The 115,343-nt window shown below is 71.1% G+C and carries 96 protein-coding genes and 1 tRNA gene (2 of these 97 running past the window's edge); 50 read left to right on the plus strand and 47 right to left on the minus strand.

The genetic code is table 11. The features are described from left to right. Window positions 1-46 carry the start of a DUF1876 domain-containing protein gene (locus RUR_RS25125; RefSeq protein WP_283137641.1) on the minus strand. Its footprint begins 224 nt before the window's first position, so 46 of the gene's 270 nt are visible here — the first part of the coding sequence; the start codon lies at window positions 44-46; its stop codon lies off the left edge, out of view. Window positions 47-190: 144 nt separating this feature from the next. Between RUR_RS25125 and RUR_RS25130 the strand changes: the two genes are divergently transcribed. Continuing rightward, the gene (locus RUR_RS25130) at window positions 191-859 is read left to right on the plus strand and encodes an SDR family oxidoreductase (RefSeq protein ID WP_283137642.1); all 669 of its coding nucleotides are present in this window, start codon (window positions 191-193) and stop codon (window positions 857-859) included. A 13-nt stretch (window positions 860-872) separates the two neighbouring features. On the opposite strand, the gene RUR_RS25135 is transcribed toward RUR_RS25130, so the two are convergent. Continuing rightward, the gene (locus tag RUR_RS25135; protein ID WP_283137643.1) at window positions 873-1,511 is read right to left on the minus strand and encodes a TetR/AcrR family transcriptional regulator; all 639 of its coding nucleotides are present in this window, start codon (window positions 1,509-1,511) and stop codon (window positions 873-875) included. Between the two features lie 67 nt (window positions 1,512-1,578). On the opposite strand from RUR_RS25135, the gene RUR_RS25140 reads away from it, so the two are divergent. The 4 genes from RUR_RS25140 to RUR_RS25155 all read left to right on the plus strand — a co-directional run bounded on the left by RUR_RS25140 (window position 1,579) and on the right by RUR_RS25155 (window position 7,271). Further along, window positions 1,579-3,222 carry an MFS transporter gene (locus RUR_RS25140; protein ID WP_283137644.1) on the plus strand — a complete coding sequence of 548 codons (1,644 nt, stop codon included), beginning with the start codon at window positions 1,579-1,581 and terminating at the stop codon, window positions 3,220-3,222. A 164-nt stretch (window positions 3,223-3,386) separates the two neighbouring features. Continuing rightward, the gene (locus RUR_RS25145) at window positions 3,387-4,517 is read left to right on the plus strand and encodes a sensor histidine kinase (protein ID WP_283137645.1); all 1,131 of its coding nucleotides are present in this window, start codon (window positions 3,387-3,389) and stop codon (window positions 4,515-4,517) included. Continuing rightward, window positions 4,514-5,164 (plus strand): response regulator, encoded by a 651-nt coding sequence (locus tag RUR_RS25150; RefSeq protein WP_283137646.1) that lies wholly within the window; start codon window positions 4,514-4,516, stop codon window positions 5,162-5,164. Before RUR_RS25145 ends, RUR_RS25150 begins: the two co-directional genes overlap by 4 nt. A 67-nt stretch (window positions 5,165-5,231) precedes the next feature. Beyond that, window positions 5,232-7,271: an MMPL family transporter gene (locus RUR_RS25155; RefSeq protein ID WP_283137647.1), complete on the plus strand. Its 2,040-nt coding sequence runs from the start codon at window positions 5,232-5,234 to the stop codon at window positions 7,269-7,271. 43 nt (window positions 7,272-7,314) lie between these two features. On the opposite strand, the gene RUR_RS25160 is transcribed toward RUR_RS25155, so the two are convergent. Further along, a complete protein-coding gene (locus RUR_RS25160; protein WP_283137648.1) occupies window positions 7,315-7,911 on the minus strand; it encodes an ASCH domain-containing protein in 597 nt (198 codons plus the stop codon). 90 nt (window positions 7,912-8,001) lie between these two features. Here RUR_RS25160 and RUR_RS25165 point away from each other — a divergent pair, with 90 nt between their 5' ends. From RUR_RS25165 to RUR_RS25195, 7 genes are all read left to right on the plus strand, one after another. After that, window positions 8,002-8,427 carry a phosphatase domain-containing protein gene (locus tag RUR_RS25165; RefSeq protein WP_283137649.1) on the plus strand — a complete coding sequence of 142 codons (426 nt, stop codon included), beginning with the start codon at window positions 8,002-8,004 and terminating at the stop codon, window positions 8,425-8,427. Next, window positions 8,427-9,227 (plus strand): nucleotidyltransferase domain-containing protein, encoded by an 801-nt coding sequence (locus RUR_RS25170; RefSeq protein WP_283137650.1) that lies wholly within the window; start codon window positions 8,427-8,429, stop codon window positions 9,225-9,227. Before RUR_RS25165 ends, RUR_RS25170 begins: the two co-directional genes overlap by 1 nt. Before the next feature lie 49 nt (window positions 9,228-9,276). Beyond that, window positions 9,277-9,678, plus strand: a complete 402-nt coding sequence (locus tag RUR_RS25175; protein WP_283137651.1) for a thiol-disulfide oxidoreductase DCC family protein — start codon at window positions 9,277-9,279, stop codon at window positions 9,676-9,678. 99 nt (window positions 9,679-9,777) lie between these two features. Next, window positions 9,778-11,202 carry a WGR domain-containing protein gene (locus tag RUR_RS25180; protein WP_346349064.1) on the plus strand — a complete coding sequence of 475 codons (1,425 nt, stop codon included), beginning with the start codon at window positions 9,778-9,780 and terminating at the stop codon, window positions 11,200-11,202. Between the two features lie 262 nt (window positions 11,203-11,464). Beyond that, window positions 11,465-12,688: an MFS transporter gene (locus RUR_RS25185; RefSeq protein WP_283137653.1), complete on the plus strand. Its 1,224-nt coding sequence runs from the start codon at window positions 11,465-11,467 to the stop codon at window positions 12,686-12,688. Between the two features lie 39 nt (window positions 12,689-12,727). Continuing rightward, on the plus strand, window positions 12,728-13,081 hold the full coding sequence (locus tag RUR_RS25190; RefSeq protein ID WP_283137654.1) for a PadR family transcriptional regulator: 354 nt from the start codon (window positions 12,728-12,730) through the stop codon (window positions 13,079-13,081). Beyond that, the gene (locus tag RUR_RS25195) at window positions 13,078-14,130 is read left to right on the plus strand and encodes a hypothetical protein (RefSeq protein WP_283137655.1); all 1,053 of its coding nucleotides are present in this window, start codon (window positions 13,078-13,080) and stop codon (window positions 14,128-14,130) included. The genes RUR_RS25190 and RUR_RS25195 overlap by 4 nt, the downstream gene beginning before the upstream one ends. A 103-nt stretch (window positions 14,131-14,233) precedes the next feature. On the opposite strand, the gene RUR_RS25200 is transcribed toward RUR_RS25195, so the two are convergent. Further along, window positions 14,234-15,421, minus strand: a complete 1,188-nt coding sequence (locus RUR_RS25200; RefSeq protein WP_283137656.1) for a PucR family transcriptional regulator — start codon at window positions 15,419-15,421, stop codon at window positions 14,234-14,236. Window positions 15,422-15,535: 114 nt separating this feature from the next. Between RUR_RS25200 and RUR_RS25205 the strand changes: the two genes are divergently transcribed. From RUR_RS25205 to RUR_RS25230, 6 genes are all read left to right on the plus strand, one after another. Next, on the plus strand, window positions 15,536-16,876 hold the full coding sequence (locus RUR_RS25205) for a purine-cytosine permease family protein (RefSeq protein WP_283137657.1): 1,341 nt from the start codon (window positions 15,536-15,538) through the stop codon (window positions 16,874-16,876). Beyond that, window positions 16,873-17,874 (plus strand): TIGR03619 family F420-dependent LLM class oxidoreductase, encoded by a 1,002-nt coding sequence (locus RUR_RS25210; protein WP_283137658.1) that lies wholly within the window; start codon window positions 16,873-16,875, stop codon window positions 17,872-17,874. Before RUR_RS25205 ends, RUR_RS25210 begins: the two co-directional genes overlap by 4 nt. Continuing rightward, window positions 17,871-19,031, plus strand: coding sequence for a M24 family metallopeptidase (locus RUR_RS25215; protein WP_283137659.1), 1,161 nt, complete (start codon window positions 17,871-17,873; stop codon window positions 19,029-19,031). Before RUR_RS25210 ends, RUR_RS25215 begins: the two co-directional genes overlap by 4 nt. Beyond that, window positions 19,028-20,281: a threonine synthase gene (locus RUR_RS25220; RefSeq protein WP_283137660.1), complete on the plus strand. Its 1,254-nt coding sequence runs from the start codon at window positions 19,028-19,030 to the stop codon at window positions 20,279-20,281. The genes RUR_RS25215 and RUR_RS25220 overlap by 4 nt, the downstream gene beginning before the upstream one ends. Next, window positions 20,278-21,243 carry an LLM class flavin-dependent oxidoreductase gene (locus tag RUR_RS25225; RefSeq protein WP_283137661.1) on the plus strand — a complete coding sequence of 322 codons (966 nt, stop codon included), beginning with the start codon at window positions 20,278-20,280 and terminating at the stop codon, window positions 21,241-21,243. The genes RUR_RS25220 and RUR_RS25225 overlap by 4 nt, the downstream gene beginning before the upstream one ends. 362 nt (window positions 21,244-21,605) lie before the next feature. Beyond that, complete coding sequence (locus RUR_RS25230; RefSeq protein WP_283137662.1) at window positions 21,606-22,442, plus strand: DUF4253 domain-containing protein; 837 nt, start codon at window positions 21,606-21,608, stop codon at window positions 22,440-22,442. Window positions 22,443-22,491: 49 nt separating this feature from the next. On the opposite strand, the gene RUR_RS25235 is transcribed toward RUR_RS25230, so the two are convergent. Further along, complete coding sequence (locus tag RUR_RS25235) at window positions 22,492-23,067, minus strand: hypothetical protein (protein ID WP_283137663.1); 576 nt, start codon at window positions 23,065-23,067, stop codon at window positions 22,492-22,494. Window positions 23,068-23,957: 890 nt separating this feature from the next. On the opposite strand from RUR_RS25235, the gene RUR_RS25240 reads away from it, so the two are divergent. The 5 genes from RUR_RS25240 (at window position 23,958) to RUR_RS25260 (ending at window position 30,148) form a co-directional block, all read left to right on the plus strand. After that, window positions 23,958-25,349 (plus strand): proprotein convertase P-domain-containing protein, encoded by a 1,392-nt coding sequence (locus RUR_RS25240; RefSeq protein WP_283137664.1) that lies wholly within the window; start codon window positions 23,958-23,960, stop codon window positions 25,347-25,349. Window positions 25,350-25,352: 3 nt separating this feature from the next. Further along, window positions 25,353-26,993: a M14 family zinc carboxypeptidase gene (locus RUR_RS25245; RefSeq protein ID WP_283137665.1), complete on the plus strand. Its 1,641-nt coding sequence runs from the start codon at window positions 25,353-25,355 to the stop codon at window positions 26,991-26,993. Between the two features lie 8 nt (window positions 26,994-27,001). After that, entirely contained in the window at window positions 27,002-28,378 is a 1,377-nt protein-coding gene (locus RUR_RS25250) for a M28 family metallopeptidase (RefSeq protein WP_283137666.1), read from the plus strand. Window positions 28,379-28,609: 231 nt separating this feature from the next. Beyond that, window positions 28,610-29,449, plus strand: a complete 840-nt coding sequence (locus RUR_RS25255) for a hypothetical protein (protein ID WP_283137667.1) — start codon at window positions 28,610-28,612, stop codon at window positions 29,447-29,449. 282 nt (window positions 29,450-29,731) lie between these two features. Further along, window positions 29,732-30,148, plus strand: coding sequence for a hypothetical protein (locus tag RUR_RS25260; RefSeq protein ID WP_283137668.1), 417 nt, complete (start codon window positions 29,732-29,734; stop codon window positions 30,146-30,148). Window positions 30,149-30,178: 30 nt separating this feature from the next. Here the strand turns inward: RUR_RS25260 and RUR_RS25265 are convergent, their stop codons facing one another. Both RUR_RS25265 and mmuM read right to left on the minus strand, forming a co-directional pair. Continuing rightward, window positions 30,179-32,596, minus strand: coding sequence for an outer membrane protein assembly factor BamB family protein (locus tag RUR_RS25265; protein ID WP_283137669.1), 2,418 nt, complete (start codon window positions 32,594-32,596; stop codon window positions 30,179-30,181). A gap of 159 nt (window positions 32,597-32,755) precedes the next feature. Beyond that, window positions 32,756-33,643, minus strand: a complete 888-nt coding sequence (gene mmuM / locus RUR_RS25270; protein WP_283137670.1) for a homocysteine S-methyltransferase — start codon at window positions 33,641-33,643, stop codon at window positions 32,756-32,758. Window positions 33,644-33,736: 93 nt separating this feature from the next. On the opposite strand from mmuM, the gene RUR_RS25275 reads away from it, so the two are divergent. The 4 genes from RUR_RS25275 to RUR_RS25290 all read left to right on the plus strand — a co-directional run bounded on the left by RUR_RS25275 (window position 33,737) and on the right by RUR_RS25290 (window position 37,951). Next, complete coding sequence (locus tag RUR_RS25275; RefSeq protein WP_283137671.1) at window positions 33,737-34,951, plus strand: M20 metallopeptidase family protein; 1,215 nt, start codon at window positions 33,737-33,739, stop codon at window positions 34,949-34,951. Between the two features lie 685 nt (window positions 34,952-35,636). Further along, entirely contained in the window at window positions 35,637-35,849 is a 213-nt protein-coding gene (locus tag RUR_RS25280) for a hypothetical protein (protein WP_283137672.1), read from the plus strand. A 74-nt stretch (window positions 35,850-35,923) separates the two neighbouring features. Further along, window positions 35,924-37,315 (plus strand): selenium-binding family protein, encoded by a 1,392-nt coding sequence (locus RUR_RS25285; RefSeq protein WP_283137673.1) that lies wholly within the window; start codon window positions 35,924-35,926, stop codon window positions 37,313-37,315. 9 nt (window positions 37,316-37,324) lie between these two features. Then, a complete protein-coding gene (locus RUR_RS25290; RefSeq protein WP_283137674.1) occupies window positions 37,325-37,951 on the plus strand; it encodes a hypothetical protein in 627 nt (208 codons plus the stop codon). Between the two features lie 294 nt (window positions 37,952-38,245). Here the strand turns inward: RUR_RS25290 and RUR_RS25295 are convergent, their stop codons facing one another. Continuing rightward, complete coding sequence (locus tag RUR_RS25295) at window positions 38,246-39,160, minus strand: proline dehydrogenase family protein (protein ID WP_283137675.1); 915 nt, start codon at window positions 39,158-39,160, stop codon at window positions 38,246-38,248. Window positions 39,161-39,238: 78 nt separating this feature from the next. Between RUR_RS25295 and RUR_RS25300 the strand changes: the two genes are divergently transcribed. Further along, complete coding sequence (locus RUR_RS25300; protein WP_283137676.1) at window positions 39,239-40,273, plus strand: PucR family transcriptional regulator; 1,035 nt, start codon at window positions 39,239-39,241, stop codon at window positions 40,271-40,273. Between the two features lie 6 nt (window positions 40,274-40,279). Here RUR_RS25300 and RUR_RS25305 read toward each other — a convergent pair whose 3' ends face one another. Beyond that, complete coding sequence (locus tag RUR_RS25305) at window positions 40,280-41,116, minus strand: spermidine synthase (RefSeq protein WP_283137677.1); 837 nt, start codon at window positions 41,114-41,116, stop codon at window positions 40,280-40,282. A gap of 27 nt (window positions 41,117-41,143) precedes the next feature. On the opposite strand from RUR_RS25305, the gene RUR_RS25310 reads away from it, so the two are divergent. Both RUR_RS25310 and RUR_RS25315 read left to right on the plus strand, forming a co-directional pair. After that, window positions 41,144-42,850, plus strand: a complete 1,707-nt coding sequence (locus tag RUR_RS25310; RefSeq protein WP_283137678.1) for a penicillin-binding transpeptidase domain-containing protein — start codon at window positions 41,144-41,146, stop codon at window positions 42,848-42,850. Window positions 42,851-42,933: 83 nt separating this feature from the next. Further along, window positions 42,934-43,188: a Smr/MutS family protein gene (locus RUR_RS25315; RefSeq protein ID WP_283137679.1), complete on the plus strand. Its 255-nt coding sequence runs from the start codon at window positions 42,934-42,936 to the stop codon at window positions 43,186-43,188. Between the two features lie 6 nt (window positions 43,189-43,194). Here the strand turns inward: RUR_RS25315 and RUR_RS25320 are convergent, their stop codons facing one another. The 8 genes from RUR_RS25320 to RUR_RS25355 all read right to left on the minus strand — a co-directional run bounded on the left by RUR_RS25320 (window position 43,195) and on the right by RUR_RS25355 (window position 51,897). Continuing rightward, window positions 43,195-43,449, minus strand: a complete 255-nt coding sequence (locus RUR_RS25320) for a helix-turn-helix domain-containing protein (protein ID WP_428847023.1) — start codon at window positions 43,447-43,449, stop codon at window positions 43,195-43,197. A gap of 195 nt (window positions 43,450-43,644) precedes the next feature. After that, a tRNA-His gene (locus RUR_RS25325) sits at window positions 43,645-43,720 on the minus strand. A 75-nt stretch (window positions 43,721-43,795) separates the two neighbouring features. After that, window positions 43,796-44,419: an oligoribonuclease gene (gene orn, locus RUR_RS25330; protein WP_283137680.1), complete on the minus strand. Its 624-nt coding sequence runs from the start codon at window positions 44,417-44,419 to the stop codon at window positions 43,796-43,798. Window positions 44,420-44,439: 20 nt separating this feature from the next. After that, on the minus strand, window positions 44,440-45,609 hold the full coding sequence (locus RUR_RS25335; RefSeq protein WP_283137681.1) for a DUF2510 domain-containing protein: 1,170 nt from the start codon (window positions 45,607-45,609) through the stop codon (window positions 44,440-44,442). Between the two features lie 61 nt (window positions 45,610-45,670). Next, window positions 45,671-47,113, minus strand: a complete 1,443-nt coding sequence (locus tag RUR_RS25340) for a protein kinase family protein (protein ID WP_283137682.1) — start codon at window positions 47,111-47,113, stop codon at window positions 45,671-45,673. A 69-nt stretch (window positions 47,114-47,182) separates the two neighbouring features. Then, window positions 47,183-48,634, minus strand: a complete 1,452-nt coding sequence (locus RUR_RS25345) for a serine/threonine-protein kinase (RefSeq protein WP_283137683.1) — start codon at window positions 48,632-48,634, stop codon at window positions 47,183-47,185. Between the two features lie 172 nt (window positions 48,635-48,806). Next, on the minus strand, window positions 48,807-51,146 hold the full coding sequence (locus RUR_RS25350; protein WP_283137684.1) for a serine/threonine-protein kinase: 2,340 nt from the start codon (window positions 51,144-51,146) through the stop codon (window positions 48,807-48,809). 115 nt (window positions 51,147-51,261) lie between these two features. Continuing rightward, window positions 51,262-51,897: a pyridoxamine 5'-phosphate oxidase family protein gene (locus RUR_RS25355; RefSeq protein WP_283137685.1), complete on the minus strand. Its 636-nt coding sequence runs from the start codon at window positions 51,895-51,897 to the stop codon at window positions 51,262-51,264. 69 nt (window positions 51,898-51,966) lie between these two features. Between RUR_RS25355 and pdxR the strand changes: the two genes are divergently transcribed. Beyond that, entirely contained in the window at window positions 51,967-53,433 is a 1,467-nt protein-coding gene (gene pdxR / locus RUR_RS25360) for a MocR-like pyridoxine biosynthesis transcription factor PdxR (RefSeq protein WP_283137914.1), read from the plus strand. A 725-nt stretch (window positions 53,434-54,158) separates the two neighbouring features. Here pdxR and RUR_RS25365 read toward each other — a convergent pair. From RUR_RS25365 to RUR_RS25375, 3 genes are all read right to left on the minus strand, one after another. Then, on the minus strand, window positions 54,159-54,548 hold the full coding sequence (locus tag RUR_RS25365) for a hypothetical protein (RefSeq protein ID WP_283137686.1): 390 nt from the start codon (window positions 54,546-54,548) through the stop codon (window positions 54,159-54,161). Next, entirely contained in the window at window positions 54,545-58,765 is a 4,221-nt protein-coding gene (locus RUR_RS25370) for a glycosyltransferase (protein WP_283137687.1), read from the minus strand. The genes RUR_RS25365 and RUR_RS25370 overlap by 4 nt, the downstream gene beginning before the upstream one ends. 191 nt (window positions 58,766-58,956) lie before the next feature. Then, the gene (locus RUR_RS25375) at window positions 58,957-60,063 is read right to left on the minus strand and encodes a glycoside hydrolase family 26 protein (RefSeq protein WP_283137688.1); all 1,107 of its coding nucleotides are present in this window, start codon (window positions 60,061-60,063) and stop codon (window positions 58,957-58,959) included. 483 nt (window positions 60,064-60,546) lie between these two features. Here RUR_RS25375 and RUR_RS25380 point away from each other — a divergent pair, with 483 nt between their 5' ends. After that, entirely contained in the window at window positions 60,547-62,130 is a 1,584-nt protein-coding gene (locus tag RUR_RS25380; RefSeq protein ID WP_283137689.1) for a M4 family metallopeptidase, read from the plus strand. A 162-nt stretch (window positions 62,131-62,292) separates the two neighbouring features. Continuing rightward, window positions 62,293-62,589 (plus strand): helix-turn-helix domain-containing protein, encoded by a 297-nt coding sequence (locus tag RUR_RS25385; protein ID WP_283137690.1) that lies wholly within the window; start codon window positions 62,293-62,295, stop codon window positions 62,587-62,589. A gap of 13 nt (window positions 62,590-62,602) precedes the next feature. Here the strand turns inward: RUR_RS25385 and RUR_RS25390 are convergent, their stop codons facing one another. The 12 genes from RUR_RS25390 to RUR_RS25445 all read right to left on the minus strand — a co-directional run bounded on the left by RUR_RS25390 (window position 62,603) and on the right by RUR_RS25445 (window position 79,766). Then, window positions 62,603-63,823 carry a DegT/DnrJ/EryC1/StrS family aminotransferase gene (locus tag RUR_RS25390; RefSeq protein WP_283137691.1) on the minus strand — a complete coding sequence of 407 codons (1,221 nt, stop codon included), beginning with the start codon at window positions 63,821-63,823 and terminating at the stop codon, window positions 62,603-62,605. Continuing rightward, window positions 63,820-64,905: a GNAT family N-acetyltransferase gene (locus RUR_RS25395; protein WP_283137692.1), complete on the minus strand. Its 1,086-nt coding sequence runs from the start codon at window positions 64,903-64,905 to the stop codon at window positions 63,820-63,822. Before RUR_RS25395 ends, RUR_RS25390 begins: the two co-directional genes overlap by 4 nt. After that, a complete protein-coding gene (locus RUR_RS25400) occupies window positions 64,902-65,822 on the minus strand; it encodes a glycosyltransferase family 2 protein (RefSeq protein ID WP_283137693.1) in 921 nt (306 codons plus the stop codon). The genes RUR_RS25395 and RUR_RS25400 overlap by 4 nt, the downstream gene beginning before the upstream one ends. A gap of 13 nt (window positions 65,823-65,835) precedes the next feature. Beyond that, window positions 65,836-67,071 carry a cytochrome P450 gene (locus tag RUR_RS25405; RefSeq protein WP_283137694.1) on the minus strand — a complete coding sequence of 412 codons (1,236 nt, stop codon included), beginning with the start codon at window positions 67,069-67,071 and terminating at the stop codon, window positions 65,836-65,838. Beyond that, window positions 67,068-70,529 (minus strand): polysaccharide biosynthesis protein, encoded by a 3,462-nt coding sequence (locus RUR_RS25410; RefSeq protein WP_283137695.1) that lies wholly within the window; start codon window positions 70,527-70,529, stop codon window positions 67,068-67,070. The genes RUR_RS25405 and RUR_RS25410 overlap by 4 nt, the downstream gene beginning before the upstream one ends. Then, window positions 70,522-71,316, minus strand: coding sequence for a polysaccharide deacetylase family protein (locus RUR_RS25415; protein ID WP_283137696.1), 795 nt, complete (start codon window positions 71,314-71,316; stop codon window positions 70,522-70,524). Before RUR_RS25415 ends, RUR_RS25410 begins: the two co-directional genes overlap by 8 nt. A 37-nt stretch (window positions 71,317-71,353) precedes the next feature. Continuing rightward, complete coding sequence (locus RUR_RS25420; RefSeq protein ID WP_283137697.1) at window positions 71,354-72,379, minus strand: glycosyltransferase family 2 protein; 1,026 nt, start codon at window positions 72,377-72,379, stop codon at window positions 71,354-71,356. Continuing rightward, on the minus strand, window positions 72,376-73,077 hold the full coding sequence (locus RUR_RS25425) for a glycosyltransferase family 2 protein (protein ID WP_283137698.1): 702 nt from the start codon (window positions 73,075-73,077) through the stop codon (window positions 72,376-72,378). The genes RUR_RS25420 and RUR_RS25425 overlap by 4 nt, the downstream gene beginning before the upstream one ends. Before the next feature lie 365 nt (window positions 73,078-73,442). After that, window positions 73,443-74,528 (minus strand): GNAT family N-acetyltransferase, encoded by a 1,086-nt coding sequence (locus tag RUR_RS25430; protein ID WP_283137699.1) that lies wholly within the window; start codon window positions 74,526-74,528, stop codon window positions 73,443-73,445. Between the two features lie 87 nt (window positions 74,529-74,615). Further along, window positions 74,616-74,999: a hypothetical protein gene (locus RUR_RS25435; protein WP_283137700.1), complete on the minus strand. Its 384-nt coding sequence runs from the start codon at window positions 74,997-74,999 to the stop codon at window positions 74,616-74,618. Between the two features lie 151 nt (window positions 75,000-75,150). Continuing rightward, window positions 75,151-76,668: an RNA polymerase sigma factor gene (locus tag RUR_RS25440; protein WP_283137701.1), complete on the minus strand. Its 1,518-nt coding sequence runs from the start codon at window positions 76,666-76,668 to the stop codon at window positions 75,151-75,153. 446 nt (window positions 76,669-77,114) lie between these two features. After that, window positions 77,115-79,766 (minus strand): substrate-binding domain-containing protein, encoded by a 2,652-nt coding sequence (locus RUR_RS25445; RefSeq protein WP_283137702.1) that lies wholly within the window; start codon window positions 79,764-79,766, stop codon window positions 77,115-77,117. Between the two features lie 245 nt (window positions 79,767-80,011). Between RUR_RS25445 and RUR_RS25450 the strand changes: the two genes are divergently transcribed. Further along, window positions 80,012-80,950 carry an ATP-binding cassette domain-containing protein gene (locus RUR_RS25450; RefSeq protein WP_283137703.1) on the plus strand — a complete coding sequence of 313 codons (939 nt, stop codon included), beginning with the start codon at window positions 80,012-80,014 and terminating at the stop codon, window positions 80,948-80,950. A gap of 50 nt (window positions 80,951-81,000) precedes the next feature. On the opposite strand, the gene RUR_RS25455 is transcribed toward RUR_RS25450, so the two are convergent. The 3 genes from RUR_RS25455 to RUR_RS25465 form a co-directional block, all read right to left on the minus strand. Then, window positions 81,001-81,978: a D-alanyl-D-alanine carboxypeptidase family protein gene (locus RUR_RS25455; protein ID WP_283137704.1), complete on the minus strand. Its 978-nt coding sequence runs from the start codon at window positions 81,976-81,978 to the stop codon at window positions 81,001-81,003. Window positions 81,979-82,514: 536 nt separating this feature from the next. Then, window positions 82,515-83,081 (minus strand): DedA family protein, encoded by a 567-nt coding sequence (locus RUR_RS25460; protein ID WP_283137705.1) that lies wholly within the window; start codon window positions 83,079-83,081, stop codon window positions 82,515-82,517. Window positions 83,082-83,245: 164 nt separating this feature from the next. Next, window positions 83,246-83,719 (minus strand): TIGR00725 family protein, encoded by a 474-nt coding sequence (locus RUR_RS25465; protein ID WP_283137706.1) that lies wholly within the window; start codon window positions 83,717-83,719, stop codon window positions 83,246-83,248. 441 nt (window positions 83,720-84,160) lie between these two features. Between RUR_RS25465 and RUR_RS25470 the strand changes: the two genes are divergently transcribed. Beyond that, entirely contained in the window at window positions 84,161-84,673 is a 513-nt protein-coding gene (locus RUR_RS25470) for an NUDIX hydrolase (protein WP_283137707.1), read from the plus strand. A gap of 170 nt (window positions 84,674-84,843) precedes the next feature. Here the strand turns inward: RUR_RS25470 and RUR_RS25475 are convergent, their stop codons facing one another. Together RUR_RS25475 and RUR_RS25480 are read right to left on the minus strand one after the other, a co-directional pair. Beyond that, the gene (locus tag RUR_RS25475) at window positions 84,844-85,035 is read right to left on the minus strand and encodes a hypothetical protein (protein WP_283137708.1); all 192 of its coding nucleotides are present in this window, start codon (window positions 85,033-85,035) and stop codon (window positions 84,844-84,846) included. Window positions 85,036-85,210: 175 nt separating this feature from the next. Continuing rightward, window positions 85,211-85,966 carry a creatininase family protein gene (locus RUR_RS25480; protein ID WP_283137709.1) on the minus strand — a complete coding sequence of 252 codons (756 nt, stop codon included), beginning with the start codon at window positions 85,964-85,966 and terminating at the stop codon, window positions 85,211-85,213. A 162-nt stretch (window positions 85,967-86,128) separates the two neighbouring features. On the opposite strand from RUR_RS25480, the gene RUR_RS25485 reads away from it, so the two are divergent. The 11 genes from RUR_RS25485 (at window position 86,129) to RUR_RS25535 (ending at window position 98,855) form a co-directional block, all read left to right on the plus strand. Then, window positions 86,129-87,487, plus strand: coding sequence for a hypothetical protein (locus tag RUR_RS25485; RefSeq protein WP_283137710.1), 1,359 nt, complete (start codon window positions 86,129-86,131; stop codon window positions 87,485-87,487). Window positions 87,488-87,621: 134 nt separating this feature from the next. Beyond that, window positions 87,622-88,929, plus strand: a complete 1,308-nt coding sequence (locus RUR_RS25490; RefSeq protein WP_283137711.1) for an ABC transporter substrate-binding protein — start codon at window positions 87,622-87,624, stop codon at window positions 88,927-88,929. After that, on the plus strand, window positions 88,926-89,834 hold the full coding sequence (locus RUR_RS25495; RefSeq protein WP_283137712.1) for a carbohydrate ABC transporter permease: 909 nt from the start codon (window positions 88,926-88,928) through the stop codon (window positions 89,832-89,834). The genes RUR_RS25490 and RUR_RS25495 overlap by 4 nt, the downstream gene beginning before the upstream one ends. Further along, entirely contained in the window at window positions 89,831-90,679 is an 849-nt protein-coding gene (locus RUR_RS25500) for a carbohydrate ABC transporter permease (protein WP_283137713.1), read from the plus strand. Before RUR_RS25495 ends, RUR_RS25500 begins: the two co-directional genes overlap by 4 nt. 5 nt (window positions 90,680-90,684) lie before the next feature. Then, complete coding sequence (locus RUR_RS25505) at window positions 90,685-91,812, plus strand: mandelate racemase/muconate lactonizing enzyme family protein (RefSeq protein ID WP_283137714.1); 1,128 nt, start codon at window positions 90,685-90,687, stop codon at window positions 91,810-91,812. 16 nt (window positions 91,813-91,828) lie between these two features. Then, a complete protein-coding gene (locus RUR_RS25510) occupies window positions 91,829-92,644 on the plus strand; it encodes an amidohydrolase family protein (protein ID WP_283137715.1) in 816 nt (271 codons plus the stop codon). Then, window positions 92,634-93,443, plus strand: coding sequence for an amidohydrolase family protein (locus tag RUR_RS25515; protein ID WP_283137716.1), 810 nt, complete (start codon window positions 92,634-92,636; stop codon window positions 93,441-93,443). The genes RUR_RS25510 and RUR_RS25515 overlap by 11 nt, the downstream gene beginning before the upstream one ends. Further along, window positions 93,440-94,171 carry an SDR family NAD(P)-dependent oxidoreductase gene (locus tag RUR_RS25520; protein WP_283137717.1) on the plus strand — a complete coding sequence of 244 codons (732 nt, stop codon included), beginning with the start codon at window positions 93,440-93,442 and terminating at the stop codon, window positions 94,169-94,171. The genes RUR_RS25515 and RUR_RS25520 overlap by 4 nt, the downstream gene beginning before the upstream one ends. Then, window positions 94,172-95,428 carry a hypothetical protein gene (locus RUR_RS25525; RefSeq protein WP_283137718.1) on the plus strand — a complete coding sequence of 419 codons (1,257 nt, stop codon included), beginning with the start codon at window positions 94,172-94,174 and terminating at the stop codon, window positions 95,426-95,428. Further along, window positions 95,392-97,875: a hypothetical protein gene (locus RUR_RS25530; protein WP_283137719.1), complete on the plus strand. Its 2,484-nt coding sequence runs from the start codon at window positions 95,392-95,394 to the stop codon at window positions 97,873-97,875. Before RUR_RS25525 ends, RUR_RS25530 begins: the two co-directional genes overlap by 37 nt. A 128-nt stretch (window positions 97,876-98,003) precedes the next feature. Next, complete coding sequence (locus RUR_RS25535) at window positions 98,004-98,855, plus strand: fumarylacetoacetate hydrolase family protein (RefSeq protein ID WP_283137720.1); 852 nt, start codon at window positions 98,004-98,006, stop codon at window positions 98,853-98,855. 28 nt (window positions 98,856-98,883) lie between these two features. Here the strand turns inward: RUR_RS25535 and RUR_RS25540 are convergent, their stop codons facing one another. Then, window positions 98,884-99,720: a TrmH family RNA methyltransferase gene (locus RUR_RS25540; protein WP_283137721.1), complete on the minus strand. Its 837-nt coding sequence runs from the start codon at window positions 99,718-99,720 to the stop codon at window positions 98,884-98,886. 103 nt (window positions 99,721-99,823) lie between these two features. On the opposite strand from RUR_RS25540, the gene RUR_RS25545 reads away from it, so the two are divergent. Together RUR_RS25545 and RUR_RS25550 are read left to right on the plus strand one after the other, a co-directional pair. Further along, on the plus strand, window positions 99,824-100,453 hold the full coding sequence (locus RUR_RS25545) for a cation diffusion facilitator family transporter (RefSeq protein WP_283137722.1): 630 nt from the start codon (window positions 99,824-99,826) through the stop codon (window positions 100,451-100,453). A 753-nt stretch (window positions 100,454-101,206) separates the two neighbouring features. Further along, window positions 101,207-102,262, plus strand: coding sequence for a D-alanyl-D-alanine carboxypeptidase family protein (locus tag RUR_RS25550; RefSeq protein WP_283137723.1), 1,056 nt, complete (start codon window positions 101,207-101,209; stop codon window positions 102,260-102,262). Between the two features lie 102 nt (window positions 102,263-102,364). Here RUR_RS25550 and RUR_RS25555 read toward each other — a convergent pair whose 3' ends face one another. From RUR_RS25555 to RUR_RS25580, 6 genes are all read right to left on the minus strand, one after another. Next, window positions 102,365-102,889 (minus strand): DUF6817 domain-containing protein, encoded by a 525-nt coding sequence (locus RUR_RS25555; RefSeq protein WP_283137724.1) that lies wholly within the window; start codon window positions 102,887-102,889, stop codon window positions 102,365-102,367. Then, window positions 102,886-104,919, minus strand: coding sequence for a RiPP maturation radical SAM C-methyltransferase (locus RUR_RS25560; protein WP_283137725.1), 2,034 nt, complete (start codon window positions 104,917-104,919; stop codon window positions 102,886-102,888). Before RUR_RS25560 ends, RUR_RS25555 begins: the two co-directional genes overlap by 4 nt. After that, window positions 104,916-105,980: a hypothetical protein gene (locus RUR_RS25565; RefSeq protein ID WP_283137726.1), complete on the minus strand. Its 1,065-nt coding sequence runs from the start codon at window positions 105,978-105,980 to the stop codon at window positions 104,916-104,918. The genes RUR_RS25560 and RUR_RS25565 overlap by 4 nt, the downstream gene beginning before the upstream one ends. 183 nt (window positions 105,981-106,163) lie before the next feature. Next, complete coding sequence (locus RUR_RS25570; RefSeq protein ID WP_283137727.1) at window positions 106,164-106,361, minus strand: hypothetical protein; 198 nt, start codon at window positions 106,359-106,361, stop codon at window positions 106,164-106,166. Window positions 106,362-106,621: 260 nt separating this feature from the next. Next, entirely contained in the window at window positions 106,622-107,449 is an 828-nt protein-coding gene (locus RUR_RS25575) for a sulfotransferase family protein (protein WP_283137728.1), read from the minus strand. Between the two features lie 78 nt (window positions 107,450-107,527). Continuing rightward, the gene (locus RUR_RS25580) at window positions 107,528-108,280 is read right to left on the minus strand and encodes an excalibur calcium-binding domain-containing protein (RefSeq protein WP_283137729.1); all 753 of its coding nucleotides are present in this window, start codon (window positions 108,278-108,280) and stop codon (window positions 107,528-107,530) included. A 221-nt stretch (window positions 108,281-108,501) separates the two neighbouring features. On the opposite strand from RUR_RS25580, the gene RUR_RS25585 reads away from it, so the two are divergent. Beyond that, window positions 108,502-109,077 carry a hypothetical protein gene (locus RUR_RS25585; RefSeq protein ID WP_283137730.1) on the plus strand — a complete coding sequence of 192 codons (576 nt, stop codon included), beginning with the start codon at window positions 108,502-108,504 and terminating at the stop codon, window positions 109,075-109,077. Between the two features lie 30 nt (window positions 109,078-109,107). On the opposite strand, the gene RUR_RS25590 is transcribed toward RUR_RS25585, so the two are convergent. From RUR_RS25590 to RUR_RS25600, 3 genes are all read right to left on the minus strand, one after another. Beyond that, window positions 109,108-112,470 (minus strand): ATP-binding protein, encoded by a 3,363-nt coding sequence (locus tag RUR_RS25590; RefSeq protein WP_283137731.1) that lies wholly within the window; start codon window positions 112,468-112,470, stop codon window positions 109,108-109,110. Between the two features lie 197 nt (window positions 112,471-112,667). After that, window positions 112,668-113,756, minus strand: coding sequence for a lysylphosphatidylglycerol synthase transmembrane domain-containing protein (locus RUR_RS25595; protein WP_283137732.1), 1,089 nt, complete (start codon window positions 113,754-113,756; stop codon window positions 112,668-112,670). A 65-nt stretch (window positions 113,757-113,821) separates the two neighbouring features. Next, on the minus strand, window positions 113,822-114,637 hold the full coding sequence (locus RUR_RS25600) for a PIG-L family deacetylase (protein ID WP_283137733.1): 816 nt from the start codon (window positions 114,635-114,637) through the stop codon (window positions 113,822-113,824). A 42-nt stretch (window positions 114,638-114,679) separates the two neighbouring features. Between RUR_RS25600 and RUR_RS25605 the strand changes: the two genes are divergently transcribed. Beyond that, window positions 114,680-115,343 carry the 5' portion of a glycosyltransferase family 4 protein gene (locus RUR_RS25605; RefSeq protein ID WP_283137734.1) on the plus strand. Its footprint extends 470 nt past the window's final position, so 664 of the gene's 1,134 nt are visible here — the first part of the coding sequence; the start codon lies at window positions 114,680-114,682; its stop codon lies beyond the right edge, outside the window.

Consider the following 115,343-nt stretch of genomic DNA (forward strand, 5'->3'; position numbering starts at 1 on the left):
CGTCTTCGGTGATATAGATCTGCACGTCCCACTGCTTGGCTTCCATCGCGAACACCTCCCATCCCATCCTCAATGAAGCCACAGCACTTTTGACCGGTTTCGTCCTGAAATTTGCGTATTTAGTAAGAATATGTGTCTCAATTGGGGGATATCTAAAGTCAAGGGCGCATGAGGACACGGGGAGATCGGGATGCGCGTCGTGGTCGCCGGAGGACACGGAAAGATCGGGCTTCGGGTGGAGCGGCTGCTCACGGGACGCGGGGATGAGGCGTCCGGTCTGATCCGCAACCCCGATCAGGTACCGGCGGTCCAGCGCACCGGGGCGCACGCCGTTCTTTGCGACCTGGAGCGGATCGACGTCGACGGGCTCCTTCCCCACCTGGACGGTGCGGACGGGGTCGTGTTCGCGGCGGGCGCGGGTCCGGGGAGCGGGCCGGCCAGAAAGAACACCGTCGACCGGGGCGCGGCCGTGCTGCTGGCCCAGGCCTGCGAGCGGGCGGGTGTGCGCAGGTTCCTCCAGATCTCGTCGAAAGGGGCGGGTGTTCCCCCGCGGCCCGCGGCCGATGAGAGCTGGGCCGTCTACATCACCGCCAAGACCGAGGCGGAAGACGACCTCCGCGGGCGCAACCTGGACTGGACCATCCTGCGTCCGGGGATTCTCACCGACGAGCCCGGCACGGGGCTCGTCGACCTGGCGGAGCCACCCATGCCCCACGGCAAGGTCTCCCGCGACGACGTGGCGAAGGTGGTCGTCGCGCTGCTGGACGCCCCCGACACCCGGCATCTGACCCTGGAGGTCATCGGCGGCGCCACTCCCATCCGGTACGCGGTGCACGCGGTGGTCACCATTCTGGGCTGATCCGTTGCGGCGATCAGCCGTGGACGTGGTGGATGTCGCCCGTCATCCTGCGGCTGTGCTCAAGCAGCTTGGGGTAGTCGGAGGCTATGCCCTGCAGCAACGCCTCGACGGCCCGCTCGACCTCGGAGCCGGTGGTGGGGGCGTGACCGAAGAAGGCGCGGTAGTGCACGAGCGACCCGAGCATGTCCAGCACCAGGTCGTGGTCGACGTCGTCCCTCAGGTCGCCGCGGGCCTGGGCCTGCCTCAGCATCCGGCCGACTGCCGCGCGCGGCGGGTCGAACAGCACACGCATGAAGGTCTGCCGGAGCTCGGGGTCGGCGGTGCAGTCGGCGAAGAGCGGGCCGAGGACGTCGGGCCGGATGCGCCGGAACGCCGCCGTGAACACGTCGATCCCCTCGTTGAGGTCGCAGACGGTGCAGCCGGTGTCGGGCGTGGTGACCTCGCCGAGGCGCGCGGCCAGCGCGGCGAGGACGAGATGGCGGCTTGACGGCCAGCGGCGATAGATCGCGGGCTTGGTGGCCTCGGCCCGCCGCGCGACCTCCTCCAGGGTGAGCCGCCGGTACCCGACCTCGTCCAAGACGGCGAGTGTCGCCTTCAGTACGGCCTGGTCGATGTGCGGGTCGCGGGGACGTCCGGCCCGGGCGGGTTCCATGACGCCATTCTAGCGATATGTTACGGTACGGCTCGTAATGAAAATCCCAGGAAACGGGAGTGAATCCATGTCCGGGCACCCCATACCGGCGAAGGCGGGCCGACGCGAATGGATCGGCCTCGCCGGACTCGCCCTGCCCACCCTGCTGGTGGCGATGGATCTGTCGGTGCTGATCCTGGCCACCCCGGCGCTCGCGGCCGACCTCCGGCCGAGCGCCACCCAGTTGCTGTGGATCACCGACGTGTACGGGTTCCTCATCGCCGGATCGTTGATCACCATGGGCACGCTGGGCGATCGCATCGGACGGCGGCGCCTGCTGCTCATCGGCTCGGCGGCCTTCGGGCTCACCAGCCTTCTCGCCGCCTTCTCCACCAGCGCCGAGATGCTCATCGTGGCCCGTGCCCTGCTCGGTGTGGCCGGGGCCACGCTCATGCCCTCCACCCTCGCCCTGCTCCGCACCATGTTCGCCGACTCCGGGCAGCGCACCGTGGCCGTCGGCGTCTGGGTCGCCGTGTTCACCGGGGGGACCGTCGCCGGGCCGCTGCTGGCCGGTGCGCTCCTGGAGCACTTCTGGTGGGGGTCGGTGTTTCTGCCGAACCTGCCGGTGATGGCCCTGCTGCTCATCGCCGCGCCGCGGTTGCTCCCGGAGACCCGCGATCCCGATCCCGGACGGTTCGACCTGCTCAGCGCGGCCCTGTCCGTGGTGGCCGTACTATTGGTGATCTACGGTGTAAAGCGGGTCGCCGAGGACGGGCCGCACATCGAGGCCGCGGCGGCGATCGTCTGCGGAGTCCTCGTCGGGGGGATCTTCGTGATCCGGCAGCGCCGGCTCACCCATCCGCTGATGGACCTCGGCCTGTTCCGGGTGACCGCGTTCGGCGTCTCCGTGGGGATCAACGTCCTTATCGGGGTGGTGATGGCCGGGATCTTCCTGTTCGTCGCGCAGCACCTGCAGCTGGTGCTGGGGATCAGCCCGTTCGAGGCGGGTCTGTGGCTTCTGCCGCAGACCGCGGGGATCATCACGGCGTCCCTGCTCACCACGGTGATCGTCCGGTGGGTACGGCCCGTCCACCTGGTGAGCGCGGGCCTGGCCCTGGCGACCGCCGGACTGCTGGTCCTGGCCCAGGTGGACGGGGACACGGGCCTCGCCGTGGTCATCGGCGGCTCGGTCCTGCTGGGCGTGGGCGTCGCGCCCGCGTCCACCCTGAGCACCGACCTCATCGTCGGCTCGGCGCCGCCGGAACGGGCGGGAGCCGCATCGGCGATCTCCGAGACCGCCGGTGAACTGGGCAACGCACTCGGCATCGCGGTGCTCGGCAGCCTGGGCGTGGCCGTGTACCGCACCACCATGGCCGGGGCCGTTCCGCCCGCCGTCGCCCCCGAAGCCGCCGACGCGGCACGGGACAGCCTGAACGGCGCGATAGGCGCCGCGGCCGGGCTGCCCCCGGGCGCCGCCGCCGAGCTCCTCGACGACGCCCGTACGGCGTTCACGGCGGGGTTTCAGCTCAGTGCGGTCGCGGGCGCCGTGGCCACGCTGACGGCGGCGATCATCGCGGCGCTCCTGCTTCGGCGCGTCCGGCGGGACGCCGAGGAACCCGTGCCTGCGGCGGCACCCGCGGCGGGGAAGACGAGCGGTGACGCCGGCACGCCGGCCTGTTTGTCGGCAATATCAAACGAGGTCGGTGACTCCGATAGGTCGGCGCATGAATAGATAATTTGTCCGAGTAAATGGGCGAGTGCAAAGAAATATGAAATGTTGATCGGCGTAGCCACTCCACGGAGCCGAATCCGGCATATGGGTCGACAGCCGATGGAGCCGAAAACTACGTTCAAAAGCTGACGACGATGGCCGAAGCCTCTCCTAGGGTGGGCCGGATGAGGGTCACCCGGGCTCGTCTCACGGATACGGCGTTGGCGCTGGCCGGGATTCCCGTCCTGCTGGCCGGGACCATGGTGTCCGCGCGGACGCGTGTTCCACCGTTTCAGGCGCTGGATCCCCTGGCGTACATTCTCCTGGTCCTCGCCGCGTCGGCGTTGCTCTTCCTGTCGCGACACCCGATTCCGGTGCTCGCCGTGACGCTGGCCTGCAGTGCGGGGATGCTGATCGAGCACTATCCGTACGGACCGGTGTTCCTGCCGCTCTGCCTCGCCCTCGCCGCGGTCGTGATCCGGCACGGGGTGCCGGTGGGGCTGGCGGCGTACGCGGTGACCGCCCTGACGCTGCCGATCGGCGACGCGATCGGATCCGGCCCGGGTCGGTCCTGGACGGAGGGCATCCCGTGGAGCACGGTGATGCTCGTTCCCTTCGCCGCCGGGGTGGCGGTCCGGACGGTCCGGGAGCGGTGGGCGGACCAGGCGAAGATCGCGGAGGAACTGCGTGTGCTCCGGGCGCAGGAGGAGAGGCTGGCGATCGTCCGGGAGATCCACGATGTGGTCGGGCACAGCCTCGGCGTGATCAGCATGCGGGCGGGAGTGGCGCTGCATGTCGCCGAGCGGTCCCCGGGCGAGGCGCTGGAGGCGTTGCGGGCGATCCGGACGGCCAGCGGAGAGGCGCTCGGCGAGTTGCGCTCCACCCTCGACGTCGTCAGGGAGCTGCGGCCGCCGCCCGGGCCGGCCGAGGTGGGTGGGCTGGTGGAGTCGGTGCGGGCGGCCGGACAGCGGGTCGACCTGCGCCTGCGGGGGGATCCGGGAGGGCTGCCGCTGGTCGCCGGGCACGCGGTGTACCGGATCGTTCAGGAGTCGCTCACCAATGTGACCAGGCACGCGGGTCCGGCACGGGCGACCGTGGAAATCGACTACGGCTCCGAAGAGGTTCACGTCTCGGTCGTCGACGACGGGAAGGGATGCGGAGCCATCGGGGCGGGCAACGGGATCACCGGGATGCGGGAGCGGGCGGCGGCCCTCGACGGCACACTGGTCTGCGGTCCGGGGCGGGAGGGCGGATTCGAGGTGCGCGCGCGGCTGCCGGTGAGCCGCCGGACCAGGGGAGGGGAGGGGGACGGGTGATCGGAGTGCTGATCGTCGACGACCAGTCCCTCATCCGTATCGGTCTGCGTGTTCTCATCGACGGGGAGGACGACCTGTGTGTCGCCGGGGAGGCCGAGGACGGCCGGCGGGCCGTCGAGCTCGCCCGCCGCCTGCGGCCCGATGTGGTGCTCATGGACATTCGGATGCCGGGCTGGGACGGGCTGGCCGCCCTTCGGGAGATCAAGTCCGATCCGGCGCTCTCGGACGTCCATGTGGTGATGCTGACGATGCTCGAGGTCGACGAGTACGTCTTCGAGGCGCTGCGGAGCGGGGCGAGCGGCTTCCTGGTCAAGGACGCCGAGCCGCAGGAGGTGCTCCGGGCGATCAGGGTGGTGGGTGGCGGCGGCTCCCTCCTCTCTCCCTCGGTGACCCGGCGGGTGATCGACGAGCTGGCGGCCCGTCCGGCACCGCCTGTACCGCATCGCAGGTTGCACGCCCTGACGGCCAGGGAGAGGGAGATCGTCGGGCTGGTGGGGGAGGGGCTGACCAACGACGAGATCGCCGCCCGCCTGGTGGTGAGTCCGGCGACGGTCCGCACCCATGTGGGACGCGCCATGGTGAAGCTCGAAGCCCGGGACCGGGCACGCCTGGTGGTGATCGCCTTCCAGTCCGGCCTCGTACGTTGAACAAGGTACGGCGAAAGCCGCTGCAGCGCTGACGACGCGTGCGCCGTACCCCATCATGCTCTGCGGCATGAAATGGATAACCGGCCGCCGTTCCAAGTGGCTTGTGATCGTGGTCTGGCTGCTCCTGGCGCTCCCCATCGCCAGATTGGGAGCCGATATCCGCGACATTCAGCAGAACAACTTCGCGCAGTTCACCCCGTCGAGCGTGGACTCCACCCAGGTCCGGGAGATCCTGGCCGCCCGGTCGGGAAGTCAGGAGATGGCGGGCATCGTCGTGTACGCCAGGGAGTCCGGGCTGACCGACGGGGACCGGGCGGTCGTCAAACGTGACCACCCCGGGGTGGAGACCTATCCCTCGGACGACGGTAAGGCCGTGGTGGCGGTGGTCCCCATCGACGGCACCGACGAGAGCCAGGCCTACGACAGACTCCACTCCCTCCGGGAGCAGGTCCATCGGGACGTTCCGGACGGGTTGCGGGTGGAGGTGACCGGCCCGGCCGGCTTCTTCGTCGACAGCGCCGACGCCTTCCTCGACGCGGACCTCACCCTGCTCCTGGTGACCTTGGGCGCGGTGGCGTTCTTCCTGCTGGTCATCTACCGCAGCCCGATACTGTGGCTGCTCCCGTTGCTGGTGGTCGGCCTCTCCAGTGTGCTCTCCCAGGGGTTGGTCTACCTGCTGGCCAAGCACGCCGGGATCGTGGTCACGGGGATGAGCTCCGGCATTCTGACCGCGCTCGTCTTCGGCGCCGGCACCGACTACGCCCTGCTGCTGATCTCCCGGTACCGCGAGGAGCTGCGGGGACAGGCCGACCGGCATGCGGCGATGGCCACCGCCCTCCGCGCCGCGTTTCCGGCGCTGGCCGCGTCGGCGGCGACGGTCGCGCTCGGCGTGCTCTGCCTGCTCGTGGCGGACGTGCGCTCCAGCGCGAGCCTCGGGCCGGTCGCCGCGGTGGGTGTGCTCTGCGCGTTCCTGGCGATGACGACGTTCCTCCCGGCGCTGCTGCTCGTCTTCGGCCGGTGGGTCTTCTGGCCGCTCGTTCCCCGGCCGGGACAGCGGGAGCGGACCGGCGTGTGGGGCCGGGTCGGCACGCTGGTCGGGAGAAAGCCCCGGGCGGTCTGGGTGGGCACCGTGCTCGGGCTCGTCGTTCTCACCCTTGGTCTCACCACCGCGAAGATCGGGATTCCGGGCTCGGAGGCCTACCATCAGCCGCCGGAGTCGATCAGGGGACAGCATTTGATCTCCGCGCACTTCCCCGGGGGCTCGACGGCTCCGGCGGACGTCGTCACCGACGCGGCGAACGCCGACCGGGTGTCCAAGATCGCCGCAGCCACCCCGGGAGTGGCCCGGTTGCTCCCCGCCGAGACCCTCGACGGCGGTGTGGCCCATCTTCGGGTGATCTTGAACGACGCGCCGGAGAGCGACCGCGCCGGGGAGACGATCTCGCGACTCCGCACCGCCTTCGAGGGGATCCCCGGTACGCGGGTGGGCGGGATCACGGCGACCCAGGTCGACACCGCGGCGGCCCATCGCCGCGATCTCACGCTGGTGATTCCGCTCGCCTTGCTGGTGATCTTCCTCGTGCTCGTGGTTCTGCTGCGCTCCCTGGTCGCCCCGCTCCTGCTGATCGTCACGGTGGTGCTCACCTTCGGCGCGGTCCTCGGCGCCGGATGGCTCCTCTTCGACCGGGTCCTGGGTTTCCCCGCCCTTGGCTACGACGCGATCCTGCTCGGTTTCGTCTTCCTGGTCGCACTCGGCGTCGACTACAACATTTTCATGGTCGGGCGGATCCGCGAGGAGACCCGGCGGCTGGGGGATCCCCGTACGGGAGTGCTCCGGGGCCTGGCGTTGACCGGTTCGGTCATCACCGGTGCCGGTCTGGTGCTGGCCGCGACCTTCTCGGCGCTCACCGTCCTCCCGCTGGTGTGGGCGGTGGAGTTCGGCGTCCTGGTGGCCTTCGGGGTGATCCTCGACACCTTTCTCGTCCGCTCCGTGCTGCTGCCCGCGCTCATGCTGGACGTCGGCGAGCGTTTCTGGTGGCCGTCGAGGAAATCGCGGTACGGGCTGGAAGCCGGCGTCGAGCCGGTGCGCGCCGCCGAGCCCGCATAGGTGATCAACCGGGGCGGTCGCCTATGCGGGCTTTCGGCAGGCTTCAGGCCGTACCTGTTCCGTCGGCCAGGTGGGCCACGACCGAGTGGCCGCGTGGGGAGAGCCGGTAACCGGTTCCGAGGCTTTCGGTGAGGCCCAGCTCCTTGAGTTTGCGGACGTCGCGTTTGAGCGCGAGCTTGTCGCGGCCCAGCCGCTCGGCGAGCACCGCGGCCGGGGTGGCGGGCAGCTCCCCGACGAGGCGGAGCAGGTCCGCGGTCCAGGGCCCGCTCCGGGAAGCCGTGTCGAGCCGGGTCAGCCTCCGGCGGATCTCGGCCAGGTCGTCGGCTTCGACGTCGGCCTGCTCGCGCAGGGCGATCCGGGGGTCCGGCCCGGCCAGGTGCAGTCCTATCCGGTAGAGGTCCCCGTCGGGGAACCCGGCCAGCTCCCGCCGGAGTTCGTCGAGGGAGGGGTATCCCGCGCGCCGGGCTTCCCCGGCGGTCACCGAGTCCTCGCCGATCCGCTCGACCGTGTCGATCTCGACGACGCCGACGGAGGTGCGCACCCGGCTGCCCGGGCGCACGGTGCTCCGCTTCCAGCGGCGGAAGGCCAGCGTGACGGTCCCGTCCGCGATGCCTTCCAGGGTGCGCTGCTTGAACAACATGGCTCTCCTCCGTCCCGCTGACCGCACTGTAAGGCAGCCCCCGGGAAAATTCGGCGGGGTAGAGGGATCTGCCCGATACGATCCGCAGTTATGGCTGAACGTCCCCTCTGGCTGATCGACATCGACGGCACCGTCGCCCTGCGCGACGGGCGTGGCCCGTACGACTGGGATCGCGTCGGGGAGGACGTGCCGAACCGTCCGGTGGTCGCGGTCGTCCGATCACTGATCGCGGCCGGCTATCCGATCGCCTACGTGTCGGGCCGCCCGGAGCGGTGCCGCCGGCAGACCGAGATGTGGCTGAGGGCCAATGTGGGACGGCCGGACGCGGTCGAGGGACTGTGGATGCGCCGGAACGGAGACCGGAGGAAGGACACCGTGGTCAAGCGGGAGATCTTCACGCAGCACTTCGGGAACCGCGAGGTCATGGGAGTGATCGACGACCGGGAGAGCGTCGTCCGCATGTGGCGGGACGAACTGGGGCTCACCGTGCTCCAGTGCGCGGAGGGCCGGTTCTGATGAGCGCGCACGGGTGGGCGAAGCACGGCGGCCCGGAGTTCGCCGAGATCGCGGAGCGGTACACGATCCTGCGCTGCCAGGTCGGTTCCGGCCTGCACGGTACGGCGATCGCCGGGACCGACGACCGCGACGAGATGGGGATCTGCGCCGAGCCGCCGGCCTATGTGATCGGTCTGCGCAGGTTCGAGCAGTACATCTTCCGCAGTCAGCCCGAGGGGGTCAGGTCCGGGCACGGGGACCTCGACTTGACCGTCTACGGTCTCCGCAAGTGGCTCAGACTGGCGCTGGACGGCAATCCGACCGTCCTGCTCACGTTGTTCGTCCCGGAATCGGAGATCGTCTCGATCAATGAGCTGGGCCGTGAGCTGCTCGACGAGGGCCCGGGCTTTATTTTGTCCCGGCAGGCCGGCCACCGCTTCCTCGGATATCTGCACAGCCAGCGGGAGCGCATGGTGGACCATCCGAACGGGAAGCGCACCAACCGGCCCGAGCTCATCGAGCGGTACGGATACGACACCAAGTTCGCGGGCCACATGATCCGGCTGGGCGTGCAGGGGGTGGAGCTCCTGGAGGAGGGGCGGATCACCCTGCCGATGCCGGAGCCCTGGCGGTCCACGATCGTCTCAGTGCGCAAGGGCGAGCACTCCAGGGACGAGGCGCTGGACATGGCCGCCGAACTGGAGTCGCGGATCGGCCGCCTCATCGGCTCGTCGAAGCTCCCCGAGTTCCCGGACCGGGACCGCGCCGACGCCTGGCTGGTCGACGCGTACCGCCGTACGTGGGCCGCGGCCGGACACTGACGGACGGTACGGGGCGCGGTGGGTCATGATGGGGGGGAGGAGGTTGCCCATGGACCGGCCGGTGCTCGTCTACGACGGAGACTGCGCGTTCTGCACCACTTCTGTGAAGTTCATCGAGCGCCGTATGCGGCTCGACGCCCGGATCGTCCCCTGGCAGTTCGCCGACCTCGCCGCGCTCGGGGTCACCCGGGAGCGGGCCGAGTACGAGCTCCTGTGGGTCGAGCGGGCCGGCCGGGTGTACGGCGGAGCGCAGGCCGTCGCCAAGGTGCTGCTCGCCGCGGGCCTGCCGTGGTCGCCGGCCGGGCTGCTGCTGCGCCTCCCACCGCTGCGCTGGCCGGCCCACTGGGCGTACCGGCTCGTCGCCGGCAACCGCCACCGCCTCCCCGGCGGCACCCCGGCCTGCTCCCTCCCCGCCGCCGAACGCGCGAAAACCGCTCCCGACGGAGACTGATCCCGGGCAGCGGTACCAAGACTGGCGTGATTTGTCGGGCATATCACATAGCCTCCCGGTCATCGGTCGTTGGGACTTGAGTGATTGGTGGGGCGTGTGGTGGCACAGAACACGTATCTGGAGCTCTCCGAGGACGGCGGAGGGGCGCACAAGTACTACGAGGTGATCGTCTCCGGGCTGGACGTGACGATCACGTACGGACGGATCGGCGAGACCGGGCAGACCAAGACGTCGACCTTCGCCACGGCGGAGAAGGCGCTGGCCGCGGCGACGAAGAAGATCGGTGAGAAGACCCGCAAGGGTTACGCGCCCGCGGTCCGCGGGGTCCGGCAGCGACGCGCCGTCAGCAGGCGGGTCATCCAGAGCACCCGGTCGACGGCGCGGCAGGCGCCGGTGCTCTGGCGTTTCGCCAGCGGGGCCGCGGCCTTCGGCATCTTCATCGACGAGAACCGCTGCTGGGTGGGGAACCAGAACGGGGACGTCTACACGGTCACCCACGGGGGAGAGGTCACCGGCCGCTTCCGGTTGCCCGACGGTGTGAAGTGCATCGTCGCCGACGACTTCTGGATCTACGCGGGTGCCGACGACGGCAAGGTCTACGACCTGAGCGGCAAGGTGCCGCGGGTCGCCTACGAGATCGCCGAGGACGTCGACATCTACTGGCTGGACATCGACGACGGGGTGCTCGGCGTGTCCGACCGGGGCGGCCGGATCACCACGATCAACCATGAGGACGAGTTCCAGTGGGCACGCAGCGGAGCCGGCGACTACGCCTGGATGGTCCGCTGCGACCGGGACGCGGTCTACCACGGGCACTCCAAGGGGGTCGCGCGCTACGCGGCGGCCGACGGGAGCCCGGTCTGGCACACCCCCACCAACGGCGACGTGCTGTTCGGCTGGCAGGAGCGGAGTTCGGTCTACGCGGGCACCTCGCGGGGCAAGGTGTACCGGCTGGGCAAGGCCGACGGTGCCGTCGAGGCCGTCTACACGTGTGACGCCGCGGTGTTCTCCTGCGCCACCGCTCCGGACGGCCGCTATGTCTTCGCCGGGGACAGCAGCTCCTCGGTCTACTGTTTCGATCAGGGCGGCGAGCTCCTCTGGAAGCTCGCCACCGGGTGCGGCTCCGCCTTCTCCATGCAGTTCCTGGACGACCGCCTCTACATCGTCACCACCGACGGCACGCTCGCCTGCATCGACGCGAGCGAGCAGGCGATCCACGCCGCGCAGGCGGGCACGGTTCCGGTGCCGTTGGACGTGAAGGCGGCGGCGGGGCTGGCCGCGGTGGAGCCCACGGTGACGCTGGAGGTCGCGGCGCAGTCCGACGAGGGGGTGGTCGTGGAGTGCGTCCGCGAGGGGGACAAGCTCCGGGTCCGCGTGGTGAGCCCGGGTTACGAGTCCGGGTGGTACGTCCAGTTCCCCAAGAACGTCCGGGAGGCGGGCGCCCGCTACCTGGTGGACGGAGTGCGTTCGTCGGGACGCGGGGGTTTCTACCGGTCCTACGGCGAAATCAAGCGCCTGCTCTGACGGTCGGCGGTACGGGCTGCGCCGGGGTGATCCCGGTCTCGTCGTGGTGCGGCGCAGCCCAAAAGCGGGTAGCCGAGTACCGGGGGATAGTGGCCGGATCGGCGGTCTTAGGATGATTGCGTCTTGAAGAGCCAGAGTCGTTGGTCCTCTGCGCGGAAGTGAGCCGGAGAGGGGAACGTCGCGGATGTGGCGCTGGGCACGCGCGTTGCGCCGTATCGATCGGACATCCCCCGCCGATCCGGTCAGCGGTGTGGATCGCGGTGTGAGCCGGACCTTCGCCGCGTTGCGCGTGCGGAACTTCCGGCTGTGGGCGGGCGGCCAGCTGCTCAGCCTGATCGGGACCTGGATGCAGGCGATCGCCCAGGGCTGGCTCATCCTGGAGTTGTCCGGGTCGGGGGTGGTGCTCGGGCTGGTGGTCGCCGCGCAGTTTCTCCCGGTTCTGCTGCTGGGGCCGTACGGAGGCCTGATCGCCGACCGGGTGCCCAAGCGGCGTCTGCTCATGGTGACGCAGAGCGCGCTGGCGGTGCTCGCCCTCGGCCTGGGCCTGCTGACGATCACCGGTGCGGTCCGGATCTGGATGGTCTTCGGGTTCGCCCTGGCCTTCGGCCTGGTGAACACCGTGGACAATCCGGGCAGGCAGAGCTTTGTGCCGGAGATGGTGGACCGGCCCCTGGTACGCAACGCGGTGACCCTCAACAGCGTCATGGTCAACTCCAGCCGGGCGCTCGGCCCCGCCGTGGCGGGGGTGCTGGTCGCGACGGTGGGTGTCGGCGTCTGCTTCCTGATCAACGCCGCGAGCTTCGCGGCGGTCCTCGTCGCGCTGGCGCTGATGCGGGAATCGGAGCTCTTCGCCGGTGAGCCGGTGGCGCGGGAGCGCGGGCAGCTCCGACAGGGCCTGAGGTATGTACGGCGGACGCCGGGCCTGCTGGTGCCGCTGCTGATGATGGCCTTGGTGGGCACGCTCGCCTACGAGTTCCAGGTGGTCTTGCCGCTGATGGCGCAGGTCACGCTGGGGGGTGGGGCCGAGGCCTACGGTTTCATGACCTCGGCCATGGGCGCGGGCGCGGTGGTGGGCGGGCTGGCCATCGCGACGTGGGCGCGGACGGGGCTGGGTCCGCTCACGGTGGCGGCGTTCGCGTTCGGCGTGGCCATCCTCGCCGCGGCGGCGATGCCGACCCTTTCCACGGAGCTGGCGGTGCTCGCCCTGGTCGGGGCGGCGAGCACCGGCTTTCTCGCCACCGGCAACGCGACCTTGCAGCTCACCAGCGAGCCGAGGTTTCGCGGGCGGGTGATGGCCCTGTGGTCGGTGACGTTCCTCGGCAGCACCCCGATCGGCGGTCCGATCGTGGGTTTCGTCGCCGAGTACTTCGGCCCCCGGTACGCGCTGGGCCTGGGCGGGGTGGCCTGCCTGCTCGCGGGCGTGCTCGGCCTGCTCTTCCTGCGCCGGATCCCGCACGCCGAGCGCCGGATCGACGAGAGCGCCTGAGGCTCGCTATATCTTGTCTCCCGATGTATGGTGTCGACCATGGGTTCAAAGACGATGACGGAACCGGCGTTCTTCATCCTCACCGCGCTGGTCGACGAGCCCCGGCACGGCTACGGGATCGTTCAGGAGGTGGCCGAGCTCTCCGGCGGGCGGGTGCAGCTCAAGATCGGCACTCTCTACGGCGTGCTCGACCGGCTCACCGCGGAGGGACTGGTGGAGCTGGACCGGGAGGAGGTCTGGCAGGGCCGGTTGCGCCGCTACTACCGGATCACCGAGCCCGGCGCGCACGCCCTCGACGCCGAGGCCGTACGGCTGGCGGAGAACGCCAGAAGCGCACTGGACCGGTTGCAGGGCCGCCACGGTGCGGTCCGGATCGCGGGAGGCCTGGCATGAGCCTGCTGGAGGAGCGGTACCGCCGGGTGCTGCGCGTGCTCCCCGCCTCCTATCGCGCCGAGCGCGAGGAGGAGATGGTCGACGCCTTCCTGGAGAGCGTCGGGGAGATCGCCGACGCCGACGAGCGCAAGCCCCGCTGGTCGGAGGTCGCCAGTGTCGTGGCGCTCTCCGTCCGGGTCCGCCTCGGCGGGATCGGCGCCGCCCCGCGCGCCTTCGCCGCGGGCGAGACGGTCCGGCTCGTCGCGCTCCTCGGGCTGCTGTTGAACGCGGTGCTGAGCGCCATGCATCTGGGGTGGCTGCTCCGGGTGGCCGGGGTGTTCGGCCCCATCCCGGACTTCGGCCCCGGATTCGGTCTCGGCTGGTCGTCACCCGGGTCCGTCCCGATCGTCGAGGGACTGGCGAGCGTCGCGTGGATCACGGCCTACGCGGCGTTGATCGGTGGCAGGCCCGGCGTGGCGAGGGCGGCGGCGCTCCTGGCACTCCTTCCCGCCGGCTGGGATCTGGCCGTCGACGTGGTGGCCGCGGTGAGCAGTGCGAATCCCGACCGGATCAGCGTGCTTTACCTGCTGTTCGGCGTGATTCCGGCCCTGGCGTTGCTCGCCGGTTTCCATCGGGACGCCCCGCCGGTCCACCGCGCGAGGTGGATGATCGCGGTACCCGTCGCGACGGGTGTCCCGCTCTGGCTGCTGGGCGCTTCGCTGCTGGGCTGGAAGCCGGCCCCCCTTGCCTGGATCTGGGCGGACACGTGGGGGATCGCCGGTTTGATCGTGGTCGTCGCGGGTGTGGTCTGCCTGGCCGTCCACCGTTTCAGCCCGGGGCGCCGGACCCCGGCCTGGCCCCTGGCGCTGGCGGTCCTGGCGCTCTTGCTCCTGCCCCTCCGGGTCCAGGCGTCGATCGACTACCTGTCCGTTCCGGAGCTGCGCGGTCAGGCCCCCCTGGTCGTCGCGCTCACCGCCGCCTTGCTCCTGGTCGCGGGGGCCTTGCTGATCTCGGGCGTCCGATCGGCGCGGCGACTGCCCAAGGATCCGGCCGCTCCCCGGCCGGCGTGACCGGGGCCGACGCCCGTCCCACGCACCCCACCCCAAAGCGCGAAATTTCCTATAGTGGCATGAAATGTCCACTTCTCGTGCTGGTACGGCTGCGCCGGGCGGATCACGGCCGTCCGGGGCCGAGCTCGTCCGCCCGGAGCGCGAGGAGCACGTCGGCCCGGACCAGCTCGGCCGGGCTCGCCGCCCCGAGGAGCTGAAGGATCCGCCGCAGCCGGTAGCTGACCGTGTTGTCGTGCACCGCGAGGCGCTGGGCGGTGATCCTGGTGGACAGCCCGGCGGCGAGGAACACCCGGAGCGTCTCGATCAGCACGGGACTCTGCCGCAGCGGGGTCAGGACGGCCTCGGTGAGCCGACGGGCGTCGAGCGGGTTCTCGATGAGGAAGACCTCGGGGATGACCCGTTCGAAGGGGACGACGGTCCGGTCGGCGCCCATCCGCAGCCCGGCTTCGAGGGCGGTGAGCGCCTCCCGGCAGGAGGCCCCGGCCTCGCCGAGCCGGGGACGGGGTTCGCCCAGCCCGACCACCAGCCCGGCCGGGATTCCCGGCCTGGTCGCGGCCCGGGCCAGCGCCTGCGCGACCCCGGGCGCGTCGGCGAAGACCAGGACCATGGTGGAGCCCTTGCCTCCGGCGAGGACCCGGCTGCGCAGGCGCGGGCGGAGCGCGTCCAGGACGGTGGACTGGGCCCGGGTGAGGGCGAGCAGCGGCGACTCCTCGGACATGCCGATGGCGGCGGCGCGGTGCGGCACCTGGGCCCGTACCCCGACGAGCCGGGCCCGTTCCTCCACCTCGGCCGGGTCCAGCGGCTCCCCGCCGGCGAGCCGGGAGACCAGGTCGGTGGCGATCTGATCGAGGTGGGCGGCGGCGGTGCTCCGGGTCCGCCGGTAGGCGTCGGTGGACGCCTCGATCATGATGTCGGTGACGGCGGCGAGGTTCTGGCTGAGCTCGGTGAACGGGACGGGGCCGAGCGGCGGCCCGGTCGCGGTGAGCCGGCGGAGCAGCAGTCGTTCGGCCGCGTGCCAGGAGGCCACCACGGCTTCGACGGGGACCCCCTGGACCGCCCGCCGCTCGCCGAGCCCGGCCGCCGGCCCGAGTTCGGCCGGGGTGGGGCCGCGCCGCTCCGAGAGGGCGGTGAGCATCGCCCGGATGTTGGGGGCGACCACGTCGGCGAGGTCCTCGACATCCATCCGGGCCTGGTCGTAGCCGGGGAGCCGCTCCCAGACGGCGGCGAGCAGGGCCGCGGCCAGCTCGTCCACCTCGTCCAGCAGAATCCGCGCGCGTTGTGTCAGATCCACAAATCAGGCCCTCCCATCTTCCGGTTCGGCCACGTAGTAGGACCGACATGTGGCCATGGACTATGGGATATCACAGGCCAGATCCCCCAGCGGGCCTAGGTGAGGAGGACCTTCGTGAGTACCCGGGTCGCCAGCAAGGAGTCGGTCGCCACCGATCTCGACGATCACGCGTTGGAGCCGGTGCCCGCGCACCGGCGGCAGAGCCTGCTGAAGATGATCATTGTCCAGATCGGCTGGAACATCAGCGTCAGCAGCTTCCTGGTCGGGGGAGTGGTCGGCGGCGGCACCACCTTCGCCGAGGGCATGACCGCCATCCTGGTCGGAAACCTGATCCTGGTGGCGGTGTCCTCCCTGATCGGCCTGGTCGGCTACCGGACCGGCCTGTCCAGCTACCTCGCCGCCCGGGTGGTGTTCGGGCGGTACGGCGCCGTGGTGGTCTCGCTGCTGCTCGGCGTGCTCGCCATGGGGTTCATCGGCGTGCTGATGGACACCTGGAGCGGGGCGGTGAACAAGCTCATCCCGGCCATCCCCACCTGGGGCTTCACCCTGACCTTCGGCATCGCCATCACCACGACGGCGATCCTCGGCTTCAAGGGTCTGGCCAAGTTCTCCGCCATCGCGGTCCCCATCGAGGTCGCCATCGCGCTGCTGGCCCTCTACAAGATCGGTGGTGGTGAGGGCGGCTTCGCCGAGGTCGTCGCGCAGACCCCCGCGGTGCCCATCGGGTTCGCGGTGGCCGTCGGCGCGGTCATCTCCACCTGGATCACCGGCGCCGCGCTCGTCAGCGACGTGGCCAGGTTCGCCATCCGTCCCCGGGACGTGATCATCTCCTGCTTCTTCGGCTTCGTCATCGGCGCGGGCGTCTTCGAGACCATCGCCACGGTGTCGGCCATGTCCGTCGGCAACAGCAACTTCGTCATCGTCATGCAGGGCCTCGGGCTGCTCGCCCCGGCGGCGGTGATGCTCGTGCTCGCCCTCTGGAACACCGCGGACAACAACCTCTACTCCGCCTCGCTCGCCTTCACCAACGCCTCCAACACCATGGGGATCCGGATCGGCAAGCCCGTCTGGACCATCGTGTCGATCATCATCGCGGTCGGGGTGGCCTTCGCCGGGTTCGCCGGTCAGTTCCTGGTCTTCCTCCAGATCATCGGCCTCATCGCCCCGCCGTTCGCCGGAGTGCTGATCGCGCACTTCTGGATTCTGGCCCGCCGGGGCACCGGCGCCGAGCTCCTCGCCGCCGCACCGAAGATCCGGATCGAGGCGCTGGCCGCCTGGGTGATCGCCGCACTGCTCTCGAAGTACACGGGCCTGCTCGTCGTGGACGCCATCGAAGGACTGGTCTACGGATTCGCCTCGTACGCCGTCCTGGGTCTCGCGGTCGCCTCCCTGGGGCGCGGCGGCTCGGCCCGGGATCGGCGCGCGCAGGCCGTACAGGAAGGAAACGCCTCATGAAGTTCGGCCTCGGAGTGCCGACGGGAACCGAGGGGTTGATGTACCCCGTCCCGTACGCCGACGTCCACGAGGCGGTGGAACTGGCGCTCGCGGCCGAGCGGCTGGGCTTCGACTCGGTCTGGGGCAACGACCACGTGACCACCCAGCGGTACGTCCGCGCCGAGTTCGACGAGCCGCCCAGGTACTACGACCCGTTCTCCTACCTCAGCTTCGTCGCCGCGCTGACCACGCGTATCCGCCTCGCCACGGCGATCATGGTGCTTCCGTTCCGGAACCCGGTGGTCGCCGCCAAGCAGGCCGCCACGCTCGACCGCCTCTCCGGGGGCCGGGCGGTGCTCGGGGTCGGCATCGGGGCCTACCGCGAGGAGTACGAGGCGATGAACCCCGAGGTGAAGCTGCACCGGGGTGAGCACGCCGCCGAGGCGATCCAGGGTCTGCGGGCGCTGTTCACCGAGCGGGAGGCGACCTTCCGCGGACGCTGGGTGAACTTCGCCGACGTCCAGTCCTTCCCCAAGCCGGTCCAGGAGACGCTGCCCATCCTGTCGGGCGGGAACGCCCCGGCCTGCCGCACCCGCGCCGCCCTGTACGCCGAGGGCTGGCTGCCCGCCTGCCTCACCCCCGCCGAGGTGGCGGCGGGCCGCGCCGACATCGCCGCGCAGGCCGAGGCCGCCGGGCGGGTGCTGCCCGCCGGGTTCGAGGTCGCCCTCCAGGTCGCGGTGAGCATCGCCCCGACCCACGAGGAGGCGTGGGCCAGGTTCCGCGCCTCCCAGCTCCACAACCACCTCGTCTCCCTCTCCAAGACCACGCTGAAGGACCAGGGCGTGGAGAACCTGGCCGCGCGCAACCTCATCGGCACTCCGGAAAGCGTCGCCGAGCAGGTGGAGGCCTACCGCCAGGCCGGGGTCGACACCCTGGCCGGCCTGCTGTTCGCCGCCAACACGGTGCCGGAGACCCTGGACATGATGGCGGAGTTCGGCGAGACGGTGATCAACCGATGACGGATCTCCGCACGCTGAACGATCGTCGCCTGGTACGGCTGCGCGGCGCGCTCGCCGAGGCGCCCTTCGACGCGGTCGTCCTCACGAGCCCCGAGAGCGTGCTCTACGCCACCGGGTACCGGAGCGTGGCCGGGCCGATGTTCCGGGCGCACCGGATGGCGGCCGTGGTCACCGGGGACGACCTCTGGCTGGTCTGCCCGGCCGCCGACACCGCCCCGGCCGCCGACTCCGGGGTGCCGGAGGACCGGCTGGTCCCGTTCGGCCGGTTCTACTTCGAGTCCGAGGGGCCGTCCCCGCTCAGCGAGATGGCCGACCGCAACACCGACCTGTACGCCGCGCTCGCGGTCGCCCTGCGGGAGGCCGGCCCCGGCCTGCGCTACGGCGTGGAGGGGCTTGTCGCCGACCCGGGCCTGGCCGCCGTCGCCGGGGAGGCCTCCGTCGAGGCGGAGGGCTGGGCGTCGGCCGTACGCGGCGCCAAACTCCCCGGGGAGCTGGAGCTGCTGCGGCATTCCGCGCTGCTGGCGGAGGCCGGCATCCAGGCGGCGATCGACGCGGCCCGTCCCGGGATCACCGAGCGGGAACTCGCCGGGATCGTCGCCGCGACCATGGTCGCCGGGGGTGGTGAACCGCGGTTCGTCGTCGCGGTGACCGGCCCGCGCTCGGCGCTCGCGGACGCGCATCCGACCGACCGCTCCTGGGCTCCGGGGGAGCTCGCCCGGTTCGACGTGGGCTGCGTGTACCACGGCTACTGGTCCGACATCGGGCGGACCGCCGTACTCGGCGAACCCGACGCCCTGCAGACCGCGAACTACGCGGCGATCCTGGACGGCCTGGACGAACAGGTCCGGCTCGCGAAACCGGGGGTTCCCGCCGTGGAGGTCTTCGACGTCGCCATGGAGGGGGTACGGCGCGGCGGCGTCACGCCGTACCGGCGCCAGCACTGCGGGCACGGGATCGGCCTCTCGGTCTACGAACCGCCGATCATCGCGCCGGGGGTGGGATCCGAGCTCGCCGAGGGTATGACCTTCTGCTTCGAGACCCCGTACTACAAGCTCGGCTGGGGCGGCATGATGGTGGAGGACACGCTCGTGGTGACCGGGTCCGGCGTGGACCTCTTCACCCATGCCCCGCGCACGCTCCCGGTGGTGCCCGCGTGACCCGCTACCTGAACCGGCTCGCCTGCCTGCGCTGCGCGGCGCCGTACGACGATCCGGCCCTTGAGCTCATCGGACGGGGCTGCCCCGCCTGCGAGCGGGACGGTGTGCCGTCGAACGTCCTGCCGGTGTACGAGGTGTCCGCCGCGGCAGTGCTGCCCGTCGACCGTTCCCAGCCCGGTCTGTTCCGCTACCGGGCGTTGCTTCCCCTCCGTCCGGAGACGCCGGCGGTGAGCCTCAATGAGGGCACCACCCCCTTGGTCCCGCTGGAGCGCACGGCGGAGCGGCTCGGACTCGGCGCCGTCCACGTCAAGGACGAGACCCGCAACCCGACCTGGTCGTACAAGGACCGGCTCGCCGCGGTCGCCACGGCCAAGGCCGTCGAGCTGGGGGTGGAGGCGGTGGTCGTCGCGAGCACCGGCAACCACGGCGCGGCGGTCGCGGCCTACGCGGCCCGCGCCGGGCTGCCCTGCGTCGTCCTCACCCTGGCGTCGGTGCCTCCGGCGATGAAGACCCTCATGCAGGTGTACGGCGCGCGGGTCGTGGCGCTGGAACGCCCGCCGGACCGGTGGAGCCTCATGCGCGAGCTGGTCGCCGAGCGCGGCTGGCTCCCCATGTCGGGCCACGCCAACCCGCCCGTCGGCTCGATCCCCTACGGCGTGGACGGCTACAAGACGATCGCCTACGAGATCTTCGAGCAGCTCGGCGACGTCCCCGACGTGGTGATCGTGCCCGCGGCCTACTCCGACGGCCTGGCCGGGGTCTGGCGCGGTTTCGCCGACCTGGCCGCCCTCGGCGTCGCCCGGCGGACCCCGCGGATGGTGGCCGCGGAGCCGTTCGGCCCGCTCGCCCGCGCCCTGGCGGAGGGCACCGACACCGCGGGACCCGTGCCCGTCACCGGCTCGGTCGCGTTCTCCATCGCCTCGCCGTACGGCACCTATCAGGGTCTGGACGCGCTGCGGGCCTCCGGCGGGCACGCGGTCCCGGTCCCCGGGGACGCGCGGACCCTCGACGCGCAGCACCGGCTCGGACGTGAAGGCCTCTACCCGGAGGCGTCGTCGGCCGTCGCGCTGCTCGCGCTGGAGGAGCTCGTCGCCTCCGGCGCGGTCGCCGCCGGGGAGCACGTCGTCCTCGTCGGCACCTCCACCGGACTGAAGGACGTCGGCGCCACCGCGGGCACCCTGCCCCCGGTGCCGGTCGTGGAGCCCACGCTGCGGGCGCTCGACGCGGCGCTCGCCGGGGAGGCCCCGTGAGGCTCGCCTTCTCGATCTCCGGGCATCGGGACGCCGCGGACGCGGTGGCGGTCGCCAGGCTCGCCGAGGGCGCCGGGTTCGACACCGTGTGGATCACCGAGGACTACTGCGAGCGCGGCGCGTTCGCGGTGGCCGGGGCGATCGCCGCCTCGACCGGGCGGATCCGGGTGGGCATCGGCGTCGTCAACCCCTACACCCGGCATCCGGCGCTCATCGCGATGGAGCTCGCGGCGCTTGAGGAGATCGGCGGCGGCCGGACGATCCTCGGCCTCGGCGCCAGCAACGCGCATTGGATGAGCGATCGGCTCGGCATCCCCTTCGACCACCCGATCGGCAGGCTCGCCGAGTCGATGGAGGTCATCCGGGGGATGATGACCGGGTCGCCCACCCGGGTCGACGGCGCGCACTTCCGGGTGGACGCGGCGCTCTCCTTCACACCCCCGCGGACCGTCCCGCCGATCGTGCTCGGGGTGAAGGGTCCGCGCGCGCTCGGGCTCGCCGCCGAGCGGGCGGACGGGCTCCTGCTGTCCTTTCTCTCCTCGCCTCCCTACGTCGCCTCGGTGCGCGAGCGGGTGGGGCCCCGGATGGAGCTCGCCGCCTACATCGGGGTCTCGGTGGACGGGGACGCCGCGGCGGCGCGGGACCGGATCCGCCCCATGGTCGCCACCTTCCTCGGCGTCCACGGCGACCACGAGATCACCCGGACCGCGGGGCTCGGCCCCGAGCTGTGCGCGCGGTTCCGCGAAGGCTGGCTCGCCGGCGCCCCCCGCGTCGACCTCGTCGACGACGGGTTGCTCGACCTGTTCACCGCGTCCGGTACGGCGCGGGACGCGGGCGACGCGCTGGCGCGGTTCGCCGCGGCGGGGCTCGACGTCGCGGTGGTCCGGGACGACGGGGGCGCCGACCCCGGGCTGCTGATGCGTACGGCGGCCCGCCTGTGGCCGGACCACCCGGAGACCTGAGGGGCTCGGGGCCGGTCCTCCGGCCGGCGTGTCGCGCGGGTTCCGGCGTCCCGGCGCGACACGTCGGCCCCGGAGTCCGGCGGTTGAGGTTACCTCGGGCCGCGCCTGGCTCGAACTGGTATTCTTCATGGCCGTGCAGGCGACCCTCTCACCCGTCGCCGGGGGTCGATCTGCGGCCTTCGCGGCCTTGGTGATCTCTGTCTCCACGGTCGCCGCGCATCCCGCGCTCCGGTGGCCGGTCCGCCTGGGGTCTTGCTCCCGAATAGATCACCGGATATGTTCCGTTCCTTGCGGTGTGCTGATGACGACCTCTCGCCGCACCGACAACACCCGCCGGCGTGATGTGAGGTGGGACGGCCGAGATGGATGAAGGCGAGCGTCGATCCGCGCTCCCCGAGAACCTGCACGAGCTGTTTCCCGACGGAGGCGGCGGGCGGGTGCTGCGGGTGGGGCTCCCCGAGGGCTCCCTGGTCTGGCCGGACGTCAACTATCCCCAGCATCAGATCCCGGACCGCCCCGCCTACTGGGTGAGCGAGGACCGGGCCACCGGCGCGCTCTGGGCCCGGCTCCGCGCGGAGCATCCGCGGTCGGGCCTGTGGCCGCTCCTCCTCGACGACTCCGCGCAGGCGTGGTCCACCGGGCAGATCGCCCCGGAGCCGGTCAAGGAGATCGACAACTACGACGCGGGGGCCTTCCTCGCCGAGGTGTGGACCGACGTGGTGGACGCCCAGGGGGGCGCCGACGACGAGTTCGAGGACTTGGCCCCGTTCGGCCGGGAGTGCCCCGGGCTGGCCGGGGCCGGGGTGCTCATGGAGGATCCCGGCGTCGTCGCCGACTGGTACGCGCGCATTCTCGGCGACCGGGGGATGCCGGTGGGCCTGGTCGCGGTCGAGCGGGGCGCCGACGCCCTGGCGGCCATGGGGTGGCAGGGGGCGCTCAACCACAACGCGTGGACCGCGCCGCTCGCCGCCGTCGTCCGCAGCTGGGAGGAGCGGTTCGGGGCGCGGGTGGTCGCGGTCGGGTTCAACTGCCTGGAACTGAGCGTCGCGGCCCCGCCGGTCACGACGCGTCACGCCCTCCACGTGGCCGCGGAGCACTGGGCCTTCTGCCCGGAGAACCTCGTTCAGGGGCCCGGCACCCTCGCCGGGTACGCCGAGGAGATTCGCAATCGCAACACCTGGTCGTTCTGGTGGGATTGACGGTAAAGCGCCCCTGGACTCCGGCGGAGACCAGGGGCGCGGTCGACGGTTATCGGGTGACGGGCCGGGCCAGTCTCTCCAGCGCGGCTTTCAGCGCCGCTTCGTTCTTGGTGAAGAAGTCGGCGGTGGCCACGCAGTTCTGCTGCCACCACTGCACGTATTCGGAGATGTGCGGGAGTACCACGGGTATCGCGACTCTGAGGGCGTTCGCCTGAAAGGCGTCGCGTACCGTCTTGTCGCAGGCGTTCTTCGTCGGGCCGGTCTGGACCAGGGCGGCGTGGACGACAATGCGGAGATCCTTGGCCAGACTCGGGGGGAGAGCCGGATAGGAGCCGGCCTCCCAGAGCCGGAAGACCTCCCCGATGAACTCGCCACCTCGGTGCAGCGGGATGTTCGTCCCGGGCCTGCAGATGCTCTGCAGGGTGTGCTCCAGCCGGTCGCCCACGGTCAGGACGATACCGAGCTCCCGTTTGCAGTCCGCGGGATTCGCCGCCGTCGCGCATCCGGCGGCGGCCGGACCGGCCGGCGCCGCCTGCGCCCACGCGCCCGAGGCGAGAACGGCGGAAACGGCGAGGGCGGCGAAGGTTCCCGTGCCCGCGGTGAGAATTCGAGTTATGTGGCTCACATATCCTCCCGGTGAGAGATTCAGCGCCCGAAATCGCGGGCGCACGCTCTACCCTTCCCGGTTCACACACCCCGACGAGGGCCTTGGCTCTCATTTGGAGATTGGGGGGTGCAATTCGTGCGCGGTTCGCGGTAAAAAGACCCGACACTGACTTGGCTCTGAGCCAGGCTACGGTCATTGGTCCAGCATGTACGTTTTTCGCGGTTATATCTGGAATTTTGAGGCGCTGAGTGGAGAAAGTGGCTGTTCGGTATTCACGCCGAGAGATCGGGATTTCTCAGCCTCTGTCGGTGTGAAGGAGAATCCCCCAGACTTTCCATCGGAGCGGGGGCGTGGGTGTGTACGGCCGACCGTGGCGGCAAGGCTTCGGCGGTCACTCCGTGTGAGCACGGGACCCGGGCGGGCGACTGGAGCGCGGGTGTGGCGTTCGGTTTCGCGGTGGGGGGACGCAGTCCATTTCGGGTGTCCGATATGTCGGCGGTCGCCGGCCGGGTGGACGGGGCCGGCGCGGGACCCGCGACCGGCGTCGGAGAAGGAGGTGGAACGTTCTTTCCCATGGACCGCAATGTTCACTTATATTGGCTGAACGGTTCTGAACTGCTGGTATGTGAGTGGTGCGAGTCGTCTGCGGGTAATCGCTAAGCCCGGTCACTCGTCCGTGTGCTCTGGATACTGAATATTCAGGCCACGGCTCGGTGGGCGAAACACCCGCCGGGGTGAGCCCAGCGTAGAGGCTCCGTCACATCACCGAGTTAAGGGTGTGCCGTCAAGTCGTTAAGACTATTGAACGAACCTGCCTGAACAATCTTGCGCGCCCCCGCCGTCGAGCCGGAATCTCGCTGGCGAAACACCCCGCTCACGTCTTATCCCCCCAACGTGAAGGGAGCGAGATGAGGTTTCGAGGACGCTTCTGGACCGCCACCGCCGTCGGTGCACTGGTCCTGTCCGCAGGAATGATCCCTACGGCAGCCAGCGCGGCGCCACCGAGCCTGAACGACACCCTCAACGCCGCCATGCTGCAGAAGAGCCAGAACAAGGCTTACGCGGCTAACGCGGTCGGTGAGAAGCAGACCCAGGTCAGCGTGCAGCGCGAGAACGGCGCTTGGGCGTTCGGTACGTCGGGGATCCTGGCGCCGTCCGGTCAGGACACCTACCCGGAGGCCTGGATCTTCGTCGCCAGGAACGGCCCGAGCGGATGGAAGGTGGCACTGGAAGGAACCCCCGAGTTCGCCGGCATGATCGCTCAGTCGCCCGACGGCCTGGTGGGCAAGGCGGAGAAGAAGACCTTCGCCAACCACACCGCCAACGCCCTCAAGCTCGCCCAGGCCGGGGCGGTCGGGGCGCCGGAGGCACACGGCGAGGGTGACGGGCACGCGCACGGGACGGACGCCGCCGGCGGCGCCGCCGCCGCGGCCCCGATCCAGACCGGGCTCATGCTGCCGTTCGCCGAGGGCGACAGCTGGGCCATCATCGGTGGCCCGCACGGCTGGAGCGGCCAGTCGCGGCCGTTCAGCTCCATCGACCTGAACAAGGTCTTCGGTTCGGGCGCCTACCAGATTCTGGCCGCACAGTCCGGTCGTGCCTACGACATGTGCAACAACGGCGGGCACGTCCGGATCATCCACGACAACGGGTGGACCACCGAGTACTACCACCTCGCCAACGAGATCCGGCCCACCGGCCAGCAGATCGCCAAGGGCACCTATCTCGGCATGACGAGCGTCCGCATCCCCTGCGGTGGCTCGGCCGGGAGCAACCACGTCCACTTCGCCATCAAGCAGGGCACCTCCTGGGTTCCGCTCGCCGGCAAGATCGTCGGTGGCTGGGACTACTACGAGGGCGCCCAGGCCTACGGCGGCGGCGCCCGCCGCAACGGCGTCTCCGTGGGCGTCCGCGGCAAGATCCAGAACTACGGCACCGGCACCGGCGAGCCGCCGACCGGCAACACCTTCGAGAACGCCGACAACTACAACATCCCCGACCGAGGGCAGGTCGAGTCCCCGATCAGCGTCACAGGGGTCCCGGGAACCAAGAACAGCGTCACGGTCTACGCCGACGTCCACCACACCTGGATCGGCGACGTGCAGCTCGACCTGATCGCCCCGGACGGCTCGACCTACCGGGTCAAGAACTCCGACGCCAACGACAGTGGAGACATCCTCCACCAGACCTACACCATCAGCGTCTCCAACGAGACCGCCAACGGCACGTGGAAGCTTCGGGCCACGGACGTTTCGGTCAACGACAGCGGCTACATCGACGCGTGGAAGATCACGATCTAAGAGATGGCCGGTAAGAAGTCCCTGATGAGCGTGCTCGTCATGGTACTGGTCACCGCCGCGGCGCCCGTCGCCGCGGCGGAACCGGCCGCCAGGACGGGCGGCCCTGCGACCGCGGTAGCCGACACCGCGGTCAGGGGTACGGCGGAGAACCCGCGCCAGTACCGCGTCGACGGGCCACGCACCAAAGAGCAGCGGACACGGGTCGCACGCACCGGTGCGGCCATCGACGCGATCGAGCACTCCTCGATCATCGTCAGCGCAACGCCGAGTGAGGCCGCGGCCATCCGCCGTCTCGGATTCTCCGTCTCCGAGATGATGACCGCCCTGGACTTCCCGCCCGCGGACTCCCGGTACCACAACCACGCCGAACTCACCGCGGCGGTCGACCGAGTGGTCGCGGCGAACCCCGCGATCGCCAGGAAGACCGTGATCGGCCGGTCCCACGAGGGCCGGGACATCGTCGCAGTGAAGATCAGCGACAACGTCGCGGTCGACGAGAACGAGCCCGAGGTGCTCTTCACCGCCCATCAGCACGCCCGTGAGCACCTCACGAAGGAGATGGCGGTCTACCTGCTCAACCTGTTCACGAGCGGGACGGAAGCCCGGGTGAACGACCTCGTCGCCTCCCGGGAGATCTGGATCATCCCCGACGTCAACCCCGACGGCGGAGAGTACGACATCGCGACCGGCTCCTACCGGAGCTGGCGGAAGAACCGGCAGTCCAACTCCACGGCTGTCGGAACCGACCTCAACAGGAACTGGGGTCACAAGTGGGGCTGCTGCAACGGCTCGTCGAGCTCGGGGAGCAGCGACAGCTACCGCGGTCGCGCGGTGGAGTCGGCACCGGAGATCAAGGTGGTCGCCGACTTCGTCCGTTCCCGGGTCGTCGGCGGCAAGCAGCAGATCACCAGCGCGATCGATTTCCACACCTACGGCGAACTCGTGCTCTGGCCCTACAGCTACACCTATGACGATCTGGCTCCGGGGCTCGACCGCGACCAGCTCGACACATTCACGGCGATCGGTCGTTCGATGGCGAGCTCCAACGGCTACACACCGCAGCAGTGGAGCGACATGTACATCGCGGACGGCACGATCAACGACTGGCTCTGGGGAAATCAGAAGATCTTCAGTTTCCTCTTCGAGATGTATCCCAAGAGCGGCAACGGCGGTTTCTACCCACCCGACGAGGTCATCGGGCGGGAGACCAGCCGCAACAAGGAGGCGGTACTCCGGCTCCTTGAGTACGCCGACTGTCCCTACCGGGCCATCGGCAAGCAGGCGCAGTACTGCGGCGGCGGGCGCACCTTTGAGAATGCCACCAACTATGACATTCCCGATCAGGGCACCGTGGACTCGGCTATCACCGTGTCAGGAGTGCCCGGCAACGCGCCGGCCGCGATGCAGATCTTCGTCGACATCCACCACACCTGGATCGGTGACCTGCAGATCGATTTGGTCGCTGGAGACGGCTCCGTCTATCGCCTGAAAGACACCAATTCCAGCGATAGCAGCGATGTCCTTCACGCCACCTACACGGTGAACGCCTCCTCCGAGGTCGCCAACGGGACCTGGAAGCTCCGGGTGAAGGACGTCTCGGTCAACGACAGCGGCTACATCGACGCCTGGAACATCTCTTTCTGAGGAAAACCATGAGATTCCCCCTCTTCATCGCCGCCTGCCTGCTCGCGGCGGCGCTTCCGGCCACGCCGGCCTTCGCCGGGCCCGTCCCGGGCGCCCCCGCGGACACCCCGTCGGCCGGCGCCCTGGGCGGCGCGCCCCTGTCGCTGGCACCGGCGCCCAACATCTCGGTCGCCAACGTGAAGGCGCATCTGTCGCAGTTCCAGACGATCGCCAACAACAACGGCGGCACCCGGGCGCACGGCAGGCCCGGCTTCCGCGCCTCGCTCGACTACATCAAGGCGAAGCTGGACGCGGCCGGATACCAGACGACGATCCAGTCGTTCGTCTACAACAACGCGACCGGGTACAACCTGCTCGCCGAGTGGCCGGTCGGTGACGCGAACAACGTGATCATGATCGGTTCACACCTGGACTCGGTGTCCGCCGGGCCGGGCATCAACGACAACGCCTCCGGCTCGGCGGCCATCCTCGAATCCGCGCTTGAGGTCGCCCGCTCGAATTACCAGCCGACCAAGCGTCTGCGCTTCGCCTGGTGGGGCGCCGAAGAGGTCGGCCTGCGCGGGTCCAGGTACTACGTCACCAATCTCGCGGCGGCGGCGCGCAGCCGGATCAAGGCGTACATGAACTACGACATGGTCGGCTCGCCGAACCCGGCGTACTTCGTCTACGACGGCGACGACTCCGACCGGCGCGGGTCGGGCCCCGGACCGGCGGGCTCCGCGGAGCTTGAGCGGCTCCTGCAGGACTACTTCACCTCGATCGGCGTGCAGACCGAGGGCACCGACTTCGACGGCCGGTCCGACTACGGTCCCTTCATCGCCGTGGGCATCCCCGCGGGCGGCACCTTCACCGGGGCCGAAGGGATCAAGACCGCCGCGCAGGCACGCAAGTGGGGTGGCACGAGCGGCGTCGCCTACGACCGCTGCTACCACCGCGCGTGCGACACGACGTCCAACATCAACGACACCGCCCTCGATCGGAACGCGGACGCGATCGCGCACTCGGTGTGGAACCTGTCCGGTGGCACGAGCGGGCCTCCCGGCACCTCCTTCGAGAGCACGACCAACGTGAACGTGCCCGACCTGGGTTCGGCCGACTCGACGATCACGGTGTCGGGTGTGCCGGGCAACGCGCCCTCGGCGCTGCAGGTGTACGTCGATCTCCACCACACCTGGATCGGCGACCTCCAGGTCGACCTGGTCGCGCCCGACGGGTCCGTCTACCGGGTGAAGAACAGCGACAGCAACGACAGTGGCGACGTCCTGCACGCGACGTATCCGGTCAACGCCTCTTCGGAGGTGGCGAACGGGGTCTGGACGCTCCGGGTCCGGGACACGTCCGTGAACGACACCGGCTACATCGACGGCTGGAAGCTGACCTTCTAGACCCGCAGTTAGCTTGATTTATACAGATTTATCAAATTTGAGATGGATATCGTGGGGTTCCTGGAAGAAGATGAGGGCTGTGTAACGGCCGTCGAGTTCTCCTGGAGCCCTGCGATGTCACGGCGCACCAATCCATCGGGGGTTATTGCTGGAGGAGGCTCCGAACTGGAAGAAGCCCTCCGTGCGGGCCCCTTCGACCGAGCGCTGCAACTGGCGATTCAGTCGCGGGGGTTGAGTCTTGACCGCATCCACTCACGACTGGTCGAACGGGGGATCCCGGTCAGCGTCGCGAGCCTGAGCTACTGGCAGCGCGGGCTCTGCAGGCCGGAACGGACCCAGTCGTTGCGTGCGGTGCGCGCGATTGAAGAGATCTTGGAGTTGCAACCGGACTCCCTGGTCACACTGATCGGGCCCCGGCGTCCGCGTGGACGCTGGCTGGGACATGTTCCAGGCTCGCTTACTTATAGGGAGATATGTCCGGTATATACCGGATTGAGTGATCTCCTGGAAAAGATAAACAATCCGGTCGACGGCCAGCTGGAAACGCTCAGCCACCACGAGCGTTACATGGTCGGTTCGCGGAGGGAGGAACTCGCCGCCCGGTCACGCGTGGTGTTCCGGGCCCGGCAAGATGGCGTCGACCGCTATGTCGCCATCCATCACAATGAAAACCTCGCGGCGGCCCCGGACGGATTCACCAGCGATTTCTGCAGGGTGGGGCGGGTCCGTGCCGATCCGGCCGCCGGTCTCACCGCCGTCGAGCTCATCTTCGACCACCCGCTGGCCGAAGGGGAGACCTATCTGGTCGAGTACGAGTTCTCCTACAAGAGCGGCGGTCCCGAGGCCGCTCAGTACGTCCGGGGGTTCCGCTTCCCGACCAGGGAGTATCTCCTTCAGGTCCGCTTCGACAAGGCGGCCGTGCCACCGCGCTGCTACCAGATCTGGCAGCCCAACGTCGGCACGCCCCCGGTCGACCGGTCCGAGCTCCGTCTCAACAACTGGAACTCGGTCCACATCTTCGAGTTCGAGTCCCAGCCCGGGGTGCACGGGATCCGATGGGAGTGGAGCTGACCTTGACGTGACGGGGCCGTCGATCCGGGTGCACCGGGTCGGCGGCCCTTCGCCGTACCTCCAGGTGATCCACCCTTTATCACCCGAATGTGATGATTCGATCGCTCTATGTGGTTTATAGGGTGATTTGAGGAGATGATCGGGAGAAGCGGGGGGAGTATGGGAGAAGACCGGCCGACTGACGGGCTACGGAACCCCCCTCCGATCGGACCCGGGCACCGCGTATCTTCCGTACGGCGGAACCGGCTCGTGGTGGACTCCGGCCGGTTGTGGTCGGGTGGCATGGCGACCGCGCTGGCCACCGCGACGACCGCGCTGGTGGCCCTGCTCGTCGCCCGGGGAGTCTTCCGGGTCGGGGTCTGGCTGCCCGACGGGGACCGGAGCCTGGTGGACGCCTCCTTGGGCCGGCTGATGCTCATCTCCGCCATCGCGGCCCTGCTCGCCACCGCGTTCCTGCACACGCTGCTGGTGACCGCGTCCAGACCGCGCAGGCTCTTCACCGGCACCGTCGCGTTGATCACCGCGGTCGCGGCGCTCTGGCCGTTCGGCGGGGGAGGACCGTTCGCCGGCCAGGTCGCCGCCGCCGCGGTCGCGTTCGCCGTCGGGGCGACGATCTGCGGGCTGCTCAACGTCGCCGCGGCGTCCTCCACCCGGGTCCGGCCCCCGCCCCCGCGTCCGGCCAAGCCGTTTCAGTCCTGACGGGCCGCACTCCACGTCGGTCGCCCGCCGTCACACCTTCACCGCGTACAAGCCGTCGTCGGCGCGGTTGAGAGAGGCGACACCGAAGTAGGCGACTCCGTCGAACACGGCCGGCTTCGAGACCACTTGTTCGTGGTGTACGTCGAAACGCCATCGCCGGCGGCCGTCGGCGGCGTTCACGGCGTACAGTCCGGATCCGGCTCCGACGTAGACGGCTCCGCCGTTCAGCACGGGCGTCGACACGAAACCCCCGTCGAAGCTGAAGTGCCATCGCGCGCTTCGGCGATCGATGTCCAAGGCGTGCAGCCCCGACCCGCTCGTGAAGAAGAGAACCCCTTGTGCCGCCGTCGGAGTGGAGCTGCCTTGCGTCTTGAAACTCCATTGCTCTCGCCCTGTGGCGGGGTCCAATGCGCTCATCGTCCCACTGCGGATGACTTCGACGGCGAATTTGGGCACGGAGACGCCGTAGAGGACTCCGTTGATCAAGGCGGGGGCCGATTCCACAATGCCTTGGGCGAAACTCCAGCGCTCACTTCCGCCGACGGTGTCCAGGGCGTAAAGTTTGCCGTCGTCGCCGCCGATGTAGACGATGCCTCCGGCGACCGCCGGGGACGAGCGCAAGTCGCCTCTTCCGACGGTGCGGCTCCACCGTTCACCGCCCGTGGCGGTGTCCACCGCGTACAGTTTGCCGTTGTTGCCGCTGACGTAGACGGTTCCTTCGGCCACCGCCGGGGTCGAGAACACGGTGCCGCCGGTGGCGAAGCTCCACCGTTCACGGCCGGTGGCGGTGTCCACGGCGTACAGTTCGTTCCCCGAGCCGGTGTAGAGGACTCCGTCTACCACCACCGGTGAGGAGTGCGTCGGGGACTGAGCCACCTTGAGGTCCCATCGCACGTGCCCGGTGGCGGCGTCCACGGCGGACACCGTACCGAATCTGCTGATGACGTAGACCACCCCGTCGCGCACCACCGGCGGCCCGTCGACGGGTCCGACGGCGGAGACGGACCACCACTTGAGCCCGGGAACGGAGGGCCGGGGGCCGGGGCTCGGGCCGAACGTCGACGTGGGCCGGCCCCTGACGGTCCCGGGAGCGTCGTTTATTCGGAGGAGTGAGCCAAGGAGGCCGGCCGTGGCCACGCCGGTGAGGCCGAGCAGGATACGTCGGCGAGAGTAGCCTCTGGCGAGTTCGGGCGCGGGCGCGTCCACGACGAAGGCCGCCGCCGAACCCGAACCGTGGTAAACGCGGATGGCGGCCCGTTCCCGGTGGGGCGGATTCGCGTCGGCGTCCGTGGGCGGCGGCTCAGGCGCGGACCGGGTTCGCGGTTCGGCCGGTTCCCTGTCGACCAAGGTCCGCGGGGCGGCGACCGCGGTCGGCGGATCGGCCGCCGAACCTGGACCGTGGTGCTCCCGGAGGGTGGCCGGTTCCCGGTAGGGGGGCGGATTCGCGTCGGCGTCCGTGGGCGGCGGCTCAGGCGCGGACCGGGTTCGCGGTTCGGCCGGTTCCCTGTCGACCAAGGTCCGCGGGGCGGCCGGGACGTCGGGGGCCGTGACCGGCAGGGGCCTGGAGACGCGGGTCCGTACGCCCTCGGCGACCGCCGCGGGGAGCCAGGTGCTGTCCGTGAACCGCCCGTCCACGGTGATGTTCGCGGCCACCTCGTCCAGCAGCGCCGTCACGGTCGGCCGTTCCTCGGGTTGTTTGGCGAGGCACCGGGCGATCAGGGCTCGCAGCCGGGGCGGGACCGATGTGAGGTCCGGCTCCTCGTGCACGGTGCGATACCACTGCCCCTGCCATGAGCCGCCGCCGAAGGGGCCGGTTCCGGTGGCGGCGAACGCCAGCACCGATCCCAGGCAGAACACGTCACCGGCCGGCCCGACAGAGGCCCCGGTCAGCTGCTCCGGCGACACGAAACCGGGTGTGCCGAGCGCGAGACCCGTTCCGGTCATCCGGCTGCCCTCGGTGGCCAGCGAGATCCCGAAGTCGATGACCCGGGGTCCGTCGTCGGCCAGCAGCACGTTGGACGGCTTCAGGTCCCGGTGGACGACCCCGGCGGCGTGTATCGACCCCAGAGCCTCGGCCAGCCCGGTGGCGAGGGCCAGCACGTACGCCTCGTCCCAAGGCCCGTACTCGCTCACCGCCTCGTCGAGTGACATCCCGGGGATGTACGCCGTCGCGAGCCACGGTGGGGATGCCGCCGGATCGGCGTCCACGACCCCCGCGGTGAAGAAGCCGCTGACGGTACGGGCGTGGGCGACTTCGCGGGCGAACCGCTTGCGAAACCCGGGATCGTCGCTCAACTCGGGCCGGATGATCTTTACGGCGACCGCCCGGCCGCTCCGCGAACGCCCGAGATAGACCCGGCCCATTCCACCCGCGCCCAGCCGCGTGACGATGCGATAGCCCCCGATCCGCTCGGGATCCCCCGCCTGCAGCGCTTCGAACTCCGGCATCTGTCGCTCCTCGGCGTCCCCCACCCGGTACTGGTGATCAGTACGATATTCCGATAGATCGATCATTAGATTGGATAATTGGGGGATTCTCGGCAGGCCCGAAAGGGTTACCGCAGCGCCGCGCGTGCGAACCCGTGATCGGTCACCGCATGCCCGGGCTCAGCTCGCGAGGTGCCCGGCGAGCCCCGCGATGTCCGCGGGCCCGGTACGGCAGCAGCCGCCGATCAGCAGCGCGCCCTCGGTGAGCCAGGAGGCGACCGCCTCGCGCCCGAGCGATGGGCGATCGGACCACGTACGAGTGGTCTCATCCCATTCACCCCCGTTGGGGTAGGCCACCCCGGGTTTTCCGGTGACCGCGCGAGCCTGCCGCAACGCGGGTCCGACCTCCTCCGGCGCGCAGCAGTTGACGCCGACCGCGATCACCTGGTCGACGCCGGCGGCGACCGAGAACGCCTCCTCCAGGCTCTGCCCGGCCCGGGTCCGCCCGCCGTCGACCGTGTAGGAGAGCCAGACCGGCAGCCCGGCCCGGCCCGCCGCGTCGATCAGCGCGGCGCCCTCGTCCGCGTCGGGGACGGTCTCCAGCGCCAGGACGTCCGCCCCCGCCTCGGCGAGCACCTCGATCCGGGGGAGGTGGAAGCGGGTGAGTTCGGCGACCGACAGTCCGTACCGCCCCCGATACTCGGACCCGTCGGCGAGCATCGCCCCGTAGGGCCCGACCGACGCGGCGATCCACAGCGGCCGTCCGTCGCCGGCGTCCCCGGCGCGGGTACGGGCCTGGGCGGCGAGCCGTACCGAGGTCCGCAGCAGTTCGGCCGTCTCGGCGCGGCCGAATCCCCGGGCGGCGAGCCCCTCGAAGGTCGCCTGGTAGCTCGCGGTCGTGGCGACCTGCGCCCCGGCCCGGAAGTAGGCGAGGTGGACGTCGGCGATCGCCTGCGGCGCGTCGATGAGGAGCCGCGCCGACCAGAGCGGGTCGGACAGGTCGTGCCCTCGGGCGCCGAGTTCGCTGGCGAGCCCGCCGTCCAGCGCAGTCGGGATCACCGGTCTCATGGGCCGAGTCTAGGCGGCCCGCCGTACCGCCCGATGGACAAGGCGCCCAGGGCATTTATATTGCAAGGAGACCGGAAACTGGGGGTACACATCGTGTCACTACGCGACGACGCCAGCGCGCTTCAGGACGATCTCGTACGGCTCCGCCACGACCTGCACCGGGAGCCGGAGCTCGGGCTCAGCCTCCCGCGAACCCAGGAGCGGGTGCTCACCGCGTTGCAGGGTCTCCCGTTGGAGATCTCCCTCGGGGAGCGGCTCAGCTCGATCACCGCGGTGCTGCGCGGATCCCAGCCGGGGCCGACGGTCCTGCTCCGCGGGGACATGGACGCGCTCCCGCTGACCGAGAGCCCGGACGGCGACCGGCCCGTCTCGCAGGCGGAGGGCCGGATGCACGCCTGCGGCCACGACCTGCACACCACGATGCTCGCCGGGGCGGCCACCCTGCTGTCGGGGCGGCGGGACTCCCTCAAGGGGGACGTGGTCTTCATGTTCCAGCCCGGCGAGGAGGGCCACCACGGCGCCAAGATCATGATTGAGGAGGGCGTGCTCGACGCCACGGGCAGCCGTCCCGTCGCCGCCTACGCCCTGCACGTGGTCTCCTCGCTCCTCGCACGCGGCCGGTTCCTCTCCCGTCCCGGGCCGATGATGGCGGCCGCGGACACCGTCCACGTGACCGTGCGGGGACTGGGCGGGCACGCCGCGGTGCCCTACCGCGCCAAAGACCCCATCCCGGTCGCCTGCGAGATGGTGACCGCGATGCAGACCATGGTGACGCGGGCGTTCGACGTGTTCGACCCGGTCGTGGTCACCGTCGGCAGCTTCCACGCCGGCACCGTCGACAACATCATCCCCGACCAGGCCCGCTTCGACGCGACGCTGCGCACCTTCTCCGAGGCCAACCACGCCGCCATCGAGGAGCGGGTGGTCGGCCTCATCCGCGGGATCGCCGCCGCCCACGGCCTGGAGGTGGAGATCGAGTACCGGCCGGGCTACCCGGTGACGGTCAACGACGCCGCCGAGGTGGAGTTCGTCGCCGGGACCGTGCGCGAGGTGTACGGCGAGGAACGCTATCTCCCCTCCCCCCAGCCGTTCACCGGCGCCGAGGACTTCTCCTTCGTCAGCGGGGAGGTCCCCGGCGCGTTCGTCGCCCTCGGGGCCTGCCCCGCGGACCGGGACCCCGCGAACGCGCCGTACAACCACGCCCCCGACGCCGCCTTCGACGACTCGGTCCTCGGCGACGGCGCCTCCCTCCTCGCCGAACTCGCCCTCCGCCGCCTCGCCACCACCGGGCCCGCCCCCGACGCGTAGCCCCGCTCCGGAAGCCGAATCATGGCCGGTAAGCCCGAGACCCCCACGGGCTTACCGGGTTCGGGTCGTGGGTACGGCTGTTGCGCTAGGTCCGCACTTCTCGCGGCGCGGTGGCTTTCCGCCGCCCCGCCGGTACCCGGCGTGTGACCCCGCTCCGGGGGTCAGGTCGTGGTTGGCAAGTCTGAGGTTCCCTGCGGGCTTGCCGGGTTCGAGTCGTAGGCACAGCTGTTGCTTAAGTGCGTTAGGTCCCCGCTGCTCGCTCTGCAGCGGCTTTCCGCTGTCCCATCCGCCCCCGGCGCGTAGCCCCGCTCCGGAAGTCGGATCATGGCCGGTAAGCCTGAGGTTCCCTCCGGGCTCACCGGGTTCCGGTCGCAAGTACGGCTGGATCTTAGGTGCCGGTCGCGCTACGTCCGCACTTCTCGCGTCGCGCTCTTTGCGGCGCGAGAATGCGCGCGGCGGTTGGTGCCGCGCGGTCTTTGCGCGGCACCAACCGACCGCGGTCGATGTCAAAAAACACTGTTCTTGTAAGCGTGATCGCACCTAACGCGGTATCGCACGTCCACGGTTGTCACCGGGACGGCTCTTACCTGCCCGAGCCCCGCACCTGAGACCCGGCAAGCCGAGGCGCCCGCCCCGCGACGATCAGGGCCGAGCGATACGGCGTGGAGCGGTTAGGATTCGTATGGTGTTGTTTCTCGAGATTTTCGGAGTGCTGGTCGCGATCCAGGGTTTCGGATCGGCCGCGTCGGAGCTGTTCGGCAAGGGCCGCAGCTGGGGTCTGATGGGGATTGCGGAGGACTTTCAACCCTTTTCCGGCATCCTGATCGGCTTGCTGGGGGTCCTGCTCATCGTGGCGGGGGAGAAGGGCCGCCGGGCCAATCGAGCGAAGAGACAATAACGGTATTCCCCATTGACTTGGCGGGGAATAGCGGTTGATTCTGGGGTTCCGGACCGACCCCTAAGGACGTCGTCTTGTCTCTGTGGAAGCCTGACCCCACGTTCTATCCCTCCCCTCGTGACGCAGCCTCCGGCCCCCGGGAGAAGCTCGCCTACGTCGGGGCGTTCGATCGATCGGCGGAGCGGCCTGACGCGATAACCGTCGTGGACACCGACCCGGAGTCACCGTCCTACGGCACCGTGGTCGGCTGGACCGATCTGCCCCACACCGGAGACGAGCTCCACCACTTCGGCTGGAACGCCTGCAGCAGCGCGCTCTGCCCGTACGCCCCCCACCCGCACACCGAGCGGCGCTATCTGATCGTTCCCGGGCTGCGTTCGTCGCGGATCTACGTGCTCGACACCAAGGATCGGGTCGCCCCCGAGGTCGTGAAGGTGCTCCAGCCGGAGGAACTGGCCAAACGGGCCGGCTACTCACGGCCGCACACCGTGCACTGCGGACCGGACGGGCTGTACGTCTCCGCGCTCGGCGGCGCGAACGGCGAGGACGGACCCGGGGGCATCGCCCTCCTGGACCACAGGTCGTTCGAGGTGCTCGGCCGGTTCGAGGTCGACCGCGGATCCCAGTATCTGGCCTACGACTTCTGGTGGCACCTCAACCACGACGTGCTCGTCTCCTCGGAGTGGGGGACACCGAGCATGATCGAGGACGGGATCGTCGGCGAGCTGCTCCTCGGACGGCAGTACGGCCATCGGCTGCACTTCTGGGACCTGCGCCGGCGTAGGCACCTCCAGGCGGTGGACCTCGGCGACCAGTACCAGATGGCGCTGGAACTCCGGCCCGCCCACGATCCGACGAAGACCTACGGGTTCGTCGGCGTCGTGGTGAGCGTCGAGGACCTGTCCGCCTCCGTCTGGGTCTGGTACCGGGACGGCGCCGAGTGGGCGGTCCGCAAGGTGATCGACATTCCCGCCGAGCCCGCTTCGGCCGACGACCTGCCGCCGGTGCTCAAGCCGTTCGGCGCGGTTCCGCCGCTGGTGACCGACATCGACCTCTCGGTGGACGACCGGTACCTCTACGTGTCGTGCTGGGGGACCGGGGAGCTCAAGCAGTACGACGTGACCAACCCGTTCGAGCCGATCGAGGTGGGGTCGGTGCGGCTCGGGGGCATCGTCCGGCGCACCCCCCATCCGGCCCGGCCCGATGAGCCGCGGGCGGGCGGGCCGCAGATGGTCGAGGTGAGCAGGGACGGCAGGCGGGTCTACGTGACCAACTCGCTCTACGGCTCCTGGGACGACCAGTTCTACCCCGACGGGGTGGGCGGCTGGATGGCCAGGCTCGACGTGGCGGACGGCGGCGGCCTGACCGTGGACGAGCGGTTCTACCCCGACTTCCGGGGGCTCCGGCCCCATCAGACCCGGCTCCAGGGCGGCGACGCGTCCTCCGACTCGTACTGCTACCCGTAGAGCCCGTCCGTGACGATCACCACGGTGCTCCTGCTCGGCGCCTTCCACGGACTCAACCCGGCGATGGGCTGGCTCTTCGCGGTCGCGCGAGGACTGCAGGAGCGCAGCCGCGATCTGCTGCTCCAATCCCTGCCGGTGATCGCGCTCGGGCATCTCGGCTCGGTGGCGCTGGTCGCGGTCGTCGTCGGCGTCACCGGTTCGGTGCTCACCGGAGGCGTCGTCGCGATCGGCGGGGGTGTGCTCCTGGTCGCGTTCGGGCTGTGGCGGCTCCTCTCCCGCAGGCACTTCCGCTGGGTGGGGATGCGTCTCTCCCTGACGCAGCTCGCCGGATGGTCGTTCCTCATGTCGTCGGCGCACGGGGCGGGGTTCATGCTCCTCCCCGTGCTCACCAGCGTGGAGGTCACCGGGGCACCGGGCCCGCACAGCACGCACGCGCTCTCCGGGGCACTCTCCGGCGGTCTGGCCGTGGCCGCGATCCACACGCTCGCGATGTTCACCGTCGCCGGGGTGATCGCCGTGATCGTCTACGAGTTCCTCGGCGTGACCGTACTCCGCCGCGCCTGGTTCAACCTCGACCGCATGTGGGCCGTCGCCCTCGTCGCCGCAGGCGCCATCACCATCGCCACCAATTGGTAGCCAGCCCTGGTAATCCCTGCAAGGTTTCCACATCCGTGGTTGCGAGTGCGGCTGGATCCTAGGGCTGGTCGCGCTACGTCCGCACTTCTCGCGCCGCGTACTCTGCGGCGCGAGAATGCGCGCGGCGGTTCGCGCCGGACGCCCTTTGTCCGGCGCGAACCGACCGCGGTCGATGTCAGAAAATACTGTTCTTGTAAGCTCGGGTTCCCTTAACGGGGTATCGCACGTCCACGGTTGTCACCGGAATCGTGTGCACGCGCGGGAGCCGACCACGCTGTTCCCTTGGTAGGCCTCTCAGCGGGAGATCAACGACCTCAGGAAGAAGGCGACGTTGGCGGGGCGTTCGGCGAGGCGGCGCATGAAGTAGCCGTACCAGTCCTGGCCGAAGGGGACGTACACCCGGACGGCGGAGCCTTCGTCGACGAGCCGGCGCTGGGTTTTGGCGCGGATGCCGTACAGCATCTGGAACTCGTAGCTGTCGGGGGTGCGGCCGTACGTGATCATCGCGAGGTGCTTGGCCACCTCGATCATCCGCTCGTCGTGGGTCGCGATCATGGGTCGCCCCGCGCCCGCCATGAGGATCTTCATGCAGCGGATGTAGGCCCGGTCGACTCCGGCCTTGCTCTGGATCGCGACGGAGGGCGGCTCCTTGTAGGCGCCTTTGACGAGCCGGACCCGTGAGCCGGCTCGGGAGAGTTCCCGGCAGTCCTCCTCGGTCCGGTACAGGTACGCCTGCAGCGCCACCCCGACCCAGGGGAATTCGGCGCGGAGCGTGTGGAGGATCGACAGCGTGGAGTCGATCGTGGTGTGGTCCTCCATGTCCAGGGTGACCAGGATGTTCCGCGCCGCCGCGGCCCGGCAGATCTGGTGCGCGTGCTCCAGCGCGATCTTCTCCCCGTCGCCGGGGAGGGCCTGGCCGAGGGCCGACAGTTTCAGGGAGACCTCGGAACCGGGTTCGAGCCGTTCGATCAGCGCGAGGTAGGCGTCCCGGATCGCCTCGGCCTGCGGCAGGTCCAGGGTGTCCTCACCGAGGACGTCGATGGTGACGTCCATCCCGGCGCCGGCGAGCCGCCCGACCACGTCGACGACCTCGTCCAGCTCCTCGCCGGCCACGAATCGGTCGACGACACGGCGGGTCAGGGGGGATCCGGCGATTAGCCGGCGGGCCGCGGCGCTCCGTGATGCGCGGAGGAGAATGGATGCGAGCATGTCTGGACGGTATGTCCGGGGCGTCACCGGGGAACATCGACAGACGCCACGAATCATTCATACATATGCTCAAGAGCGATGGAACTGCAGGATCTCGTCGACGAGGTGTCGAGGGTTCTCGGCGGACCGGCCACCCTGGAGGACAGGGCCCTCCGCCTGCTCGCCTATGCCCCGCACGCCACCCCGCTGGACGCCGTGCGTCAGGCGTCGATCCTGCGCCGGGAGGCCTCCCCGGCGGTACGCCGGCATTTCCAGCGGTACGGGATCGACCGTGCGGTCGCCCCGGTCCGCATCCCGGCGGACCCGGAGGCCGGGGTGCTCGGCCGGATCTGCGTCCCGGTCCGGCAGGGCTCGGTGATCCGGGGCTTTCTCTGGGTGCTGGACGAGGGTCAGGAGATCGACGAGCGGCGGCTGCGCCCCCTGGTGGAGCGGCTCGCCGTTCTGCTGGCCGGGGAGGCGCGGGACCGCGCCGGGCAGGGCAGGCTCGTCCGCGATCTGCTCACCGGGCCGGAGGAGGCCCGGGCGGCGGCGGGGGACCGGCTCGTGGATCTCCGGCTGCTCGTTCCGGGACGGCACTACCAGGTCGCCGTGGCGGCGCCTTCGGCCCCGCTCGGCGAGGGAGCCGCGGCGCTCGGCTGGGTCGGCGAGGACGCCACGGCGCTGATTCTGCGGGAGGGCGAGACGGTGGCGGCGGGGGGGATCGGCGGGGTGCGCACCCAGCCGCACGAGCTGGCGGAGAGCTGGCGCGAGGCCCGGGACGCGGCCGAGGTCGCCCGGGTCGTCCCCTCCTTCAGGCCGGTCGCCCGCTGGTCCGAGCTCGGGGTCTACCGCACACTCATCCGGCTCCGCGACGCCGATCTGCGCGGCGCGGTGGCGGGCCCGGTGCGCAGGCTGCTCGACGCCGGTGACCTCGAACTGATCCACACGGTCGAGACGTTCCTCGATCGGGCGGGTCACGTGCAGGAGAGCGCCAGGGAACTCAGCATCCACCGGCAGACCCTCTACTACCGCCTGGAGAAGGTGAGCCGGATCACCGGGCTGGACCTCGACGACGGCCGGGCCCGGCTCGAACTCCACCTGGCGTTGAAGGCCGCCCACCTGGTGGACCGCTGACGCCGGCTAGGTGAAGATCTCCGGCGGCGGGACGGGGACGGGGATCTCCTGGCCGTCGCGGATCGGCGGGAGCGCGCCGCGGAACCGGTCGAGCTCCTCGTCGTGGACGACCCGCCCGCGGGGGATGGAGCCCGCGCTCCGCCGTACCAGCGTCTCGATCGGCAGGGGCTCGCCGGAGGCGGCGACGATGAGGTTGCCGAAGTGGCGGCCGCGCAGGACGCCCGGATCGGCGACGACGGCGACGTGGGGGAACACGGAGCGGATCGTGGCGACCAGCCGCCGGGCGAAGGGCAGCGGCGGCCCGTCGGCGACGTTGACCAGGTACGTCCCGGTGGGGCGCAGGACCCGGAGCACGTCGTGGAGGAACTCCAAGGTGACCAGGTCGCCGGGGATCCGCGCGCCGATGAAGGCGTCGAGGATCACCAGGTCGGATTCGCCGTCCCGCAGCGCGGCGAGCCCGCTCCGGCCGTCGGTGATCCGGATTTTGATCCGGGGCGGGGCCAGCTGGCTGCGGACCAGTTCGACCAGGGCGCCGTCCGGCTCGATGACGATCTGGCGGGATCCCGGGCGGGTTTTCGCCACGTAGCGCGGGAGGGTGCAGGCGCCGCCGCCGATGTGGACGACGTCGATCGCCCCCTCGGGCTCCAGGCAGTCGATCACGTCCGCCATATGCCGCACATACTCGAAATCCAGGTATGTCGGATCGGAGAGGTCCACGTAGGACTGGGGCACCCCGTTGACGCTGAGCAGCCAGCCGTCCTCGCGGTCGAGGTCGTGCAGAATCTCGGCTTGCCCGGAGCCGATGCTATACAGACCCGGTATCGGGCTGGTCTTACGTTTCATCCCTGGTGGATTATACGATCTGCCGCGATGCGCACACGCGGACTGCTCGTGCTCTTCGCAGGCTTCGTCGGCATCGTCCTGGTAGCCGGTGGGGCGATCGTCACGCTGTCCCTGCGCGTGTCGGGCAGCCCCGAGGCGACCTCGCGCGACTACTTCGACGCCTGGGACGACGGGGACTTCACCGCGATGCGGCGGCTCACGGCCGATCCGCCCGCCGATTTCGAACAGCGGCACACGTCCCTCGACGCCGATCTCCGGGTCGAGGTCACCCGGGTGGAGCCCGGCTCCCTGCGCAAGACCGGGGAGGAGGCGAGCGTCACGTTCACGGTGACGCGTGAACTCGCCTCGATCGGCTCGTGGAGCCATGAGTCCACGCTGCACCTGGCCGTCGTCGACCGGCGCTGGAAGGTGGTCTGGTTTCCGGCCACCCTGCATCCGGCGCTCACCCCGGGCGGCAGGCTCCGGTTGACCGAGTTCCCCCCGCCGCCTGCGCCGGAGCCCGACCCGCCCGTCACCTTCGACCCCGGCGTGCAGGGCCCGCCCGAACCCGTGGACCGCAACGGGCGGCCGCTGCCGGTCGGGACCGGGGCGGAGCGGCACATCCGCGCGCTCGCCGCCCGCTTTCCGGTGGCCGCCGAGCCCGCGCCGCCCCTGGCGGAGTCGTCGGCGCCCCCGCCGGTCCGCAAGAGCGCCTGGGCGATCGAGCTGGAGGTCGACGGCAGGATCGCGCGGCGCCTGCGGCTGTTCGGGGAGATCCCCCTCCCCCTGCCGCCGAGGCCCGTCGAATCGCCTCGGCCCCAGCCGAAGCCGCGGCGCGCCGGACTCAGGACGACGCTGGACGCGGGGCTGGTCCGGGCCGCCGACCGGGCCCTGGCGGGGGTGGGCCGGGCGGCGCTCGTCGCCGTCCAAGCCTCGACCGGGGAGATCCTGGCCGTGGCCGACACCCTGCCGCAGGAGACGGGGGCCTTTCTCGGCAGATATCCTCCGGGCTCCACGTTCAAGGTGGTCACCGCGGCGGCGCTGCTCGCCGGGGGGATGGGCCCGGAGACCCCCGTCGCCTGCCCCGGCACGGTCGTCGCGGGGCAGCGGGAGTTCGTGAACCCGGGCCGGTTCGACCTGGGGACGGTCCCGTTGCGCAGGGCGTTCGCGCAGTCGTGCAACACCACGTTCACCCGGCTGGCGGTGGAGCGGGCGGGAGCCGACGCGCTCCTCGCCCAGGCGCGGGTCTTCGGCTTCGTGGACGGGCCCGTCTATCCGGGGGTGCCCGCGGTACGGGCCGACTTCCCCGCCCCGACGGGGCCCGCCGACCTGGCGGAGGCGTCCATCGGGCAGGGCAGGGTGCTGGCCAGCCCGCTCTCCATGGCGCTGGTGGCCGCGGCCGTGGCGAACGGCACCTGGCGCCCGCCCCGGCTCGTCGCGGCCGCGCTGGCGAACCGGACCGGGCAGGCGGCGGCCCCCCGGGCGCTCGACCCCGCGATCCTGCCGGGGCTGCGCTCCCTGATGAGCGCGGTGGTGACGGACGCGAACGGTACGGCGGCCGGGGCGGGCCTGCCGTCCGGGGTCGCCGGGAAAACCGGTACGGCCGAGTTCGACGGGTCCGGGGGCCGGGGGGAGCACGCCTGGTTCCTCGGGTACCGGGAGGATCTGGCGTTCGCGGTCTTCGTGGCGGGCGGCGGGTCGGGTGGCCAGGTCGCGGCGCCGATCGCCGCGCGGTTCCTGGCGGGGGTTCGGTAGCGAGGTTTGCCATCGGTGCCGGGGGCCGTAGCCTTGGCGGTGCCGCCCCGGTCCGGTGTGTGGGGCGAGACGGGGAGGAAGCCGTGAAGCTGAAGCTGGATCTCCACGACATCTACAACAAGGGCCAGAGCATCGACCGCGCGCTGCAGGGCATCATCGACGAGGCGGTGGCGAAGCGGGCCCCGCTCATTGAGATCATCCCCGGGAAAGGCTCAGGCCAGCTCAAGAAGCGGGTGATCCGGTTTCTGGAGCAGAAGGAGATCAAGGCGCTGTACCACCGGCTGGAGAAGGACTCCAAGAACTTCGGGCGGCTGTTCGTTCATTTCCGGTGGAAGTGAACGGGTTCAAGTCTCCCCGGTCTGGGGGATCGGCGCTTCGGGGACGGCGGAGCCGCGCCAGAGGTCGATGGCCGACGGGCGGGACGCCACCCCGAGTTTGCCGTAGATCCGGTTGACGTGGTTCTTCACGGTCTTCTCGCTGAGGAAGAGCCTGCGGGCGATCTCCCCGTTCGAGAACCCGGCGGCGATCAGGTCCATGACCTCGGCCTCACGCCTGCTCAGTCCCAGCCCGGTCTCGAACGCTGTGTCATCGACTCTCATTCGGCCTCCGGGACACGACATAATCATGCCGCTGGCCCCCCGAACTGGCGGCTTTAGCCTCCGTAGCTGACAGCGAGCATATAGGCGGATGTCCGGAAACGCGCGATCTTTCATAGACGGCCTGGTGCCGGGCGGGGAAGGGAGTCCCTCCTCAAAGCGAAAGTGGCCGGTCCCTGAGGAACCGGCCACTTTCAGTGGGGTGAGTGATGGGACTTGAACCCACGACATCCAGGACCACAACCTGGCGCTCTGCCAGCTGAGCTACACCCACCAAGCCCGCCGTGATCGAACCGAACGCGGCGTATGTAGAAAGTGTAGCGGGCCCGACGCCCGACTTGCGACGTGGTTAGGTCTCCGACACGCGGGAGTTTTCCGATTCGGCGAGAATCGCCCCCGCGACGTCACGCGCCGTGGCCGAGTCGGGGCCGGGCTGGGGGACGAACACGGCCGCCCGGTAGTACCGCATCTCCAGGATGCTCTCCATGATGTCGGCGAGCGCCCGGTGGCCGCCGGTCTTCTCGGGCGCGGCGAAGTAGACCCGCGGATACCAGCGGCGGACCAGTTCCTTGACCGACGACACGTCGACCATCCGGTAGTGCAGGTAGGCGTCGAGCGCAGGCATGTCGCGGACGATGAACGACCGGTCGGTGGCGATGGAGTTCCCGCAGAGGGGGGCCTTCTTCGCCTCGGGCACGTGGCCCCGGATGTAGTCCAGGACCAGGGCTTCGGCCTCGGCCACGGTCACCCCGGTGCCGAGCTGGGCGAGCAGCCCGGAGGCGGTGTGCATCTCCCGGACGACCTGCGTCATCTGGTCCAGGGACTCCGGTGGCGGCTTGATGATCACATCGACCCCCGCGTCCAGCGGGTTGAGCTCACTGTCGGTGACGACGCAGGCCACCTCGACGAGGGTGTCCCGCTCCAGGTCGAGCCCGGTCATCTCACAGTCGATCCACACCAGCCGGTCGTTCATGTCTCCAGCGTAGTGTGCGTTCAGGGTGCCACCGCGAGAGAGCCGAGGATCCGATCCACGTTCGCCGTCCCCAGGTTGTCGGGCATCGAGATGTAGAGCACCCCGGGACGCTGCCCGGCGCCGCGGTCGACCACGACGATCGCGAGCGTCTCGGTCGACCACTTCCACCGCTTGGCCTTGGCCTCGTTGAAGGTCAGCTTGGCTTTGACCAGCCAGCCGTCGCGCCCGCCGACCTTGATGGCCTTGTCCTCGACACCTTCGGCCTCGTGCTTCTCCGGATAGTAGTTCCGGTTGAAGTACGAGAGCAGGCTTCGCGCGGAGGCCTTCAGGTCGTCCGGCCCGCCGTAGGAGATCCGCCTGGCCAGCGGCCCGGAGTAGGCGTTGCCGATCCAGTCGTTCTGCCCCTTGTAGCCCTCGTGGGAGACCTTCTGGAACCCAGCGGTCCACCCCTGCTCCTGCGGGTTGTCGCTGTTCACCTCGTCGCTGTTCGGGATCCGCCAGCCGTCGGTGAGGAAGGTGTAGCTGAGGCCGGCCTGCGGGTCGACGATCTTCCCGTCGACCGGCCGGGGGAGGGCCCCTCCGGTGGGAAGGTCCGGGGGGATCGTGGTCGGCGGCGTCGTCGGCGGCTCGGTGGTCGGCGGGGCCTCCGGCGTCGGGGTGACGGTGACGGCCGGCGGGAGGGCGTTCGGTTCGGTCGGCGTGCTCGTCCCGGTCAGGGAGATGATGAGCACCACCACGACGACGACCGCGACCGCGGCGGAACCGCCGATGATCCACGGGAGGAGGCTTTTGCCGCCCGGCTGGTTGGGCATCACCGAGGTGTCGCCCCGCCACGCCTCACCCGCGCCCCATTGCGGGCCCGGCTGGGCCGGGGACGACGCCTGCCCCTGCCATCCTCCGGGGCCCTGCGGGGGACCCTGGCCGTAGCCCCACTGCCCGGCGCCTTGCCCGGGGGCGCTGTGGGCCGCGCCGCCCTGCCAGGAGGGGGGCTGTCCGGGGCCCGAGGGGCTCTGCCCCTGAGGGGCGGGCGCACCCCAGGAGGGCTGCGGCGGCTGGGCCTGCGGGCCCGCGGGTGTCGTCGGCTCCACGGGGTGGGTGGCTTCGGTCCACTGGTTGCCGTCCCACCAGCGCAGGAGGCCCGGCACGCCGTACGGATCGGGGTGCCAGCCGGGAGGGGTCTGCGTGGTCATGGCGCCAGGGTAGGGCAGTCGCTGGAATATCCGTGTAAAAGAGTGAAATGCCGTGTTCGGTCTAGCATCGGAACCGCACCGTCCCCTTGGCGCTTAGCGGGTCGCCGGGCTGCACGAGTGGAGAGGTGATCCGCAGGGTCAGCGTCTCCCTGCCCTCGCCGCTGCCCTTGGGGGTCAGGACGAAGGGAACCCGCACCGACGTCTGATCGGCGCTGACCCGTTCCTCCTGCTTCCCCCTGGGCTGATCGCCCTGGAACCACTCGTAGGTGATCAGGCCCGCCTCCCCGTTGGTCGCGATCACCCCGTGCAGTCTGACCCCGTCCTCGTCGCAGCCCTGGACGCCCTTCGGCGCCTCCACTTTGACGCTCTGCACCACCAGCGGCGGCATGGGCCGGAGCAGCCACCAGGCGACCCCGGCGACGATCAGCGCCATGATCAGCATGGTGATCACGGGGAGGACGCGCCCGCGCCGCCGGACCGCCCTCCGCTTCCCTTTGCTCTGCGCGCCCGGCCGTTCCGCCTCCCGGGTCTGCCCCTGCTGCCAGATCTCCGCGGCCCGGGTCTTGGCCTGCGTCTGGGTGGGCACCCCGGGGCCGAAGCGCATCTGCACCTCCCCGGTGGCCGTCCGGCTTGAGCCCGTGTCGGCCGTACCGGCGTCGAAACCCGGTGGGGTACGGGCGTCGCCGGGTCCGGGCCCGCCCGCCGACGTGACCCGCAGCAGCGTCACGGCCTCGGGGGCGTACCCCTGCGGGAACGGCTGCTCCCCGGTGAACTCCCGCGTGGGGATCGGGGCCGCGAGCCGGTTCGCCGAGTCGATCAGGGCGGTACGGGTGGTGAAGCCCCCGGGGAGCCGGTCGCGTCCGGCGAGCAAGGCGTCCCGCGCGGCGACCAGACCGCGGGACTCCGCCGTCGCCGCGCAGTGGGCCAGCAGCGCGGCGGCCTGCCGGTCCGGGCCGGCCCAGGCGTCGGCGAGGCCGCGGGCGAGCGTGGCCCACGCGGCGACGTCCGCGTGCGCCGGCACCGTCTCGCCGCGCAGGGCGACGGCGAGCCCGGCCTCGTTCAGCAGGGCGGCGCCGTCGGAGTCGATCACGATCGTCCCGGCGTGCAGCGCGCCGTGCACCAGGCCCGAGGCGTGCAGCGAGAGCAGGGTCTGCAGGGTCTCGATGAGAACGGTCGCCGCGCTCCCGGCGTCGGGGCCGGGTCCGGTCGCCCCCAGCTCGGCCAGGGTCGGCGTGGCCGGGCGCGCGGAGAGCAGCCAGACCTTGCCCTCCGCGCCGACCAGGTCGGCGACCGGAACCAGGCCGGTCACGCCCGACTGGGTGAGGTGCCGGACCGCGGTGACCGCGGCGACGAGTCGTGCGGGGGCGCCGGGGACGGCGAGCAGGCCGGGGTCGATCAGCAGCGCTCCCGCCGCGGAGCCGTCCGGTGCCAGCGCGGCGTCCCAGCCGCCGAGTTCCGAAGATCGAGGTCGCCCTGCCAGCAGATAGCCCGCGACAGACGTCATCGATGTACCGCCTTCCATCCGGCCGTCACCTCAGTGTCACTGTTTCCACGGCCCCGGTCACGCGCGAACTTAATCGGGAGTCCCGGGCGGCGACGACGGGTCGGGCGGGGTCGTGGTCGGAGGCGTCGGGGACGGCGTCGTGGGCGTGGGGGTAGGCGTGGGCCGCGGGGGCCTGGGCCGGGGCGGGGGTTCGGTGACCACCGGGGGCTCCGCGGACGGCGTCGGCGACGGGGTGCGGCTCGGCGTCGGCCTCGGGGTCGGCTTGGGGGTGGGCGTGGGACTCTGCGACGCGGTGGGTGCCAGCTGCGGGGGTTTCGTCGTGGGCGCCGCCGAGGTGCTCGGCGCCGTGCTGGGCGTCGGCTCGGGCGACTCCGTCGGCTCCTCGGACGTCGGCTCGTCGCTGACCGCGGGCTCCACGGTGGGCAGGGTCGGCGCCGGGTCCGTCGCCTGGATGAGCCGGTCGGCCGACCGCAGCTCGGGCGAACCGCCCGAGGTGGCCAGGACCGTGATGACGGTCGCGGCGACGGCCAGGGTGCCGACCCCGACGGCGATCTTCACGGCGTTCGCGCCCAGGAAGCGCCGGGTGGCGGCGCCCGCCTGGGTCAGTTCGGTGACGCCGACCGTGGTGCCGCCGGCGGGCCCGGGCTCGCTGCTCAGCGGGAACAGCGCCGCGAGCAGGCCGGCCGAGCCGGCCAGGCGCCGGCGGCCGCGGTCCTCCCAGTCGGGTCCGTACCCGGCGAGTGCCACGCTCTCCAGCAGGTTGACGAAGGCGCGGGCGTCGCGGGGGCGGTCGGCGGGGTTCTTGGCGAGTCCCTGGGCGATGATCGGCTGGAGCGGGGGCGGGACCTCCTCGATCGGGACCGGCGCCACCTGGTGCTGCCGCGCGAGCGCGGCGAGGTGCTGGGAGCGGTACGGGCGGGTGCCGGTGAGGCATTCGAAGAAGACCGCGGTCGCGGCGTAGACGTCGGTCGAGGGCCCGGCGGGTGTCCCGGCCCACTGTTCGGGGGCCATGTAGGCGGGGGTGCCCGCCGTATCCGCCTGCTCTCCGGACCGGGAGGCGATGCCGAAGTCGACGAGCTTGGTGGTGCCGTCCTGCTCCACCATGACGTTCTCGGGCTTGTAGTCGCGGTGGACGACGCCCCGGGCGTGCGCCGCCGCGAGCCCGAGCAGGGAGCCCTTCAGGACGGTGAGCGCGGCCTCGGGGCCGGTGGGGCCCTCCGAGCCGAGGAGCATCCGGAGCGAGACCCCGTCCACGAGCTCCATGACGATCGCCGCTCCGGCGTCGGACTCCACGTACTCGTAGAGCCGGGCCACATGCGGGTCGTCGAGGCGGATCATCATCCGCGCCTCGGCCCGGAAGCGGCCGAGGAAGTCGTCGTCGTCCCGGAGCTTCCCGGAGAGGTACTTGATGGCGACGGGTACCTCGCCGGTCACGTGCTCGGCGAGGACGACCCGTCCGCTCGCCCCGGCGCCCAGTTCTCGGATCTCCGAGTACCCGGGTACCGACCAATGTTCCTGCATGAAAGGATCCCCCTGCCGATCCGGCCGTCTGAGTGGTTTTGCGGAGACCCCCCTGGAACACACCCCACCAGCACGGTAGCGTCCCAAACGCGGTGTTGATTCGCAGCTTTATCACGAAATAGTTACCACATTTTGCTGTTTGGTGTGAGAGTCGGCCACATGTCAGCATCGATCACCCGATGCCGCTCGGGCTTGGCGTCCTCGGGGAGGCTGCGGTGCAGGTCAGCGAGATCTCGGCCCGGTTCGACGTCGTCGCCCCGGCCGCGCCGACGATCCGGATCGCCCGCCAGTGGCGGCCGGTGACGCCGAGCCGCCAGGAGGAGGAGACCTTCCGGCTCTGCGGTCCGGGCCCGGTGAACTCCAGGGTCTGGATCCGCGCCGCGGAGCCGTCGCCGTCGACCCACTGGTAGCGCACGGTCGCCGGGCCGCCCGAGACCGAGATCTCCCCGGAGAAGGCGAACATGGCCGGACAGGAGCCGCGGTGCTCGGCCGGGGAGGCCGTGACCTTGGCGGTCACCCGCGGCGCGCAGGCGGGTACCCGGTACTCGGCGACCGTCGGGCCGCCGGGGAGCGCCGGCTTGGTGGCGACCCTGACCCGGACGGTCCGGCCGCAGGGGCGGGAGGGCAGGTCGGCGGTGAACGTCCGGGTGTAGGAGGCGGCGCCGTCCAGCCGGGCGGGCACCCCGGGGATGCGGACGGCCGGCCGAGGATCTACGAGGCCCGCCTCGAGCGTGATCGGGCCCGGCTTGTCCGCCCGCACGGTGACCGTGAGCCGGACGCGTGCGCTCGGGGCCGGATCCATGGCGACCTTCGCCGTGACGCCGGTCACCTTGACCTGACAGGGCGGGGCGGACACGCTCTTGGCCGTCCTCTCGCGCTGGGCCGAGGCGGTCACCCCCCACCGGGTGCCGCACAGGGGCTCGTTCAGGGTGAATCGGATCTCCCGCCGGTAGTTCGTCCGGCCGGAGAGGGGGATCGACCGGGTGTGCACCACGGCCCCGCCCACGGTGAAAGCCACCTCGATCTTCACGGCGGCCTTGCCGGCCGTGGTGACCGTGAGCGTCGCGGAGGCGACCTGGGCGGCCCCGCCGGCGGGCGCGGCCGGGGCCAGAGCCGAAACCTCCGCCACGTGGCTGTGCGGAGGATCCGGGGCGGGCAGGATCGGGCCGGACCCGAGATACCGTACGGCCCGGACGGGCGGGCCCGCCCGTCCGGCGGAGGGCGCACCGCTCTCCACCAGCTTCAGATCGCTGATCACGATGCCGGTGACCGTCCCGCCCGCCGGTACGGAAGGGCTGGGCGAGACCGTCGGCGAACTCGTTTCCGCGGGGGTGGGGGAGGGCTCTGCGGACGGTGTGACGGGGGGCGCCACACCGGGGTCGGAGGTGGCCGGCGGCGCCGGGTCGGGCGGCTGGCCGCCCTGGCCGGTCGGGGGCGCGCCGTGCGCCGAGGTCGTGGGGGCCGGCCCGTCCCCCGCCACCGGAACCTCGTCGGACCCGGACATCAGGTATCCGGTGACGGCGGCGGCCACCACGACCGCGACCGCGGCGGCGGCGAGCTTGACCCCGCCCCGGCGGACCGAGGCGGTCACCGATTCGAGCACGGTCCGGGAGAACGTGGTGCCCGCGGACGGGGTCGGCGCCGCCGCCCCGGGGAAGAGGGCGACGAGCGATCCGGCGAGTGCGGCGAGGGCCCGGAGGCCGTTGCGTTCCCAGTCCTGGCCGTAGGCGCCGGCGGCGACACGCTCCAGCTCGGCGAGGAACGCGGTGGCGGTCAGCGGGCGGTCGGCGGGGTTCTTGGCCAGGCCGTGGTGGATCAGTTCGCGCAGCGGCGGCGGCGCCTCGTCCGCCGGGACGGGGGCGTTCTGATGCTGGTGCATGAGGGCGGCCTGGTGGACGGCCTGGAAGGGCCGCCGTCCGGTGACGCACTCATAGAAGACGGCCGTGGCGGCGTAGACGTCGCTCGCCTGGGAGGCGGCCCCGCCGGTCCACTGCTCGGGCGCCATGTAGGCGGGGGTGCCCGCCGCGGTGGTCAGCTCGCCGCTGCGCACGGCGATGCCGAAGTCCACGAGCCTGCTCCGGCCGTCCGCCTGGACGAGGATGTTCTCCGGCTTGTAGTCGCGGTGCACGATCCCCTGGGCGTGCGCGGCGGCCAGGCCGCGCAGCGAGCCCGCCAGGACGGCCAGGGCGGCTTCCGGCCCGGTGGAGCCGTGCTCGCGGACGAGCGCCCGGAGCGGCGCCCCCTCCACGAGCTCCATGACGATAGCGGCCCCGGCGTCGGTCTCCACGTACTCGTACATCCGGACGATGTTCGGGTCGGTCATCTCCACCAGGAGCGCCGCCTCGTCCCGGAACCGGGTCAGGAACCAGGGGTCGGCGCGGAGCCGTCCGGACAGGTATTTGATGGCGACCGGAACACCGCTTGAGTCGTGGGAGGCGAGCACGACCCGGCCGCCCCCGCCTGCACCGAGATCCCTGACCTCGGTGTACCCCGACACCGTCCAGTCGCTCATGGCGCGCTCCGCTCACCGTGCCGAGCGTGGTCGAGCCGGCTGTCCCGGTTCCGTCGGGGCCGCGATCCCCGGCACGCTCACCCGTACAGCCTGGCCCCCCTCGGTTGCAGTGGGGTTACAAACGTCTTGCTATATGTTCCGGCACCTCAAGCCCCGGGGCGAGCCGGGGGTCGGGTACGGGCTCGCCCCAGCTCACGGCGAGGGGCAGCACGCCCGCCCAGGTCGGGAGCGCGTAGTCCTCCTCCTCGTCCGAGGGCGGGCCCTGCCGGACCTTGACGGAGGACTCGTCGAGGGAGAGCGCGAGGACGGTGGTGGCGGCGAGCTCCTTGCGGTTCGGGCGGCGGGTGGCGTCCCACTGGCCGGGCACGAGGTGTTCGGTGAGGTCGCGCAGGGCCGCCAGATGCTCGTCGGGGTCCTCGACGAGCCGCGGGACACCGTAGATCATCGCGGATCGGTAGTTGGCGGAGTGGTGGAAGACCGAGCGGGCCAGGACCAGGCCGTCCAGGTGGGTGACGGTGACGCAGACCTCGCCGCCGGCGTGCAGGGACCTGCTTCCGGTGGAGCCGTGCAGATACATCGTGTCGCCGCTGCGGCCGTACAGCGTCGGCACGACCATCGGCGAGCCGTCGACGATCACGCCGAGGTGGCAGATGAGACCGGCGTCGAGGATCGCGTGCAGCTGGGCGCGGTCGGTGCCGGCGCGCTCCCGGAGGCGGTGGAGGCGGGTCCTGGGCGTGGATGAGAGGCTCATGCCACGTACGCTACGACTTGAGTGGACTGGCATTAGAGGTCCACTTTGTCGAAGTTCTGGAGGACCACTTTGCCGCGCGGGAGCGTCGACCTGCCCCTCGTCCTCGACCGTGACCTGGCCGAGCCGCTCACGGTCCAGCTGACCGATCAGCTCCGTGCGGCGATGCGTTCGGGTGCCGTCGAGGCCGGGGAACGCCTGCCGTCCACCCGCGAGCTCGCCAGGATCCTCGGCGTCAGCCGTACCGTCGTCACCGACGCCTACGAGCAGCTCTACGCGGAGGGCTGGCTGGAAGGCCGCCACGGCTCCGGCACCTTCGTCGCCGACGTCCTGATAAAGGACCTGAGAAGCGGTGCGGCGGAAAGGCCCGGCCCCACGGAGCGCGCGGTGGAGCGCGCCAAGCCGGAGATCGCCGCCGACCTCCGGCCGGGCCGGGCGTGGGTCCGCGACATCGACCCGGCGGTGTGGCGGCGGGCCTGGCGGCTCGTCGCCGACTACCTCCCCGGCGACGAGCCCGATCCGTACGGGCTGCCCGGCCTGCGCCGAGCGCTCGCCGAGCACCTGCGCCGGGCCCGGGGCATCCACATCGGGCCGGAGAGCGTCATGGTCACCCGCAGCACCGCCAACGGGATCGACATGATCGGGGCGACGCTCGTCAAACCGGGCGACCGGGTCGGCGTGGAGGAGCCCGGCTACATCGCGGCCCGCACGGTGCTGCGGGCCCGCGGCGCCGAGGTCGTCCCCTGCGCGGTGGACGAGCACGGCGTGGTCGTGGAGGAACTGCCCGCGGACCTCACCCTGATCTACACCACCCCGGCGCACCAGTACCCGCTCGGGGGGCGCCTGCCGGTCCCCCGCCGGGGGCGGCTGCTCGACTGGGCCCGCCGGACCGGGGCCTACGTCGTGGAGGACGACTACGACGCCGAGTTCCGGTACGACGTCGCGCCGCTGCCCGCGCTCTACAGCCTCGACCCCGACCGGGTGATCCTGCTCGGCACGCTGTCGAAGTCCTTCGTCCACGACCTCGGCATCGGCTGGCTGGTCACCCCGCCGAGGCTCCTGCGCAGGATCGCCCACACCCGGCTGATGCTGGACGACCGCACCCCCGGCCCCACCCAGGAGGCGGCGCGGATCCTGCTGGAGCGCGGCGACCTCGATCGGCACCTGCGCCGGATGCGGCTGGAGTACGGGCGCCGCCGCGCGGCCGTCGTCGAGGCCCTCGGCGACGTGGTACGGCTGCGCGGGGAAACCGCGGGACTCCATGTCGTGGCGGAGCTGCCCGCGCAGGCCGTACGGCGGGTGGTGCGGGAAGCGGCCGAGCAGGGCATCCTCCTTGACACCCTGGAACGGCACCATGGGGGGCCGTCACGCGTGCACGGCCTGGTGATCGGCTACGGCTCGGCGTCGCTGACCGAGATCAAACGGGCGTGCCCAGTGCTGCGCCGGATTCTTGCAGGTTCCGCGCCCAGCGTTCGGGAACGTTCAAGGTCTCCTCTCGGGGGCGAGGCACCTCCACCAGAGGTGTCTCGGGTCCGGTGATCCTGCGGATGTCGACGGAGCCGGGATCGGCGTCTTCGGCGCCCGGCACCTGGGAGTGGCCGAAGTGGCCACCTCGCGCCCAGAGTCGTCTGCTGTGACCGGTGCCGAACGAGTGCGGGTACGGCAGCGGCGGTCCGGCGGGCCAGCGCGGGGGCACCCCCCACATGTCCAGCCAGGTCAGGATCCGGTCGAGGCCGTTGAGCTCACCGTCGGTGAAGGGCTCGGCCAGCGAGCCGATCACCTGGATCTGGGCGCACACCCGGCCTTCCCGGTTGGTGTCGAGCTCTCCTTCCCGTCGTCGCAGGCCGCACGCCGCCCGGGTGGGCGGCAGCATCTGCACGATCTGATCCATCACCGGGTTCCAGACCAGGTGCGCCGGCCTGTCTAGTTGAGCGAGTCGTTGTGCCACCGACTTCGCCGTGACCTTGCTCGGGTCGGCGGTCCAGGTGAACCAGACCGCTCGTGGGGCACCTCCAATCATGGCTCCACCGTCCTTCGGAACGGTGATCCGACCGGCATGCGGCAGCCACGCTAGGGCCACATCTCCTCCTGAGGCGTCCTCGGTCCGCTCGTTTTCTACCCCCAAGCCACCGTGTCGACTCTCCGGTTTCGCCCGTTTTCTGGCTGATTTCAGGATGTTGGGGGTAGATGGGAGAGTCCTGGGAAACTCACACATCAATGGGCACAATGAGGGATCCCGGCGGCCTTCCGGGGTGGACGCCCCGTCAGGTACGGCCGGCCAGGCGGCGCGATCTCCGCCTGCCGAGGGCGTCCCGGACCAGCGCCCAGAGCGCGGCCCACGTGGTCAGCCCCGCCAGCACCATGAGCACGTCGGCGGCCTCGAACCGGCCCAGCAGGAAGAACGTCTCGCTCACCAGGACGCCGAGCGAGACGCTGAGCGCCAGCGCCAGGGCGGTCGCCTCCAGCGGGTTCGCGACGTAACCCTTGCGGCTGAGCATCGGGCGGATCGCGGCCACCACCGCGAAACCGGGGCCGAGCAGCAGGAAGGTGAGGGAGGCCACCAGGCGTACCGGCCCGGGGGCGCTCTGGACGACCGTCAGGGTGAGCCAGCCCGACGCGGCCAGCAGCAGGAAGAGCGTTCTGGGTACCCTCACGACCCGCCTCCGTCGGCTCGGGTCGGCGGCACGAACTGGTAGATCACGCCGCCGGAGTTCCTGGCGAAGACCCGGAACCTGCCGGAGTCCGCCACCGCCTTCTCTATCCGGGCCACCGTGCCGGCGGGGAAGATGCCCGCGGTCTCGGTGGCGAAGCGCTGGGTCCGGTTCAGGACGAGGTAGGAGCGTGCCCCGGGCGGCACCCGCGACATCAGCCGGATCAGCGCATCCGCCGGATCGGCCAGCAGCTCGGGCAGGGTGGGCACGAAGGCGGGGATGCCCTCCCGCTTGGCGGGGAGCTCGTCCAGCCAGGTCTGCTCGAACCGCTCGTAGAAGTCGTACGCGCGCGGCAGGAAGAACGTCGGCGCGACGATCTGGGAGCCCTGTGGGGCGGCCTGGTGCAGCCGCCGGACCAGCTGCGCCTCGGAGGTGGTGAAGTAGTTGGTCTGCTCCTTGCCGTAGTTCCCGAAGAGGAAGCCGGCGATCATGCCGACGAGTACGACGGGCAGGACGGCGAGCCGGATCCAGGAGCGGCGGGAGGGCAGGAACAGGGCCGCCGCCAGGAACGCCGCCGCCGGGAGCGCGAAGAGGTAGACCCGGAAGATGATCTCTCCGCCATACCCGCCGCCCGCGAAGAACGGCAGCGGGGCCAGGCCCAGCATGAGCAGCGGAAGCATCGGCCGGCGCAACTGCCGGAGTCTGCGCAGCAGCCCGGCGACGGCCAGCAGCCAGACCCCGGCCGAGAGCGCCCGGTCGGCGAGCGCGACGATCACCTGTCCCGGGGCGACCGAACCGCCCAGCTCGATGAAGCCCTGGCCCACGTTGCCCCCGGGGTCGCCGAGCTCGGCGAGAATGTCCGCGAAACGGCTCTGCAGCAGCTCAAACGCGACCCAGAGGTCCCAGCCGACCACGATCAGGCCGGTGGCGACCAGGAGCCCGAGGTTCCGATGGCGCCGGAGCAGGAAGAGCGCGCCGAGCGCGGCCACCAGGATCAGCGGGGTCAGCTGATGGGTGGAGGCGATCGCGACGATCACCGGCAGCAGCACGAGGAACCAGGCGAACCGCGTCCTCCGGCCGGACGGCTCGGGCGGGACGGCCGCCAGATCCCCCTGCGGGGGTCTGCCGATCCGCCGCTCGGCCAGCCCCCGGGTGAACCGTCGGAGCACGATCCCCAGCGTGACCAGGTAGAGCAGGAGCGCGGTGGCCTGCGGCGAATAGTAGTCCTGGCCCACCCAGGAGCAGGCGTAGAAGACGAAGACCCCGCCCCAGACCAGCTGCCTGCTCCGGGTCACCGTGCGATAGATCAGCAGCAGCGGGATCAGCATCGCCGCGTTGAAGAAGGCGGGCGCCCACTCCGCCAGGGCGAGGGTGGCGTCCTGCACCCCGGTGGCCCGGGCGATCAGCGCGGTGAACGAGAAGAAGCCGGGCCACTGGCTGTAGGCGGCGAGCGCCCCGCCGTCGGGGTCGGTCGCGCCGTGCCGCAGAAAGTAGTCGATCACCGAGACGTGTTTCCACGCCCACGAGTACCGCAGCTCCGGATAGAGGATCGCCGGGGTGGCGTGGAGTATCGCGATCAGGCCGAGCACGTACCCGGAGAGCCACACGGCGCCCGTCCGGCCCAGCGCGGTCACAAAACCCGCGGTGAGCACCACCAGGGCGGCGAAGTAGGTCACCGGGAGGACGGTCAGCAGCCCGAGGTCGGTCATCTCGCCGAGCGGCACCGACCGCAGGGAGAGCGCCCAGAGCAGCAGCGCCAGCGGGAGCGGAAGCTTGGCCGCGAGCCTGCCCGCCCGTCCCGCCCTCCGCTCCGGACGGGCCTTCGTCTCCGCCGGTACGGGCTGAGCCTGCGGTACGGGCTGAGCCTGCGGTACGGGCTGCGCCTGCGGTACGGGCTGAGCCGGGACACCGGGCGCGGGGGCCCGGCTCGGGCTCGTCCGGGGGGCGAAGGGGGAGAAGGCCGGTTCGGCGAACATCCCGGTCCCCCGCAACCGGCCGGCCAGATAGCCCAGCACGGTCGCGGTCATCCCGGTCACGGTGGCCGGAAGGCGCCGGGGGCGGATGAGGCCCTTCAGGAGGGCGACGCGGGCGACGGCGAGCTGCGGCTCCAGGACCTCGGCCCGCCCGACCCGGTTGACGACCGCGGCCTTGGTGAGGCCCTCCACATAGCAGCGGGCGCGGAAGTAGGACCTTCGCGCCTGCCGGTCGGGCACGCGGCGCCGTACCGCGGCCGTCGGATCGTAGATCAGCGAGGAGCCCGGGTGGCGTTCCAGCAGCCGGTGGCAGAGTTCGGTCAGGTTGCCGGTGAACCCGCCGCAGAGGGCGAGGGCGGTTCGGCGGAAGGAGACTCCGGCCCCGGTGAAGTCGGTGACCGAGGTACGGGTGCCGGGCATCCCCTGATAGGAGCAGTCGACCGCCCAGTCGAACTCCGGGGGGAACCACTTCGGCCGGCCGGTCGCCCAGTTCGCCCTGATCTGCCCGCCCACGCCGAGTACCCGGGGATCGGCGTACGCCGCGAGCAGGCACGCCGTCCAGTCCGGCTCCGCCGCGGAGTCCTCCGACAGCAGCGCCACCACGTCTCCGCTCGCGGCGGCCACCCCCGAGTTGGTGGAGCCGACGGCGCCGCGCTCCTCCTGGTTGTGGATGACCCGGACCCCGGAGAACGACACCCGCGCCTGCTCGTACAGCTCCGGGCAGTGGTCGATCACCACGATGACCTCGTCCGGCGGCATCTGCTGGGCCCGGACCGACTCCACCGCCGAGACCAGCCCGTACCACCGTTCCGGGTCGTCGGCGCAGATCACCACGGACAGCGTCGGCCGCGGACGCACCGGCTCCGGCGGCGCGGCGGCCCCGCCGGGGGCGTTCCAGGGCCCGGGGGCCGGATGCGGTGGCACGGGCGGATGCCCGAACCGCGGTTCCGCCGGAGCTCTGGGGGCAGGGACGATCGGAGAGGCGGGGGAGAACGCCGCGGGGAAGACGACGGCCTCGGGTTCGGCTGTGTCGAGCGGCTTGTGGCCAGGGTGCCGCGGGGCGATGTCCGGCGGTGCGGGGGAGGCTCCGGGCCGCGGTTCCTCGGGGGCTCCGGGCGGAGGGACGATCGGGGGCGCGGGGGAGACGGCGGCTTCGGGTTCCGGGGCGGGACGTCTTGGTGTCGGCGTCCGAGGTGCGGGGGAGGCTCCGGGCCGCGGTTCCTCCGGGGTCTCGGGGGGAGGGACGATCGGGGGCGCGGGGGAGACGGCGGCTTCGGGTTCCGGGGTCGGCGTACTCGGCGCTGCGGGAAAGGCCCCGGACCGCGGTTCGGCCGGGACTCGGGCCGGAGGGGACCACGGAGAGGCGGTCTCGGGCCCCGGAGCCGTGGGTGACCTGGTATCCGCGTGTGTGTTCGGCGGTACGGGAGCACCGCTCGAACCGGGCCGTCGAGGGGGCGTGGTCGCGGGGGAGGCCGACGGTACGGGGACGTGGCCGATGGCGGCGACGTCCGAAGCGGGAGACGTGGGCTTGGCCGCGCCGGTGCTCGGCGGCGATGCCTTCGGCGGCGCCTTGAGGGTGGGATGCGTGGCCGCCCGGACGGGCGGTGGGGTCGGGGGAGACGTCTTGGGTTCGGGATCCGCGGCCGGACCGGAGTCCCGCGGACGCGGGGAGGAGGTCGTCGGGGGCTTCTTCGCGGCCGGTTCCGCTCGGACGATCCGGCGGGTCACGGTGGCCGAGGCGTCCGAGCCGGGGCGGTCGGCCCCGGCGGGGGGTTTCCGGGGCGTCTGCCGGGTCGTGGTCTCGGTGCCGGCGGGTTCGGGCGGTGCGGGTGGCCTGCGGACGACCGGGAAGGACACGGTCGCCGAGGCGGGGTCCACCGGGCCGCCTGGCCGCTCCGGTCCGGCCGGGGGGTCCGCGTGCCGGGTTTCGCCGCCGGGAGGAGGTGCGCTTTCCGGCCGGGGGAACCGGCGGGGGGCGGGGGTCCAGCGGACGACGGTTTCGCCGACGCCTTCGGCCGTACCGCCCTTCGGGGGGGAGGCCGGCCGGACCGGTTTGTGTGGGGTCGGCCGGGTCCGGTCGTTCTCCGGCTCGTCGGGGGGCTCCTCCGGGGCGGCGTCGATGCCGCCGGGCGCCTCGGCGGGGGAGGGGTGACGGGGCACGATCGGGCGGGGGCGGGTCGCCCGGACGTCCGACCCCTCGTCGCCGGGTTCGGGGGCGTGGTCGTCGCCGCGATTCTCGTCAGTCATGGGTGCTCTTCGTCAGCCTCGCCGTCCGTCAGCCTCACTCGGGCACGCCCTGATTCTGCGCCGTTCCCGGGACACCCGAAAGAGGATCTCACCACCGGGCCGTCGGATGATTCTTTTCCGTCATATCCGGCTTGGAGGGTTCCGTGGATTCCCGAGACGGGACGGTCGGGCCGCGCCCGCCGTTTACCGGTTCACCGCAGCGGCTGCCGGACGTAGGGGTCCCGGCCCGCCTCCGCGTACGCCTCCAGCACCCCGTCCCCGGTGAGCGTGAAGTCGCACCCGTCGGGGTCCTTGGAGTTCCACTGCATCACGGCCTTGATGTTCGGCAGCCGCTTCAGCACCTGCGGGATGTCCCGGTACCAGTTCGCCCGGGCGGCCGGGTCCCGCGGGTCGCTCTCCGAGCCGTACTCCGCGATCATCAGGGGCTTCTCCGCGAACCCGTTGGCCTGGAACCAGTCGTAGGTCGGCTTGACCGTCTGCTCGAAGTCCTGCCACGGGGCGTTGCGGCAGCGGGCGAAGTTGTACGGGTCGTAGCTGATCCAGTCGACGTAGTCGTGGCCCGGGTAGAGCGGCTTCCAGCGGTCCCGGTACGGGTAGTAGCCGGTGACGCCCCAGACCCAGACCGCGTTGTCGGCGCCGGCCGCGCGGAACCGGTCCACGATGCGCTTGTAGGCGGCGACGTATTGCTCGGGCGTTCCGGACGATCCGTCGTCGTTGTCCTTCTCCCCGTCGAAGCCGACGAAGACCGGCTTGCCGTAGTCTCTGACCCGCCTGGCCTGGGCGTCGATCAGCCCGTCGAGGGCGCCGCTCGCGATCTCCCCCCACTCGATCTGGGTGTTCCGCCCCCAGACCGAGGACTCCCAGCCGAGCAGCAGGAGCCGGTCCTCGCCCAGTTCGGGTTCGTCGTCCCGCAGGAAGTTCCCGGTCGTCCCGGAAGACATGTCGTGGTAGGTGAAGAGGAGGTCGAGTTTGCGGCCGATGCGCTGTTCCATATCGAGTACGGCGGTCCGCAGGCTTCCTCCCGCCGCGGGCGGGACGTACATTCCCCACCAGGCGCCGCAGGGCGGGACGAGTTTGGCGCTGGGCCGGCACGAGGGGTCCGCGCTCGGCAGCGGGCTTGAATGCGCTTCGGTCTGGGTGTTGCCGGGACCCAGCAGGGTGAGGAGGACCCGGTCGCGGTTGGCCGCGACGGCGTAGATCCCTCCGGCGATCACCAGTAGCCCGACGGTCGCGACGACGGTCCAAAGTAGGGCGTGTGCCCGGCGTGGCCGGGCATGCCTCCCTTCGTCCTGAGGCATCTGTCCTCCATTGAGATGTAGTGACACCGCACGCGACGAGATCGGTCCGCCGATCGGGTGCGCCTTTCGTCCCCTGAGGGGCGCACGCCGGTGAAAGCCGTTGTGAGCAGCATAGGAATCGGGCTTGCAGCTCGCTTGCCGGGCCACTTAAGCACATTCCGGCGCCCACTTGAAGACTCGGGTCGGTGAACCCCCTGACCCCATGTGAGCAGGCTATCGAGCTGCCTACTACCCCATAAATGCGGATATTTCGCAAGGTTACTGTTGTCTACCCAAACCGGGCTATTGACAATGGAAGTCATGAATAGTCAACTTCATGGGGAAATTGCGATGTGAGCCACTGCATTCTCCCGAAATCCCCCGGTCGGCGACGTCGTGGCTCCACCCCCACCCCGCGATCCGCCGCCCGGAGATCCTCCCCACCCACGGTCCCGCCGTCCCACGAAGACCGCGAGGCCGTCGCCAGCCGGAAGGAGCACACGCATGAGAGGAAACACGGGCTTGGCCTTCGGGGCCGCGATCACGGGGCTCGTGCTGGCGTTGTCCGCGCTCCCCGCGGCGGCCGCCGGGCCCCGGGCCGCACTCGGCCCGGCGTCGGAACCGCCCGACGCGCTCGCCGTCCGCGCCGCCGACGCCTTCGTCCAGGCCGATCCCGCAGTCCTGTTCACCTCGTCCGAAGACGTCGTACGGCGCCTTGGCACGGTGGCGGGGATCGGCGGCCTGCGGCACGTTTTCTTCGGCCGGACCCACGCCGGGCTCCCGGTGCACGGCGGGGACTTCGTCGTCACCGTGAACGCCCGCGGGGAGGTCCTCAGCACCTCGGTCAGCCAGACCAAGGCGCTCGACGTCCCGACGGTCCCCAGACTCACGCCGATCGAGGCCACCCGGATCGCCCGAGCCCTGCTCCCCGTCGCGAACTTCAGCACGGCGCCCGAACTCACGGTCGTCGCCGTGGACGCGGGCCGCCTCGCCTACAAGGTCGTCGTGCACGGCGTCCGCGGCCACCTCCCGAGCATCCTGCACGTCTACGTGGACGCCCTGACCGGCGCGGTCATCGACTCCGACGACCAGGTCCGGGCCGGAAACGGCAACAGCCACTACCACGGCCCGGTCGTCTTCAACACCCGCCGAATCGTCTCGACCTACTCCATGGAGGACCTGCCGCGGACCGGGGTCCGGTGCGGCGGGCAGAACGGGGTCGTCTACAGCGGTCCCGACGACAACTGGGGCAACGGCGTCGGCACCAACCTGGAGACCGCCTGCGTCGACGCCTTGTACGCGATGGGCAAGATGTGGGACATGCTGTCGAGCTGGCTGAACCGTTTCGGGGTGGACGCCAACAACCGCGGGTTCCCGATCCGGGTGGGCTACAACGACGTCACCGGCTATTGGAACGGCAGTGACGTCAACTTCGGCCGGAGCCTCGACCGGAACCGGCAGTTGACCTCCTTCGACCAGGTGGGCCACGAGTTCGGTCATGTGATCTTCCAGTACACCCCGGGCAGCTTCACCGGGCTGGCCGAGAACGGCCTGGCCGTCGATGAGAAGCCCGCGCTCAACGAGTCCAGCGCCGACATCTTCGGCGCCCTGACCGAGTACTACGCGAACGAGTCGGCCGCCTACGACCCGCCGGACTTCGTCGTCGGCGAGGAGGTGAACCGCCTGGGGACGGGGCCGGATCGGTACATGTACCAGCCGTCGCTCCTCGGCGACGCCGACTGCTACACCTCGTCGGTGCCGAGTATGGAGCCGCACCGGGCGGCCGGGGTGCAGAACCACTGGTTCTACCTGCTGGCGATGGGCAGCGCGCCGGGCGGCGGACTGCCGAACAGCCCGGTCTGCCAGGGCCCCGCGGTGGTCGGTCTGGGCATCCAGAAGGCCGGGAGGATCTTCATGGAGATGCTCAACCGGAAGACCACGACGTGGTCGCACGCCCGTGCCCGAGCCGCCTCCCTCAGGGGGGCGAAGGAGGTGTACGCCCCGTCCTGTGTCGAGCACGCCCGGGTCAAGGCCGCCTGGCAGGCGGTGGGCGTCGGACCCGCCCTCGGCGAACCCGCCTGCCCCTAACCCCACCAAACCACGACCAACCCCTTGAAGGTGGGTAACTACCCGTTCCCGCAGCAGGTCTCCTGCCTCGTCTATAACATCCGTGTTATGAATTGGGGGTGCTTGGTGCAGGCGATGAAGCGATGGATCGCGGAAGCCCACACGGTGGATGAGGAGTGAGTGATGGGCGAGCGAAGGGCCTGGGCGGACAAGCGAGACGAGATCATGGGTCGTCCGGGTGCCGGGGTCGCCTATGAGGCGGCTCGGATCCGGTTCGAACTGGGGGAGGCCGTACGGCTCCGCCGTGAGGAACTCGGCCTTTCCCAGACCGAGCTGGCCAGACGGGCGGGGCTGAAGCAGCCCGCGGTGGCGCGCTTCGAGGCGGGCGGGACCATGCCCACGATCCCGATGCTGGAACGGCTCGCCGGCGCGCTGGACATGCGGCTCACCGTGGAGTTCCGGCTTCAGGACGCGAACTGACCCCGCCGGATCCTCACGAAGGGGGATCGGGCGCGGGGCGGGCGCCGATGTCCAAGAGGAGCCGGAGCGTGGGCCCGGCCCGGAGCGGGTCGACCGGGAAGACGTGCCGGGTCCACCAGCGTGCTACCTCGGGGGTCGGCCCCGGGTGCACCAGGGTCGGCCCGGCGTAGTCGTCCAGAGGCGGGTCGTAGACGAAGCCGGGGACGACGCCGAGCCGTTCCAGCGCGAAGACGACCTTGTCCCGATCGGCCACCAGCAGCGGGACCCGCAGCAGCGGCTGCGGCCGGTCCTCCCATACGGCGGCCGCGCTGAAATGGCTCTCCTGCAGCATTCGTGACCCGAACAGGCGCCGCTCCCGCTCCCGGTCGACCACGTCGAACCGGGTGCGCAGGTAGGCGAGGGTGCGGGGGCCCGGCCGTCGGCGCCAGTCGCCGGTGTCCACCGACATCCACGGCTCGAAGGCGTCCAGTTCGGACCGGTGCGCCTCACGGGTGAGCACCCGGGTGGCGAGTGCCTTCCTCAGTTCCCCGGGCCGGGGATCGCACCGGTGCCCGGTCCACTTGATCACGCCGGTCGCCTTGAGCAGGTGCCAGAGCGGCCGGACCAGCCCGGTGGCGTATACCGTCTCCCGCAGGCTCGGCCGGAGCGCGCCGAGTACGTCGCGGCGCAGGCCGCCGGGGATCAGCAGCGCGTCCCGCAGCCGGCGCAGGGCCGGGAGTTCGCGAGGGTCCTCCACCGCGAGGAACCCGCCGCCCATGGCTCGGGCGTGCTTGGACAGGCTGAACAGACCGTACGCGCCGAAGGTGCCGGCCGGCCGGTCTTCCACGGCCGTGAGCCTGGCGTGTGTGAGCATCGCGTGCGCCGCGTCGTCGATCAGGGTGAGTCCCCGCCGGTCGCATTCGGCGCGGAGCCGCGCGAGGTCGTCGGGGAGCCCGTACAGGTTGGTGGAGACCACCCCCGCCAGACCGGTCCAGTCCACCCGGGGCACGTCGATGTTGCCGTTGCGGGGTGAGACGGGCGCCATGACCGGGGTGAGTCCGGCCACGAGCACGGTGAACAGCACGGTCTCGCAGTTGGTCGGGGCGATCAGGATCCGGTTCCCGGGGGAGAACCGGTGGCGCAGGGCGAGGTAGAGGCCGATTCTGGCCGAGGGGACGAAGAGGCATTCCCGCCGGATCCGCTCCGCCATGATCGAGCTCAGCTGTTCCTCCGCGTCCAGGGACCGGGTGCTCATCGGCGCCCCAGCTTGGCCCGGAGTCCGCTGTAGCCGCGCAGGGCCCGGTCCGCCGCGCCGTACAGCAGCGGGGTGTCCAGGATGAGGCGGCGTGCCGCGTTCGCCGGGACCCGCCGGAGCGCGTGCAGGGTGCCGCCGGGGGAGTGCCTACGGACGCAGCCTTCCCCCACGGTGACCGTGGCGGTGTGCAGCTGCCGCTTGTACAGGTAGTTCTCGCCGGGACCGAGGTCCAGCCTGCGGATACCCGCCGCGGCTGAGGCCTCGGCCATTTTCAGGTGCTGGATCAGCCCGGGGGAGTACCGCCCGTACTCGGGGTCGTAGGCGGGAAACCAGCTGATCAGCGAGGTGGCGGTACGCAGGCCGAAGTGCCCGGCGATCGGGCGGCCGTCGGCGTGCAGCACGCACAGGGCGCCGAGCGGGCCGTGGTGCAGCCGCCGGACCAGCTCGGCGACCCAGGGCCGCTCGAACCGGTCGGCGCGGCCCATCCGCCGGTACTGGTCGGACTTCCAGCCGAGCACCCGGCGCAGCAGGCTCTCGTCGGACACCTCGGGGTCGAAGCCGACCGGCCCCGCGTCTCGGGCCAGGCGCCGCTCGGTGTACCGGGTGTTCTTGACGACCTTCGGCGCGGAGTTCCGGAGCGCGGCCAGGTAGGCGTCGTAGCCGTCGCCCACGTCCATCACGAAGGAGTCCATGGTCCGGGTGGTGTGCGGGGCGAACCACGGCTGTCCCCCGACGAGGAGCCCGAATTCGAAGACGTCCAGCCCGGCCTCGCGCAGCAGCACACGGAGATCGAGCTCGGGCAGGGCCTCGGGGCGGGCGACGATCCCCTGGCCGAGGGAGACCCACCCGGCGATCGCCGTACCAACTCCGAATTTGCCCCGCTCAAACGGGAAAAATCCGCAAATATCCGCTCCAGCGGAGAGCACCGCCACCCGGGCGTGCGGCAGGACCTCCCCCGCGGCGATCGTGAACTCCGGGCTGAGGAAGGGGTTGTCCAGGTGCGGCACCGCCCCCTGGATCTTCCGCCAGGCCGCGACCTCCGCCGATCCCAGCTCGGCGGGCCGGACGACCGAGACCCTCATATCCCGCGGCCCATCCGGTTGAGCCGGGCCACCACGGTGTCCGCCGACACCCCGGCGGTGACCGCGAGGGCCAGGTACACCCGCGGCTCCCAGGGCCTGCGCCGGGCGGCCCGGCCGATCCAGCGCAGCGCGGTCCGGGTGTGCCCGAGCGCCGCCTCGGCGAAGGCGATCTTCCCGGCCAGCCGGGCGTACCCGCTCGGCGCCCCGGCGAACTCCGGATAGCTCGTGAGCATCCAGCGCAGCGCAGAGGAGATCGTCTCGCTGGACTTCACGAAGTCGAAGTAGGAGCCCGAGTGCATCCGGATGCCCACCCCGAGCTGCGGCACGTTCCGGATCCGGGTGCGCCGGGACGCGCGGAGCAGCAACTCGTAGTCCTCCCCGTAGCCGCCGGGCAGCTCCTCGCTGACCAGCCCGAACCCCTCGGTCAACGCCTCCCGCCGGATCAGGTAGGTGGACGGGTGGAGCGCGGAGAGCTGACGGCGGAGCAGGTCGTCCTGGGTGACGTGGGTGAGCGGGATCGGCCGGTCGTAGCCGGTCTCGTCGTTGAACAGCCGGATGCCGCAGGTCACGAACTCGACGGCCGGATCCTCCCGGAGCGCGGCGACCTGCGCGGCGACCTTGCCGGGGAGCCAGAGGTCGGTGTCGTCGCAGAAGGCCACCAGCTCGGTGCCCGCGGCGGTGATGCCGGTGTTGCGCGCCCCGGCGATGCCCGGTCGGCGGGAGTTGGCCAGCACCCGCACCGGCCGGAGGGGATCGTCGGAGGTCAGCGACTCGTCCGGTTCGCTCTGGTCGAAGACGACCACGGTGGCCAGGAGCCCCGGATACTCCTGGGCGCGGATCGAGGCGAGCGTCTCCCCGAGCAACCCGGTGCGGTTCCGGGTCGGGATCACGACGGTGATCCCCGGCTGGTCTTTCACGGTGGGCGTCCCTTCAGAAGGTGTACGGCAGGCGGGTGACGCCGTTGTCGAAGTTGGATTCGAGCAGGACGGGCTCGCCGGCGGACCGGATGTCCGGCAGCCGGGTGAACAGCTCACGGAACATCACGGTCATCTCCCGGCGGGCCAGGTTCGCCCCCAGGCAGAAGTGCGGTCCGGGCCCGCCGAAGCCCACATGCGGGTTCGGATCCCGGGTGACGTCGAAGACGTCCGGCTCCTTGAACACCGTCTCGTCCCGGTTCGCGGAGACGTAGAGCAGTGCGACCTTGTCCCCGCGGGTCAGTTCCTGCCCGCCCAGCTCGCAGTCCCGGGTGACGGTCCGGCGGAACTGCATGATCGGCGTGGCGTGCCGGACGATCTCCTCGATCGCGCCCTTGATCCGGGCGTCGTAGTCGCCGAGCAGGTGTTCCCGCTGATCGGGGGAGTCGGTGAAGAGCTTCAGCCCGTACGCCAGCGCGTTGCGCGTCGTCTCGTTCCCGGCCACGAGCAGCAGGGTGAAGAACGACCCGAGCTCCCGCCAGGTCAGCCGCTCCCCGTCGTGGTCGGCGTTGACCAGCGCGGACACCAGGTCGTCCCCGGGTCTGCCCCGCCGCTCGCGGCCCAGGCGCACCACGAGCCGCTGCAGGTCGACCAGGGCGTACACGTTCCCGGCCGCCATCCGCAGGGTACGGACGAGGTCGGCGCGGACCCCGGTGTACTCGGTGGAGACGTCCACCCGGCGGTGCACCCGGGCCCTGTCCCGCTGCGGCACGCCGACCATGTCGCAGATCACCCGGATCGGCAGCCGGGCCGCCACCTGCCGGACGAAGTCCCCGGGTCCTTCGGCCAGCACGTCGTCGACGATCTCGGCCGCGGCCCGCCGCAGGTCGTCCTCCAGCTTGGCCAGCATCTTGGGGGTGAAGGCGCGGGCCACGATCCGGCGCAGGCGGGCGTGCCGCGGGTCGTCCATGTTCACCAGCGCCTCGCCGAAGACGTGTTTCACCCAGCCCGGCGGCTCGGGGGTGGAGACCGACGGCTCGCTGCTGAACAGCTTGGGGTTCCTGCTCGCCTCGACGACGTCGGCGTGCCGGGCCACCGCGTGGAACCCCGAGCCCTTGCGCAGCAGGGGAACCCTGCGCTCGGGGAAGAACGCCAGACCCTCCCGGGCGCGCAGCCGGGCGAAGGCGGCCTCGCGCCGGGCCGGCGGCTGCCGCCAGAAGGCCAGGTCGGCGAGGTCGATCGGGTCGGTCACGGTCCGCTCCAGATCATGAGAAGCCCCGCCATCGACAGGGCGGCGACGACGAGGGTGACGAGGGGGTGCCCGAGCCGGGCCGGGGCGAGGGTCTGGCGGATGACGAAGACGACGATCAGCACGGCGACCAGGGCGATCCCGAACGGGGCCCACGGCCCGCGCTCCGGGGCGGGTACGGCCTCCGGCTCCCCCGGGGCTCGCGGGCCGGGCGTGCCCGCCTGCCGCGCGGCGGCGAACACGGCGGCGTCGCGGTTCCACAGGACGGTTCGCACCTGCGGGGATCGCGCCAGCGCGGTCCTGATCCGCATCCCCCATCCGGCGGGATAGCCCAGCTCGCTCTCCAGGTACGCGTCCTGGCCTCTCGTCGAGATCAGGAGCGCGCCGGGCCCCGCGTCCCGGAGCGCCGCGAGCAACGAGGAGACGTCCCGCGGGTCGGCCGGGAGCGCGGTCCCGGCGAAGGTCACCCGTTCGATGTCGCGGGCCCCGAGCGGGATGCCCCGGGCCTGCGGGCCCAGGTGGAGGACCCGGACCCGTCCCCGGTCGGCGGCATGCACGGCGTTCACCGCCGCGATCTCGCCGTCGGAGAACCAGGAGTACCGCTCGTCCCCGTACCGGGCCACGAAGAAGGACCCGGCCAGCGCGGCCACGGCGGCGAACGCGAGGGTGAGGGCGAGCCAGGCCCGCCCGTCCCGACGTTCGCCCGCGGGCAGCCCGGTCAGGGCCGGGTACCGTTCGGGGGTCAGCCGGTCGCGCAGGCGGCGGGTACGGACGGTGTCGGGGACGCCGGGCAGGAACGCGTAGGCGGCGAGCAGCGCGATCCCCGGCAGCGCGAAGAGGTAGACCTCCGCGAAATCGGCCGTGGGCAGGGCGAAGAGCGGGGCGAGGAGCAGTGCCAGCGCGGAGCGGTCGATGACGTCCCGGCGCATCCGGCGGAGCTGGCCGAGCCCGGCCAGGGCGAGCAGCGTGGCGCAGATCAGCAGCCGGAGGTCGAGCATGAACCGGGGCACCTCCCCGGCCGGGGAGGCGGTCCCGGGGAAGGCGAACCAGGTGACGGCGAGCATCGCGAGCAGGATCGGGGGCAGCCACCCCGCCCGGTGGTGCCCTGCGGCGACCATCAGGACGCAGACCCCGAACATCGCCGCCGGTACGGTCTGCGACGAGGCGAGCGCCACGGCCAGGCAGCCGATCAGCAGGGCGGCGAGTGGGACCCGCCCGGCCGCGCGGGACGGCCACTGACCGGAGATCCCGTGATCGTCCCGGCCGAACCAGGTGACCAGGATCGCGGCGAACCCCAGGTACAGCAGGTAGGTCACCGCGCCGGGGGAGAAGAGGTCGAGTCCCGCCCACTGCGCGACGACGAAGATCCCTCCCGCGAGCCACTTGGCCCGGCGGTCCGCCCGCATCCGGCGGAACAGCAGCAGCAGCGGCACCGGGTAGAGCAGGTTGACCACGACCGGGGTCCAGGTCAGGATCGGCCCGAGGTCGCTCACGCCCGCGGTCCGCAGCGCGAAGGCGACCCCGGCCAGGACGCCGGGTGCGCCGCCGGGCGGGCTCTCACCGGTCCGCAGGATGTACTCCACGACGCCCGCGTTCCCCCACGCCGCCGCGGAACGGGCGTGCGGTTCGACCAGCGGCGCCGCGGCGTGCAGGCAGAACGCGATCGCGGCGAGCTGGATCGAGAGCAGGTACGGCCGGTGTTCCGGCCGGCCGAGGGTGATGAAGAAGGCCGTGACGATCAGCGCGAGCCCGATCAGCGCGGCCGGGGGCAGCACCGAGACGAGCCCGAGGGCGTCCGCCTGGTAGAGGTCGACCCCGGTGTAGGGCCCCGGGGTCAGCTTGAGCGCCAGGAGATAGAGGACGAGGCCCTCGACGACCAGCAGGCCGGGGAGCCAGATCCGCACGTGGTCGACGAGCGAACGCCGTACGGCCGTCCGGGCGAGAAGGACGTCCGGCCGCACGATGGGCGTGACCACGGTGGTGGCGTGCGGATCCGCGGTGGGGTCCACGATGATCACGGTCGGCTGCTTGGCCACCAGGGTCGGGTAGCCGCCGACGATCACCATGACCAGCGTCGGGGTCTCGTCGGGGGAGGGCATTTCCCGGCGGATCTCCAGCGGGGTGTCCCGGGGACGCTCCCGGCGGAGCAGGCCGATCAGGCCGGGGGTGACGGCGGCCGCCACGACGAGCTGGCTGCCGAACATGGTCACGCCGAGCCAGGTGAGCCCGCCGAGGAGGAAGGCCGCGGTGCCGGAGGAGATCACCAGCGCGCACAGCAGGCCCTGGATCACCAGGAGCCGCCGCGACCGGCTCTGCGCGCGGAGCACCCCGAGATAGATCTCGATCACCGCGTGCGGGAGCGTGGCCAGGGCCAGGAACCGGAGCACCGGGGCGGAGTGCTCCGCGAACTCGGGTTTGCCGACGATCGTGACCAGCCACGGTGCCAGCAGCACCGCCGCGCCGACGATGGGGGTGAGCAGGAACAGGGTGCGTTTCAGCGCGGTTCGGCAGTTGTCGGCGAGCCGGCTCGTGTCGAAGGAGCCCTCGACGGTGAGCGAGATCGCCATGTTGATCGCGAGCATGTCGAAGACGCCCGCCAGGGTCACCGCGGCGCCGAAGTACGCCGCGTCCTCGAGGGAACCCAGCCGCGACACCAGGACCGGCATGAGGTAGACGCTGGTGAGGATGAGGACCTGGCCGGGCAGGTCCCCGGCGAGGAACCGGCCGATCCGCCGGGCGGTCGGCGGGGTGCGGTATCCGGTCTCCCGGGCGTGCCGGGGCACCAGGTTCCGGAAGATCAATATCGTGACCGGGATCACGGCCAGGGCCGCGGGCACGGTCCAGGCGAGGAAGATCCCCTGGCCGGGGAGGAGCTCGGCGAGCGCCGCGACGATGACGATCTTGGAGACGCCGACCCCGATCCCCACCAGCGGAACCCAGGAGGCCTTGCGCAGCCCGGTCATCACCACGTCCTGCAGGGTGAACACGCACCACAGCACGACGGAGAGCAGGAACCACGCCTCCTCCGGGAATCCGCCGAGCCCGTAGCGGTGGGCCTTCTCCCCCGGGTCCTGGGTGAGCAGGAAGCCGCCCGTGGCGATCGCGGCCGCCGCCCCGCCGACGAGGTAGGCGAGCCGGATCAGCCGCCCGGTGCGCACCCCGCCCTCGGGGAGGAACCGGGTCAGCGCCCCCACGAAGCCGAAAGAGGTCAGCGCGGCGAGCAGCCGCATCGCCGCGATCAGCGCGAACCCCCGGCCGTAGTCCGCCACGGAGTAGAACTTCCCCGCGATCGCCCAGTACGCCAGGCCCAGCACCCCGGTCGCCCCGGCGTTCACCATGAGGGAGTAGGCGTTGCGCAGCAGCGGATTGTTCAGATCCTTGGGCAGGCGGTTCCAGAGCGCGGCCCAGCGGGGCGGACGCCCCGCGCCCGCCCCGACGTCATGGGTGGTCGTCTCAGTCACGGCGCACGACCCGCCGCAGGCCGTACCGTGTCCTGCGCACCACCGCGTACCCCTTGGTGAGCACGCGCTCCCGCAGATAGATCCGGCCGACCGACCGCCCGGCGGTCGCCCGGCGGAACCGGTCGATCGAGGTGGCCGGGCCGACGGTCAGCCGGGGGAGCGCGTAGCGGTCCGGTCCGTCCCCGCCGAGCAGGTCGTTGGCGACGGCGCAGGCCGCCGTGTAGCCCGCGGCGCGGACCTCGGCGCGGACCCGGGCGCTGGAGTAGCCGTACGGATACGCCATCGTGGTCACCGCCCGGCCCAGCCGGTCCTCCAGCAGCGCCTTGTTCCGGCGCAGCTCGTCGCGGAGCCGGGCCGTGGGCAGCTGGTCCAGCTGGGGGTGGCTGTGGCTGTGCCCGCCGATCTCCACACCGCACTCCGCGGCCTCGGCGAGCTGACCCCAGCTGAGCATCCGGTCCAGGCGGCGCCCCGCCTCCTGGTGCCCGGCGTCCTGCACCCAGCCGCTGGTCGTGAAGACCGTGGCCGGGAAGCCGAACCGGGTCAGGATCGGCAGGGCCTCGGAGTGGAAGTCGGCGTAGCCGTCGTCGAATGTGATTACGACGGGTCGCCCGGGGAGTCCCCGTCCGGCGTCGAGCAGGCCGGAGAGGGTCAGGGGGGTGAACCCGCCCTCCCGCAGCGCCGCGAGCTGCTCGGCGAAGGCCGCCGGGGTCACCGCGAGCGGCCTGGTCGCAGCATTGGGGCGATCGGTGACGGAGTGGTACATCAGCACCGGAACCCTGACGGTCATCTCGCTCGCTCCGTTCCCCTCCGACCCCGATCGCCGGTCAGTCTCGATCCCCGCCGGTCGACGCCCGCCGGAACGAGCGGCTCAGGCGGCCGACGGCGTAGCCCGCGGTGGTGAAACCCAGGCCGAGGACGATCGCGGTCGCCCTGGACACCCCGGACAGATCACCTCGTACGGCTTGCGCCAGCCCGCGCAGCACGCCCCGCGGCAGGGTCTTCACGACGTGCGCCCGCTCGCTGGACAGGCCGTCCGCGCTGCCCACGCTCCGGGTGACCTGCGCCTTGGAGAGCCCTTCGGCGTAGCAGCGGGTGCGGAAGTAGCCGAACCGGGAGCGTTCGCCGGGGATGCGGTGCCCGATCGCCGCGCGCGGCTCGTAGAGCAGCACCGCGCCCGGTCGCTCCTGGCTCAGCCTGATGCAGAACTCGGTCTCCTCACAGCCGAGCGGACGCTTGCCCCGGCCCCGGCCGATCCCGGTGCGAAACCCTCCGACCTGGGCGAAGACCTCCCGGCGGAACGAGGCGTTGCCGCCCATGAGGTTGCGGACGGGGGAGCGGCCGGTGGGCATGCCCCGGTAGGTGCAGCCCACCGTCCAGTCGAACTCCTCGGGAAACCAGGACGGGCGCCGCCTGGCCCACAGCGGCCGGGTCAGCCCGCCCACCCCCACGGTGGACGGGTCGTCGTACCCGGTCAGCAGGTGCGCCAGCCAGCCCGGGTCGGCCACGGCGTCGTCGTCGAGGAAGGCCACGATCTCCCCGGTCGCCGTCGCCACCCCGGTGTTCTTGCCGCCGGACAGCCCGCGCTCCTCCCGGTTCGCCACGACGATCGCGTCGGGGTGCTCCCGGCGCAGCCGCCGGTACAGGGCGGGGTTGTGGTCGACGACCACGATGAGCTCGTCCGCGGGGTGGGTCTGGACCCGGATCGAGTCCAGCGCCGCCGCGATGTCGTCCAGGCGGTCCTCGGTGTAGACGCAGACCACGACGCTGACCGTCCGCCGGGTGCGTTCCGGCGTGCCGCGCGTCGCCGTCTCGGGTCGGCGGCGGGTGGACAGCGGCGCCGGGCCGGTCATCGCGGGTCCCGGGTGGGCAGCGGCGCCGGGGCCCGGCGCGTGAACGGCTTGCGCCGCTCCCGCAGGATGGTCTTGAGAACGCGCCAGCCGTCCCGCAGGACGCGCAGGTTGCTCTCGCCGTGGATCCGGTTCCGCTCGTGGCTGGGGATCTCCTGGATGCGCAGCCCCGCCCGGGCGGCCCGGATGTTCATCAACGTCTCGATCTCGAATCCGGGGCAGTCGAGGTCGAGGGTGTCCAGGTGCCGGGCCCAGAAGGCGTTGTACCCGTAACACAAGTCGGTGTAGCGGGTGCCGTAGAGCCAGTTCACCAGTCCGCCCAGCATCCGGTTGCCGACCCGCCGGCCCAAGGTGATGTCGTCGCTCCCGCCACCGTTGGCGAAGCGTGACCCCTTGGCGAAGTCGGCCCCGGTGACCAGGGCGCCCACAAACTTGATGATCTCGCGTCCGTCCGTCGAGCCGTCGGCGTCGATCATGACGATGATGTCGCCGGTGCACGCGCGGAAGCCGGAGGTGAGGGCGTCGCCCTTGCCTTTGCCCTTCTGCTGGACGATCCGGAGCCCGGGGCGGAGCCGGCGGGCCACGGCGACGGTGTCGTCGGAGGACCGGCCGTCGACCAGGACCACCTCGTAGATCCAGTGCGGAAGGGTGGCGAAAACATGCGGGAGATTCTCGGCCTCGTTGAGCGCCGGGATGACCACACTGACAGTGGGAGAAATTGCTAGACTCGCTGTCAGAGGGATATAGGGGGTCAAATTTACACTAGGCTTTACATTTGGTAAGGACGGAACAAAGGATTTGGTGCTCTCGGGGGTCATGGTGCTGGGTCCTTTCGGACGGTCTGTCTCTCGTAACGGGAGCCAAACTGACCGGCGCGACTGAACGGGCGCGCAAGCTTTCCGTCCCGGTCCGAATGGGGATCGTGTGGAGAGTCTCCTACGGGGTGCTTGCGATCTGCTTAATCGGGGCTTTAAGCCAGGGGACCTCCTGAACGGACGCCGGTGAAAGGTGTCACCGCCGGATGACACAGCTGGGGAACACGGGTGACCGCTCCTGACGACGCACTTCAGGGACGGTTTGGCGCACGTAGCCGGGCGAAGCCCTTCAGCACCCGATCGGCTCGCCGGTAGAGGCCGGGGTGGCTGAGCACCAGGGCTCGGGTCCGGACGAACGGAACCCGGCCCAGCCAATGCGCCGAGGCGGCGAGTGAAGGCCGGGAAATCCGGCCCTCCGCGACCGATGATTGGCCGCTTTTAAGCCAGCCTTTGTATTCTTTGCCGCCTTTGCCCATATCGATGGAATGCAGTCCGGCCTGTGCCGCTGCTTCGGCAAGCCGGAGATGGTGCACCATTCCGGGGGAATAGCCGGAGTAGGCGTCATCGTACGCCGGGAACCACCCAACAAGTGTGTGTTTTGTGCGCAAACCGAAGTGTCCTGCGATAGGAGTGTCGCCTGCGTAGAGCATCGTGAGGCATCCGGCGAAATCCTCGCTCCGGTGCCGGTGCGTCTCCTTCAGGAGCGCGACGATCCACGGCCGGGCGAACCGGTCCACCCGGCCGGTCCTGCGGTACTGGTCCGACTTCCAGCGCATCAGCCGATCGAGGAGGGCGGGGTCCGCCGCGGCCCAGACGAATCGGAGCTCGCCGTGCTCCCGGCCGAGCTTGCGCTCCTTGTAGCGGATGGTCTTGAAATTCTTGGGCGACGCGGCCCGCACCGTCTCGGCCCAGGTCTCGAAACCGGAGGTGAGGTCCATCACCGGCACCGGGTGCACACCGGACTGGTACGGGGCGAACGCCCGCTGCCCGGGGACCAGGTGGTCGAACTCGAAGACGTTCAATCCACATCCGCGGAGCAGCTCCCGGCCGTCCAGCTCCAGGTCCCGATCGCTGATGACCGCGTGGCAGGTGGTGAGGAACCCGCCGAGGGGGCGGCCGATGCCAAATGGATGTCGCTCATACGGGAAAAATCCGACTATGTCGGGACCGTCGTTGATCACGGCCACCCGGACGTGGTCGCGCAGGGCTCCCATCGCCAGGGTGAACTCCACCGACAGAAAGGCGTTGTCGAGTGACGGAGTGGACCCCTGGAGCTCCCGCCACCGCCTCCTCTCGCGCTCACCTAGGTCGTTCGGGTGAGTGACGGTGATCTGCACCGGTCGATGCCTCCTTGTGGAAATCCTCGGCGTTGGCCCGGGGGTTGGGTCTCCGTCAGGCCGGTCTCCGCCGGAAGCGGATCTCGGTCAGCGGCTCTCGACGTCCGCGGTCGCGGTCCGGGCCTTGACGGACGGCGAGAGCGCGCCCATGGCCCAGAGGAAGCCGCTGACGGCGGCGACGACGATCACTCCGACCTGGGGGGACCACGCGTCGAAGGCGAGCATGCCCGCCGCCGTCGCGGTGTTCACGACGACGCTCGTGGCCGTACCGATCACCAGGGCGGACTGGAGGTCCCGGCCGCGCGCCGCTCCGGCGGCCGCGAGTCCCGGGAGGACGAGCAGGAAGACGAGGGCGCACGCCGCCCTGATCGGGCTCGCCACGTCGGCGAGCACCAGGGCGGCTCCGGCTGCGGAGGCGACCAGGGCGACCCCCACGGCGAACCACCGCAATCGGCGAACGATGCCTTGCACTCCCGCACTCCGTAGTGAGCATTGCGAAACCATATCCGTGGACGCTCGCCGCTCCTATGGGAACAACGTTGTCGGTCATCCCCAATGGGGATGCTTATTGACTCATTATGGTTTACCGGATCACAGATAAAACCTGTAGCTGGTGCACGATTTAATGTGAATTTTCGTCCTCTGTCGGGTCTGTTCCGGACGGGAGGGGGGCCGGGGATTCCCCGTGCCAGGCGAGCTCACAGTGGGAGTCACCGCCGTCGGAGAAGATCGTGATCGTCGCGGCGCCCGGGGCCGAAAGATCCGTCACGGTGATCGAGAGCGTGACGTCCGCACCGCGGCCGAGCCGTCCCCCGCCCGGGGAGACCACGGCGTCGCCGCGGACCACGGCGCTCCACGAGACGGCCGCGTGCCTCGCGGTGAGCGTCATCGTGCCGAGGCCCAGCTCGTCGACCGGGTCCGGGCAGTCCACGGCGAGTACGGCGCGGCGTGGCGGCCTGGGCGAGGCGGTGGGCCTGGGCGCCGGGGTCCTGGACGGGCGCAGGATCGGACGCCGGGTCGCCCGGGACGTCGGAGCCGGCGGCCGGGGGGCCGCCTGCACCCGGGTCGGACCGGGGTCGGGACGGAGTGCGTCCTTCGGGCCGGGAGCCGGGCGGTCGGCCGACGGGGTGCCGGCGGGCGGGTACGGCGCCGCCGGGGGCTTGGCCGCCTGGACGGAGCCGGGTGGGTTCTGCTGGGCGGCGCCCACCGCCGCGACCCCGAACATCACCGCGAACAGCCCGGCGACCGAGACCGCGATCGGGCCGGGGCGGCGGCCCGCCGGCCGTACGGAATGATCGCGGACGACGGGGAAGCCGTTCGCGGCGAACCCGCCGGCCCGCCCGCCGGCGGGGCGCGTCCGCGGGGGTCGCGGTGCGTCCGCGGCGTCGGCGACCTTCCGCCCCAGCGACAGCGGCGGCCGGCGCGGCGGCACCGCCGCCAGCAAGGCGGCCGCCGAGACGTGCCGGCGCCGGGCCAGGTCGCACACCGCGCATCGGACCACGTGGCGGGTGACCCGCTTGCGGCGCAGCGGTCGCAGCCCTCTGGTCTCGGCGGCCATCGCCTCCATCAGGACGGCCAGGTCGGGGCACCTGGTCATGCCCGGGCCGGTCAGCACGTCGGCGGCGGCCGCCCGCTCCAGCCGCTCCCCGGCCCGGGCGAGGATCAGGCCCGTCCGCTTCGAACTCGTCCCGAGCACCGCGGCGGCCTCGGCGACGCCGAGGCCGTGCCGCGCCACCAGGATCAAGACCTCCCGCTCCTGCGGCGCCATCGCCCGCAGCGTCTCGGAAACCGTCCGGGCCGGTTCCGCGACGGGTGCCTCCTCCGCGACCGGGCTCCGGCCGTTCGACGTCCCCGAGGGAGGGAGGGGCCGCCCGAGCAGCCGGGCCCGGGTCATCGCGTAGAGCCAGGGCCGGAACCGCCCGAGGTCGGTGAGCCGGTGGATGTGCCCCGCGACGCCGGCCAACGTGTGCCGGACCGCCTCCGCCGCGCCCGCGTCGTCGTAGAGGATCGCGTGGCAGTAGTCGTAGAGGCGTTCGCCGTAGGCGTCGTAGAGCTCCGCGGTTGCCTGCGGCTCGCCCCGCCGCAGCGACTCGGCGAGCTCACGTTCCTCGGCATGTCCGACAACTCGCCAACCAGGCACAGGTCCTCCCCCAGGCTAGGGGCCGGCCACCACGGAATCAGCTGGGGTTCACCTGGCCCACACCGCTATGACGCCCGGTTTACTCAGTGGGTTGACTTCGACCCTAATGACATGACTTATGAGGGCAATGTGACTGATGGGAAAAATAGCGAGGTATAACCAATCAGCCTGAGATCTCGCCGGACATTAAGGGAATTATCAAATAATTGATGGATCGTTCCTACCTGGGCGGATTTCGGAGACAAGCGCTGGAGAAGGCGCCGGCCGGTCCCGGCTCCACCGCGGCACGTCGCCGGGCCTTGACCGTGACAGCCCCGTCGAGACGCGTTCGGGTGACCCGGATGGTTTTCACGCTTCAGGTCTGGTCCGCGCCGAGTGTCGCCGTACGGCGTCCGATCGCATGCCGGGGCGGGTCGCGCGATCGGCCGGGCGACGCCCGGCCGGGATCACTGGTTCGTCGACGCGGGGGTGGTCGTGGAGGGCTTGGGGCAGTTGGGGGCGCAAAGCCGGCGGGAGATGCCCTCCAGGAAGAACTGCGCGACCTGCTTGATGTCGGTGGCCACGTAGGCGTCGCCGTTCGTGGCCTGGGCGATCGCCGCCATCCGCTCCTTGCCGGCCACGGCGTCCTGGCCGAAGGCGATGATCAGGATGCTGACGGGGCGGCTCTTGTCGAACTGCGCCTTGAGCTTCTTCAGCAGCTGCTCGTCGGTGAGGCCGCCGCCGGGGTCGTCGTTGCCCTGGCCGTCGGTGAGGACGAGGATGGTGTTGATCTTATCGGGCTGGTAGCCCGCCACCATCTCCTCGTACGCCGCGGCGAGCGTGTCGTTCAGCCCGGTGTCCCCGTTCTGCTTGGCCTGGATCTGCCCGAGCCGCTGGTTGATGAACTCCCGGCGGGTCATCCCCTCCACCTTGCCGCCGAGCGGTCCCACCTTGACGAACTCCCGGTGGTCCACCCCCTGGCCGTCCAGATGCGTGGAGAACTCCCAGACGCCGATCTCGGACTTGTCGTTGAACCGCTTCATCCCCTCGACGGCGGTCCCGGCGATCGCCTGCATCCGGGTCAGGTTCGTGCCGGGTACGGGCAGCGCCATCGTGCCCGAGACGTCGAGCAGCGCCAGCATCCGGGTGCCGAGGTTGAGCCTGCTCCACGCCTGAGCGATCTTGTTGACGGTGCCCGCGCTCGGCTTGCCGATGGCGCCCAGCGGCTTGGTGTCGATCCCGGCGCTCTTGGCGACCGCCTCACCCGCCTTGCCGTCGGCCGTACGGAACCCGGCCTTCTGCAGGATCCCCCGGCCCTCGGCGCCGACGAGCTTGGCGCGGAACGCCTCCGCGGCCTTCTTCTTGGCCGGGTCCTCGGCGGCGACCACGTAGGGGTAGTCCAGGCTGAGGGTGCCGTCCGAGGGGTAGAGCGCGACCGCGGGGTCGGCCGGCTTGGACTGGTTGAACGCCCACACGTCCCGCTCGGACACCAGGCCGAGCGGAGCGCGCTTGGACGGCTTGCCGAACGTCGAGAAGAGTTTCTCCGCGCTCTGCACCGAGGACTGCGAGAGCTGCTTGAGCACCCCGGCCAGCTGCTCCTGGGCGCCCGGGGTGTCCCCCAGGGCACCGGCGCCGGCGACGATCGCGCCGAGGCCGGCCGCGTTCCGGGCCGGGTCGGGGGTGAGGAGCCGGATCTGCGTGGACTCGGTGGCGCCGAAGGAGTGGACCAGCTCCATCAGTTTGGCCCAGCCGGGCTCGGGAAGCCGCTCGGCCAGCGCGTCCGCCGCGGACTTGGCGGTGGCCATGACGATCGGCGAACTGGCGATCGAGGGGGAGGAGGCGATGACCGACGAGATCGCCTTGCTCTTGGCGCTCGCCGCCAGCCGCGCCGCCCAGAGGCTCGAATCGGGGATCCAGACGTCCGCGGTGAGCGTCTCGCTCGCCCCCGCGAGCCCGCTCACCACCCGGGAGGAGTCGACCTTGCCCACGGTGACGGCGTAGCAGCCGGGCTTGTTGAACTTCTCCGCGATCTCGGCCACCGCGGGGCGGATGTCGGGGGAGGTGGTGACCTTGAGCGCGATCGGGGAACCCTCGGGGCACCCGGTCTCATCGGCCACGAGGACGTACGCGGCGACCGCCAGGAGAACGGCGAGCGCCACGGCGCTGGTGAGGGCCACCAGGATCTTGGCGCCTCCGCCGGAGCGTTTCGTCCGGCGGGAACGCCCGCGGTCGCCCGGGTCGGTGTCGCCGTCTGCCCGCCGGCCGCGGGACCGGCCGGACCTGGGCTCGTCCTCGTAGTCGTCCCCGCCCCGGGGGCCGTCCTCGCGCTCGCCGAGGAAGGCGTAGCGCCGTTCCGGCTCCTCGCCCGCGGGTTCGGTACGGCCGACGGGCGGGTGCTCGCCCGTGCGGTCGCGGACGGGGGCCGGCTCGTATCCCCGGGCGGGGTCGGGTCCCTGACCGGTCTCGATCGGGACGCGGTAGGCGGGGTGGATCGTCGGCTCGTCGTATCGCTCGTCGGGGGAGGCGATCCGGTACTCGCCGGTGCTCTCGTTGAACCCCGCGTCGTACTGCGGACGGTCCTGTTGCGGCGTGCCGTACTCGCGGCTGAACTGGTCGTCGTAGTACGCGCCGCCCGCGGGTCCGGAGGGTTCCGAGCCGTGGGGCCGCTCTGAGCCGTACGCCTGATCTGAGCCGTAGGGCTGATTGGAGCCGTAAGGCTGGTCCGTGCCGTAGGGCTGGTTCGTGCCGTAAGGCTGATGCGCTCCATACGGACCCTGGTGATCCGAGCCGTAGGGTTGACTTGATCCGTAAGTCTGACCTGAGCCGTAGGTGTTGTCAGAGCCATAGGCCGGATCCGTACCGCCATAGGCAGGATCCGCACCATAGGAGCGATCTAAGCCGTAATTGCCGTCTGCCCCATAAGGCTGGTTTGAGCCGTAGGTGCCGTCGGAGCCGTAGGCCGGATCTCCGGTGTAGGGACGGCCGGAACCATAGGGCTGGTCCGCCTGGATCGGGCCCGTGTTCGGGCCCGTGTAGTCGAGGTCGGGGTGCTGGCGACCCGAGTTCGGCTGATCGGGGTATGGATAACCTTGATCATCGTTTCGGTGGCGTCCGCCCACGAGTGTCCTCTTCGTTCTACCGTTCCCTCAGCGGAGAGACCTTTAGGAAGCTTATGGCGTAATGCTTACGGAACCATACTGTCATCCAATAGGTCGGCAAAATGGCCATCCTACTGCGACGACTACGCTACGCGTTCGTAATCGTACTCAGGGTGTCCGGCTCCGAACGCGATACATCTTGACACTCACCCCGGTACCGATACGCTGAGGGGACGCGATATGTCGTGTTACGGGAGTACGGGGCGATGTCCGCCATAGAGGCACGAGAGCTGGTCAAGACCTACGGTACGCGTGTCCAAGCCCTGGCGGGCGTCACATTCACCGCGGCCGCCGGATCGGTCTGCGCGCTGCTCGGCCGCGGCGGCGCCGGGAAATCCACCACAGTCAAGATCTTGACCACGTTGATCAGCCCGGACTCCGGGGAGGCGTCCGTCGCCGGATTCGACATCCGCCGCGCCCCCGACCAGGTCCGCCATGTCATCGGCGTCGTCCGCCAAGCCGTCGGGGACGGGCGGCGGACCGCCCGCGAGAACCTGCTCAAGCAAGGCGCGGGGTACGGCTTGCGCGGCGCGCTCCTGACCGCCCGGGTGGACGAGCTCCTGGAGCGGTTCAGCCTGACCGAGGAGGCCAACCGCCCCGTCCGGGGTTACTCCCGGGCCCTGCGCTGCCGCCTGGACATCGCGATGCAGCTGGTGCATCGGCCGGACGTGCTCTTCCTCGACGAGCCCTCCGCCGGGCTGGACAGAGCCGCCCGGTACGGACTCTGGGCCGAGCTCACCGGCCTCACCCGGGACCACGGCCTCACCATCCTCTTCGCCACCGGCGAGCGCGAGGAAGCCGAGCTCAACGCCCACCGCGTGGTCATCGTGGACCGCGGGAGGATCGTCGCTTCCGGCGCGCTGCAGGAGCTCACCGGGAGCCTTCGCGGCGACGCGATCCACATCAGGCTCACCCAGCCCGCCAGGAACGGGGAGATCCGCCGCGCTCTGGAGGAGCTGAGCGAGGTCGCCGAGGTCGTCGTCAACGGCCGCGTGCTCTACGCCCACGTCGACGACGGCGTCCGCGACGCGCCCGTGGTGGCGAGCGCCCTGGAGGCCGAGGGCCTCACCGTCGCGGCCATCACCGTCGGCCGCCCCTCCCTGGACGACGTCCACTTCCGCCGCACCGGCCGCCAGCTGTACTGAGCCCCCGCCCGTACGGGCCGTACGGGCGGGGGCTCGTCGATCCTTTTCGGTCAGGCGCTGTACGCCCAGTCGAGGAGATGGGCGGCGTCGTGGTACCGGGAGGCGGAGCTGTACTCGTCCAGGACGGCGCCGACGATGAGCCAGCCGTCCCGGTCGGCGGCGAACAGCAGGCAGAACCCGGCGGCGTTGGTGAACCCGGTCTTCACCCCGAGGGCGTCGGGGTAGGTGCGGAGCATGGCGTTGGTGTTCCGCCAGCTGTGCGCGTCACGGCCCGGCCCGGTGGGAAGGGTGTACCGCGACGTGTTCACGATCGAGGAGAAGACGGGGTCCAGGAGGGCGAGCCGCGCCAGCCGTACCTGGTCGGCGGCGGTGGACAGGCCCAGGCGGCCGTTGCGGTCGGGGTCCGGAAGCCCGTCGGGGTTCGCGTAGAAGGTCTGGTCCATCCCGAGTTCGGCGGCGTACCGGTTCATCTTGGCGACGAAGGCCTCCTGGCCGGGGCCGTAGGTACGGGCGAGGGCCTCGGCGGCGTCGCTCGCCGACTCCAGCATGAGCGCGTACAGCAGTTCCCGGGCCGTCAGGACTTCGCCGGCGCGCAGACCGGCGTGGGTGGCCCCGTTGGCCAGGGCGTGCCGGACGTCGGCCTGCGTGATCCGGATCTTGGTGTCCAGCCTGCCTTCCTGCAGCACGACGTAGGCGGTCATGACTTTGGTGAGGCTGGCCACGGGACGCTCTTCCCGGGCGTTCTTGGCGTAGACGGTCCGCCCGGTCTGGGCGTCGTACAGCAGGGCCGACCGGGCGTCGAGCGCGGGACGTCCCGGCGCCACATCCTCCTCGATCGGGATTTCGTCCGTGGGTACGGCGCCGAGCGCGGCTTCGAGGCCGGCGAGGGTGTCGGCGAACCCGTCGGGCCGTTCGCCGGGGAACCCGTCCTCGGGCCCGGCGGGGGGCCGGGGGTCGAGCGTGGTTCCGGGGTTGGCGGACGGCGACGCCAACGCGGGCGCGGCCGATACGCCGATCAGCAGACCCATGAGCAAAACGATGACGATGTGTGCGATCCACACGGTACGTCGCAAGGTTCCTCCCGAAAGAGATCGAGGCTCGGGAAGTGTGACGGTCCGATCGCGGGGAGACGCCGATCGACGGCGTGGTTCACTCTCCCGGGTGATGAGGCGATCGCCCAAGCCCCTTGGGTGGTTCATCAATCTTTGGGGGTGTATCTAGAAGAATATGCGGTTTGTCAAATTTTGTGAAGATTGATGAAAAGGATCTGTCATGGGCGACGGGGGAAAGCGTGGTTCGGTTAACGGTACGGCCCGGGGCTGTGGGAGAACCGTGTCCCGTCGAGCGGCGGACATCGGCCCTGAAAGCCATCGATCCAGGTCATGGCCGGGAGATCGGCCAACCGAAACGGCCGCGGTGCCGTAATCGACCGGCGATCGGGAACATATCCAGATAGGCCATCCGGAGACCGGACCCGCACGGTACTCACCTGCTATGTCCGGACATTCACGAATCCCGACATCGCCGACCGGGCCGCGACGGCCGGTCGATCCGGCTACCTCTCTCAGCCGGAGTCGCGGGCGGGCTCGGGGGTGGGTGAGGTCTCGGTCTCCGCGAGGGCCGCGGCGGACCTGCGCCTGCGCCTGCGTCGCCAGCCGAAGAACCCCAGCAGCCCCGCGACGACCACGGCCATGATCAGCCCGGCCGCCAGCGGGGACCGGGTGAGATCCAGCAGCCAGCCCCAGAAGACCCCGGCCCCGATGATCCACGGAGGGGTCCAGAGCAGCGCGCCGAACGCGCTCGCCACGACGTACCAGGGATAGGAGATCCGGAGCACCCCGGCGACGCTGGGCAGGGTGTGCCGGAGCACCGGAACCCAGAAGCACCCGAACACCGCGAGCGCGCCCCGCTTGCGCACCAGGTTCTCGATGGTCTGGATCCGCTGCCGGCCGATCCTGGTGCCCAGCTTGGAGGCGTAGAGCTTCTCACCGACGAAATGCCCGAACCAGTAGTACCCCTGGAACAGGGCGAACATGATGAGCACGCAGATCGCGGCCCAGAGCCAGAGCGGCATGCCGAGCCAGCCGGTCTCGGTGACGACGGATGGGGAGAGCGGGGAGAGCGACTTCATCCGGATCACCGCCGTCGTCTCGAGAGCTGATTGGTCGCGATATTAGGAGAGCCTAACCTCACCGGCTGCTTTCGGCCACGCCGGGAAGGCGGTCGCGCCGTACCGGCCAGCTTACGGACGCCACTCGACGCTCGCTGGAGCGCCTGCCCCGCGGCGTGCCCCGATCAGTCCCACAACCCGGTCAGCTCCAGCGCCTCCTCCGGTGAGACGGCGTGCCGCACCCCCGGCACCGGATGCCCGAACGGGTCGAGCAGCCGCCAGCCGCCGAGCTGCACCACCGGCGCCCGGCCGCCGCGCATGGCGAGGGCCAGCTCCGACAGCGTCCCCCACGATCCGCCCACCACGATCACCGCGTCGCCCGATTTGACGATCACACTGTTCCGCGCCTCGCCGATCCCGGTCGGGATCACGATGCTCAGATCCGGGTTCGCCTGCGTGCGGTCGGCCCCGGACAGGATCCCCACCACCGTCCCGCCCGCGCCGCGGGCACCCGCCGAGACCGCGGCCATCACCCCGCCGTAGCCCCCGCAGATCACCACGGCTCCACGCCGTGCCAGCAGGCGCCCGACCTCCCGGGCGTGCGCCTCCTCCGCCTCGGTGCAGTCCTGCGGCCCGCAAACCGCCACCTGAATCCCCACAATCCCATCTTCCCCACCCCGTACCGGCTTAAGAACTCCCAACATGATGATCTTTGTTGAGGTTTCATCTCTTGCTGTAGCGGGCGGTGAGAGAAGCACGGGTGGTGCGGGCAAACCCTAAGAAGTCGGCGCCGAACCGCGCGGACCTCGGCTACCGCTAGGACCACGTCCATGGATCGGCTGCTCTGACCGAGCGGCTCACCGGCTGCGAATACGTCCACGAGACCAGGGAACTCACGGCGGACGGCTCCCGCCTCACCGACCATTCGGGACTCACCGTACGCCTGGCGCTCACCGCCACCAGCGCGCTGCTAACGTCGGACCCCACCAGGGCGGCCACGCCTGCCGAGCCGGAGCTCACCTTGTTCTGAACACCACCGGCCGGTTCGCGGTCGGCTGTCCGGGCCACGCCCCGTCAGCCGAGACAGGACCAGCCGCAGGATGACCGCCTCGACCAGCACCGCCTCGACCAGCACCGTCACGCCCCGCGTCGGCGCCCGTGTCCTCCTGTTGGACCCCGCCGACCGCGTACTGCTCATCCACGCCCTCGACCCCGCCGACCCCGCACATCACTGGTGGGAACTGCCCGGCGGCGGCCTAGACGACGGCGAAGATCTCCAGACCGCGGCCCGCCGCGAAGTCGCCGAGGAGACCGGGATCATGCTCCCCGCCCTCGGCCGCACGCTGTGGGTGCGGGAATCCCGGTTCCGGTACAAGGGCCGCGACCACCACCGCATCGAGCACGTGTTCCTTGGGCGCACCCCCAGTACCGCGCCGCAGGCCGCGCTCCGGCCCACCGAGAACGAGAAGGCCGGGCTGATCGAACGCCGCTGGTGGCCGGCGGACGAACTGCGGCAGTGCCGCGACAAGCTCCTGCCCGCCGAACGGCCCGCCCTGCTCGACGACCTGCTCTCCGAACGGTTCAGCCCTACACCGCTCACCCTTGTCGGCTGACCGTCCTCGGCGTGCGGGCTGCTCGACGGTACGGCCGGAGCGGGCGCCCGAGGCGCCGACCGCGGGCGCATGCGGTGACCGGGCCTCGTGGGTGCCTTCCACGATGAGCTCGCGGATGAACTCGGCCGACGCGGCGAAGACGTGGGACGGCCGTGAGCGGGGCCGACTCCTCAGGAGGCGTTTCCGGTCGCCAGGGCGGCGCGGCCGCCGGCGAGCTCGGGGATGTGCATGTACAGGGTCGACCTGCTGACTCCGAGTAGGCGGGCGATGGAGGCCACCGAGTTGTCGGAACGGGTGGGCAGGTCGCGGGCACGGCGGGTCACGGAGGAACTCGTCAACGCCTTCAGGCGAGTGTCGAGCAAGGAGAACGTCCTGTTTTAGTGGCCGACGCCGCGCCGACCGCCCCGGACGGGAGGGTGCGGCAGGTGTTCCCGGCGGTCCGCGGCGGGGAGCGGACTCTGCGCGACCTGGTGCATGAGTGCATCTTCTGACATGGGCGTCGACTTTCCGGCGGGCTGATGTCCGTCTCGCGCGACGTCAGCCGATCGACGTACGGGGAAGGTCGGCGAAGCGGTCGAGCAGACGGGTGAACTCGGCTACGAGGTGGTCGAGCAGGCGCCGCCCCGTTTCCGGGGTGGCCGGGTCCACGGGGTCCGTCGTGCCGTTGATGCGGGCGATCCAGTCGTGCTCGGCGACGAAGGCGCCGGGAAGGGCCGGCGGGGTGCCGCCGGGAAGCGAGGGCGTCCGTGCGGACTCCTCGCGCACGGGGAGGCCGAGGCCGAGCAGGAGGGCGGCCTCGAAGGCCCCGGCGTGCCCGGGGACGTGCGCGATGCCGGCCTGGCGGGCGAGTTCCACCAGGCGGTCGCCGCCGAGGGTCCAATAGGAGGCGGCGGCCACCGTCACCTCGTGGTCCAGGACCGCGTCCCGGGCGGCCTGGCGGACCAGGTCGTCGTTGCCGCCGTGGCCGTTGAAGACGACGACCTTGCGGAAGCCGGTGCGCGCCGCGCTCTCGATCAGGTCGCCTAGTACGGCGAGCAGCGTGCGGCCGCGCAGGGAGAGGGTGCCCGGGTAGGGCAGGTGGTGGTGGGAGGAGCCGTAGGCGAGGGCGGGCGCGACGAGCACCGCCGCGCGTGCGCCCGCGGCGGCCCGCAGCGCCACCTGCTCGCTCACGACGGTGTCGGTGCCGACCGGCAGCCGGGCGCCGTGCTGTTCGGTGGCGCCGATCGGGACGACCAGGACCGCCTCGGGTGACAGCCGGGTGAGTTCGGAGCTGGTGAGCTCGCCAAGGATCATGTCGCGGACTCCTGACGTTCGGGTGCGGTCGACGGCAACCTACTACGAACCATTTACGCACATGACGCCCGACCCTGTCACGGCCTCGGGTTTCGACCCGTGGGTTGGCGGAAAGGCCCCCGACCAGGGGTTCTTACAAACTATTTTGGTACTGTGACCGAAATGAAGTCCATCTCCACCCGTCCGCAGATCCGGATCCGCCTCGGCATCGTCGTTCCCACGGCGAGCGAGAGCGTTTTCCAGGACGCCCTGGTCCATCTCCAGGGTGTCGACGCCCGATGGGTGCGTTATCAGGACGAAGACGAGATACGGTCCGCGGTGCGCGAGGTGCTCCCCGAGGTCGACGCCTTGTTCTTCGCCGGGCCGATGCCGCTGGACCGGTGCCGGGACCTGCTCCCCGAGGAGCTCCCCGTCGCGGTCGCCCGCCAGGGGCCCATCGACCTGGCCCTGGCGCTGCTGCGCGCCCGCGAGCAGGGGCTCGCCCTCGCCCCCGCCAGCGTGGACACCTTCGACGAGCAGGTCGTGGAGGAACTCGCCGGCGAGCTCGGCCTGCCGGTGCGGGCGATGCGCGTGCTGCCGTACGCCCCGGGTCAGGAGGTCGAGGACGTCGTCGGCTTCCATCTCCGGATGCGGCGGCGGCACCAGACCCACTACGCGGTGACGGGACGCAGCCTGGTCTACGCGCGCCTGCTGGAGAGCATCGACGTCCCGGTGCTGCGGTCGGTTCCGGTGGTCGCCTCCATCCGGTCGGCGATGAACGAGGTGGTCCTGCGCGCGGTTTCCGCCCGGCACTCCAACCTGCGCTTCGCGGCCGCCGTCTACCGGTTGCTGGAGGACTCCGGCCTGTACGAGGCGGGCGTGGAGCGGGTCAACACCCTGCGCATGTTCTTCGACGCGCCGGAGTTCGCGGAGACCTGGGTCGAGCCCCGCGGCGATCAGTCCGTGCTGGTCTTCGCACACAAGGGCCTGCTTGAGGAGATCACCAAGTCCTGGACCGCGGTGCCGTTGATCGAGGATGTCCGGTCGCGGCTCGGCGTGCGCATGGCGGTGGGCTTCGGGGTGGGCGAGTCGGTGCGCGACTCCGTGCGCCACGCCGAGATGGCGGTGCGCCGGGCGATAGCCGAAGGCGGTGACACCGGCTACCTGATGACCGAGGGTGGCCTGGTCATCGGGCCGATGGGGACGGCGACGGGGTTGTCGCGCTATGCGTACAAGACCGACGACCGGACCGACGGCGGCGGGTTGCGCGAGCTGTCGCAGGCGGTGGGCCTCGGCGTCTCCACCCTCTCCCGGCTGGCGGACCTGGAGCGACGGCTGGACGGCGCGGGCGCGAGCGCCGAGGAGATCGGGCAGGCGCTGCGGGTGAGCGTGCCGAGCGGCCGGCGCATCCTCCGCGTCCTGCGCGAGAACGGGCTCGCGTCCCTGGCCGGGCTCTCCCAGCCGAGTAAGCGCGGGCGTCCCAAGGGGCTGTACCGGCTGGACATCGGCAGTCGGCTGAGCGATACGGGACAGACCATCTGATTTCGCTCAGAGACGCGGGGTCTTGACGCGACTTACCGTTCCCTGCACACTTAGGGCCATTATACGAACCATTTACGAACATGGTCGTAAATTTGTGCTTCTCCCCGGAGGCTTCGGGGAGAAAGGAGCAAAGCGTGAAGCCCATCCAGCGTCGACGCCTCTTAGAAGGGGGTGTTCTCCTGCTCGCCGCGGGCCTGGTCAGCGCCTGCGGCGTCTTCGGGGGTACGACGGGAGAGACCGCCACGTCCCCCGATTCGGGTCCGGTTGCCCTGGAGTTCTGGACGATCAACCTGAAAGAGGGCTACACGCCGTACATCGAGGGTGCCATCCGCCGCTACGAGCAGGAGCGCAAAGGCGTCACGGTGAAGTGGGTGGACATCCCCGACTTCGAGCAGACCCAGAGCAAGCTGCTGGCCGCCATCAGCGGCGGCGCCACCCCGGACGTGGTGAACATGACCCCGTTCATCCTGCCGAAGTTCGCCGCCACGGGAACGATCCACGCGCTTGACGACCTGGTCCCCGACATCCAGGCCGTCGCCGGGGAGTACGCCCCCGGGTTCTGGGACGCCGGGGTGATCGGCGGCAAGTCGTACGCGATTCCGTTCTACGGCAGCGTCTCGGCGCTCATCTACAACACCGAGCTGTTCGAGAAGGCCGGGCTCGACCCGGGCAAGCCGCCGGCCGACTGGAACCAGGTGTTCGACGCCGCGAAGAAGATCCGCGAGAAGACCGGCGTCTCCGGGTTCGTGCAGACCCTCGACGACTTCAACGACGCCGGAAACCCCTCCGACATCCTGGCCGGGCAGGCGGGCGTCCCGCTGCTCTCCGCCGACGGCAAGAAGGCGGCGTTCGCGACCCCGGAGGCCGTCGCCCACCTGGAGCGGTACGCCGCGGGCGTCAAGGAGGGCTGGATCGACCGGACCTCGGTGAACGGCGGCGTGATGGACGGCGCCAAGGTCCTCGCCCAGGGCAAGACCGGGATGGTCTTCCTCGGGCCGTGGATCCTGCGCTGGCTGAAGGACAACACCGACGCGGAGACCTTCAAGAGGTTCAAGGTCGCCGCGCACCCGGCGGGCGCGGGCGGGGCGGCCAACGGCTTCCTCCAGCAGTTCGCCGTCCCCAAGTCGAGCAAGAACCCCAAGCAGGCCCTGGACTTCGCCCGGTACTTCAGCTCCACGGTGCTGGAGCTGGCCAAGCAGGCGCCGGTGCTCCCCGGGATGGTCTCGGTCGCCAAGGACCCCCACTTCCAGTCCACCCCCGAGATGAAGGTGCTCGTCGACCAGCAGATGAAGTTCTACTGGCCGAAGCACCCCGCCGTCGGGGAGCTGTTCGCCTCGCTGCGCACCCGCTTCCAGTCGGCGTACCTGGGTGACAAGACGCCGCGGCAGGCGCTCGACGAGGCGGCGGCCGACTGGGACCGGATCCTCGCGGCGGGGCAGTGAGCGAGCCGGTCGGCCGGACCGCGGAACGCGGGCGCTCCTGGCGCCGGGTCAGGGACTCGCGGTGGGGATGGCTCTTCGCCGTCCCCGCCGTGGGGCTGATCGGCGGCTTCGTCCTCTATCCCGCGGTGAACACCCTGCTCTTCAGCTTCACCGATTTCAACGGCCTGACCCCGGCGTCCTTAGTCGGCCTGGGGCAGTACGCGGCGCTCGGCGCCGACGGGGTGTTCCATCGCACCCTGCTGAACTCCCTGCTCATCACCGGGGCGGTGACGGTGCTGCTGGTCTGCCTGCCGCTCCCGGTGGCCTACTGGATCCACCGCGGCATCCCGCTGCGGCGCTTCTTCCGCACGATGCTGTACCTGCCCGTGGTGGTGCCCGTCATCGTCTCGTCGGTGGCCTGGAAGTGGCTGCTCGACGACAACGGGCTGATCAACTACCTGCTGGTGGCGGCGGGCGTGACCGAGCGCCCGATCTCGTGGCTCTCCGACCCGGGATGGGCGGTCTGGTCGGTGATCGGCGTCATCGTGTGGCGGGCTTTCGGGATCTACCTGCTGATCTATCTGGCGGGGCTGGCGACCATGCCGGAGGAGCACTTCGAGGCGGCGGCCATCGACGGCGCCGGGCATGTGCGGACGTTCGCGAGCATCGTGGTGCCCCGGCTGCGCGGTTCGATCGTGCTGAGTTCCGTCATCGCCTTCGTGGCGGCGATGCGCACCTTCGACGAGATCTACGTGCTGACGGAGGGCGGCCCGGTGAACGCGAGCAAGAACACCGCGTACTACATCTGGGAGTCGGCCTTCTCGTTCTTCAAGTTCGGATACGGCAGCGCCATGGCGGTCGTGCTGCTCCTGGCCGTTCTGGCGATGGTGCTGATCGGTCTGCGACTGGCGAGGAGATCGTCGTGAGGGGACGGACCAAGCAGGCGTTCCGGCCTGTCCCGCGTATCGTGATCATGGTTGTCCTGGGGATCTCCTCCCTGGTGGCGATCGGCCCGCTGGTGTGGCTGGTGTCAACCTCGTTCAAGAGCCGCGGGGATGTGTTCGCGGTGCCTCCGGAGCTCATTCCGGCCGACCCCACCTTGGACAACTACTCCCACGTATGGACCCAGGCCGACGTCCAGCAGTACCTGGCCAACAGCCTGCTGGTGTCGGTGGGCACCGTGCTGCTCAACGTGTCGACGGCGGCTCTGCTGGGATTCGCCTTGGGCAGGTTCCGTTTCAAGGGGCGGCGGCTGCTGTTCCTGCTGGGGCTGAGCACCATGATCATCCCCTTTCCGGCGATCATGCTGCCGCTGTTCGTCACCGTGAAACAGCTGGGACTCACCGACAACCTGCTCGGGATCATCATCCCGACCGGGGCGATGACCCTGTGGCTGTCGGTCTACATCCTCCGGGAGGCGTTCCTGGGGCTGCCGGACGAGCTGGAGGAGGCCGCCGTGATCGACGGCTGCTCACCGCTCCGGCTGCTCTTCCAGGTGATGCTGCCCCTGGTGAAGGCACCGCTGGCCACGTCGGCGATCCTGGTGTTCACCCTGACCTGGAGCGAGTTCCTCTGGCCGCTGGTGATCATGCGGGACCACTCCCGGTTCACCATCTCGGTCGGCCTGCAGTACTTCATGTCGACACTGACCTCCAACTGGCACCACATCGCCGCCGTCGCCGTGATCGCCTCACTGCCGGTCGTGGTCGTCTACCTGGTGCTCCAGCGCTACTTCTTCTCCGACGTGCTGGCCGGATCGAGCAAGGGATGAGCGTCATGAGAGTCATACGGCTGGAAGCCGTACCCGTCTCGGTGCCGCTGCGGGAGCCGTTCACCTCCGCACTCGGCGTCCAGGCCGTCTCCGACTACGGGATCGTCATCGCCGAGGCCGACGACGGGTCCGTCGGGCTGGGCGAGATCTCCCTCATCTGGCACGGCGACGGCGCCGCGCTCTGCGGGCTGGTGAACCGGGTGCTGGCCCCCGCCGTGGTCGGCGCCGACCCGTTCGAACCGACCCGGTTCCAAGCGGTCGCGGCCAAGTTGCTCGCCTTCGGCCGGCACTCCCTGACCGCGGTCGCCGCGGTCGAGACCGCGCTGCTCGACCTGGCGGGCAAAGCCGTGGGCCGGCCCGTCTGCGACCTGCTCGGCGGCAAGGCGCGGGACCGGGTGCCGCTGTCCATGTCCCTGCCCATCGGGCCTGCGGAGGAAGTCCTGGCCCGGGCCCGCAGGCTGGTCGGGGAGGGGTTCACCACGCTGAAGGCCAAAGGCGGCGGGGACGGCGACCGGCTGGTCGAGCTCGTCGCCCGGCTCCGGGAGGAGTTCGGGCCCGGGCTCGGCATCCGGGTGGACCTCAACATGGCCTGCCCGCTGGCGAAGGACGCGCTCCGGCTGATCCGCAGGCTGGAGCCGTACGACGTGCTCTCGGTGGAGCAGCCGCTCCCCGCCGACGACGTGGACGGCATGGCGGAGCTGTGCGCCAGGTCGGAGGTGCCGATCATGGCCGATGAGAGCGTCTGGACCACCGGCGACGCCTGGCGGGTGCTGCGCGCCCGGGCCGCCGACCTCGTGAACGTGTACGTCCCCGAGGCCGGCGGTCCGCTGCAGGCCCGCCGGATCACCGACATGTGCGCGTCGGCCGGGGTCGGCGTGGCGATCGGGAGCATGCCGGAGCTGGGGATCGGTACGGCCGCCGCGGCGCACGTGGCGTTCAGCTCACCCCGGCTGGACCAGCCGAGCGACGTGGCCGGGCACCTCTACCACGCGGACGACGTGGTGCACGGCACCCTGGTGATCGAAAACGGGTTCCTGCTGCCGCCCACGGCCCCCGGGCTCGGGGTCGAGCTCGATCGCGACCGGCTGGAGCGGTATCGGATCGCCGCCCCCACGACCAGCTCCGTGCTCTGAAAGGGCGAGGATAGTTTTGCGTTATCTCGACTGCAACACCTTCATCGGCCGCCCCGCCGGGCACCGGCCGTACCTCACCCGGGCGGTGACGGCGGCGGATCTGGTCGGCGAGATGGACCGGGTGGGCGTCCACGAGGCGGCGGCCTACCACGTGCTCGCCCACGAATACGCCCCCGAAACCGGCAACGACCTGCTGCTGAGCACCCTGGCCCGGGAACCCGGGCACGTCCGCGCCCGGATACACCCCGTCGGCGTGGTGCTTCCGCCGCACACCGGGGAGATGCCGGAACCGGACCGGCTGCTGGCCGGCCTGCTGGCCGCCGGGGTCCGCATGGCGCGGGTCTTCCCCTCCTCGGCCATGGCCGGGCACCGGTTCTCCCTCGCCTCCTGGTGCTCCGGCGAGCTGCTGACCGAGCTGCAACGGGTGCGCATGCCGCTCGCCGTCGACTTCACCCTGTTCCGGCGCGGCGAGCCGCCGTGGCATGAGATCCACGACCTCGCCGAGGGGTATCCCGGGCTGCCGGTGATCCTCATGGACGTTCAGGGCCGCAACAACCGCACCCTGTATCCCCTGCTCAAACGGTACGGCAACCTGCACGTTCAATCGGCCGGGTTCAACGTGCACCGGGGGCTGGAAGACCTGTGCGCCCGGTTCGGCGCGCACCGGGTGGTCTTCGGCTCCGGCTTCCCGCTGCGGACCATGGGCGGGGCCCGGCTCCAGCTCGACCGCGCCGACCTGACCGAAGCCGAGCGCGAACTGATCGCCTCGGGCACCCTCACCCGGCTCCTGGCCGACGTCGAGACGAAGGAGACGGTCACCGATGCCCGTTGACACCGGCACCGCGCACCGGGACAAGTCGGCGCCGACGGACTGGCCGCTGGTCGTGGACGCGCACTGCCACCTGGGCGCGTTCCGCAACTTTCACATCCCGGGCCACCACGCCGACGCCATGGTGGAGGTGATGGACCTGCTCGGGATCGACGTGGCCGTGGTGGCCGCGCACGCCGGGATCCACGCCGACTACCGGTTCGGCAACGACCAGGTGCTGGCCGCCGCGCGGCGCCACCCCGGCCGGGTGCTCGGCTACTGCTGCATCAACCCCAACTACGCGGCCGAGGTCCGCGACGAGCTGGAGCGCTGCTTCGCCGAGCCCGCCTTCCGCGGCATCAAGCTCCATCCGGAGCTGCACGGCGACTACCCGCTCGACGGGCCCGCCTACCGGCCGGTGTGGGAGTTCGCCGCCGAACGGGGCATCCCGGTGCTGTCGCACAGCTACTTCGCCGGAGACCCGCTCGCGGTCTTCGCGGCCCTGGCCGACGAGTACCCCTCCCTCCCGCTCCTGCTCGGGCACGCCGGACTGGACTACGGCCTGGACCGGGTCGTGGACGTGGTCGGCGCCCGGCCGGGCATCCACCTCGATCTCACCGGGCCGCTCTCCTGGGACGGCGTGGTCGAGTTTCTGGTCCGCGAACTCGGCGCGGAACGCCTGGTATACGGGAGCGACATGCCCTTCATGAACGCCGCGCTGCAACTCGGCGGCTGCGTCTACGCGCGGGTGGACCGCGCCGCCAAGGAGCGGATCCTCGGCGGCAACGCGGCCGCGCTCTTCGGACTGGAGGTGGGGCCATGACCCGGCTCGCCGGACGTACGGCGCTGGTCACCGGGGCGGCGCGGGGCATCGGCCGGGCGATCGCCGCGCGACTGGCCGCCGAGGGGGCCCGGGTGACCGCCTGCGACATCCTCGCCGACCGGCTGGCGGCCACGGCCGCGGAGCTGGGGGTGGAGCCGCTGGTGGCCGACGTCGGCGACCACGAGGCCATGGAGCGTCGGCTGGAATCGCGGGCGGAGCCGTACGACGTGGTGGTGAACAACGCGGCGATCGCGCCGCGCATCCCCCTGGCGGACCTGCGCCCCCAGGACCTGCGCGAGGTGCTGCGGATCAACGTGGAGGCGGCGGTCTTCCTCAGCCGGGCGGCGGCACGCACGATGCGGGCGGCGGGGCGGGGATCGATCGTCAACGTGGCCTCGGTCAACGCGATGCGCGGTTCGCCCGACATGCTCCATTACAACGCGTCCAAGGCGGCGCTGGTGTCGCTCACCCAGACCCTCGCGCTGGAGTACGCGGGGTACGGCGTGCGGGTGAACGCCGTCTGCCCCGGGTCGACCTGGACCGAGATCTGGGAGGAGGGCGGCTGGACTGAGGCGGACCGCGCCGGGTTCGCCGCCCGCATCCCGCTGGGCAGGTTCGCGGCCCCCGAGGAGATCGCGGCGGTCGTGGCGTTCCTCGCCGGGGACGACGCCTCCTACGTCACGGGCCACGCCCTGGTCGTCGACGGCGGCCTCACCGTGGGCATGTAGGTGGGGGCGCTCTTCTGCGGTCCCCTGGATCTGGTCGGCGAGGGCGTCGACACGGTGCTGCGCAATGTGGGCGAGCGCGCCGGCGTCGAGCGCGTCGCCCCGGCCGTCGCCTATCACGCCGTTCGCGACCTGCTGCCGCACAACCCGCTCCACCGGGTGGCGACCGGCGGGGCGGGCGTGTGTTTCGCCCCCGACCGGGGCCGCTATCCCGACCCCGCCCTCCGCCCGGCGGTGAGCCCGTTCGCCCAGGGGAGGGATCTGCTCGGCGAGCTCTGCGACCGCTCCGCGAGCGCCGGGGTGGGCGTGGACGCGTGGGCCGTGTACCTGCACGACGACGGGCACGACCCGGCTCGGCCCGGCATCGTGCGCAACCTGTACGGCGACCCCTATCCCGAGCTGCTCTGCCCGGCCGACCCCCGGGTCCGGGCCTACGCGACGGCGCTCACGGAGGACCTGTGCAGCTACCCGATCGGGTCGGTGCTGGCGGAAGCCCCGCACTGGCTTCCTTTCGGGCACGGGTACGGCCACGAGCGGCGTTCGGTGGAGCTGGACCCGACCGCCGAACTCCTCCTCGGCCTGTGCTTCTGCCCGTACTGCCGCGCGGCGGCCGAGGCGCGCGGGGTGCGTGTGCCGGACCTCCTGGCCGCCGCGAAGGCGCACGTCGGCGCCTGCCTCACCGGTGGTCCGCCCGGATCGGCCCGGCCGGTCCGCGACGCCGGGCTGGGCGAGTACCTCGACGCCCGGTGCGGGCGGGTGACGGCGCTGATCACCGAGCTGGCGGCGACGGCGGCCCGGGCCGGGGTCGGCTTCCGGCTGCTCGACCTGTCCGCCGGTCTGCTCGGCTGGGCGGACGGGCGGCCCGCCGGCGCCTGCGGCGCCGCCACGGCGAAGAACCTGGGCGTGGATCCGGCCGGGGTCGCCGCCGTCTGCCCGATCAGCCTCACCCCCTACGCCCGGGATCCGGAGCGGGTACGGGCGGAAACGCTCGCCTACCGCGCGGAGGCCGGGGCCGGCGCCCGGCTCGGCGCCGTACTGCGTCCGATGAACCTCGACTGCGACTCCGTGGAGAACCTCGCCGACAAACTGGTCATCGCCCGCGATCTCGGCCTGGATCGCATGGACTTCTATCACTACGGCCTGAGCCCGCTCACGGCTCTGGACCGTATCCGCACAGCTCGCGCCATCGCCGCCGACCGACCCCCAGCCGAGGAGGAACCAGGATGGCCCAACGCAGGCGCATCCTCTTGTCCGGACTGATCGCGGCGACGACGATCGCGGGCTCTCTCCCCGCCCACGCGGCGCAGCCCCCACTCCCACCCCCGCCCCTGGCCGGACAGCAGGTCTGGCCGACCCTGACCGACTCCTACATCCAGGGCGTGCGCCAGGCCCTGCGATCCGGGACCGACCTGTGGGGCGAACACCTGATCGCCCAGCCGGAGGGCCCGACCTTCGAGAACATCAAGGACTACCTGGTGCCCATCGCCACGGGAGGCGTCGCGACCGGCGAGCCGAACACCGGGGCCACCGGCATCACCGACACCGCCTACCACTACCTGCCGCTCACCCTGCCCCCGGGCGACACGGCGGACACCCAGTCCCCGCCCGAGCCCACCGAGAACCACTACGCCCTGCACACCGCGGACGGCAGCGGGATCACCGCGGACTGGCACACCCCGTGCGACTCCGCCCCTTGGACGAAGGACTACTCCGAGGCGTTCACGGCCCGCTGCGGTAACTTCTGGCAGGCCCAGTTCTTCGTCGGCGGCGAACGGTACGGCTCCGACCTCGGCCGCCTGAGCGGCCAGCGGCTGCTCGACGGCTACCTCCCGGTCCTGCGGACGAACTACCGGGACGCGGCCGGGGTGAACTACACGCAGGAGTCCTTCGCCGCACGCGTGCCCGAGACCTCCTCCCTGGTCAGCTTTGTGAAGATCACCGCAACCGGTGGCCCGAACGCCCGCGGCACCCGGGTGCGCGTGCACATCAGGGACCCGAAGAACCCCGGCCTCGTCCTGGACGGGCCCAAGGTCAAGGCGGACCGGGGGGTGTACCTGCTGGCCGACGGCAGTCCCACGCTCACCGGCAAGGACCTCACCTACGAGCTGGACCTGTCCCGCGGGCCCCGTACGGTCACCTTCGCCGTGGTCAACAACCCCGCCCAGATCCGGGGCGGCGGCACGTCGGCGCTGCGCAGGTACGACTCGGCCCGTGAGGAGGTGGCGCGCTACTGGCGGAAGAAGCTGTCCGCCGGTGCGAAGATCTCGATCCCCGAGCGGTACCCGGCCGACGCCCTGCGCAACCTGCTGATCCAGAACCTGACCATGGGCTGGCGCTACAGCATCGGCAACTTCTACGAGCAGCAGTACGTGCCGGAGATGGTCGACACGGTCTCCTCGCTCGGCGAGTTCGGTTTCACCGAGGACTACCGGCGGAACCTGCAGACCCTGATGGATCTGACGAAGGAGGGCGGCCCCGCCTACCCGGTGATGTACCGCAACTGGGAGCAGGGGTCCAAGCTGCTGGCCACGGCCCGCTACCACCGGCTGACCGGCGACCGGGCCTTCGTCGAGCGCAACGTCGGCAAGCTCCGCGGCTACCTCGACGACTACCTGCGGCAGGCCGCAGCCGACCCCCACGGCATCCTGGAGAAGCAGCGCTGCTGCGAGGACAACTGGACCGCGGGGTACTGGACCCACGCCCAGCTGGTCTCCTGGTGGGGCTGGCGGGACATGCTCCAGGTGTTCCGGAGCATCGGCCGCCAGGACCTGGTGGACGCCTACTCCGGGCCGTTCCAGACCTTCGACGCGAAGCTGCGCGCCGCCGTGGCCGCCTCCAAGGTCGAGTTGCCGGACGGCTCCCTGTTCGTGCCCCGGGAACTCTTCTCGGGCACGGCCCCGTACGAGTCGATCACCGAGAGCCGGGACTCCAGCTATTGGAACCTGCTCGCCCACTACGGCTACGCCTCGGGGTTCTTCACCGAGGAGGAGAACACCAAACTCCTCAAGTACCTGCACACCCGCGGCGCCACGTTCCTCGGGATGATCCGCTTCAACTACACCGGGCAGGCCATCGGCGACTGTCGGCCCGACGGGCTCGCGGGCTACGAGGGCACCGGCGTCGACCAGGTGTACGGCTACCAGTACAACCGGTTCCTGGCGGCGGGTGACCAGCCCGACCGCCAGGTGCTCTCGCTGTACGGGCAGCTCGCCCACGGGTTCGCCCGCAACACCTTCACGGTGGGTGAAGGGGCGAACGTCGACCCCTGCCCCGGCAGGTTTCACCGGGGGACCTGGCTGTCGCCGTTGAGCGCCAACAACGCGTCCTACCTCAAGAACCTCCGGGAGATGCTGGTCCACGAGGAAGGCGACGAACTCGGGGCGCCCACCGGTCTGCGGCTGGCCTCGGCCACACCGCGCGGCTGGCTCGCCGACGGCAAGCGGGTGGGCGTGGCCGACCTGCCGACCGTGTACGGCCCGCTGAGCTACCGGCTGACCTCCCGGCTGGCCAAGGGCGTCGTCCACGCCGACGTCCGCATGCCCGCCCGGCTCGGCGGGGCGGGCGTCACGCTGCGCCTGCGCGTGCCCGCCGGCCACACCCTGGTGGCGGCCTCGGCGGGCGGACGCCCGCTGCGGGTGAACGGCGACACCGTCGACCTGACCGGGCTCCGCGGCCAGGTCGCCGTGACCGCGAGGTTCACCCGCTGACCGGCCCTGCCGGGGGCGGTTGACCTGGCGATGGCGCGCCGCCCCCGGCAGCGGGCGGGCGGGGTCCGGGTTAGGCTCCGGACCCCGCCCGCCACCCTCTCCCCGTTCTCTGTGAAAGGCACACCATCATGCACCTGGTTCACGGCTTCCCGGCCGACGGCCCCGCGCGCTGGGCGGTGCGTGACGGGGACGGCGATCGCCTGCTCCCCGCGGAGTTCTCGCTCGGCGCGGCACTCGCCGCGGACCTCGATCATTTCCGTCGTGCCCTGGAGGCCGTCGGCCGTCCCGGGAGGCTGAGCCGGCTCCGCGCCCCGGTCGACCCCTGGACCGAGGTCTGGGCGGCCGGGGTCACCTACCGGATCTCCCGGGAGGCCCGGACCGAGGAAAGCCGCGACCCCGACATCTACCAGCGGGTCTACGACGCGCCACGTCCCGAGCTGTTCTTCAAGTCGCTCGGCTGGCGGGTGCGCGGCCCCGGCCAGGCCGTCACCGTCCGGCCGGACTCGGACTGGAACGTGCCCGAGCCCGAACTCGCGCTGGTCGTCTGCGCGAGCGGGGAGATCGCCGGGTACACCGTCTGCGACGACGTCAGCTCCCGGTCGATCGAGGGGGAGAACCCGCTCTACCTTCCCCAGGCCAAGATGTACTTCGGCGCGACCGCGCTCGGCCCCGGCATCCGCCCGGCCTGGGAGGTCCCCGACCCGTACGACCTGGGCATCCGGATGGCAGTCTCCCGCGACTCCCGGCAGGAGTGGGCGGGCTCGACCGGCACGTCCCGGCTTCACCGGCGCCTGGACGACCTGGTGGCGCACCTGCTGCGCGCCGACCGCTACCCCCACGGAGTGATCCTCTCCACCGGTACCTGCCTGGTCCCCGGCGGGGACTTCACCCTGCTTCCCGGGGACGAGGTCCGCATCGAGATCGACGAGATCGGCGAACTCGTCACCCCCGTCCGGCGCATCGACCAGGTCGAACCCTGAGCCGCACCGGACCCCGGCCGGCCGTGCGCTAGCGGGTGACGAGGGAGTGGCAGGCGATCGCGGCGGCGGCGACCACGTTGAGGGAGTCGACGCCGCGTTCCATCGCGACGGCGCTCATCGGGATGCAGACCGGGAGGTCGGCCTCGGCGAGCCAGCGGGAGGAGAGCCCGTCCCCCTCGGAGCCGAGGAGCAGCGCCGTACGTTCCCCCATCTCGACGTCTCCGATGGGGACGGCCCGCTGGTCGGGGGTGAGGGCCAGGGTCCGGAAACCGGCGGCCCGGAGCTCGCCGAGCCCGGCGTGCCAGTCGGTCATCCGCGCGTACGGCACCGCGAACACCGCGCCCATCGACACCTTGACCGCCCTGCGGTAGAGCGGGTCGGCGCAGCGCGGGGAGAGGATCACCGCGTCCACGCCGAGCGCCGCCGCGCAGCGGAAGATCGAGCCGACGTTGCCGTGGTCGACCAGGTCCTCCAGCACCAGGATTCGCCGTGTGCAGACGAGTCCGGTACGGCCTGCGGTCGGCTCTCCGGAAGCCGAAGGCGCCGGGCCGAGCAGGTCGCCGACCGAGGGGAGCGGAAGCCGGTCCATGGAGGCGAGCGCACCCCGGTGCACCTCGAAGCCGGTGATCTCCTCGATCTCCGAGTCGTCCAGGACGTGCACCGGGGCGTCGATCGTGTCGAGCAGGTCCGCGAGTGGCTCCAGCCACCGCCTGGCCAGCAGCACCGATCGGACCGGGTACCCGGCGCCCACCGCCCGGCGGATCACCTTCTCCCCTTCGGCGATGAACAGCCCGTGCTCGGCTTCGAGGCTTTTACGCAGCTGCACGTCGCGCAGCCGGGCGAAATCACTGAGGCCCTCGGTCACCGGGACCTCCGGCTCGGCGTGTAACGCACACCCTCTCCTTCGGTAATGGCTACATTACTCTTCGCTGTCGTCCGGTTGGGATACACGCTGAGCGGAGGCGACGATGTCGGACCAGCATGTGTGCGCACGCCCGGACAGCTGGTTGCGGGACGCGCGGACCGCACGTCTATTGTCCTGGCTGACGCTGGGCTGGCTGACCCTGGAGAGCGGGATCGGCCTGTCGGCCGGTCTGGCCGCGCACTCGGCGTCGCTGATCGGGTGGTCCCTCTCCTCGCTGGTGGAGGCCCTCGCCGGGATCGTGGTGATCTGGCGTTTCACCGGCAGCCGCACCCTGTCGGCCACCGCCGAGCTCAGGGCCCGGCGGGTGGTGGCGGTGAGCTTCTGGGTCCTCGGACCGTACCTGGTCGTCCACGTGCTCCACGACCTGGGCTCGGGGCACCGGGCCGAGGAGTCCGCGCTCGGTGTCGCCGTCACCGCGGTGAGCCTGGTGACGATGCCGTTTCTGGGCGCGGCCAAGCGGCGGCTCGGCACGCGGCTGGAGTCCGCGTCGACGGCGGGGGAGGGTACGCAGAACCTGCTCTGTGCCTGGGCGGCGGGCGGGGTCCTGGCCGGGCTGGCGCTCAACGCGGTCGCCGGGATCTGGTGGGTGGACCCGCTGGTCGCCTTGATCCTCGCCGGGGTCGCGGTGTACGAGGGCAACCGCACCTGGCACGGCGTGACCTGCTGCCCGTGACCTCCCGGACATTGCGCCGGTCGCGACGGCGCTGACAGGCTTTTCCGCCTGGACATCCGGGTTTGCGGCGGCGGGCTTCCGGATCGGCTCATCACTCGGCAGGGTGAGTGACGTGTCGAATGACGTACTCCCCGCAATTGGAATGCGAGGCTTTCCGGGCTTGACACCTTTCGGGGAGGAACCATGCGACGCACCGCGCGAACCGCACAGATCACCGCTCTGACCACGGGTCTACTGATCGGACTGGCGTCGACGCCCACCTGGGCGTCACCTCCCGCGGACGGCATGGCCGTCCCCGATCCCCGGCCCACCAACGAGACGTCCGTCACCTACCACACAGTGCCGCCGGGTGGGTACATGTCCCATGAGGACGCGGTGAAGGTCGTCATGGAAGCAATGAAGGACAAGGTCAGGGGAGGCGGGTCCGAGTCCGGGCGGGGCCGTCCCAAGCCGGGTTACGGTCGTCCCGGGATGGGGTACCCGATGTCGGGCCACGGCCGTCCTGGGATGGGTTACCCAAGGTCGGGCCACGGCCGTCCCGGTATGGGCTTCTCCCGGCCGGATCGTGGACGTCCCGGGATGGGTTACTCCCGCCCGGGTTATCGGCCCGGGATGGGCTACGGGCCGGGTCAGGGCCGCCCCGGGATGGGCTATCCCCGCCCGGGCCAAGGTCGTCCTGAGACGGGCTATCCGGGGTCCGGACAGGGTCGTCCCGGGACGGGCTACTACGGGCCCGGCCAGAATCGTCCGGGGATGGGTTACTCCCGCCCGGGTTATCGGCCCGGGATGGGCTACGAGCCGGGTCAGGGCCGCCCCGGATCGGGCTACTCCAGGCCGGGTCAGGGTGGTCGTCCGGGGATGGGCTACTCCAGGCCGGAAGGTCGTCCAGGGACGGGGTACACCAGGCCGGAGCAGAGCCGTCCCATGGCGGGCCCCTCCCGGCCGGGCGGCAGCCGTTCGTTCGCGGGCCACGCCGATCCGGGCCGGGCGCGCCCCGCGGTGAGCGCCCGCTCGGCGATGCTGTACGACGCGCAGGCCGGGCGGGTCCTGCTCGCCAAGGACGCCCAGCGGGTACGTCCGGTGGCGAGCCTCACCAAGGTCATGACCGCCTACATCGTGCTGAAGGAGGGCAGGCTGGACGACAGGATCCGGATCACGGAGGCAGACGTCCGGCACGCCCGGACGAGCGGGGCCACCCACGCCGCGCTGCGACCGGGGGAGGTCTTGACCACGCGGGAACTGCTGTACGCCCTCATGCTCTCGTCGGCGAGCGACGCCTCCGAGGCGCTCGCCCGCACCTACGGCCCGGGTGTCCCGCGATTCGTCGACAAGATGAACCGGTACGCGTCCAGGCTCGGGATGCGGCAGACCCGCTACGTGAACCCGGACGGGCTTCCGGAGACCGACCGCTCCGGACGCGGCGGCTTCTCCACCGCCTCGGATCAGGTGCGGCTGGCGCGGCTCGCCCTGCTCGACCCCGCGTTCACCTCGATCGCGAGCGCGCCCCGCTACACCCTCGCCGCCGCCCAGGGACGGCCGGCCCGTACCTGGCGTAACACCAACAGCCTGCTCACCTCCTACCGGGACGCCGTCGGGGTGAAGACCGGCTTCACCTCCCCGGCCGGCTTCTGCCTGTCGTTCGCGGCCCGCCGGGACGGCCGGCTGCTGATCGGGGTTCTCCTGGACGCGACGAAGAACAGCTCGGCCAGCCGCTTCCGGGACGCCGCCCGCCTGCTGGACTGGGCTTACAGCGCGGACCGGACTCCGCTCGTCGCCACGGGCGAGTCCGCCGCCGGCGCGACGGGCTAGCCCCGGGCGACCGCTGTGCAGCCGGGGCCGGCCGGGCGACTCTCGCCCGGCCGGCCCCGTCGTGTGCCGCGGGGTGTGCGGTACGGCGGCTCGGACGCGGTGTCAGGCGAGCCAGCCGGGTGGGAGGGCGGGAGAGCAGCGGGCGCGGGCGGCGGGGGAGAGGAACGGGGTCAGGGAGCGCAGGGTGGGCCGGGCGTCCGCCAGGTGCGCGAGACCGAGGCGGGGAAGCTGCTCCAGGAGGTTGGCGGCGTAGACGTCCGCGAGGGCGTGCCGCAGCGGAGCGTCCACGGTCAGGGTGGAGCCGTCGCCCAGCCGGAGTTCCGGCGAGTCCGGGACGGGGAACGCGCCGGGGGCGCGGTGGGCGAAGGCGTAGGCGAGGGTCTCCGCGGAGGGGCCGACGACCGAGCGGACGACCGGGCGGGCTCCGGGGGTCAGCAGGGGGCGGCCTCCGGCGGGTGATCCGTACACCGAGTGCAGGAGGCCGCCGTGGACCACCCAGTCGGGTTCCGCCCAGGAGTCGAGGATGCGGGCGGTTCCGGTGAGGTGGTCCAGGAGCGTGCGGCCGCTGTGCGGAACCCGGTCGGCTCCACAGGTCCGCAGCAGGGCGACCGCGATCTCGGAGATCACGCGGGGGCCTTGGCGGTCCGGGCCGGCGAAGGCCTGAGGAGATACCTCTTGATCGGCACGGTGGAGACCTCCTCCTCCGACGCCGAGACCCCCCGGACGCAGTCGATCAGCGCGGTCAACGCCGCGTGGTTCGGCTGATAGACCGCCAGGTCGGTGGCGAGCGCGAGGTGGAGCCCCCGATCCCGGTAGATCAGGCCGTGCTCGGCGAGCAGGGCGAGCGCGGCCGCCACGTCGTCGTCGGTGACGCCGGGGTGCTCGGCGCGGGCCGCGGCCGTCAGCGCCGGCGAGCCGGTGAAGCGGTCGCATGCCAGGTAGAGGGTGCGGGCGAGGCCGTCGAGCACGGTGAGCGGGGCGCCGGCGCAGGGCCGGGTGTCCCAGAGCAGCAGGTAGGGCGGTCGGTCCATCATGACGAAGACCGAGGAGTCGTGGACCCGGAACCACTCCTCGACGGCCTGGCCCAGCGCCTCGGTGTAGGCGGTGACGTCTCTGCCGTCGGCGTACCGGAAGGTGAAGAAGTAGGCGAGGTTGGCGAGTGCCTCGTCGTCCAGCCGGTAGACGTACCGGTAGGAGGGGTAGGGCCGTACGTCGGTCAGGCCGTACTCCGCGGCTTTGCTGTGGTTCGGGCTGAAGCGGTCGAGCCGGATGGCGGAGGCGCCGCCCGGCGGGGGAAGGTGCGCGAGCAGCGGGAGCGCCCGGGCCATGCGCGCGTACTCCTCGGGTGGCTCTCCGGGGAATCCCCAGAGCAGGTTCCACTCGGGTTTCACCCCGAGCTCCAGGCACCATTTGAGCAGCTGGACGTTTTGGATGCCGCGGACGCCCTTCCGCATCAACGCCAGCACCGGGTCGCTCAGGCTCTCGATTCCCGGCTGGATGTTGTCCACCCCGGCGGCCTTGAGCAGCCGGATCTGGTCCTTGCGCAGATTCGCCTTCGTCTCGTAGAAGACCTGCAGGTCGAGTTTCCGCTCCGCCAGCCACGGCAGGTATTCCCCGAAGTACCGCATGTCCAGGATGTTGTCCACCATGGAGACCTGGTGGACGTCGTACCGCTCCGTCAGGGTCTCCAGCTCCCGCATCGCCGTGCGCTGGGACTTGCGGCGGAAGGTGAGGCCGGTGCCGTTGAGCCCGCAGAAGGTGCAGTGGTGTTTCTCGCCCCACCAGCAGCCCCGCGAGGTCTCCAGCACGAGTCTCGGGCTGAGCCCCCAGGCGGCCGCGACCGCGGACGCCTCGGCGAAGTACTCGTCGTAGTCGGGGGCGGGCAGGCTGTCCAGGTCGGTCACGGCCGGTCGCACCGGCAGGCCGACGCCAACGCCTGCGCCCCGGGTGCGCAGGCCGCGGACGCGACGTACGGGACGTCCCCGCTGGAATGCGGTGACCAGCTCGCGGAAGGCGTCCTCGCCTTCGCCCGACACGACGGCGTCGAGCGCGGGGAAGTGTTTCAGCAGTTCGATCCCCATGGGGTCTTCGCAGTTGGCCCCGCCCATGACCGTGTAGACGTCCGGTCGGCGCCGCTTGATCTCCCGGGCGATCGCCAGCGAGGACATGTTCTGCTGGAAGACGCTGGTGAACCCGACGAGGTCCGGTTCGCGGCCGAGGATCTCCTCGGCGGCGGCTCGGACGAAGTCCGCCGCGCTCGCCCGGGCGCGGATCAGGTTCTCCGTGAACAGCGGGAGGGCTTCGGGCTCGCAGCGCCTGGTCTTGCGGTGCGCGACGTCGCCGCCGTGGATGATCCGCGACAGGTAGGCGTCGTCGTCCTCACCGGGGGAACCGGTCGCCGCCGGCGCGAAGACCCACTCCCCGGCGAGGTCGTGGGTGGCGGGTGCGCCCGCGGCCAGTTTCCCGTAGGCCGTCTCGCCGATGATCCGGGCGAAGGCGAAGCCCTGATAGAACACCTTCACCTCGGCGCCGAGTGCGGATCCGAGCGATTTGAGCAGCCCGAGGGCGAGTGAAGGGGTGTCGAGCGGGCCGAACGGGGCGGAGACCAGGGAGATCCGGAGCGGTGTGGAACGTTCCATGTTTCCGGCGGGGCTCATCTGTCGCTCCATGATCTGCCGAACTCCAGGATCTCCCGCAGGGCCGGGTCGCCGGGTGTCTGAGAGCCCAGCCCTTCGCCGAGCCGACGCGCCGCCTCGCCCAGTTCCGCGGCGCGTCGTCCGTAGGCCTCGGGGTCGTCGCCGGATCGGCGATCGGCGAGCCAGGCGTTGAACCTGGCGGCCTCAAGGTAGATCAGGTAGGCGTGGGTCATCACGTCCCTGCCCAGCAGCCGGCCGGTGAGCGGGGAACGGACGGGGGCGCCCGGCGCCGGGACGGCGGCCTCGGGACGGAACTCCCACAGGCGCCAGAGCTCCTGGTGGGCGTACTCGTGCAGCAGTCCCTCGGCCACCAGGCCGACGTCCTCCTCCGACGCGTCCACGAAGATCCCGCCGAAGTAGGTCAGCCGGCAGCTGTAGCTCCGCCGGGGGAGCGTGGCGAGGCTCGGTGTGATCACGATGGTCCGCACCACCTCGGCGAAATCGGCCGCCAGGACGGGGGAGAAAGCGCGGATCAGCCGGAGCGCTTCGGTCACCCGCGCGACGCGGGGGTCGGTGGGACCCGGTGCGTCACCGGCCGGGTAGAGGTCGGCCGGGATGAGGTCCGCGAACAGCCCGGTCCTCGGGTACATCGCCACCAGGTCCTCGGTCAGCCGTACCGCCGTGGTGGGGAACACGTCCTCCAGGCGGTTTTGGCGGAGGGTGAGGACGGCGTCGTGGGAGTGGCAGAGCCGCCAGTAGCCGCCGGGTGGCCGGCCCGGCGCCGACCGGGGGGACAGGCCCAGATGCAGGGCGAGTCTGCGCAGGCACTCGTCGATCTCCACCGGGGTCCGGTCGTGGTCGCGGAGCGCGTGCAGAAACGGATAGATCTCCGGGTTTCCCCGGCTCTTCCCGTTCGGCCGGGCGAGGTATTCCTCAAACGCCTCCAGGACGTCCCGTCGGCCGGAGAGGTGCTCCCGCTCTTTCAGCGAGCGCAGCAGACGGATTGCCAGGGAGAACGGTTCACGTATTCGGCGGTTTTCCCCGCCGGATTGGTGCGTCACCAGGTCACCGATGAGATGCATTGGCACTTTCCCATAGGAAAACAAGCCGGCGGGGGACGGCGTCCGGGCCTCGGGTTTTTGTCTTTGCGGATGTCGTCCGGCGGAATATCGGCCGAAGTCCGACCTCCGTTGCCGAGATGCCCGGCGCCGTCGGCGGGTGAATTCTGTTTCAGGGTGTTTCGCGGATTTCGGCGGATGGGTGGCTCAGAAATCCACACCCACACTGACGTGTACGTTGTTGACGACGGGGTCGGTCCGGCCGATCGGAATATTCGACTTCAGGATCTCGGCGAGCTCCTGATTCTTGATGACCAGATTTCCGTCTCGGTCGACCGAGAAATGCTCCCTGGTGAGCGATTCGTTGACGGGTAGATCGAGTTCTGTCGAGGTTCTCTTCGTCATGACCGATCTCCTTGGGTCGTCGAAATTGCGGCTCCCAAGGGGAACCTACGTCCCGGGATTGGTCACGTCAACGTCTCATCCAGGTCTTGCGAAAATGATTTTCCTGACGGCCTGGCCTTGCAGTGGCTTTTCTCGGCTGACATTTATGAATCATTTGGTCAATGATTGTCAATCGCCGTCATCCGACAAATGCCTAAAAACCCGGGTGAGGAGAAGCCCGGATCGCCCACCTTGACCGGATGCCGGGCGTGACCCGCCGCTCAGCCGGTGATCGGGTAGTCCCAGCTCCGGCAGATCTCGTGCAGGCCTTCGGGGGTGTGGTCGGGGAAGGGCGCGGCCTGCTGGATCCGGCCGGAACTGATCTTCTCCTTCCAGTCGCCGAGGCCCCGCTTGAAGGAGGTGCCGCTCTTGCCGTACTCCAGCATCCCCGGCTCCCAGGCGAGGCCGAGGAAGTCGCACAACCCCCGGCCGACCCGTTCCGGTTCCGCGGTGAGCTCCTCGTACCGCACGGTGATCCCGGGGAGCTCGGTGCGCGCCTCGTTCAGCGCGTTCATGTAGCCGAGCACGTTCTCGACGGTCTCCTCGACGGTCCACTTGGGGCGGGCCTGATGCCAGGAGCGGGCGATCGAGGCGGGGTGCCGGAGGAGGAAGACGTGCGCGGCGCCGGGCCAGCACTGGGCGATCCGGCGCCACATGAAGACGTGGTTGGGGGTCTTCACCACGATCCGGGTCTTGCCGCTCTTGGCCAGTTCGGTGTCGAGGATGCGGTCCCAGAGGAGGTGCTCCAGGTCGCGCGCCGACATCCCCAGCTCCTTCATCGCCTTCTGCACGTAGGAGGAGCCGAGCTCGACGTGCATGTGCCGCAGATGCAGCTCATGCGGGGCGTGCAGTGTGGAGTGGCTGCCGAGGACGGACTTGAGCAGGGTGGAGCCGGAGCGTACCGAGCAGTGGATGAACACCGGGTCGGGAACCAGCCGGTCGTCGTCTGAGCGGCCGCCGCGCGTGCTGGGGCTCGCCGGGCCGACTCGGGTGAGCTGGTATCCGGTCAACCGTTGCAGGGCATCGTTGACCCGTCGTTTGATGTCCATTGAGGCAAGTCTCCCGACTTGTCCTGAAAAAAGCCTCAAAGAAGCCTGATGGGAACCTGGCATTCCACTCGGAGTGCCCTAGAGCGCGGGAAGGCAGGCGATGCCATCCCCGTCCTCGTCGGGATACCAGGCGAACTCGGGGTCGAGGTCCTTGATGTAGGGGCCGTACCCCGCGTCGTTCGCCTCCTTGCAGCTGTCGAATCTGGGATCGGATGCCGCCGTGTTGGTCGGCGAGGCCGTCGGCGACGGCGAGGCCGAGGGGCTCCCGGTCGGGCTCGGGCTGGCCGAGGGTGTCGCGGTCGGGGTGGGACTCGGCGGGGCGGCGGCCGGCGACTGGCTGGGCGACGGGATGGCCGACGGGATCGCGGGCAGCGAGAACGAGGGCGCCGGCGGGCTCGGCGGGGCGGTCACCGTGGTCACCGTGGTGACGGTCTCGGTCACGGTGGTCGTGGGCGGCGGCGGGGCCGGCGTGGGCGTCGGTTCCGGCTCGGTTACGGTCGGGCTGGTCTCCGAGACCGGCGCGGTCCGCGAGAGGGAGTCGTCCCCGGCGAGGAACCCGCCGGAACCCCCGGTGATCGCGGCCGCCACCAGGGCGAACGTGCTGAGGGTGATGATGCCCGAGCGGAGCAGCTTGCGCGCGGGGGAGTTGTACTCGGGACCGACCATCATCCGGGCCAGGGCCCGCCCGGGGTCCATGCTCCGGTCGTCGATCCAGAGCGGCCAGCCCGGCGGTGGCGGAGGGAGCCACCACGGGGGCTGCCACCCAGGGGGTGGTATCCAGCCCTTGGGCGGCTGCGGCCAGTACGGCGGGGGGTTGAATCGCAAAGTCATGAGGATCCGGCATCCTTGTACAGATCGACTTGACGAAGTTATCAAGGATTGGGGGCACTCTGTCCAGAGTTGATCCCTAAACCTGGGCCGCGGGGGAGATTTGTTGGGGCTGGATCGCTCCCGGTGGGGTGGGACACCTGAACGGGCCGGCCCCCGGCTCCCGGCGATCATTTCAAGCGGGCGGTAAGCGGCGTACAAGGTCTTGGCCATACAAACATGGCATGACCTCGCGAATCGCCCCCGTACTCCTGCCGGTCCTCGCCGGTGCCGTCGGGTCCGCCGTCAAGCTGACGGTCGCCGTGATCGCCTTCACCGGCGCCTACATGGGGGCGCCCGGGTCCGGGGTCACCACCACCGCCGCAGGCCCGATGGACGGGCAGTCGATCACGCTCTCCGCGCGGGAGGAGGCGACGGCCTCCTACACCGCGACCCGCCCCGAGCCGCTTCCCTGCCGGGAGGAGGCCTGCGGGCGGCGGCCCGTCGTGGTGGAACTGCCCGAGTCGGAGCCCTGCTCCGCCGCGTTCGCCGTACGGAGCGTCCTCACCGCCAAGGCCGGCGTCGCCGACGTCCGCTACTCCTGGCACCTCATGCGCAGGGATCCGGCGACGGGGAGCTGGGAGCCGCACGCGGCGAGCGGGCGGCACGGCTTCACGGTGGGCCCCGGCGGCGAGACACGTCCCGTCGAGTGGCGGGCGCGGGTCGCCGACAACCCCGGCCGGTACCGCGCCGAGCTCGTGGTCCTGTCCCCCGGCGGAATCAAGGTCCCGGTGAGCGCCGAGTTCCGGGTCGGCTGCTGAACCCGCGCCCACCGCAGGGGACGTCGGCCGTCAGCTCGCGGTGATGCGCTCCAGGGACCGCTGCGCCGCCTCGATCCACCGGGGGACCCCGACCCGCTGCGCCACCGCGAGGGCCTTGGTGTAGTGCTCGTGCGCGGCCTCCGCGTCGGACAGGTGGGTGGCGAGGTCGCCCAGCGTCTGCGCGACCGGCCAGAGGGCCACCACCCCCGTCCCCGCCCCGGCGATGCGGTCGGAGAACGGGTTCAGCGTCTCGTAGGCCTCACGCATCCGCTCGACGTCCCCCAGCAGCATGCCCGCCAGGGCCCGCCAGGTCATGACCAGCTCGTACAGGAAGTCCGGGCGGACCGGCGGCCGCTCCTCGGCGGTCCGGCGGGCGTCCTCGACGTGGCCCGACGCCGCCAGGGAGAGGGCGTAGGCGTCCAGCGTCCACTTGGCCCCGCGCCGGTGCGCCTGCTCCAGCGCCGTGACCATCTCGGCGGTGCGGCTCTCCACCAGCAGCAGGCAGAACGAGGCGATGAGCGGGAGATCCTGCCGCCCCTCCAGCATCCCCGACTTGGCGGTCGCCTTCGCGGCCTCGCCGTAGGCGCGGGACGCCTCCCCGTACCGTCCCGCGATCATCAGCCGCTGCCCGCGATACCAGGCGACGACGGAGGCGGGCGCCGACAGGTCGTACTGGGCCGCCAGGCGCTCGGCCATCGCCACGGCGGCGTCGGCCGAGGCGAAGTCGCCCCGGGCGGCGGCGCACTCCATCAGCACCAGGTGGGCCAGGGCCTCCACCTCGACCTTGCCGGACTGGGCGCCGACCGAGAGCAGCTCCTTGCCGATCGCCTCGCGTTCCCCGACCGCGGGAATCCCGTACGACTGCCGGAGTCGGCCGCTGAGCGCGGCGGCGAGCAGATGCGGGTCCCCGCTGCGCCGGGCGAGCTCCTCGGCCTCCAGGGACGCCTGGTGCCCCCGCCCGGTCGCCGAGCCCTCCAGCTCCAGCGCGAGGGTGGTGAGCAGCGAGGCCCGCAGGGTCTGCTCGGCCTGGGGGAGCTCCTCCAGGGCGCGTTCGGTGACGTCGACGATCTCCCACGCGGTCCGGCTGAAGTCCCGGGCCATCCCCTTGTGCGGTACGGCGAGCGCGGCGATCACCCGGGCGGTGAGCTGCATGTCGCCCAGCGGCAGGGCCGCGTCCATCGCCTCCCGCCGGTAGGAGCGGGCCGCCGACATGTCACCGGCGAGCGCGAGCGCGCGGATCAGGTTCAGGGTCAGGGTGAGGCGCCCCTTGATCACCTCTGCGGGGGTGCTGCCGGGGACCGGGGCGCAGCGGTCGTAGGCCTCGATGGCCCGGCCCCACAGGGCGGCGGCCTCGCGGTAGGCGAACCGCCGCTCGGCCTGCTCGGCGGCGAGACCCGCGTAGTGGACGGCCTTGCGGGCGGTCTCCACCGTGCCCGCCGCGTCGTAGTGGTGGGCGAGCGCGGCCACGTCCTCCGGGCGCAGCCGTTCGATCGCCTCCGCCACGTGCGCGTGCAGGCGGGAGCGGCGGAGCCGGGACGCGTCGGCGTACAGCGTGTCGCGGACCAGCCCGTGGTCGAACCGGAGGATGCCCGGCCCCGGCTCGGCGATGAGCCCGGCGAGCAGCCCGGCCTCCACCGCGTCGACCACGGCGTCCTCGTCGTCGGTCACCGCCACCAGGACGTCCACGTCCACGTCCCGGCCGATCACCGCCGCCTGCAGCAGCACGTACTGGGCGCTCTGCGGCAGCCGCGCGATCCGGCGCCGGAGCACGTCGCGCACCCCGGTCGGCACCTTGGCGATGTCGTTCTCGGTGTCGAGCAGCCGGGCGGTCTCCCGTACGAAGAACGGGTTGCCGCCGGTGCGCTCGGCGATGGCGCCGAGCGCGTCCTCGTCGACCTCCCTGGTGCAGGTCGCCCGGACCAGCTCGGCCACGGCCGCGGAGGACAGACCCCCCAGGTTCACCCGTACCGGGCCGAGGCGGGCCAGCGCGGCCAGCACCTCGGCCTGCTGCTCGCTCAGCTCGCTCTCCCGGCAGGTGACCAGCAGCAGCACCCGGCTCGGCGCGAGCAGGCTGGGCAGCGCCCGCAGCTGGGCGAGGGTCTGGTCGTCGGCCCAGTGCAGGTCTTCCAAGGTGATCAGGAGCGGCGCCTCCTTGGCGACGACGGCGAGATAGCCGCCGACCGCGCGGTGCAGGCGGAACCCGCCGGAGACCTCGTCCTCCTCGGAGACGACGGCGTTGTCGTCCAGCAGCGGGGCGAGCAGCCTGCCGTACTCCCCGGTGCCCCGGACCTCGGTGAGCGTGCGCAGGACCTCCACCCAGGCCCAGCCGGGCGGGGTCGCGTTGCTGTCGGGGCAGCTGCCCGAGGTGCAGATCCAGCCGGAGGAGGCCAGCCGGTCGGCGAGCCGCCGGACCAGCGTGGACTTGCCCGCCCCGGCGTCCCCGCTCACCAGGGCCACGTTCAGCCTGCTGCCGAGCGCGCGCGAAGCCGAGTCGAGCAGGCGGGAGAGCTCGGTGTCCCGGCCGACGAACGGCTCGGCGGGCGGCGCCGGTTCGAGCAGGACCGGTACGGCCTGCGGCGGATCGAAGACGTGGACGGCGCGCCGGGCCGGGCGGTCGGCGAGGTCGAGCCCGGGATCCTGGTTGAGGATGTCGGACTCCAGCTTGCGCAGCGCGGGACCGGGGTCGATGCCGAGCTCGTCGGCGAGGGTGTTCCTCGCCCGGCGCAGCGCCGCGAGCGCGTCCCCCTGGCGTCCGCATCGGTAGAGGCCGAGGGAGAGGAGCCGCCAACCCTCCTCGCGCAGCGGATGCTCGGTGGTGTGCGCCTCCAGGTCGGGGACCGTCTCGGCGTGCAGCCCGAGGCGCAGGCCCGTGTCGGCCTGCCGTTCGCGGGCGACCAGCCGCAGTTCGGTGAGGCGGGAGACCTCGGCCTCGGCCCACATCTGGTCCGCGAAGCCGCCGTACGGGGTGCCCCGCCACAGCCCGAGCGCGGTCCCCAGGGACGCGCGGGCCGATTCGGGGTCGCCGGCCTCCAGCCGTTCGCCCGCGAGGCGGGTCAGCGCCTCGAAGTTGAGCGCGTCCACCCGGTCGGTCATGGTGCGCAGGGCGTACCCGGACGTCACCGTGACCAGCAGCCGGCTCTGGGCGCCCTTGGGCCGGCCGGGCTCCAGGACCCGGCGCAGCCGGGAGATGTAGACCTGCAGGCCGGACAGTGCGTTGGGGGAGGCGTCGTCGGTCCACAGGTCGTAGATGAGGGTGTCGACGGGGACGACCTGGCCTCGGGCGACCAGCAGCCGGGCGAGGACGGCACGCTGACGGAGCCCGCCCAGGTCGAGCTCGTCCTCCCCCGCGTACGCCTCGACGGGTCCAAGGACGCGAAACTGTACGGCCGTCATGTCAGCCGCAACCGAACGCGGAGCCGCCAGGCCGCACCAGGTGATTGGTCACTCGCCGCTTCTCCCTCCTTGGGAACGCGCTGCGGCCCCCACCGCTTCGACGCTCATGAGATCTCAATTATCCGCATACTCCGGGCATGCGGTCACCAGGTGAGTTGCTGTGAACCGGCTCGTCCGCCCGGCGGCGGGGTGTGAGCCTACCGCTGACCTGCCCCGGCCGACTCCGGGGTGGGGTCACCGGAGCCGTTGCGCCGCTTCAGCAGCGCCCACCCGCCAAGGGCCAGCCCGCCCCAGGGAATCTCGATCACGTAGGTGTAGAACCAGAACAGCAGGACCGCGGCCGTCGCGGCGCTCGGGGGCGCCCCCATGGCCACCAGGGCGGTGGCCGTACCGATCTCGGTGAACCCCGAACCGCTCGGCGAGACCACCGCGGTGGTGAGGACCCGGTTCAGCGCGAAGGCGGCGACCGTCTCCGCCGCCCCCGGGTAGGCGCCGGTCGCGTGCAGGCAGGCGAACAGGAGCGCCAGCTGAAGTCCGAGGAAGGCGGCCATGCCGAGGGTGAGGCCGAGCCAGCGGGCGTGCACCACGTCGGTGATGTTGCCCCGGAGCCTCTCCAGCCCGGTCGAGGCCCGGCCCGGTTCCCCGCGTAACCTGGGCGGCAGCAGCCCGTTGAGCCGGTCCAGGATCCGGCCGAGCCGCGCGGCCGCGGCGTCCCAGTAGAGGGCGGCCCCCGCCGTCACCACGATGGTCGCGATCATCAGCGCGCCCACCACGGCGGCCGAGGTCACCGAGTCGCTCGGGGAGCGTCCCGCGATGAGCAGGGCCACGATGCCCACGGCGGGGAGCAGGAACCGGAAGAGCGTGTTCCACACCCCGGTCACCACAGTCATCACCACGACGGGACGGTTCGGATGGCCCCATCCCCGCGTCATCGTGAACGTCAGCGCCACCCCGGCGGCCCCGCCGAAGGGCAGCAGGTTGCTCACCGCGCTGCCGGCCGCGTTCAGGCTGAGCGCCTGCAGATGGGTGAGCCCCGGCAGGGCGGAGGTGAGGACGAAGGTGTAGGCCCACAGGCTCGCCAGCCAGAGCGCGGTCAGCAGGGCGATCGTGGCGGGGGCGAGCCGGCCCAGCTCGGTGAGGACGTGCGTCCACTCGGTCCCGATCAGCCGGGGCAGGAACACGATGAGGGCCGCGGCGAGTGCCAGGGAGATCACCGACAACCCCGCCCGTACCCACGTGTTCTTCACGATGCCCCAATCACCCCGCTCGGTCTTGACCCGGGCCATGCTAAGTCGTCACGGCCCGCGGCGCGTCGATCGCCGGAAAGAGCGTCGCCACCGGGCCGGGAAGGTCACCGGGGGGCGGGTTCGTCGAACGGGTGACGGAGCCGGGTGCCCGGGGGGAGATCGCGCCGTACGTACCATTCGGTGCCGAAGACCACCCGGAACAGGGGCCGCGGCAGCCGCAGGAAGACCGAGAGGGTCCGCTCGCCGTCCCCGCCGGTGGTCTGGGTGGTGTGCGCCGCCATGCTGGCCCGTTTGGCGGCGGAGTACCGGCCGACCTTGACCCGGTGGGTGATCGTCTCCGACGGGGAGTAGGCCCGCTCGAAGCTGCGCAGGTCGAACTCCGGAGGAAGCCGGTAGATCCGGGAGACCAGGCGCAGCGCCCGCATCAGCAGGCCGCGGTCGACCGTCGCCTCCAGCACGATCCGGGTCCCGGCGATCTCCGCCGCGCGCACCCCGACCCGGTGGACCTGCACATGGTCCGGGTGGCCGTACCCGCCCGCCGGATCGTAGATCGTGACCAGGTCGGCGCTCTCCTCCTTCAGGATCGTCGCCAGGCGCTGCGCGGCCTCCTCCACGTCGGCGTCGATGAAGGAGTCCCGCGGACGGTCCACCGGCGCGCCACCCTCACCGGCGAGCCCCGAGTCGGTGTAGCCGAGGAGCTCGACCCGGGCGCAGCCGAGCGCCTTCGCCGACCGGTCGAGCTCCTCAAGACGGGTCTCGCCGAGGGCGCGGTCCGTCGGCGCGGCCAGGCCACGCTCACCCGCGGTGGCGACGACCAGGACGACCCGATGGCCCTGCGCGGCGAGCATGGCCATGGTCCCGGCGGTGAGCAGGGCCTCGTCGTCGGGGTGGGCGTGGAAGAATACAGCGGTACGTGGCACTCAGACATGATCCCACGCCGCGTTTGAGGAGGGCATGGCGGTTTGAGGATTCTGCACGTCAGCGACTGCTTCCTCCCCCGTCTCGGCGGTATCGAGGTCCAGGTGGGAGATCTGGTCCGCGCGCAGCGGGAGGCCGGCCACCACGTCGAAGTCGCCACCGCCACCCCCGGCGACTCCGGTCACGGGGTGCATCGGATCACCGCGCGGATCCCGTTCGACCTGCCGCTCCACCCCCGCGGCGGGCACCACCTGCGCCGGCTCTACGCCGCGCGGCGGCCCGACGTGGTCCACGTCCACCTCGGCGCGGTCTCGCCGTTCTCCTGGACCGCGGTGCGCACCGCCGTACGGGCGGGGCTGCCCACGGTGGTCACGGTGCACAGCATGTGGGATCCGGTCACCCGGGCCGTCTACCGCCTCCTGGACCTGCTGACCGGGTGGACCCGCTGGCCGCTGCTGGTCACCACGGTGAGTGAGGCGGCGTCCCGGCCGATCCGCGCCGTGGCCGGCCCGCGCATCCCGGTGCGCGTCGTCTCCAACGGCCTGGACGTCGACGCCTGGCGTCCGGTACGGGCGACGACGCCCCCCGCGGCCTCGGCGGCGTCCCCGGTGCACATCGTGGCCGTCGGCAGACTCGCCCCGCGCAAGCAGCCGGTACGGCTGCTCAAGCTGATGCGGACCGCGCGGAGCCGGGTCCCCGGGGAGACCC

Origin of the sequence: Rhizohabitans arisaemae (assembly GCF_025996515.1) — a bacterium.
In the GTDB taxonomy this organism is placed as follows: domain Bacteria; phylum Actinomycetota; class Actinomycetes; order Streptosporangiales; family Streptosporangiaceae; genus Rhizohabitans; species Rhizohabitans arisaemae.

Excerpts from the sequence above, each read along its gene's own strand:
- RUR_RS25130 (WP_283137642.1), top strand. The coding sequence starts at position 191 with ATGCGCGTCGTGGTCGCCGGAGGACACGGAAAGATCGGGCTTCGGGTG.
- RUR_RS25135 (WP_283137643.1), bottom strand. The coding sequence starts at position 1,511 with ATGGAACCCGCCCGGGCCGGACGTCCCCGCGACCCGCACATCGACCAG.
- RUR_RS25140 (WP_283137644.1), top strand. The coding sequence starts at position 1,579 with ATGTCCGGGCACCCCATACCGGCGAAGGCGGGCCGACGCGAATGGATC.
- RUR_RS25145 (WP_283137645.1), top strand. The coding sequence starts at position 3,387 with ATGAGGGTCACCCGGGCTCGTCTCACGGATACGGCGTTGGCGCTGGCC.
- RUR_RS25155 (WP_283137647.1), top strand. The coding sequence starts at position 5,232 with ATGAAATGGATAACCGGCCGCCGTTCCAAGTGGCTTGTGATCGTGGTC.
- RUR_RS25160 (WP_283137648.1), bottom strand. The coding sequence starts at position 7,911 with ATGTTGTTCAAGCAGCGCACCCTGGAAGGCATCGCGGACGGGACCGTC.
- RUR_RS25165 (WP_283137649.1), top strand. The coding sequence starts at position 8,002 with ATGGCTGAACGTCCCCTCTGGCTGATCGACATCGACGGCACCGTCGCC.
- RUR_RS25170 (WP_283137650.1), top strand. The coding sequence starts at position 8,427 with ATGAGCGCGCACGGGTGGGCGAAGCACGGCGGCCCGGAGTTCGCCGAG.
- RUR_RS25175 (WP_283137651.1), top strand. The coding sequence starts at position 9,277 with ATGGACCGGCCGGTGCTCGTCTACGACGGAGACTGCGCGTTCTGCACC.
- RUR_RS25190 (WP_283137654.1), top strand. The coding sequence starts at position 12,728 with ATGGGTTCAAAGACGATGACGGAACCGGCGTTCTTCATCCTCACCGCG.
- RUR_RS25195 (WP_283137655.1), top strand. The coding sequence starts at position 13,078 with ATGAGCCTGCTGGAGGAGCGGTACCGCCGGGTGCTGCGCGTGCTCCCC.
- RUR_RS25210 (WP_283137658.1), top strand. The coding sequence starts at position 16,873 with ATGAAGTTCGGCCTCGGAGTGCCGACGGGAACCGAGGGGTTGATGTAC.
- RUR_RS25215 (WP_283137659.1), top strand. The coding sequence starts at position 17,871 with ATGACGGATCTCCGCACGCTGAACGATCGTCGCCTGGTACGGCTGCGC.
- RUR_RS25230 (WP_283137662.1), top strand. The coding sequence starts at position 21,606 with ATGGATGAAGGCGAGCGTCGATCCGCGCTCCCCGAGAACCTGCACGAG.
- RUR_RS25240 (WP_283137664.1), top strand. The coding sequence starts at position 23,958 with ATGAGGTTTCGAGGACGCTTCTGGACCGCCACCGCCGTCGGTGCACTG.
- RUR_RS25245 (WP_283137665.1), top strand. The coding sequence starts at position 25,353 with ATGGCCGGTAAGAAGTCCCTGATGAGCGTGCTCGTCATGGTACTGGTC.
- RUR_RS25250 (WP_283137666.1), top strand. The coding sequence starts at position 27,002 with ATGAGATTCCCCCTCTTCATCGCCGCCTGCCTGCTCGCGGCGGCGCTT.
- RUR_RS25260 (WP_283137668.1), top strand. The coding sequence starts at position 29,732 with ATGGCGACCGCGCTGGCCACCGCGACGACCGCGCTGGTGGCCCTGCTC.
- RUR_RS25265 (WP_283137669.1), bottom strand. The coding sequence starts at position 32,596 with ATGCCGGAGTTCGAAGCGCTGCAGGCGGGGGATCCCGAGCGGATCGGG.
- mmuM (WP_283137670.1), bottom strand. The coding sequence starts at position 33,643 with ATGAGACCGGTGATCCCGACTGCGCTGGACGGCGGGCTCGCCAGCGAA.
- RUR_RS25295 (WP_283137675.1), bottom strand. The coding sequence starts at position 39,160 with ATGCTCGCATCCATTCTCCTCCGCGCATCACGGAGCGCCGCGGCCCGC.
- RUR_RS25300 (WP_283137676.1), top strand. The coding sequence starts at position 39,239 with ATGGAACTGCAGGATCTCGTCGACGAGGTGTCGAGGGTTCTCGGCGGA.
- RUR_RS25305 (WP_283137677.1), bottom strand. The coding sequence starts at position 41,116 with ATGAAACGTAAGACCAGCCCGATACCGGGTCTGTATAGCATCGGCTCC.
- RUR_RS25310 (WP_283137678.1), top strand. The coding sequence starts at position 41,144 with ATGCGCACACGCGGACTGCTCGTGCTCTTCGCAGGCTTCGTCGGCATC.
- RUR_RS25320 (WP_428847023.1), bottom strand. The coding sequence starts at position 43,449 with ATGAGAGTCGATGACACAGCGTTCGAGACCGGGCTGGGACTGAGCAGG.
- orn (WP_283137680.1), bottom strand. The coding sequence starts at position 44,419 with ATGAACGACCGGCTGGTGTGGATCGACTGTGAGATGACCGGGCTCGAC.
- RUR_RS25335 (WP_283137681.1), bottom strand. The coding sequence starts at position 45,609 with ATGACCACGCAGACCCCTCCCGGCTGGCACCCCGATCCGTACGGCGTG.
- RUR_RS25340 (WP_283137682.1), bottom strand. The coding sequence starts at position 47,113 with ATGACGTCTGTCGCGGGCTATCTGCTGGCAGGGCGACCTCGATCTTCG.
- RUR_RS25345 (WP_283137683.1), bottom strand. The coding sequence starts at position 48,634 with ATGCAGGAACATTGGTCGGTACCCGGGTACTCGGAGATCCGAGAACTG.
- RUR_RS25350 (WP_283137684.1), bottom strand. The coding sequence starts at position 51,146 with ATGAGCGACTGGACGGTGTCGGGGTACACCGAGGTCAGGGATCTCGGT.
- RUR_RS25355 (WP_283137685.1), bottom strand. The coding sequence starts at position 51,897 with ATGAGCCTCTCATCCACGCCCAGGACCCGCCTCCACCGCCTCCGGGAG.
- RUR_RS25370 (WP_283137687.1), bottom strand. The coding sequence starts at position 58,765 with ATGACTGACGAGAATCGCGGCGACGACCACGCCCCCGAACCCGGCGAC.
- RUR_RS25375 (WP_283137688.1), bottom strand. The coding sequence starts at position 60,063 with ATGCCTCAGGACGAAGGGAGGCATGCCCGGCCACGCCGGGCACACGCC.
- RUR_RS25380 (WP_283137689.1), top strand. The coding sequence starts at position 60,547 with ATGAGAGGAAACACGGGCTTGGCCTTCGGGGCCGCGATCACGGGGCTC.
- RUR_RS25385 (WP_283137690.1), top strand. The coding sequence starts at position 62,293 with ATGGGCGAGCGAAGGGCCTGGGCGGACAAGCGAGACGAGATCATGGGT.
- RUR_RS25390 (WP_283137691.1), bottom strand. The coding sequence starts at position 63,823 with ATGAGCACCCGGTCCCTGGACGCGGAGGAACAGCTGAGCTCGATCATG.
- RUR_RS25395 (WP_283137692.1), bottom strand. The coding sequence starts at position 64,905 with ATGAGGGTCTCGGTCGTCCGGCCCGCCGAGCTGGGATCGGCGGAGGTC.
- RUR_RS25415 (WP_283137696.1), bottom strand. The coding sequence starts at position 71,316 with ATGACCGTCAGGGTTCCGGTGCTGATGTACCACTCCGTCACCGATCGC.
- RUR_RS25420 (WP_283137697.1), bottom strand. The coding sequence starts at position 72,379 with ATGACCGGCCCGGCGCCGCTGTCCACCCGCCGCCGACCCGAGACGGCG.
- RUR_RS25450 (WP_283137703.1), top strand. The coding sequence starts at position 80,012 with ATGTCCGCCATAGAGGCACGAGAGCTGGTCAAGACCTACGGTACGCGT.
- RUR_RS25455 (WP_283137704.1), bottom strand. The coding sequence starts at position 81,978 with ATGGGTCTGCTGATCGGCGTATCGGCCGCGCCCGCGTTGGCGTCGCCG.
- RUR_RS25460 (WP_283137705.1), bottom strand. The coding sequence starts at position 83,081 with ATGAAGTCGCTCTCCCCGCTCTCCCCATCCGTCGTCACCGAGACCGGC.
- RUR_RS25470 (WP_283137707.1), top strand. The coding sequence starts at position 84,161 with ATGACCGCCTCGACCAGCACCGCCTCGACCAGCACCGTCACGCCCCGC.
- RUR_RS25480 (WP_283137709.1), bottom strand. The coding sequence starts at position 85,966 with ATGATCCTTGGCGAGCTCACCAGCTCCGAACTCACCCGGCTGTCACCC.
- RUR_RS25485 (WP_283137710.1), top strand. The coding sequence starts at position 86,129 with ATGAAGTCCATCTCCACCCGTCCGCAGATCCGGATCCGCCTCGGCATC.
- RUR_RS25505 (WP_283137714.1), top strand. The coding sequence starts at position 90,685 with ATGAGAGTCATACGGCTGGAAGCCGTACCCGTCTCGGTGCCGCTGCGG.
- RUR_RS25515 (WP_283137716.1), top strand. The coding sequence starts at position 92,634 with ATGCCCGTTGACACCGGCACCGCGCACCGGGACAAGTCGGCGCCGACG.
- RUR_RS25520 (WP_283137717.1), top strand. The coding sequence starts at position 93,440 with ATGACCCGGCTCGCCGGACGTACGGCGCTGGTCACCGGGGCGGCGCGG.
- RUR_RS25530 (WP_283137719.1), top strand. The coding sequence starts at position 95,392 with ATGGCCCAACGCAGGCGCATCCTCTTGTCCGGACTGATCGCGGCGACG.
- RUR_RS25535 (WP_283137720.1), top strand. The coding sequence starts at position 98,004 with ATGCACCTGGTTCACGGCTTCCCGGCCGACGGCCCCGCGCGCTGGGCG.
- RUR_RS25545 (WP_283137722.1), top strand. The coding sequence starts at position 99,824 with ATGTCGGACCAGCATGTGTGCGCACGCCCGGACAGCTGGTTGCGGGAC.
- RUR_RS25550 (WP_283137723.1), top strand. The coding sequence starts at position 101,207 with ATGGGTTACTCCCGCCCGGGTTATCGGCCCGGGATGGGCTACGAGCCG.
- RUR_RS25560 (WP_283137725.1), bottom strand. The coding sequence starts at position 104,919 with ATGAGCCCCGCCGGAAACATGGAACGTTCCACACCGCTCCGGATCTCC.
- RUR_RS25565 (WP_283137726.1), bottom strand. The coding sequence starts at position 105,980 with ATGCATCTCATCGGTGACCTGGTGACGCACCAATCCGGCGGGGAAAAC.
- RUR_RS25570 (WP_283137727.1), bottom strand. The coding sequence starts at position 106,361 with ATGACGAAGAGAACCTCGACAGAACTCGATCTACCCGTCAACGAATCG.
- RUR_RS25575 (WP_283137728.1), bottom strand. The coding sequence starts at position 107,449 with ATGGACATCAAACGACGGGTCAACGATGCCCTGCAACGGTTGACCGGA.
- RUR_RS25580 (WP_283137729.1), bottom strand. The coding sequence starts at position 108,280 with ATGACTTTGCGATTCAACCCCCCGCCGTACTGGCCGCAGCCGCCCAAG.
- RUR_RS25585 (WP_283137730.1), top strand. The coding sequence starts at position 108,502 with ATGACCTCGCGAATCGCCCCCGTACTCCTGCCGGTCCTCGCCGGTGCC.
- RUR_RS25590 (WP_283137731.1), bottom strand. The coding sequence starts at position 112,470 with ATGACGGCCGTACAGTTTCGCGTCCTTGGACCCGTCGAGGCGTACGCG.
- RUR_RS25595 (WP_283137732.1), bottom strand. The coding sequence starts at position 113,756 with ATGGCCCGGGTCAAGACCGAGCGGGGTGATTGGGGCATCGTGAAGAAC.